The organism is Nocardia arseniciresistens, assembly GCF_046764875.1.
GTDB classification, from domain to species: domain Bacteria; phylum Actinomycetota; class Actinomycetes; order Mycobacteriales; family Mycobacteriaceae; genus Nocardia; species Nocardia arseniciresistens.
Genome location: NZ_JBKORD010000005.1, coordinates 230,687 through 343,921 on the forward strand (window position 1 = coordinate 230,687; position 113,235 = coordinate 343,921).

Here is a 113,235-nt window from a genome sequence, read left to right on the forward strand (position 1 = left end):
TGAATGGTGCATCGGGGTGGTTCCATTCCTGCGATGTCGGAACACGGTGGGTGACAACGAAAACCGGCAGGCCCGTCGGGTGAGCGCCGTTCCAGCCGTTGGCAATGTCGAACAGGCGCCGTCCCGCTATGAGTGCGCCCAAGTCGTCGACCGATCCTTGGACGTACTCGGCATCTTCCTCCGACTGGTGCCACGGAAGATCCACATTGGCAGACTCGGTAGCCACCGGCCCGGCGGTGTACCACTCGAACAGCTGGTCCACGCTGCCATCGGCGTCCTCGATGAACCCGTCCAGCGACATCGACATGTTCGAAACGACCTGTCCCATGATCTTCTCCTCAGTGGTGCGGCACCCCGATCAGGGCGCGTATGCCCTGTGGTCGGAGCCGCGGCGCAGCTCTCGACACATTCCACGGAGAGTGACCCAGATCACTCGATACTCAGCGCATCCGCCATGTAGCCGGAACCGGCATGACTGATCACCATCGGGTGAAGTCGGGCGGGGCCGGGCGTTCCGCAGACAGATCCGGACGTTCGCAACCAGCTCGCTCGTCCCGAACTATGGGGCAGCCGAACGCGCTCAATTCGGCTACCGTGCGCGCGTTCGCGAGATCAACTGCCGGCCAACGTTTGTCCCCGTTCGCACGCGCGGGTCGCGGCAGATCCGGACGCTCGCGGATCGCGCGCCCAGCGGCATTACCGGACGTCAGGCTGCCACTCTTCAGAAGACTTTTCGGCGTGTTGATCCAGATGTCAACTCCGGTTGAATCTTCAGGCAGGAGCGACACCAGAGCCCGACCGCCAGTAGGGAGCCATACCAGGTGGCCTTGTTGGTGCCAAAGTCGCCGATTTTGATCGCGGCGAGTTCTCGCTCCTCGGTACTTGTGCCGATGTTTTCCACCGTGGCCGGCCTGTGGAAGGACGACTGGCCGTGTGACGCCGCCCTGACCGCGATAGCGAGTCCACTCTCGGTGAGGGACGCTGTGATATCGATCGTCACAGACCGCTGTGAATTAGCGCTCGACGACATGGTGACCAGGAAGTACCGCCTCGACCAGATCAACGACGGCTACCGGACATGCTGGAGGGGCGCAATATTCGCGGGGTGATCCGCTATACGGATGCCGATCGCTGAGCACGACGAAGGTCTGCGTATCCGGCTGTTCGCCGCATCGAGTCACATCGTCGAATGCGCCGAATCCGCGCACCGACCAAGATCTACCACGGCCCTCGACCGAACCGGACAACATCTGGATAGGCCTTCTCGCGCATATAGCCGGTCAATACATCGATCGATGTCGGGGTGACGGCATCGATCACCGTTGCCCAGCTGCCGGTGACCTTGTCTACAGTGAAGGGGCCCGGCACCGGCCAAAATGAATAAACTTCCGGAGATCGATCGATATCCTTGCCGATGAAACGCCCCGTCGCCATCGCGACATGAGCGTCTTGGTTCCATAGCACCAGATCACCTCTCCGTGGCTGCGCTGAGCCGAGGTCCCCGGGGAAGTAGCGCTCCAACATGCCGTGCCGCCAGAGCAACTCGGGGAATCGCTCGAACCATTCCGGCAAAACCTGGTTGCCCGGCCCTCTTTCCGGTGTATAAAATTCATGGAGCCCGGAATGCGTGAATACACCCCTTTTGACTCCAGCATAAAGAATGATTTCCCAGCAATTCATACCGGTGCTCGGAGTCAGTGGCGGTAGCGGCCCCTCTTCCGGCGCACGCATCCAGTCTTCGAACTCTCGTTGTGTCTCACGGGGACCCATGTTCTTCCAGGTCAACTTAGCACCGGACAGCCGGATTCGTTCGAGCTCGTCAGCAACTTCCAATGGCGCTGAGCGGCTCACCGGCGCGCCGATCAGCGAGCGCGCCAAAGGTGAATCGACGTACGGCGGGTCCCCTTCGCCAGCCGCATAGAGCTGGCGCGCATTGCCTTCATCGGCCGATCGATACCCCGACGCTCGAAGTTCACGACTCACGTGCCTCAACGGCCGTTCGGCGATATGACCGGCACCCGTAATCGTGTCGGTCAACCTTGGGATCAGCTCAGAGATTATGTAGCGCTGCACCTTACACTTTCCGAGTCGCTACGGGCTGCGCGATTCGAGCCGAACTAGCTCGGGTCGCGGCATTACAGGATGTTGTGTTGGCCGCACACTGGACCAGGATGACGTCGTGCGGAGGACTCCGCCCCACCGGCGAGAATCGAATCCAGCCGATGGTCGGATGCTTCACCGGGCGGGTGCGGTACCCAAGTGCACCGCGCGACTCGACTCAGGCGCCTGTGATCTCGATGATGAAGATCGAGTTGCCGTCCGGATCGGTGAACGGTGCTTTCCGGCCTGCCGCGCCGTCCGGCCCGACGAGGATGAACGGTCCGGGATCGACACCGCGCGAAACGATTTCGGCTATGACGGCGTTCAGGTCGGACACGGCGATGTTCACCAGAGCCTGACCGGCGTGCTCGGGATCGACCACGATGTAGACGAAGGCGGTGTCGCTCAGCTGCCACATCGCCTCGACTCCCGGCGTCACCACGAAATCGGCCGCACGACCGAACAAGCGTGTGTACCAGCTGTCTGCCGCCGCGAAATCCGTCACGGCCAGGCCGAAGAACAAGGAGTTGATATCCATACCTCTGTGGACTACCTGAGATCGGCAAATTCATCGCTGACCTAAGGGCGAGGCCAGTTCGAGGGAGCCAGGTTCGTCGGTCTGGCTGATGTTGTGGAGAGGCAGTGTCATGAGGCGCGCTCATCGGCAGTTGCGTGCGTTCGCCGGCCGTTGATCTGCCCGGTTTGCAGCGATTCGCCCAGGGGGCAACCAGAGCAAATCGCTGGAGGGTGGGTGGATTTGGTGAGGAACGGCCGCGCGGCGCTGACCGTTTATGGTCGGGAAGTCAAGCTGTGCCGCTGCGGGACGGCAAGAACCGAGCTGCGCGCCGTGTGGCGCAATTGCCTTGCTCATGCCGATGGCGGAGGAGTAAGCCCCTCGGGCCAAGACGTCCAGCCGTCGTAGCCGATGCCGCGCACCTGAAGTCGGCGTAGCCGAGCTCAGCATCGGTCAGGTTCGCGTTCCCGAAATTCACGAACTCGAGCTTCGTGCCCAGGAAGTCCGCGCCGGAGACATCCGCACCGGCGCGCGAGCTGGTGCTACGACGGGCGAGTCGCAGCGAGCAGCGTGTGCACGGAGGAGACGGCGCTCGCGCCCTCGCCGACCGCGGACGCCACCCGTTTCATCGACCCGGCTCGCACGTCACCCACCGCGAAGATGTGCGGGTCGCTCGTTTGGAAGGGCAGCGCCTCGGAGTGACCGGGGCGGCGGGGAAGTCGAGCGTCGGTGAGGATGAATCCGGACTCGTCGCGAGAGAGATCGGTCAGCCACTCGGTGTCCGGTACCGCGCCGACGAGGCAGAAGACGATCCGGCTTTCCCGGGTCTGGACTGCGCCGTCGGCGCTTCGCACGACGACGCCTTCGAGGGAGTCCGCGCCGAGCAACTCGACGACTTCGGCTTGGACCCACACGCGGATCAGCTGGTGGGCTCTGATGCGCTGGGCGAGGTATCGGGACATTCTGGCTTCGAGACCGGAGGCCCGAACGATGAGGTCGACACGAGACCCTTTCGACGCCAGGAACAGGGCGGCTTGGCCCGCGGAGTTAGCGCCTCCCACAACCGTTACCGGCTGCGCGCGGCAGTCGCGGGCGTCGAGCTCGGTCGCGGAGTACCGGATCTGCGTACGTCGCTCGAAGTGATCGTGGCGAGGCACGCCGAGGCGGCGGTAGTGCGCCCCGGTCGCGACAATCGCGGCGCGTGCGCGCAGGGCGGTGCCGTCGCGGAGCGTCACCGTCGGCCCGGCGCCGTCGGGGGCGGACGTGCTGATCCCCACGACCTGGCACGGGGTGTAGAGCTGGGCTCCGAACTTCAGCGCCTGCAGGGCGGCGCTCTGCGCGAGATCGTCGCCGCTCACTCCTCCTGGAAAGCCGAGGTAGTTCTCGATCCTCGAGCTGGTCGCGGCTTGACCGCCGGCGCCGGTGGCGTCGAGCACCGCGGTGACCAGCCCTTCGGACGCCGCGTACACCGCTGCCGCGAGCCCGGCCGGGCCCGCGCCGATCACCACGAGGTCGACGTCGTGGTCGCCGGGGGAATAGGTGAGGCCCAGCGCGGCGGCGAGATCGTGTGGCGTGGCGCGCCTCAGCACGCAGTCGGAGACGACCGCGACGGGGAGGTCGGCGACGGTCAGGTCCCGCTCCGTCATGAGGGCCTGCCCGGCGATGGAGTCCGCATCCACCGTGGTGTGCGCGAGTTGCTGGCGGGCGGCGAAGGTTCTGAGGGCTCGGTGGTCGGCGCAGTCGGAGATTCCCACGATCTGCGCCACGCTGCTCACCAGTCCGAGAATTGCCTGGCGGCGCCGTCCGAACGCGCGGATCAGGATGTCGGCCACATCTGCCTGTTCGCTCAACGCCGCCCGGAAGCCGTGCGCATCGATGCGCACGACCGCGCCGAGCTCGCTCACTCGCAAGGTGAGGAAGACGCTCTGCCCGGTGAGCATGCCGAGTTCGCCGGTGAAGTCGCCCGCGCCCCTGGCGGAGATGACCCGTTCGGCATCGCTACCGGTGGCATCGCAGACCACCTCGATCGCGCCCGACTCTATGAGGAAGAGGTCGTAGCGATGGTCTCCACTGCGGGAGAGGATCTGCCCCGGTCGGACGTATTCGCGGACTCCGTAGGCAGCCAGGCGGCCGAACTGTTCGGGGGTCAAGCGGTCGTGCGCATCTCGATTCATGACCCGAAACTACGAGGGCGCTGTGCATGTCCTGTGCAGAGTTGGTGGATTCCGGTAACCGTGCCGGTTCACCCGTGCAGTTCGGTGCGGAGTCGCTCGGCGCGCTCGGCGAAGAGGTGTGCCTCCCGCTGCCGGGCCAGGGTGCAGGCGCGCTCGGCCTCCCGGATGGCGGCGCGATTATCGCCCTCGGCCTGGGCGAGTTCGGCGCGGACGAGAATGACGAGAGGCTCGGCGGATCGCTGCCCGTAGCGGTTGAGTGCGTCATCGGCGCGCTCGAGGGCGTCCGCGGCCGCCGACAGAGAGCCGGCAGCCAGGTGCATCTCGGCCAGCAGCGCGAGCCAGGTCGAGAGGCAGGTGCGCGCGGGGCTGCTGAGGTTGCTGCGGATGAGCTTGTCGGCCTCGTCGGCGGCGGCTGCCGGAGCGAGTCCGGTCAGTGCCTGCCCCCACCAGCGGGCCAGTCGCAGGTAGGTGCCGAGGGAGACGAACGAGAACCCGGGATCTACGGCTATTCCGCGGTCGGCCACCCGCAGAGCTCCGAGCGCATCACCCGCGACCGCGGCGGTTCTGGCCTCGAAGGAGGCGGCGACGGTGACCGCGTAGGGGTCGCGGCCGGCTGCTGTGGTGAGGGTGGCGAACAGGTCCTCGGCGCGTGACAGGTCGCCGTGGTAGCCGACGATCTCGGCGAACATGCCTGCGGCCATCAGCTGCACGCCGTCATGGACCGGGTCGTTCTCCAGCGGGTCGATCTGCGGCACCAGGGCGGTGCTGATGGCGTCGAGGCGGCGGAAGGATTCGCCGACCTCGCCGACGCACCAGCGATGGATGCCGGCGGCGGTCGTTCCGTAGGTGTGTACGACGGGATCGGTCGACTTCGAGGCTAGCCGGTCGAGCTGGTCGGCGAGCACGGTGCTCTGGTCGAGTTGGAGTCCTTGGCCGTGTGCGGTCCAGCGTGAGAACAGGAATCCAGTGGCTACGCGTTCGTCCCCGAGGCGCCGGGCCACCTGCTCGGCCCGCTCGAGCAGGCTGACGGAGGCGATGCCGTACATCGAGCGCATGCCCACGACGGCGATCAGCTGCGATAGCGCGGCGAGCTCCAGCTCGGGTAGCGACGACTTGCGCGCCAGCTCGACCGCCGACCCGAAGTGACGTTCGGCGGCCTGCAGCGACGTCTTGGCGGTAGCTCTGGAGCCCGCGCCGATCAGCGCCGAGACGGTGCGGCTGGGATCGGTGACCGGCCCCGCCGCCCACAGGTGGTGAGCCAGCCACTCGGGAGCGGACTCGTCGCTCAGCGCGCCTGCCTCGATCGCGTCGGCGATGCGTCCGTGGATTGCCGAGCCGCGCACCGGCGAGACGCCCTCCGAGACCGCTTGGCGAACCAGATCGTGGGTGTACCGGTAGCAGAAGGGGTCGCTGGCCGCCGGGCCGATCAGACCGAGATCGCGCACCGGCTCGAGGCGCTCGAGGCAGGTGCCGACGTCGAGGGACGCCGCCCGGGCGAGCAGCAGCAGTTCGACCGAGCGCCCGATCAGCGCCGCCACCTCGAGCAGGGCGATTGTGTCGCTGCCCAGGGCGGCCAGCCGATCGCGCACGACGTCGCGCACTGTGAGCGGAACACCGCTCAACGCGACCGCCTCGGTGGTGCCTACGCCCTGCGGCCCGAGCAGCCGCCCCAGTTCCTGCACGAAGAAGGGGTTGCCGGCGGTGCGTCGGTGGATCACCTCGATGACGTCCTCCGGGGGTGCAACTCCGGTCTCACTGCGCACGAGTTCGCCGACCTCCGCCGGACTGAGCGGGCCGACGAGCACGCGCCGGTGCCCGGAGGCTCGGCTCATCCTCGCCAGGGTGCGGGTCAGTTCGAGGGTGGGGGCCGCGCCTCGGTCTCGCATCGCGGCGATCACCGCCACACCGAGCGGCAGGCGGGCGAGGACGGAGTCGAGCAGTTGCAGCGAGCTGGCCTCCGCCCACTGGAGGTCGTCGAGGATGAGCACGACGGGCCGGTCGGCGGCGGCTTCGGCGATCACGTCGACCATCTGCTCGAGCAGGCGGAACCGGGCGTTCCCATCGAGATTCGTCGGCGTCTCGTCGCGATGGGCGCCCACGAAGTGACCGAGGTCGCCCGACAACCGGTGCTCGCTTCGGGATGCCGGCAGCGCGTCGAGCAAGCCTGTCGCCACTTCGACCCAGGGCCACATCGTCGGCGCGCCGTCTCCGTCGAGGCAATGGCCCCAGACGACCAGGGCGCCGCGGGACTCGGCATCCTGCGCCAGCGACTCCATCAGCCGGGTCTTGCCCACCCCGGGCTCGCCCTCGACCACCACGATCGCCCGCCCACCGAGCAGCGCGGGTTCTAGAGCGCGACCCAGTGCGGCCAGTTCCTCGAATCGGCCGACGAATCGGGTCCCAGGGCTCTTGATCGCCGTCGACGGGCTGTCGAGAGCGGCCGAGGAGACCGCGGGCGGCGTGCGCGCTGCATCCGGCTCGGCCGACGACTGGGTCAGTACGCCCTGGCGGGCCGTCCGCAGCGTCGCGCCAGGGTCGATGCCGAGCTCCTCGGCGAGTCGGCGGCGGATGGCGTCGAATACTTCGAGTGCTTCGGCCTGCCGGCCGACCCGGCCGAGGAGGGTGACCAGGCCGGCTTGTACCGGCTCGTGCAGGGGAGCCATCGCGGCCGCGCGCCGCAGCGCGGCGAGCGCGCGACCCGACTCACCGAGTGAGTCGGCGATCCCGGCCGCCTCGATGCAGGCCTGGAAGAACTCGTCGTTCAGAGCGGCGAAGATCGGTGTCGCGTCGGGGCTGTGCGTCCACCCGTCTCCGGCCGGGCCGCTCCACATGGCGACGGCGTCGAGGAGGTGGTCCAGTACCGCCGCAGCGTTTCCGATGGCGCGTTCCGATCGGGCGCGGGTGGTGAGTTGCCGGAATCGGGTGAGGTCGAGGATGTCTGGCCCGATCGTGCAGACGTAGCCGCTCGCCTGCTTGAGCAGGAACTTCCCGGGTTCGCGTGGAGGCAGCTCGGGTTGCAGGATGCGACGGATGGCGCCGATGTATTTGTGCAGCACGTTCAGTGCGCTCGCCGGCGCGTCCTCGCCCCAGATCAGGTCGATGAGCTCGTCGGCCCCGGTCGGGCGGCCCTCTCGAGCGAGTAGCAGGCCCAGAAGATAGGCCTGCTGACGAGGTCCCGCGCTCAGCTCGGTCTCGCCTTGCCACACCCGGAGGGGGCCGAGCACCTGAAGGCGCAGACTGCCGGTCGCCGTCTCGGGCTTTATGCCGCGTGCGCTCTCCGTGACGAGCTCGATGGTCATGTGCGACTCCCTGTATAGGCGGACCCATCGTCCTGCACCCGTGCGGGGTGAGCTCTGGCGTCAAGGTACACTCTAGAGTCTGGAGTGCCACTCCAGCCAGTAGAGATTTTCTCGGCCCGCTCATCCGACTCGGTGAGGGAAGACGACGATGCCTGAGCAGACCACGCAGAACCGGCGCGAGGAGTACGCGGAGATGACCCGCCGCGACGTCGTCGCCGGCGCCCGCAAACTGTTCGCCGAGCACGGCTACGAGCAGACCACGGTCGCCATGATCGCCCGTGCGGCGCGCGTCTCACCGGCCACCGTCTACGCGCAGTGCGGCGGCAAAGAGGGCCTGCTCGGCACCCTGATGGACATGTGGACCACGAGTCCGACGGTGGGCCGCATCATCGCCGATGCGGAGGAAGGGCGCACCGGTCGTGACAAACTGCGCATCCTCGCCGAGGGCTACGTCGCCCACGCGGCCGAGGCCGGGGACATCATGCGCATCATCGAACGGGCTGCGGCCAGCTCACCCTCGGCGCAGGAGTTCATGGAGATCGCGGACCGGAGACATCTCGAGGCCCTCGAGACCATCACGAAGGGCATCGCGGATATCGGCGAGCTCGCCGACGGGCTCTCCGTGCTCGACGCGGCGAGAATCATCTACTTCCACTTCCGCAACCCCCAGTTCGTACTCGCCTCCGAGACCTTCGGGTGGGGCATCGACCGGGCGCGGCAATGGCTTCTGGAGCGCGTCGAGTCCGCCATCCTCGAGCCCTGACGGCGCTCGTCAACTGATCGTCAACAACGCGTTCATACGCTCGTGACGAGTACGAGGCATCCGAGCAACCTGGGTTAGGGAAGCGCGCAGACATGGGCTCTGTCCACCACCGCTATGCCGACGTCGGCGGGCACCGAGTGTTCTACCGCGAGGCCGGTTCCCGTGACCGTCCGACGGTGGTGCTCCTGCACGGATTCCCGACCAGCTCGGCCATGTTCCGGGGTCTCATCCCGCTGCTCGCCGACCGGTGGCACGTGCTCGCGCCCGATCTGCTCGGATTCGGCCTCTCCGACGCGCCGCCGCCGGAGGAGTTCGCGTACTCCTTCGATTCGTTGACCGACGTCACCGCCGACCTCCTGGCCCAGCTCCGCGTCGACCGCTACGCCCTGTTCGTGCACGATTACGGAGCACCGATCGGCTGGCGCCTCGCGCTGCGAGCGCCGGATGCGGTGCGGGCGATTGTCAGCCAGAGCGGCAATGCCTACAACGAGGGCTTCCAGCCCGAGTTCTTCGTTCCGATCCGCGAGTACTGGCAGAACCCGGACTCCGACGCCGAAGCGGACGTGCGCGAAATGTTCGCCCTCGACCTCATTCGGTGGCTGTACGTGTCGGGCGCGCCCGACGAGACGCTCATCGATCCAGCGACCTGGACCCACGATCACGACCTGCTCGCCCGGCCGGGCAACGACCGGGTGCAACTCGCGCTCTTCAGCGACTACGCCACCAACCTGACGCTGTACCCGTCGGTGCAGCGCTACTTCCGGAGCAGTCAGGTGCCCCTGCTCGCGGTCTGGGGGCGCAACGACCCCGTTTTCGGGCCCGCGGGCGCGCTGGCCTTCGCCACGGATCTCCCCGGTGCCGAGGTGCATCTACTCGACGGCGGGCACTTCCTGCTCGAGACCGCACTGACCGACGTCGCAGCATTCGTGACGGGCTTCTTCGACAAGCACCTCTGAACCCGCCCTGGTGGGAGTGCACAGATCGGTCACTCACCGTCAACAGGCCCTGCCTAGCGTTTTGGGTATCAGCCATCGCATCCCGATGGACGAGTGTCGCCCGGCACATCCTCACCACCGCCCTGGCGGTTTCCCGAAAGAAGACCATCATGTCGAGCACCCCAACCGTCGTTCTCGTCCACGGCGCCTTCGCCGACGCCTCGAGCTACGCCCCCGTTGTCCGCCGGCTCCTCGATGCGGGCGTCACAGTCGTGGCGCCGCCGACGGGCAACCGCAGCCTCGCCTCCGACGCCGGCTACATCGCCTCCGTCGTGCGCCAGATCGATGGCCCGGTCCTGCTCGTCGGGCACTCCTACGGCGGAGCGGTCATCACCGTCGCCGGTAACGAACCCAACGTCGTCGGCCTGGTCTACCTGGCCGCGTATGTGCCCGCCGAAGGCGAGAGCCTGGGCGCGTTGCAGGACCGCTTCGCCCCGTCGCCCCTCGGCGAGGCCCTCGTCTACACCCTGTACCCGATCGAAGGATCGTCCGAGCCCGGCATCGACGTGTCGGTCGACATCACCCGGTTCCCGGCGATCTTCGCAGCAGGGGTCGACGCCGCCCTGACGACGGTCCTCGCCGTGTCGCAGCGGCCGCTTGCCGCGACCGCGTTCGGCGAGCCGGCGGCCGGCGCGCCCGCCTGGGCCGAGAAGCCGGCGTGGGGCATCGTCGCCTCCGCCGACCAGGCCATCAACCCCGACGTGCAGCGTTTCGGCTACGAGCGAGCCGGAGCATCCGTCGTCGAGCTCGACGCCTCCCACCTCGTCATGCACGCCCGCCCCGCCGAGGTCGTCGCCGTCATCCGCGACGCTCTCGCCGCCGTGACCGCCACGCAGAACGAGCCCGTCGACTCGTCGGCGAAGTAGCAGCTGCCGAAGATGAAGTGACAGTTCAGCTTTCGGGGTATCCCGAGAGCTGAACTGTCCCATGACAGAACGGAACGGCAATGACTCTGACCACCACAGAACTCCACGAGATCACCGCGGCAAACGCCGCAGGCAAAACTCCGGTCGTGTTCGTACATGGCCTCTGGCTCCTATCCAGCAGCTGGCGCGCCTGGCGTGACCTATTCGAGGAACAGGGCTACGCCACCCTGGCGCCCGGTTGGCCCGACGACCCGGACACGGTCGATCAAGCCAAGGCCGACCCCGACGCATTCGCGGGCAAGATGGTGCAACAGGTCACCGAGCACTACGCCGAGGCAATCGACGCCCTGGACCAGGCGCCGGTGGTGATCGGGCACAGTTTCGGCGGCCTCATCGCGCAGAAGCTCGCCGGCGAATCGAAGAACGCTGTGACCGTCGCCATCGCCCCCGCCCAGTTCAAGGGTGTCACCGCGCTCCCACCCGCGGCGCTCAAGGCGGCGGCCCCCGCCCTGCTCCGGTTCAATCACACCAGACACGGCGTGACGCTCACCTGGGAGCAGTTCGCATTCGGCTGGTCGAACGCGCTGAGTGAAGCGGAGGGCCGTGCGCTCTACGAGGAGTTCCATGTGCCCGCCTCGAGTGCGCCGATCTTCCAGGCGGCGACCGCCAATTTCAATCCGTTCGCGGAGACAAAGGTGGTCACCGACAATCACGACCGCGGACCGTTACTCCTGATCGCCGGCGCTGATGACAACACCGTGCCGCAGGCGGTGGTGGAGAACGAATACCGCATCCAACAGAAGAAGATTGCCGAGACCGAGCTGGCGATCATCCCGAACCGGGGGCACTCGCTCATCATCGACTCCGGCTGGCGGGAGGTCGCCGACACCGCTCTCACGTTCGTGCGCAAGCATGCGTCGTGACGTGAGCCGGGCCGGGGCTCGGGGGTTCCGCGACATGCATGGAACCCCCGAGCCCGCCTGGGAGGCGAAGCCGTGAGCCGCCGGTACGGCTCCATCGCCTTCACCGACGCGGTTTCGGCGGAACAAGAGATCTATGGAAGCGCGGATTTCTACGGGCGGGCGAAGGTGGATCTCGAAGATGCGGCGGCTGATTCTCTGGGTGACCAGGAGAAGCACTTTCTCGAGAGTCGCGATTCCTTCTATCTGGCGTCCGTCGGGGAAACGGGGTGGCCTTACGTTCAATTCCGCGGTGGACCCGCCGGCTTCGTCCGGGTCGAGGACGAGCACACGTTTGCCTGGGCGGACTATCGAGGCAACCTGCAACACATCACCACCGGCAACCTGCGTACCGATGACCGAATCGCCGTGATCGCGATGGACTACCCGCGACGTCGCCGGTTGAAGATCTTCGGAACCGCGCAGGTGATCCGTTCCACCGAGAACCCGGCGCTCGTCGAAAGTTTGGTGCATCCGGACGATGCCGGGGCTGTTGCCGAGCGGGCAATGGTCGTCACAGTGAAAGCGTTCGACTGGAACTGCCCCCAGCACATCACACCTCGATTCACCGCCGCGGAATTCGGAGACGCCACGGAGGCGCTGCGCTTCCGCGTTTCCATGCTGGAGCGAACGAACGCAGAACTCCGGGAACAGCTCTCGAACAGGTAGCTCGCGCCCACGCCGGCCACTTCCGACCGCGCGGGTCGCGGCACAGAAAGACGTTTAGTGCGTCGGTTTCCGGCATTCATCGCCTCGCGGACGCGGTCGTCGGCCAAGCGCACCCCCACAGTGCGGCCCTCGTAGAACTCATCGGCCAACACCAGGAGTTGTTCCCAGCGCTGCGCGGTGAACCCCTCTGGGCGGCATCGACGAACACTCGAGCCATCGGATCGTCATACAACCGATCCGGGCGTTCGGACTCCCGTGCCCGGATGACAGCAACTCCGATCGCGGTCACAGCGACCCCGTCGATCGGCACGTTCGGCGCGGAATCAGAGGGTCAGTCTTCAGGCGGAAGCGACACGAGCCGCAGAGTAACCGGATCCGCCACTGCCGCTACATAGTCGGCAGATCAGGCAACCAGAGAACGACGCGGTCGAACTCGTCGACAGTCAAGCCGCGAAAGTCCTCATCTTCGAACACCTCCGGTGCGAACGAGACGTCCCTGATCGCCGCATTCGCCGCCGCGCGCTGGTTGACCAGATTCGCCGCGATACTCTCTGTCGGTTCCGTCAGCTCGATCGCCAACGTTCCCGACACCCATTGAAGAATTCCAGTGACATCCGCAGACCGTGGCATCAAGCGCCGACATCGAGCGCCCGCCGACTGACCATCGGTCACGCGCAGGCATGTGCGCACGTTGGGTTGTCATGTGCCGGAGGCCATGTAGGCGGCAAGGATGTAGTTGGAGTGACGGTCGAGGTTGGTTCGAGCGCGGTCGTATCGCATCGTGGTGCGCGGGTCGGCGTGCCGAGCGGCGATCTGCACATCTCGCAGGTCGACCCCTGCGTCGAGCATGGTCGTGACGAAGGTGTGGCGCAGCATGTGCGGGTGCATGTGAGGAAGCCGGACAACCGACACCTTCGCTAGCGGGCGCAGGCGGCGGGTGGCGCAGTGGCGATCCATGCGCCGGCCGCGAGTGTTGAGCAGGATCGGGCCGAGGTCGCGGTCGGCGATCGCCCGGTCGATCCCGCGTCCGACCGCGGGCGGTAGCGGAATCAGCACGATCTTGGAGCCCTTGCCCACCACGCGCAGCACTCGGTGGCCGTGTTCTTCGCCGATGTCGGCGCTGTCGGTGTTGCAGGCTTCGAAGATCCGCAGCCCGAGCATGCCGAGCATCACCACCAACGCGAAGTCGAACGGATTGATGACGCTGGGCACGACCGAGACCCCGGCGCGTGCACGGATCCGCCACGCGGTTGTTTCCGGGTTTGGCACCGTCGTCGATCCGCCGGGCGACGGTGGCGGGTTTGGACACCGAAATCAGCGGCGATCTGGTCGATAGTGACCCCGGCGCTGAAGAAGGTGGCGGTCGCGGGAGAGGCGTCCGCGAGCGCGATGAATACGCCGGAAGTGGCGATACCGAGCGCGCCGACTGCCATCGTCGACCGCGGTCGAAATCCGCCCGGGTGTGTGCTGAGCCGTGAAACCGTTTGCTGCCTTGGGAGGCGGTCCATTGGGCGACGCTATCGTCGGTCGACGCGGGGAAGCATCCGATTTTCTCGGGGCTCGGAGGCATCGAATTCCAACGCGATCAGTACGAGAATCGAGGAGAGGCGATGTGTAGCACACCGATTGAGCCGCGGGCCCTGACAGAGCTCGAAACCGGCGTCGTGACCGAACTGCTGTCATCCGGCAAGGCTGGTGCAGGCGACTATCTGGCGCAGATTCCGTTTGCACAGGTCAACGCCACCTGGGGTGTCGGTTCGCCCAGCGTCGATGTGGTGGTGCCCCCTGGCGTGGAGACCGCATCCGGTTCGACGGACGGAATCTTCGCCAGCGCAGCGGTCACCGATCGCGACGGAGCATCGATCGGCGAGGTCATTCTGTGGGTCGAGCACGGCAGGCTCAGTGGAATCGAGTACGCCTGGTACACGGACGTGCGTCCACAGACGTTGCCTGAGCCTGCGCAGATCGAGGTCCTGTAGACAATCCACCGGTACCGAGTTCGTAAGCCGCTTCGGCCACCGATCGCCCCAGCGGCCGCCGAGCCTCAGTCGGCCGGTTGCCAAGCGCGGACGAGATCGAGCAGGCCGGGGAAGCGTGCGTCGAGGTCTTCGATGCGTACTCGGCTGCGCCGTTCCAGTCCGTACTGCTGCTGACGGGTCACCCCGGCTTCGCGCAGGGCCCGGAAGTGGTGTGTGAGTGTGGATTTCGGACGATCGATGCCGAACCAGCCGCAGGAGCGATCCGCATCGGGCGATTCGAGCAGCAGTTTGCGCACGATGTGTAGCCGCAGTGGGTCGCTGAGTACGCCGAGCACGGCTTCCAGGCGCAACTCGGCGCGGGCGGGCTCGGCGAGCGGCGTTGCGGTGGTGTCGGGTGCGTGGGTGGCCGATGGCATCGGGTCTCCTCGGTTCGTTGACGCCTTGTACGAGTTATATCGTACTAGCTGCTAAGTTCGACTACTGTCGCACCAGTACGAGAAAAGTCGAACTAGGAGAACCGTATGACGACAGTCGCAGCCCAGCCGCAAGGCGCGGCACTGAAAGGCCGGGCACCCAGCGCAATGATCTGGTCGGCGGCCTGGCCGGTGCTGGCAGTGTTCATCCTGTCGAACGCGCCGACCCCGCTCTACGTCGTCTGGCAGCGTTCGCTCGGCTTCTCCTCGGGCACCTTGACCGCGATCTTCGCTTGCTACATCGTCGGCCTGCTCGGTGCGCTGCTGGTGGCAGGCGTGGTGTCCGATCGCGTCGGCCGCAAGCCGGTGCTGCTGCCCGCGATCGCACTCGCGATGCTCGCGTGCCTGTTGTTCGCCACGGCGACTTCGGTATTCGTGCTCGCGCTCGCCCGGCTGCTCACCGGTATCGCGGTTGGCGCGACCGTTTCCGCGGGAATGGCCGCGGTCACCGATATCGGCGGGCCGGAGCGCAAACGTCTTGCCGCGCTGGCGGCGTCCTCGGCGATGGTCATGGGCGCCGGGTTCGGACCACTGCTGGCCGGGGTGCTTTCGGAGACCGTGCCGGGTCCGACGGTCACCATTTTCGTTGTCGAGATCGTGCTGCTGGCTTCGGCATTGGTGGTGGTCGCGCGCTTGCGACTGCCGAAGGGGGTGGGCGGGCGCGGGGCCTGGATCCGAATCCCGGCGGTGGCGCCGGGTGGACGGATGGCGGTGTTGTTCGGGATCGCTGTCTTCGCGCCCGGGATCACCGCGACGTCCTTCGTGTTGTCCCTCGGCCCTTCGCTGCTGTCGGATCTGCTCGGCGCTACCAACCGGGTCGTCGCGGGCGTGCTTGCCTTCGTAATGTTCCTCGGCGCGACCGGCATCCAATTCATGGTGCGGCGGCTATCGATTCGCACCATCATGATCGGCAGCGCCGTCGCGACGGCGACGAGCATGATCGCGCTCGCGGTATCGGTGTCCACCTCGTCCATCGTGCTGTTCGGCGCGGCCGCGGTGCTCGCGGGCCTCGGGCAGGGGATGGGGCAGTTCGCCGGACTGACGGCGATCAGCGCCGCCGTGCCCGCCGCGCGGCTGGCCGAGGCGAACGCCGCCCAGAACGTCGGCGGTTACGTGCCCGCGGCAGTGCTGCCGCTCGCGGCCGGGTTCCTCAGCGACGCAATCGGATTGACCAGCGCCGCCGCCTCCTTCGCGATCGTCGTGTTCACCGCAGCCGTCGCTGGCGGAATCCTCGTCGGCACCCGCGCCGCCGGGCGCAGATAGCGCCGTGCTGCCGGGTACGGCTGCATGGTGTGCCGCCGGGCGGGAAAGTGGTGTGCTGCTGGGCGGGAAGGTGGTGTGCTGCTGGGCGGGAAGGTGGTGTGCTGCTGGGCGGGAAGGTGGTGTGCTGCTGGGCGGGAAGGTGGTGTGCTGCTGGGCGGGAAGGTGGTGTGCTGCCGGGCGGGAACGGTGATGTGCTGCTGGGCATAGCTGGTGGCGTGCTTGCGGGCATAGCTGGCGGCGTGCCGCCGGATATAGATAGCGCCGTGGCATCATTCGAGCATGACGCGCGGATACGGACTGCTCGTGGTGTGTGGTGCGGTGCTGAGCGTGCTCGCGGCGACCAGCCTTGTCGCGCCGACGGTTTCGGCGGACCCGGAATGTCAGGTACGGGTCGCGGTGCGGCCGGTGACGCTGACCGTGGACGGCGAGGATGCGACCGGGCTGGTCTACGAGCCGTATCGGTGCGCGCCCGGCGATCTCGTGCCACGGGATCTTGTCACCGCCGTGCACGGGCACGACGGTTCGGCCGCCGACTACGCGGGCTATCTGACCTCGATCGCGCAGCGGACGGGGACGCCGATCGTGTCGATGGATCTGCGCAGCGCGACCAGCGAGTGGAAGACCGGCGAATGGAACCTGTGGGCAGGCTGGCGTGACATCGTTGCCGCCACCCAGTGGTACAAGAACGAGCACACCTCGATCGTCCGCACCGTGCTGTGGGGCTGGAGCCAGGGCGCCATCATGAGCGGCCTCGCGGTCGCGCACGGCCCTCGCGGGCTGTTCGACTACTGGGTCGACAACTATGGTCCCGCAGACGATTTCACGATGTGGCTGGCCTCCGCCGGTGTCGACCCGAAACTGCTGGCGCAGATCGAACACGACGCGGGCGGCTGCTCGCCGGCCACCTGCCCAGGGGCCTACCTCGAACGTTCGCCCGCACTGCTCGCGGGCCGGATGGACATCGAACGGGCATTCCTGGTGCACGGCACCTCCGACGATGTGGTGCCGTACGCGACCAGCGTGGAGATGCGGGCCGGTCTGCTCGCCGCGGGCAAGCCGACCTCGATGTACACCGTCGTCACCGGCCGTAACCTCAACGGAGCCGTGGTGCCCGGCGACCACAGTGTCGGCCCGGCGTTCTTCGAAGGCGGCTGCGTGGTCGAGCGTCTGCTCACCGGCACCGAGCCCGCCGACGGCCCGGACCGCGATTACCTCGTCGATGTCGCGCACGGCGTCGTGACCGCACCCGCCGCTCCGTCCAACGCGAAGTGCGCTGCCTGAATCATGTTGATGAAGGCCGACCCTGGCCTGGCCGACAGGATCTGTCCATGCGGCAACCGCGAAGGAACAGTTCACGCAGCCGCGTGGTTGCGTTGATCGAACGGACACGAGGAAGAGGTGTGATGAGCAAGCCCGACGATCCCGCCTACCACTGGAGCGGCGAAGAGCTGGACCTGGACGCCTATCTGACCAGAATCGGATTCGATGGTGACCGCAGCCCGACCCTGGCGACCTTGCGGGCACTGGTCTACGCGCACACCACGACGATCCCCTTCGAAAATCTGGAGATTATTCTCGGCCGTGGTATTCCGCTCGATCTGGAGTCCTTGCAGAACAAGATGATCCGGCAGCGCCGCGGCGGCTACTGCTATGAGAACGTCGGGCTGTTCGCGGCCGTGCTGGAGCGGCTCGGTTTCGGTGTCACCGGCATCAGCGGTCGCGTGACCATGGGGTCGGACGCCGGTCTTCGTCCCGCCACGCACGCGCTGCTGCGCGTGACGACCAGCGATGACGACCGGGTATGGCTCTGCGACGTCGGTTTCGGTCACGGTCCGCTGGAGCCCTATGAGCTTGCCGACGATCGCGGTGAGTTCGCCCTCGGCGATTGGCGATTTCGGCTGGAGCGCACCAGCGGCGAGTTGAACAGTGACCTGTGGGTGCTGCACCAATTCGGCCGCGACGGCTGGATCGATCGCTACACCTTCACGGTCAGTCCGCAGTACCGCATCGACTTCGCGGTGGGCAATCACTTCGTGTCGACCTCGCCGCGTTCGCCGTTCACCATGCGGCCGTTCGTGCAGCGATTCCTCCCGGATGCCCATCACGTACTGGACGGCACCATCTGGACCGTCGAGCGCCCGGACGGCTCGAGCGAAGTTCGCGAGCTGGTACCCGCCGAGCTGCCGAAGATCCTCTCGGACGTCTTCGACATCGATCTCACAGATGTCGACGCCGCGGCGCTGGCCAAGGCGCCCTGGATCAAGGACTGACCCGACGCCTACCGCGGATCGGCGGCACGCGGTTACCCCGCTGTGCCGCCATCGCCCGATACAGTCGGCTAGGTGCGCACCCACCGGAAGGTCCTCGTCCTGTTCGCCGCGCTCGCCTCGGCGCTGGCCGGTTGCAGCTCCGGCCCGAACCAGCCCGACACCGTCGCAGGACAATTCGCCGACGCGCTGAACCGCGACGACATCGCCGCCGCGGCGGCATTGACCGACGATCCGACCAGGGCGGCGGACTCGTTGAACGGGCTCTACGACGGCCTCGGCAAAGAAGTGACGTTCGAGGTCGGCTCGGCCGACAGGAACTCCTTCACCCTCGCGGCCACCTGGAACCTGGGACCCGACGGCAAGAACAAGTGGAGCTACACCACCACCGGCACCGCGAACGACACCGGCGACGGATGGAAGGTCAAGTGGGAACCCGCCGCCATCGCGCCCGGCCTCGACATCGGTCCACTGACCTACGATCCGGTCTATCCCAAGCCCGCGCGCATTCTCGACGCATCGGGCGGTGAACTGATGACCCAGCAGGTGGTGACGCTGGTGAACGTGAGCCAAGGCGCCGACACCGCCGCGGTCGCCGCGCTTATCGCTCCGCTCGCGCCGGGTCTCAGTGCGCAGTCGTTGGAGTCGGATCTGGCCGCCGCGCAAGGCAAGCCGATCACCGCGATCAGTCTGCGTGCCGCCGACATCGCACCGGTCCAGGCCGCGCTGGAGACGACCCGCGGAGTCACCCTCGCGCCGCAGACCCGGCTACTGGCCAACGACAAATCGCTCGCGTCTCCGACGCTGTCCGGCCTCGACGACCTCTGGCAGAAATCGACCGCCGCCGCGACAGGCTGGGCGGTGCGCGTCCCGATTCCGGACGGCACCAAACGCCTCGCCGGTCAGGACGCGCAGCCGACCCCCGACATCGCGACCACACTGAGCATCGACCTCCAGCACGCCGCCGAGGACGCGCTGACGCCGATCGCCGAGCCCGCCGCGATCGTCGCGCTGCAACCCTCCACCGGCAACGTGCTCGCGGTCGCCCAGAACGCCGCCGCCGACGCACAGGGCCCGATCGCGCTCACCGGTCTGTACCCGCCCGGCTCGACCTTCAAGACCGTCACGGTCTCCGCCGCGTTGCAAGAGGGTTCGGTCACTCCGGACACGGTGCTGCCGTGCCCGGGAGTCGCGAACATCGAGGGCCGCCGGATCCCCAACGACGACAACTTCGATCTCGGTCAGGTTCCCCTCCATACCGCCTTCGCCCGCTCGTGCAACACCACCATGGGCGGCTTAGCCGTGAAATTGCCTGCGGACGCACTGACGAATGCAGCAACACAGCTCGGCCTCGGTATCGACTACGTCACACCCGGTCTGACCACCGTCACCGGCAAGGTGCCGCCCGCGGCCACTCCCGCACAGCGGGTCGAATCGGGCATCGGTCAGGGCCAGGTGACGGCATCGCCGTTCGGGATGGCGCTGGTCGCCGCGTCGCTCGCGCGCGGTTCGGTGCCCGCGCCCGCGCTGGTGAAAGAGCAGCCGGGCGTCGCGGACAAAACCCCGGAGCCGTTGCCGCCGAACGTCGATGACCAGGTGAAATCCATGATGCGCGAGACCGTCACCGGAGGCACCGCGACCTCGCTGCGTGACATCCCCGGCCTGCTCGGCAAGACCGGCACCGCGGAGTACATCGACGATAAGCACGCACACGGCTGGTTCGTCGGGGTCGATGGGGATCTCGCGTTCGCGGTGTTCATCAGCGATGCGGGCAGCTCGGGACCGGCGGTGGAGGCTGCGGGACGTATGCTGCGGATGCAGCGATAGTCGTTGCGCCGGTATGGGCGGCGGATATGTCCCCGCTGGCGCGTGCCCCGGTTCGGGGGACCGCTACACTCGTCCCGATACGCGTGAGTGGTCAATACGCGGTATGTCACGATTTCGAGAAGGTTCGGAGTAGGCGTCATCGATACCGGTCAATTGATCGCGGAACACTACCGCCTGGTCGAGCGGATTGGTAGCGGCGGCACAGGTGTCGTCTGGCGTGCCATGGACGAACGGCTGCAGCGCTCGGTAGCGGTCAAACAGATCCTCATTCGGCCCAGCTTGCCTGCGGCGGATCGCGATGTCATGCGTCAGCGAGCCATCCGCGAGGCGCGCAATGCGGCTCGATTCCAGCACTCGAACGCCATTGTGGTGTTCGACATCACCGAACACGAGGGCGACCCGTGTCTGGTGATGGAGTACCTGAAGTCCCGCAGCCTGGCCGCGGTGATCTCCGCGCAGGGCATGCTTGCGCTGCCACAGGTCTCGCGGATGGGCGAGCAGGTCGCCTCGGCCCTGATCGCCGCACACCAGGCGGGCATCGTGCACCGTGACGTCAAGCCGGGCAATATCCTGCTCGACGACCACGGCACCGTGAAGATCACCGACTTCGGCATCTCGCGCGCGACCGGTGACGTCGCACTCACCGAGACCGGCCTGATCTGTGGCACGGCAGCCTATCTCGCGCCGGAATGCGCTCGTGGCGCCGATCCCACGCCCGCGTCGGACGTATTCTCTTTGGGCGCAACCCTTTTCCACGCACTGGAGGGCGAGCCGCCCTACGGCGCGAGCGCCAATCCGCTCGCGGTGCTGTACGCGGCCGCCAACGGTCAGGTGAGCGAGCCGCGGCATGCGGGCCCCGCCACCGATTTCCTGCTGCAACTGCTGAGTCCGGAACCCGAGGACCGGCCGACCATGCGTGCGGCGCACGACCATCTCGCCGCGCTCGCGGACTCCGGTTCCACGCCGGTGCCCGCCGGGTTCGTCCCCGCCAGTGAGGCTTTCGGCAGGCGCAGGGCCGGTGAGCCGGAATCGGCAACTCGCGCGCTGCGACCATCGGTGCACGCGTCGACGCAGTACGCGCCCACCGAACGGCAGTCACGTCCGGCGCCGCAGCCGCGAAACACCAGGCAGCCCAACACGGGAGCGCATCCGCGCACCGCGGCCCACCCCCGGACGGCGACGCATGCGCGTCCGGTGCAACAAAAGTCGGGCGGCAAGCGCAGGGCCGTGTTGATCGGCGCTTCGATTGGTGCGGTAATCGCCGTGGTCGCATTGCTGATCGGCGCACTGAACCAGGGCGGCGGCGCACCATCGGGGCAGGCGAGCCCGCCGTCGACGAGTACATCGTCGGGTGCCACGAGCTCCGCTGTCACCCCGGGCGCACCCGGCCAAACGGCCAATACCAGCACGGTCGATTGGGGATCCGCCGGACAGCTGGTGGTGGATTTCTACAACGACCCCACCGGTTCCTGGTCGATGCTCACGCCCGCGGCGCAGAAGGTATACGGCAGCGAGCAGGCCTTCAAGCAATACTGGAGCACCCGCACCATCGACTCTTTCAGCAATATCGACGCCTACAAGCGCGCCAACAACGCCGACGGGTCGGTCGACATGCGGATGGGTGACCTCACCGTCAACGGTCAGTCCAAGGCGTTGACCCTGCGGGTGGTCAGCACCAGTGGCGGCAAGCTGCTCATCGATAGCGACACCAAGGCTGCGGGCTGATCGGTCGCGGTTGCTCGCGAACCGCCGACGCTCACCGCAGCGGCGAACTCGCTGTGCTCTCCCGCCACGTCGCCAGCAACTGCAACGCGGTGGCGCTCGCCGAATCCGCTTCGGTGGTGTGCATGATCAACGCCTGGTCCGGGTCGTCGGGTAGTCGTAGCGTTTCGAAGCCGAGATCCAGCCTGCCGACCACCGGGTGCAAATACACATAGCGGCCGTGGGTTTTGTCCTTCAGTTCGTGCTTGTCCCAGTACTTGCGGAATTCCGCGTCGTCGCCGAGCTCGGCGAGCAGTGCGGTGATGGCTTCGTCGCCGGGGTTGCGTGCCGCGTCGAGGCGCAGGTAGGCGACGACGTCGGCGGCCTTCGCCGGCCAGTCCTCGTAGAGTTCGCGCATGCCTTCGTCGAGGAAGACCAGGCGGGCCAGGTTGCGTTCGCGGGGTGGTAGCGCGCCGAAGTCGGTGATGAGCGCCGCCGCGAGTGAATTCCATGCCAGTACGTTGGTACCGCGCCCGACCACATAGGCGGGTACATCGCACGCGGCGTCGAGCAGCCTGCGCAGACCAGGACGCACCTGCTGCTCGCCGTCCGGTTCTTCGCCCGACCACGGCCGAGCCAGCCGGTACAGGTGATCACGTTCCACCGGGTTCAGCCGCAGCGCCTGCGCGACCGCGTCCAGCACCGACTCCGAAAAGTGCAGCGTGCGGCCCTGCTCGAGGCGCACATAGTGATCGACGCTCACTCCCGCCACCATCGCGAGTTCCTCGCGGCGCAGGCCGGGCACTCGGCGGCGGCTGCCGTAGTCGGGCAGGCCGACCTCCTCGGGGCGCAGGCGCGCACGCCGGGAGCGGAGGAATTCGCCGAGTTCGGCACGTCGATCCAGACTCACGACACCAGTATTACCGCGCGGTTGTTCGCGAGGGTGGTCACGAGATGCCCAGGCACGCGCGGCGCTGTTTACGATCGTCGCGTTCGTCGACAGTTGTGGTCATCGCCGGAACGGTTCCGGCAAGGACTGGAGACACACACCGTGAACACCACTCGCCCCTTCGGCGATACGGGCATGAACCTCACCCCGCTCGGCTTCGGCACCTGGGTGATCGCGGGCTCCGGCTGGCAGTACTCATGGGGCGTCACCGACGACGCGGACTCGATCGCCGCTATCCGGCACGCGATCGGCGCGGGTCTCAACTGGATCGACACCGCACCCGCTTACGGTCTCGGCCACGCGGAGGAACTCGTCGGCCGCGCGCTCGCCGACCTCCCCGAGGCCGAACGGCCGTATCTGTTCACCAAGACCGGTCTGATCTGGTCGGAAGGCGACGATCGCAGCGGCCCGCCGCGCCGGATCATGCGGCCCGACACCGTGCGCCAGGAACTCGAGGGCTCGTTGCGTCGGCTGCGGGTCGATCACATCGACCTCTACCAGGTGCACTGGCCGGACACCGGCGCGGTGTTCGTCTACGGCGCGGAAGGCGAGGCGGCGGGCGAGGTGACACCGCTGGCGGAGTACTGGCAGGTGATGGCCGACCTGAAGAAGGAAGGCAAGGTCCGCGCGATCGGACTGTCCAACCACGATGCCGCGCAGCTGACGGTCGCCGAAAGCATCGCCCATGTCGATGCGATCCAGCCGCCGTTCTCGGCGATCAACCGCTCGTCGGCACCGGAAATAGCCTGGGCGAAGCAGCGCGGCACCGGGGTGATCGTGTACTCGCCGCTGCAATCGGGCCTGCTCACCGGCGCGTTCAGCGAGGAGCGTGCCCGCGATCTCGGCGTCGACGACTGGCGTTCGGCGCACCAGGACTTCACCACCGGCCTGGCCGCGAACCTCGCCCTTGTCGAGGCGCTGCGACCGATCGCGGCGCGGCACGGCGTCGGGGTGGCCGAGGTGGCGCTCGGCTGGGCCTGCGCGTGGCCGGGCGTGACGGGCGCGATCGTCGGCGCGCGCAACGTCGGGCAGATCGACGGCTGGATCGGCGCTCGCGGTCTGGAGCTGACGCCCGAGGACTTCAGCGAGATCGCCGCCGCGATAACCACTACCGGCGCCGGCGCCGGCCCCACACAGGCGTGACCCGCGACCTGCTCGACACTGAAAAGAGAATCCGATGAACCTGCACGTTGTCGCCGAATTCCGCTCCGCGACCGGACAAGAGGACCGTCTGCGCACCGCCCTCGAAGCAATGATCGAACCAACGCTGGCCGAACCGGGCTGCCTCGGCTACCAGCCCTACACCGACCCCAACGATGCCGCCCGCATGGTTCTCGTCGAGGAATGGACCAGCCAAGCGGCCCTCGACGAGCACTTCACCACTACCCACTTCTTCCATGTGCGTGATGTGCTCGCGGAAATCCTGGCGGAGCCGATGATCATCAAACGGCTCACCGCGGTGTGAGCGAACCGCAGCGGATAACCGGTGGCACTCGCCCGATAGGCTGGTACCCGTAGCGGGCCGGGCAATACCGACCGCTCGGTGTCCACGAACCAGTACAGACAGGACCGCAGACCCCATGACATCCCGCATCGAGCTCGCCCGCGTTGATCTGCGCGGTCGCACTCCCTCCGCTGCCGAGCTGCGCACCGCGCTGCCGCGTGGAGGGGTCGACGTCGATTCGGTACTGCATCAGGTGCGGCCGGTGGTCGAGGCGATCCGTGATCGTGGTGTCGAGGCCGCACAGGAATTCAGCGGGAAGTTCGACGGGGTGATTCCGGCGAGTATCCGGGTGCCCGCCGCCGAGCTCGATGCCGCGCTCGAAAACCTCGGCCCGGCCGTGCGGGCCGCGCTCGAGGTCGCTATCGAACGCACCCGCAAGGTGCACGCGGACCAGCGCCGCACCGACACCACCACCCAGGTGGTGCCGGGCGGCACGGTGACAGAGCGCTGGGTGCCCGTCGAGCGGGTCGGGCTCTATGTTCCTGGCGGCAATGCCGTCTACCCGTCGAGTGTCGTGATGAACGTCGTTCCCGCGCAGGCGGCCGGGGTGGAATCCCTGGTTGTCGCCTCGCCGCCGCAAGCACAGTTCGATGGACTTCCGCACCCGACGATCCTGGCGGCCGCCAAGCTGCTCGGTGTCGAGGAAGTGTGGGCGATCGGCGGCGCGCAGGCGGTGGCGCTGCTGTCCTACGGCGGCATCGATACCGACGGTGCCCAGCTGGAGCCGGTCGATCTGATCACCGGTCCCGGCAATATCTATGTCACCGCGGCCAAGCGGTTGTGCCGCGGCCTCGTCGGCATCGACGCCGAGGCGGGGCCGACCGAGATCGCGATCCTCGCCGACGCCACCGCCGATCCGGTGCACGTGGCCGCCGATCTGATCAGCCAGGCCGAACACGACGTGCTGGCGGCCAGTGTGCTCGTCACCGACAGCGCCGAGCTGGCCGATGCCGTCGATACCGCGCTCAGCGCGCAGATGACGGTGGTCAAGCACGCGGAACGCGTCGCGGAAGCGTTGCGTGGCAAGCAGTCCGGGACGGTGCTCGTCGACGATATCGAGCAGGGCCTGCGCGTGGTGAATGCCTATGCGGCCGAACACCTGGAGATCCAGACCATCGACGCGCCCGCCGTGGCGGCCCGAGTACGTAGTGCCGGAGCGATTTTCGTCGGCGCGTACGCACCGGTCAGTCTGGGCGACTACTGCGCGGGCTCCAACCACGTCCTGCCGACCGCCGGATGTGCCAGGCACTCTTCGGGTTTGAGCGTACAGACGTTCCTGCGCGGCATTCACGTCGTGGAATACACCGAGGCGGCGTTGAAGGACGTGGCCGGTCACGTGGTCGCGCTGGCCGATGCTGAGGATCTGCCCGCACACGGTCAGGCCGTGCAGGCACGATTCGAGGCGCTGTCATGACGCCGGAAATCACCGTGCCCGGTTCCAGGGTGAGCCTCGACGACCTGCCGTTGCGCGCCAACCTGCGCGGCAAGAAGCCTTACGGCGCACCGCAGTTGACGGTTCCTGTGCAGCTGAACACCAACGAGAACCCGCACCCGCCGAGCCGGGCACTCATCGACGACGTCGCCGAATCCATTCGCGCCGCCGCCGCCGATCTGCACCGCTACCCCGACCGGGACGTGGTGGCGCTGCGGTCGGATCTGGCCATGTACCTCAGCGGCCAGACCGGTGTCGCGGTGGACACCGCCAATGTGTGGGCGGCCAATGGTTCCAATGAGATCCTCCAGCAGTTGCTGCAAGCCTTCGGCGGACCAGGCCGCAGCGCACTGGGTTTCGTGCCGTCGTACTCGATGCACCCGATCATCTCCGAGGGCATCGACACCGAATGGGTCGAGGCCGAGCGCAACGCCGACTTCGCACTCGACATCGACCGCGCGCTGGCCGCCATCGCCGAACGCTCGCCCGACGTGGTGTTCGTGACGAGCCCGAACAACCCCACCGGCCACAGCATTCCGCGCGACGACCTGGCGCGGATTCTCGACGCCGCACCCGGCATCGTGGTGGTCGACGAGGCGTACGGCGAGTTCTCCTCCGAACCCAGCGCGATCGGGCTGATCGACCAGTACCCGACCAAGCTCGTGGTGACGAGGACGATGAGCAAAGCCTTCGCCTTCGCGGGCGGCAGGCTCGGTTACCTGGTCGCCGCGCCCGCGGTGATCGACGCGATGCTGCTGGTGCGATTGCCCTACCATCTGTCTGTGGTGACCCAGGCGGCCGCGCGCGCGGCACTGCGGCACGCCGAGGAAACCCTCGCCAGCGTCGCCGAGTTGGCCGCCCAGCGCGACCGCGTCGCGGCGGCATTGCGCGACATGGGTTTCGAGGTGATCCCCAGCACCGCCAACTTCCTGCTGTTCGGCCGGTTCACCGATGCGGCGAAGACCTGGCAGCGCTACCTGGATCAGGGCGTCCTGATCCGTGATGTGGGTATCCCCGGCTACCTGCGCACCACGATCGGCCTCGCCGCGGAGAACGACGAACTGCTTCGCGTCAGCGCCACCGTGGTCGGCACCGACCTCAGCCCACGATGAACAAGCCCACCGAGCCGAACCGCACGTTCGGCACCGACAAGGCGCCGAACTCGAGGTTCGGTCGCGCGAATGGACGTGAGTATGAGTAGGACAGCGCGGGTGGAGCGGGTCACCAAGGAGTCCAGCATCGTTGTCGAGCTGGATCTGGACGGCACCGGCAAGACCGAGATCTCCACCGGGGTCCCGTTCTACGACCACATGCTGACCGCGCTCGGCGCGCACGCCAGCTTCGACCTGACTGTGCGCGCCGAGGGCGACATCGAGATCGAGGCGCACCACACCGTCGAGGACACCGCGATCGTGTTCGGTCAGGCGCTCGGTAAAGCGCTGGGCGACAAGTCCGGTATCCGGCGCTTCGGTGACGCGTTCATCCCGATGGACGAGACGCTGGCGCACGCCGCCGTCGACGTGTCCGGACGGCCGTACTGCGTGCACACCGGTGAACCGGAACACCTGCTGCACGCGGTGATTCCCGGCTCGCCCGTGTCGAGTCGTGGTACCGCGGGCGCACCGTATTCCACCGTGCTGAACCGGCACGTCTTCGAGTCGATCGCCCTCAACGCCCGCATCGCGTTGCACGTGCGTGTGCTCTACGGTCGCGACCAGCACCACATCACCGAGGCCGAATTCAAGGCGGTGGCAAGGGCTTTGCGTGCCGCGGTCGAACTCGACCCGCGCGTGCACGGCGTGCCATCGACGAAGGGGACGCTGTGAGCAAGAGATCCCTCGTCCTGCTCGACTACGGCTCCGGCAACCTGCACTCCGCCGAGCGCGCCCTGGTGCGCGCGGGTGCGCAGGTCGAGGTCACCGCGGACCCGGAGGTCGCGTTGGCCGCCGACGGCCTCGTCGTCCCGGGCGTCGGCGCGTATGCCGCCTGCATGGCCGGGCTGCGAAAGGTGCGCGGCGAGCGCATTATCGGTCAGCGTCTCGCCGGTGGCCGCCCCGTGCTCGGCATCTGCGTCGGTATGCAGATCTTGTTCGAGCGCGGCGTCGAATTCGGTGTCGAAACCGAGGGCTGCGCGGAATGGCCCGGCGTCGTCGAACGGCTGTCCGCCCCCGTCCTACCGCACATGGGCTGGAACACCGTCTCCGCACCACGCGACAGCACCCTGTTCGCGGGCATGGGCGCCGACACCCGCTTCTACTTCGTGCACTCCTACGCCACCCAAACCTGGGACCTGCCACCGAGCGAACACTTCGCCGCACCCAAACTCACCTGGGCCGAACACGGAGTCCCGTTCCTGGCGGCCGTAGAAAACGGAGCACTCTCGGCAACACAGTTCCATCCGGAGAAGTCCGGAGACGCGGGCGCACAGCTGCTGCACAATTGGGTGAATTCACTGTAGAAAGGCCCGAAGATCCTGCTGTGCTATCGCGCGCGGGTGCTCGCCACGGTTCACTGAATTCCCAACGCTACGGGCGGATGCCGACAGACCAGATCGGCGTGGTCTCCACTCGCGACAGCCGCCAGCCCTCGCCGGTGCGGACCGCGTCGAAGCGGTAGACCTCGCCGAGGGTGTACTGCGGTTGCGGCGCGGTGTTCGGTTCCGTGGGTGCGGGGGCGAAGGTGGCGAGGAGGTTGGCTCGAACGTCTGCTGTATCCCCGTCCACCTGCACCATCACATTGCTGATGAAGTGCTGGATCCGCTTGTCGGCGGAGTGGTTTCGGCTGGCTTGCGCGATCAGTGCGTCTTGTCCTTCCGCCTTGCCTCCTGGGGTCTTCGCGGTTGCGTCGGCGGTGTAGATCGTGCGGAAGTCCTCGAAGCGGCCCTCGTCGAGGGCGCGACCGAGTTGGTCGACCAGTGCGGCGATCTGGTTGCGGTCCACCAGTTCTCGCAGCTGACGCTGCGCCGGGCTGTCCTCGGTGACGGCGGAGGTCGTCGCGCAGGCGGTGGCGAGCAGGGCGAGCGGCAGGGCTGCCACGGAGAGGGCGAGGCGGATTTTGTTCATCGGTCGAACCTTCCGATCAAACGTTGGTCGATCCAACGTTGGTAGCGCCAACGATAACAGATCGTGGGTGAGACCAACAAGTGTTGCTAGATTGGACTGATGGAAATCGCACATGTGGGTGCACCCGGCAGGCTGCGGGCGCTGCCGACCCGACTGGTCAACCAGGTGGCCATCGTGGCCGACCGGGCGGCCGAGCGAGCGCTGGAAAACACCGGGTCGCGCCGCCACCACTACGCTCTGCTCGTCGCGCTGCGCGAGTTCGGCCCGGCCAGCCAGGCCGAACTCGGCAGGCGCACCCGCATCGATCGCAGCGACATCGTCGCCACCCTCAATGACCTCGCCGACCGCGGATACGTCGAGCGCAGCTCCGACCCCACCGATCGCCGACGCAATATCGTCACCATCACCGAGGCAGGCACCCGCCACCTCGAGGAGCTGGATCATCGACTCGACGGCGCGCAGGACGAACTACTCGCGGCACTCACGACGACCGAGCGCACCGATCTTGTGCGGCTGCTGACCAAAATCCTCGACGATCACTCGCGCGGATGAGGTTGCCCGCACCGGCGGCAGATGCCGGGTGCCGACGCCGAGTGTCGGTGGGGCAGTTCGCCTATGCCCTTGCCGGGTCGCTTGCGAATCGAACCCGGTCGGCAGCCTCGAGTCCCGCTTCCCATCCCTCAGCACTGCGAATCGTGATGCCACGGCCCCGCACCGCGGGAAACAGCGTGTCGAAAGCCTCGTCCACCGTACGTTGATGGGACGCGAGCACCGGCAACAGCCTTGCGGCGTCAGCGGATTCGGCGATCGTGCTCTCGTTTGCCGCGACCAAGCGCTCTCCGATTCGGGTGGCGTAGGCGGTGAGGAAGGCCTTGCGGAACGCGCGCGACCGCGACTGATCACTGCGTGCGGTCTGGTTACCGGTGGCGATCATCGTCCTGGTGGCCTGGACGAGAAGCGATGTCGTCAACAGCTCCACGGCGTCCAGATCGCTGTCGTCGCCGACGACCGTCATGAATTCCCACGCCGCGACGAAGATCGCGCGGCAGCGGTTGGCTCGGGTGACCACCTCGACCAGCAGCGCCTTGGCCTCGACATACGGGGTGTCCAGCCAGATCCTGCGCGCGCCGGGCAGGTTGGGTGCGGAGGTATCGGTATCGACGAGCACGCGGTCGAGCGCGTGCTTGGTCATCAGCTCCTGGGCCTTGGCCGAGAGGGTTTCGGCCTCCTCGGGGAACGACGTCGACTCGGCCTTCGCCAGCAGGCCGCGAATGCGACCGAGCATCTTCTCGTCGACGCCGTGGTGTGCGGCGAGGTGTGCTCGCGCGGTGCCGGGCAGCGGCCGTATCAGTTCTAATTTCGGCAGCTGTACCAGCAGCGCGAGCGCCTCGATGACAGAGCTCAGCGCTTCGGCGTTGGTCAGAAGGCGTTCGTTCGCCCACTGGAGGAGATGCGGATCCGACCCCGACCACCAGGTGTCGGCCCCGAGCATTTCGATCTGCGCACGCCAGGTCTCATCGACCGACTCGGGTGTGAAGGGCTGGATATAGGCGGCCATCACATCAGTGAGATAGCCCACCGCGAACTCGTCGACGCGTCGCCGGGCGGCCTGATGAATATCCATCGGTAGCCATCCGTGCTGAAAGACCCGAGCAATGACCTGCTGACTCGCCAGCTGCGCCCCATGCGCCTGCTCATGTGGCAACGGACCGGAACCAGCGAGCTGTCCGAGGAAACGCCGCACGGCAGCAGAATTGCCCTGCGCCGACGCCACGGCCACCGTGATGATCGCGTCGGCGATCTGCGCTGGGTCCGATAGCGCCGCGGTGTCCAATGCCGGGTCATCAGCGCGCTCCGCCCGACCGGTTCGTCGTCGGCGATTCTGTTTGCCCACGATCGGGTTCCCTTCTCGACAGTCTCCGTGCCGTGCCCAGCCATATTGCACCACCTCCCACTGCGCGCCGCCGGTCCATCGGTGCGACCATCGGCCTGCGATGAACGGGACACCACCGACGGACTACTCGCGGTTTCCCACAGCGATGTCCCGTTCGCGCCGGCGCAGCGAGGCGGGTGGGGCGATGTGGCCTGCGGTAGGGGAAGACCGTTCGACTGGGTGAGTGTTGCCGCATATCCGCAGGCCGGAGGTGGGGTGCGCGGAGCGGGCTACTAAGCTGCTGGCGTGAGTCTTGTGCTGCTACCTGCTGTCGATGTCGCCAATGGTGAGGCCGTGCGCCTCGTGCAGGGGGAGGCGGGCAGCGAAACCAACTATGGCTCGCCTCGCGATGCGGCGCTGGCATGGCAGCAGGCCGGCGCGGAATGGGTGCATCTGGTCGATCTCGATGCGGCCTTCGGTCGCGGCTCCAACCGGGAACTCCTCGCCAAGGTCGTCGGCGAACTGGATGTGCAGGTGGAGCTATCCGGCGGCATCCGTGACGACGAATCGCTCGAGGCCGCGCTCGGCACCGGTTGCGCCCGAGTGAACCTCGGTACCGCTGCGCTGGAGGATCCACAGTGGTGCGCCCGCGCCCTCGCCAAGTACGGCGAGCGCATCGCCGTCGGCCTCGACGTGCGCATGATCGACGGTGAGCACCGGCTGCGCGGCCGTGGCTGGGTCAGCGACGGCGGCGATCTGTGGGAGGTTCTCGAGCGCCTCGAGCGCGACGGCTGCACCCGCTACGTGGTCACCGACGTGACCAAGGACGGCACTCTCACCGGCCCCAACCTCGACCTGCTTCGCGAAGTCTGCGCCGCCACCGACGCGCCGGTCATCGCCTCCGGCGGTGTGTCGGCCATCGAAGACCTGATCGCGATCGCCGAACTGGTACCAGAGGGTGTGGAGGGGTCGATCGTCGGCAAGGCGCTGTACGCGGGCCGCTTCACGCTGCCCGAGGCGCTGGCCGCGGTGCGCTGAGCCTGCGACAGATGGCTGCCACCCGCACGAACTCCGAACTGTCGTCCCTGCTGGCCCTCGCGACCGACATCCTCGATTCCGCCAGTGCGCGATTCGTCGAGGGTGTCGGCGCGCCGAGCGCGGTCACCAAGGGCCGCAACGACTTTGCCACCGAACTCGATCTGGAGCTGGAGCGCACCATTTCGGCGCAGCTCGAACAGCGGACCGGTATCGAGGTACACGGTGAGGAATTCGGTGGACCACAACTGACCTCGGGCACCGCCTGGGTGCTCGATCCGATCGACGGCACCTTCAATTATTCGGCGGGGCACCCGCTTTCGGGCATGCTGCTGGCGCTGGTGCACGATGGCGAGCCATTGCTCGGGCTGACCTGGCTGCCGGTGCTCGGGCAGCGGTATGCCGCGATATCCGGCGGCGCTGTGCTGCTCGACGGAAAACCGTTGCCGCCGTTGCCACAGGGCAAACTGGCCGAGGCGATGATCGGCTTCGGCGCGTTCAACGTGGACTCCAACGGGCGCATCCCGGGCCGCTTCCGCTTCGACCTGCTCGGCCCGCTGAGCAGGCTGTCCTCGCGGGTGCGTATGCACGGCTCCACCGGCATCGACCTGGCATTCACCGCCTCCGGAGTGCTCGGCGGCGCGATCGTGTTCGGACATCATCCTTGGGACAACGCCGCCGGCGTCGCGCTGGTGCGCGCCGCGGGCGGCGTGGTGACCGACCTCGCGGGCGAGCCGTGGACCATCACCTCGGGTTCGGTGCTCGCCGCCGCGCCCGGCGTGCACGAAGAACTCCTGGAATTGATCTGCACGGTCGCCGACGAAGCATGAGCCGCAGCAGCACAAGCAGTATCCGAAGAAGGGTGAGCCGATGACGTTGGCCGTACGCGTGATTCCGTGCCTCGACGTCGACGCGGGCCGGGTGGTCAAGGGCGTCAACTTCGAAAACCTGCGTGACGCGGGCGATCCGGTCGAACTGGCCGCCGCCTACGACCTGCAGGGCGCGGACGAGCTGACCTTCCTCGATGTCTCCGCGTCCACCGGCGACCGCGGCACCATGATCGATGTGGTGACCCGCACCGCCGAGCAGATCTTCATCCCGCTCACCGTCGGTGGCGGCGTGCGCACGGTCGAGGATGTCGACCGGCTGCTACGCGCGGGCGCGGACAAGGTGTCGGTCAATACCGCCGCCATCGCCAGGCCGGAGGTGCTGCGGGAGATGTCGCAGCGCTTCGGTTCCCAGTGCATCGTGCTGTCGGTGGATGCCCGCACCGTCCGACAGGGCCAGCCGGACACCCAGTCGGGCTGGGAGGTCACCACCCACGGCGGCAAGCGCGGTACCGGCATCGATGCCGTCGAATGGGCGGTGCGTGGCGCGGAACTCGGCGTCGGAGAGATCCTGCTCAACTCGATGGATGCCGACGGCACCAAGGCGGGCTTCGACCTACCGATGATCCGCGCGGTGCGGGCCGCGGTGACGGTGCCGGTGATCGCGAGCGGGGGAGCGGGTGCGGTCGAGCACTTCGCCCCCGCCGTGCAGGCCGGGGCCGATGCGGTGTTGGCCGCCAGTGTGTTTCACTTCGGCGACCTCAGCATTCCACAGGTCAAGCGGGCTATGCGGGCCGAGAACATCGTCGTCAGGTAGGTTTGCCGACCGGGCTCGCTGGGATGCCTTGGGCTAGGGTTGTGCTCGATTCGGTGTCCGCGATCGGAGGGACCACATGCTGGGTGAAGGTGAGGTATTCGCCGGTTACCGCATCGAACGTCTGCTCGGGCAAGGTGGTATGGGGTCGGTGTATCTGGCCGGGCATCCGCGGCTGCCTCGATCGATGGCCTTGAAGCTGCTCAACCCGGAGTTGTTCAGCGACGACGAGATCAAGACCAGGTTCGAACGCGAGGCGGATCTGGTCGCGCAGCTCGACCATCCGAACATCGTCGCCGTCTTCGATCGCGGTGTCGAAGACGAGCAGCTGTGGATTTCCATGCAATATGTCGACGGCATCGACGCCTCGACGATCGATCGGCGCAAGCTCCCGCCGACGCGGGCGGCTCAAATCATTGCCGAAACCGCGAAGGCATTGGATTTCGCGCACGGCAGCGGAGTCTTGCACCGTGACGTGAAGCCCGCCAACATCATGCTCGCCCGCGCGACCGCGGGCCAGGAGCGAGTGTTCCTCACCGACTTCGGCATCGCCCGCTTGCGCGACGACGCGGGCCATCTCACTCTGACCGGAACCTTCACCGCCACTTTGGCTTACGCCGCACCCGAACAGCTGACCGGCGCCGCGATGGATGGCCGCGTTGACCAATACGCGCTCGCCTGCACGCTGCATTGGCTACTGACCGGTGTCGCGCCCTTCGACGCGCCGAGTCCACCCGCGGTGATTCAGGGCCACCTGCAAGCGCCACCGCCCCGAGTCACCGCCCGCCGCCCTGACCTGCCAGCGGCTCTCGACGAGGTGCTCATTCGTGCCCTGAGCAAGCGGCCCGCCGACCGCTTCGGTTCCTGCACCGAGTTCGCCGAGGCAGTGCATCGCGCACTGCACATGTCGGCCCCACACGCGATGCCCGTGGCAAGCCCCGCCCGGCCGACATCCACCGCACCGCCGATGTCTGTACACCAAGCGGCACAGCCGGGGCCCTACTCGAGCTCCCCTTCGCACTCGAGTCCGCAGCCTTACCCGAGCCCGCAAGCCTCTCCGAGCGCGCATTCGAATCCGGTTGCGCAGCCTTACCCGAGTTCGCCGTCCTACCCGAGCGCGCACCAGAATCCGGTTGTGCAGCCCTACCCGAGCTCCCCGTCTTATCAGAGCCCGCAGCCTTACCCCAGCTCTGCATCTCACCCGAGTCCGCTGCCCTACCAGGGTTCGCAGCCCCACCTCGGATATCCCACTCCGACAAGCCAACCCGGCAGCTTCGCGCCGAACCCCCCGCCGTACGGCCACCGTCCTGCGTCCAACTCCAGCTCGACAAGCACGGTATTGGTCATCGGCGGCATTCTGGTACTGATACTCGTCATCATCGGTGTCGCGCTCCTGGTCTGAGACGCGCGTGACCCGTCCGACCGAATCGGCCGGAAGAGGATGCCGCCGCCCCGTGTATAACGGTGGCATGACTCTCGACCCAGCCATCGCCGCCCGGCTCAAGCGCAACGACGCGGGACTCGTGTCCGCCGTCGCGCAGGAGCGCGGCACCGGTGAGGTGCTGATGGTCGCCTGGATGGATGACGAAGCGCTGGCGCGGACGCTGGAAACCCGTAAGGCGACCTACTATTCGCGCTCGCGCCAGCAGTACTGGGTCAAGGGGGAGACCTCCGGCCACACCCAGTATGTGCACGAGGTACGTCTCGACTGCGACGGCGACAGCATACTTCTGGTCGTAGATCAGGAAGGCGCAGCTTGTCACACCGGCGCGCATACCTGCTTCGACGCGGATGTGCTGCTCGGCGCGGATAAATCCTGAGCGACCCTAGCCATCGTCGTGTTCCGGCACGGCAGGCGCACCCTCGCCGTGGCTCAACGCATCGGCGAGCTGGGTCGACAAAACCTCGCCGAGATCGGCCAGCTCCGCTGTCTGGTGCTGGTCGAGTCCGTCGAAGACCAAGTGGCGCACGGCATCCTGATAGCCGGGCGCTGCCTCTATCACCTTGGAATAGCCCGCATCGGTGAGCACGGCCTGCACGCCGCGTCGCCCGGTGGTCGCTGAGCGCTCGGCCCAGCCCATCCGTTCCATCTTCGACACGACATGCGACAGGCGTGATAGCGATGCATTTGCTTTGTGGGCTAGGTCACTCATCTGCAGGCGATGGCCCGGTTCTTCGGACAAAAGGGTGAGTACCCAGTATTCGAAGTGCGTGACCCCGGACTCGCGCTGCAGCTGAGTATCCAACGCGCCTGGCAGGCGGGTCATCAGCGCCACGATCGCACGCCAAGCTCGTTGTTCGACCGGATCGAGCCACTTCGTCACTGGTTGCCTTCTCTCGAGCCAAGTGACGTGTTTTTGTTAGTGAGGCTAGCGTTTTATTGAAAGTCATGTTCACCGTCACCCGCGACCACGAGTTTGCCACGACTTCGCTCGACCGTCATGGAGTTGCTGTGTGACGTGAGGTCACTCACATGCCGTCGTGGCGTCGCGGCGTGGTGTCCGTCGTCAATTTCGGTGCAGGGGGCGCACCCGGCTGTGGTGGCGGAGCCTGCGTCACCGGCTTTGCGGGATGCTTGCGCCGCCACCCGCGTCGGGTGACGATGAACACCGCGAGCAGGAAGACGATGAATGCGGCGATGGCGCCGACGAGCGTGGCGCCGCGAAAGGCGGGCGCGTCGACATCGAGAATTCGCTGCCCGGCGTGGGCGGCGCTGTTGTCGCCGAGCACGATGCTCAGCGTCATCAGATTCGGAATCGCGGCGAGCACCGCGAGCACACCCGCGGCGCCGGCGATCACCTTTCCGGCGCGGCGACGCCACACGAGCGCTGCCAGCATCAGCAGGAAAAGCGATATGGCAGTGAACAATCCGCCGTAGACAAGACCCCAGCCGATGCCTTTGCTGAAGCTGCCGCTCACCATGTCCGCCAGGCGCTGTGCCCACCACCGCGGGATGAACGCGGCAAGGATGAAATAGGCGACGACCAGCACCACGATGACCGCCAGGCCGCCGAGAATTCGCGTGCGCCACGTGGCCAGCGTGGATTTCTGCCCGTCCGACCGAACCTCGCTCGAAGTCATGAATTCAGCGTATGCCGGGGGATCGGCCGCAATGCGACCATCGCCTCGGCGTTTCCGAGACGGTCGTCTCGGAGGTCGGCGGTGCGCGGCCTACTGCACCTGGTCGCGCAGGAACTTCAGCGCCTCGTCGGCATGCGCATCGGCGCGCAGCTCGCCGGTGATGATTTTGCGGACGGTGCGGTCGGGATCGATGACGAAGGTGTGCCGCTTTACCGGTGAGAGCTTGGCGAGCAGGCCGCGCTTGACGCCGAACTGTGCGGCGACCACGCCGTCGACGTCCGAAAGCAGCGGATAGCCGAGATTTTGTTTGGTGGCGAAGCCGGCCTGAGTGTCGACGTCGTCGGCGCTGATGCCGACGGGCGAGGCGCCCGCGGCGGCGAAATCGGCGGCCAGATCGCGGAAGTGGCAGGCCTCGGCCGTACAGATCGGAGTGTTCGCGGCCGGGTAGAAGAACAGCACTACCGGACCGTCGGCGAGCAGCGCGTCGAGCGAACGGGGCGTTCCGGACTGATCTGAGAGCTCGAATTGCGGTGCGAGCTGGCCAATCTTCATATCGGGGACAGTACCGGGCGGTGCGGCGGTGTGGTGTGCCACGGTGCGTGCCCGACCCGATCCTGGTCTCCCAGTTCTTCTACCCTGTCGCCCACCGACGAGCCGGGGTTCGATTGTCGGATTCCGGCTCGCACTGGATCGACGGGGGAGAAGTCCGGGAAGACGCGGACGGTAGACCGGTCCCTATATGCCGATGAGCGCGGCGACTTCGGGGTTCCTGATCTCCATGACATCGAGAATGCCGTGCGCGCGCAGGAACGGCTCGAGTTCCTTGATGCGGTCGCTGTGTGTGGCGTACTCGTCCGGAAAGTGGTGCTTGTCCAGCGCTTCCAGTGCCTTCACGTAGGTGACGAAGGACGCTAGGGCGCTCAGCGGTGTGGAGCTCTGTGATCCGCCCAACGAGTTATGGCCGATCATCCGTGGGGATTGTCCAAGCATGCCTGACCCGGCAGCGTGCCGACCCTCCGGCACAACCGGGTGCGAGGGGTACATCAGTTGTCTCCTCTCGAAGTGGATACCGCGTGCGACGTGGAACGCAGCGAGTGTAATGACGCCCGCCATAACCCCTGGATCCACATCCGAACCGGACGGGTGGTTTACAGGCGCGCTCGGCCCGCGAAGGGTGGCTGCGCCGGTGTCGTAGCGGCCTGGGATGATGATGCAATGCCTGGCGCGTCGACTCCCACTACCACGACCCGCGAACAGTTCCACCAGCTGGCCGCGGAGCATCGAGTGGTTCCGGTGACCCGAAAAGTGCTGGCGGACTCCGAGACTCCACTGTCGGCCTATCGCAAGCTGGCAGGCGATCGGGCCGGTACCTTTCTGTTCGAATCCGCGGAGAACGGGCGCTCCTGGTCGCGCTGGTCGTTCATCGGCGCGGGCAGCCCCTCGGCGCTGACCGTTGTCGACGGCGCGGCCGCCTGGCTCGGCAATATCCCGGTCGACGCGCCGTCGGGCGGCGATCCGCTCGTCGCGCTGCACGAGACCTTGGAACTGCTGCAAACCGAACGGCTGCCCGGCCTGCCCCCGCTGACCGGCGGCATGGTCGGCTACCTCGGCTACGACGCGGTGCGCAGAATCGAACGACTGCCCACCCTCGCCCTCGACGACCTGGAACTGCCGGAGATGGTGCTGCTGCTGGCCACCGATCTCGCGGCGTTCGATCACCACGAGGGCGCGATCACCCTCATCGCCAACGCGGTCAACTGGAACGGCACCGCGGACCGGGTCGACGAGGCCTACGACGACGCCGTCGCGAGGCTGGACCGGATGACCAAAGCGCTCGCCGCGCCGTCGGAGTCCACCGTGTCGGTCTTCGACCGGCCCGAGCCGGATTATCGGCGTCGGCGCACCACCGAGCAGTTCGGCGCAGGGGTGCGCCGCCTCATCAAGGAGATCGAGGCAGGCGAGGCGTTTCAGGTTGTGCTGTCGCAGCGCTTCGAAATGGACTACGACGGCGCTCCGATCGACCTGTACCGCATGCTGCGCGCCTCGAACCCGAGTCCGTACATGTATCTGATGCACATTCCCGACGGCGAAGGCGGCACCGCGTTCTCCATCGTGGGCTCCAGCCCGGAATCCCTGGTGACCGTGAAAGACGGTGTGGCGACGACACATCCGATTGCGGGTACCCGGTGGCGCGGCGCCACCGAGGAGGACGATCTACTGCTGGAGAAGGGGCTGCTCGCCGATGAGAAGGAGAACGCCGAGCACCTCATGCTCGTCGATCTCGGTCGCAACGACCTCGGCCGGGTGTGCCAGCCCGGCACCGTTCGGGTCACCGAGTACCGGCACATCGAGCGCTACAGTCACGTAATGCACCTGGTTTCGACCGTGTCCGGAAGGCTCGCGCCGGGCAAGATCGCCCTGGACGCGGTGCGCGCCTGCTTCCCGGCGGGCACGCTCTCTGGTGCGCCGAAGGTGCGTGCGATGGAACTCATCGAAGAGCTGGAGCCCACCCGCCGCGGCGTGTACGGCGGCGTGGTCGGCTACCTGGATTTCGCGGGCGACGCGGATACCGCGATCGCCATCCGTACCGCGCTGCTCAAGAACGGCACCGCCTACGTCCAGGCGGGCGCGGGCGTTGTCGCGGATTCTGATCCGGATTACGAGGACGTCGAATCCAGGAACAAGGCGATGGCGGTACTCAAGGCGATCGCGGCCGCGAAGACAGTGCGGACATACGGCACCGAGCCCGGAAGCGAGAACGGCAGCGCGGGATGAGTGAAGTGGAACCGAACGCCGAGCAGCCCGCTGCCGAGGAGGTCGTGCTCGACTCGGCGGCTCCCCGGCGCAAGTACCCGATCGGCGCGATCGTGTTGCTGGCGATCGCGGCGGCCGCGCTCTGGGGTTCATCGCGGCTCACCTGGGTGACCGTGTCGTCCACGGACGGACTTACCGAGCCACGCACCGATCACCTCAACGGCGGTGTCTGGTTCGGTGCGCTGACCCCGTTGGCGCTGGTGCTGCTCGCCGCGATCGCGGCGGTGCTCGCCACCCGCGGCTGGCTGCGCCGGATGTTCGGGGTGCTGATCGGCCTTGTCGCCGCCGTGACGGCGGTGCCTGCGTTCGCCCTGCTGTCCAAGTCCGGCGCGACCGCGGCTCGCGCCGCCACCCTGGCCGAGCTTCCTGGTCGCGCGACCGTGACCGAAGTGGTCACGGCGCCATTTCCCGCTGTGCTCACGCTGGTGGGCGCGCTGGCGGCCTTTACGGCAGGGGTACTGCTCGCCAGGATGCCTCAGGAGGTCGCACAACTGTCCGGCAAATATGACAACCCGGTCTTCCGACGGGCCGCCGCCACCGACGAGGTGACTCAGCGCCGGACGGAAGATGCTGCTGCCGGTACGAATTCGGCCTCGGGGCAGCTTTCCGAGCGCGTGTTGTGGGACGCGCTGGACGCCGGAACCGACCCGACCGAGGAGGCCGGAGCGCTGAGCGATGATCAGGGCAAACATGTCGATTGAGGTGTCTGGGCAGGTCCCGACAAACCCCGGCGCGAGAGCGCAGCAAGCAGCCATTTATTCTTTGTCAGCATCGGTGAGACAACGCCTGGGGGGATTCTCAGGCAGCAAGTTGCGTCTCCCCAGAAAGGATTCGAGCCAGATGACGGTACTCGACTCGATTCTCGACGGGGTCCGCGCGGATGTCGCCGCTCGGGAAGCCCTCCTGGATTTTCAGGCAATCAAGGCAGCGGCGGCGGCGGCGACCTCGCCGCTCGACGCCCGCGCCGCACTCCTCGAGGACGGCATCGGCGTTATCGCCGAGGTCAAGCGGGCCAGCCCGTCCAAGGGGGAGCTCGCCGACATCCCGGACCCTGCCAACCTGGCCAAGTCCTACGAGGACGGCGGTGCGCGCATCATCAGCGTGCTGACCGAGCAGCGCCGTTTCCACGGTTCGCTCGACGACCTCGACGCGGTCCGCGCCACGGTGAGCATTCCGATTCTGCGCAAGGACTTCGTTGTCGGGCCGTACCAGATCCACGAGGCCCGCGCGCACGGCGCCGACGTCATTCTGCTGATCGTGGCGGCGCTGCCGCAGGATGTGCTTTCCTCGCTCATCGACCGCACCGAATCGCTCGGCATGACCGCGCTTGTCGAGGTGCACACCGAGGAAGAGGCCGACCGCGCACTCGAGGCCGGTGCTTCGGTGATCGGTGTCAACGCACGCAACCTCAAGACACTCGAGGTGGATCGGGACGTGTTCGCACGCATCGCGCCCGGTCTGCCCACCGAGGTCATCCGGATCGCGGAGTCCGGTATCCGCGGCACCGCCGACCTGCTGGCCTACGCCGGTGCCGGCGCGGACGCCGTGCTCGTCGGTGAGGGCCTGGTGACCAGTGGCGATCCTCGTGCCGCTGTTTCCGAACTGGTGACCGCGGGCACCCACCCATCCTGTCCGAAGCCTGCGCGACGGGGTCGGTGACCGTAGTGGCGGCATTACCGGAGGCCAGTGCGGGCGTCGCCCACAAAAGCACCCATGAGCCCGATCTCGGCGGCCACTTCGGCGTCTACGGCGGCAGGCATGTCCCCGAGGCGCTGATGGCGGTGATCGAGGAGGTCACCGCCGAGTACGAGAAGGGCAGGCTGGACCCCTCGTTCCTGGACGAGCTCGACCGGTTGCAGCGCGACTACACCGGCCGTCCTTCTCCGGTGTTCGAGTGCACCCGGCTCGCCGAGCACGCCGGCGGCGCCCGCATCCTGCTCAAGCGCGAGGACCTGAACCACACCGGCTCGCACAAGATCAACAACGTGCTCGGTCAGGCGCTGCTCGCCAAGCGCATGGGCAAGACCAGGGTCATCGCGGAGACCGGGGCAGGCCAGCACGGCGTCGCCACGGCCACCGCGTGCGCGCTGCTCGGCCTGGAATGCGTCATCTACATGGGCGCCGTCGACACCGCACGGCAGGCGCTGAACGTGGCCCGCATGCGGCTGCTCGGCTCCGAAGTGGTGTCGGTGCGCACCGGCTCGCAGACACTCAAGGACGCCATCAACGAGGCGCTACGCGACTGGGTCTCCAACGCGGACGACACCTACTACTGCTTCGGCACCGCGGCGGGCCCGCACCCCTTTCCGGTGATGGTGCGCGACTTCCAACGCGTCGTCGGCCTGGAGGCCCGCGCCCAGGTGCAGTCCTCGACGGGACGGCTGCCCGACGCGGTCGTCGCCTGCGTCGGCGGCGGCTCGAACGCGATCGGCATCTTCCACCCGTTCCTCGACGACGCGGGTGTTCGGCTTGTCGGCTTCGAGGCGGCCGGTGACGGCGTCGACACCGGAAGGCACGCGGCAACTTTCGCCGGCGGCACGCCGGGCGCCTTCCAAGGCGCCTACTCGTACCTGCTGCAGGACGAGGACGGCCAGACCATCGAATCGCACTCCATCTCGGCAGGTTTGGACTACCCGGGCGTCGGCCCGGAGCACGCCTACCTCAAGGACATCGGGCGCGCCGAGTACCGGCCGATCACCGACGTCGAGGCGATGGACGCGCTGCTGCTGCTCAGTCGCTGCGAGGGCATCATTCCGGCGATCGAGTCCGCGCACGCGGTGGCCGGTGCGCTGCACCTGGGCAAGGAACTGGGCAAGGGCGCGATCATCCTGGTGAATCTGTCCGGTCGTGGTGACAAGGACATGGACACCGCAGCGAAGTGGTTCGGGCTCTTCGACGAGGCTGACGCCGACAAGGAGACCGATAAATGAGTCAGCAGTCCCGCCTCGCCAACACCTTCGCCGCGTGCCGCGCCGAGAACCGTGCCGCGCTGGTCGGCTACCTGCCCGCGGGCTTTCCCGACTTGGCGGGCTCCATCGAGATCGTCCGCGCGATGGTCGAATCCGGTTGCGACATTGTCGAAGTCGGCGTCGCCTACTCCGATCCGGTGATGGACGGACCGACCATCCAGGCGGCAGCCGAGCAGGCGCTGCGCGGCGGCGTCCGGGTGCGCGACGTCTTCTCGGTGGTCGAGGCGATCACCACGGCAGGCGGTAAGGCCGTCGTGATGAGCTACTGGAACCCGGTGATGCAGTACGGCGTCGACAAGTTCGCGCGCGATCTGGCCGCGGCGGGCGGTACCGGCATCATCACCCCGAACCTGATCCCGGAGGAGGCCGACGACTGGTTCATCGCCTCGGCCGCACACGACCTGGATCGAATCTTCCTCGTCGCGCCGTCCTCCACCGAGGAGCGACTGGTGAAGACCCTGGAGGCCAGCCGAGGGTTCATCTACGCGGCATCGACCATGGGCGTCACCGGCGCACGCGACGCGGTGTCCTCCGCGGCGCCCGCACTGTGCGCCCGGATTCGCACCCACTCCGATATCCCGATCGGTGTCGGACTCGGCGTGCGTTCGGGCGCGCAGGCGGCCGAAATCGCTTCCTACGCAGACGGTGTCATCGTGGGCTCGGCGCTGGTTAGCGCCGCTGCCGAGGGACTTGCCGCGGTGCGCGCACTCACCGAGGAACTGGCCGAGGGCGTTCGGTCCGCCACCGTATCTTCGTAGCACCGCACTGAACCCCGTCGCAACGCTCCGCTACGGTTGGCCCCGTGACATTACGAGTCCTCGCGGACAGCGTCCTGAGCAATGGTGCCGTCACCGCTGATGTGCTGGCCTACATTCCCAGCCCCGCACAGGGTGTGTGGCAGATCGGGCCGTTCCCACTACGGGCGTACGCCCTGTGCATCATCCTCGGCATCGTCGTGGCCATCTGGTGGGGCGAGCGGCGCTGGCGCGAACGTGGCGGTCAGCCCGGCGCGATCCTGGACGTCGCGATGTTCGCGGTGCCCTTCGGCCTCGTCGGCGGCAGGCTCTACCACGTAGCCACCGACTGGCAGAAGTACTTCGGCGCCGACGGCCATCCGATCGACGCGCTGAAGATCTATCAGGGTGGCCTCGGCATCTGGGGTGCGGTGTTCCTCGGTGGTGTCGGTGCCTGGATCGGCTGCCGGGTGTACCGAATCCCGTTGCCGGCCTTGGGTGATGCGATCGCGCCTCCGATCCTGCTCGCGCAAGCGATCGGCCGCCTCGGCAACTACTTCAACCAGGAACTCTACGGGCGCGAGACCGACCTGCCGTGGGGTCTGGAGATCTATCTGCGCTTCGACGACGCCGGCAGGCTCGACCCGATGAACGGCGTCTCCACCGGCGTCGTCGACAAGGTCGTGCACCCCACGTTCCTCTACGAACTGCTGTGGAACCTGCTGATCGTGGTGCTACTCGTCCAAATCGACAAGCGCTATCGAATCGGTCATGGCAGGCTCTTCGCGGCTTATGTCGCGGGCTACTGTGTCGGCCGCTTCGTGGTTGAGCTGATGCGCGACGACGAGGCAACCAAGATCGCGGGCATCCGGATCAACTCGTTCACTTCGGCGCTGGTCTTCCTGGGTGCGGTCGCCTATTTCGTCTTCGCGACGAAGGGCCGCGAGACCGCGGAGCAATTGCAACCGAGCACCAAATCTCGTCCATGGCCCTGGCAGATCGCAGCCCTGCGTGCGGCAGCAGCCGAGCCGGCCGGCGCGGACACCGCGCACACAGCCTCGGACAGCGACGCTGCCCCGGACGGCGACACCGACGGAGCCGCAGGGGCGACCACGGCCGCCGACACGGAGAAGTCCGCCGGGCTGGACAAGGCCGCGGAGCTCGAGGAGCCTACCGAGGCGGAGGAGTCCGCCGATCCCGCGAAGACCAGCGACGCCGCGAAGTCCGTCGAGTCGGACGAACCCACCGCGCTGGATCAGTCCACCGACTCAGCGCAGCCCACAGGGTCGACGGCGGGCACTTCTCCCGAGAAAGCCTCCGCACCCAAGAAGAAGTAGCCCACAGTTCCGCGAGACAGGCAACGTCTGAGGCACCGCCCGCGATTAGTACGAGACGAGCGACATCGGTCGCTGGACTGCACAGCCAGGGCGACAAACGATGTCGATGCGGCAAGAATGTCTCGTGATCGTCGCGGTATCGCCCGCTCGGCAGATCGCAAGGCCGGGAGCCAGTACAGGGTGCCCGCCACGAATGAGGAGGACATTTAGTGACCGACCCTTACAACCCAGGACCGCAGTACGGCCCGCCCGGTACGGGGCCGGACCTGAACAAGTCGTCCGAGCCCGGCCAGCCGCAGTACCCGAGCCAGCCGCAGTACCCGAGCCAGCCGCAATTCCCGAGCCAGCCGCAGTACCCGAGCCAGCCGCAATTCCCGAGCCAGCCGCAGTACCCGCAGGCCGATCCTTACGCACAGCAGCAGTATGGCCAGCCCGCCGATCCGTACGCCCAGCAGCAGCCGGGCGGCTATGGGCAGCCGGGGGGTTTCCCACCCGCGCCGTACCAGCAGCCGCAGGGGTACAACCCGAACGATCCGGAGGCGCCCTACGGGCGTGACCCGTTCGGTGTGCCCTTGTCCGACAAGCAGAAGCTGATCGCGGGCCTGCTGCAGATCTTCCTCGGCTCGTTCGGTGTCGGCCGGTTCTACACCGGCTACACCGGCATCGCCATCGCGCAGATCGCGGTCACCTGGCTGACCTGTGGCATCGGCGCCATCTGGCCGCTGGTCGACGGCATCATGATGCTGGTCGGCAAGGTGCCCGACAGCGACGGCCGTCCACTGCGCGACTGAATTCGCTCGTTTTTTCATCGCATCAGGCCGCCGCACCTCATCGGTGCGGCGGCCTGATCTGTATTTCGGGTAGTAAAACCATACCGATCACCAAGATAGCGATACTGTTCCACGAAACGGTCCGCCCGTATCGTGGGCAGATCTGTGTTTCGTGTGTGGGTACCCCACGCACCTAAGAGAGGTATTTCGTGCGTCGCAAGTTGTTCGCCGCCGCCATGCTCGCCATCGTCACCGCCACTGCGCTTTCCGCGTGCGGCAGTGACGACCCGAACGTGATCAAGGTCGGCACCGAAGGTACCTACTCCCCGTTCAGTTACCAGGGCTCCGATGGCAAGCTCACCGGTTACGACATCGACGTGATCGAGGCCGTCGCCGAAAAGCTCGGCAAGAAGATCGAGTTCGTGCAGACCCCGTGGGACGCGATCTTCGCTGGTCTCGAGTCCAAGCGCTTCGATCTGATCGCCAACCAGGTGACGATCAACGACGAGCGCAAGGTCAAGTACGCGCTGTCGCAGCCCTACACCGTCTCCGAGGGTGTGATCGTCACGCGTACCGACAACAACGCCATCACCACGCTCGCCGATCTGAACGGCAAGACCTGCGCCGAGGCGGTCACCACCACCTGGGCCAAGGTCGCGACGGACGCGGGCGCGAAAGTCGAAGGCGTAGAAGGCTTCGTGCAGGCCATCCAGCTGCTGAAGAACGGGCGCGTCGACGCCGTTGTCAACGACACCCTCGCGGTCGCCGAGTACACCAAGAAGACCGGCGACACCAGCGTGAAGGTCTCCGGCAAGGTCGGCAAGAGCAGCCTGCAGGCCCTCGCCGCCCGTAAGGGCGACCCGCTGATCGATGACGCGAACAAGGCGCTCGATCAATTACGTGCCGAGGGCAAGCTTGCCCAGATCTCCGAGAAGTACTTCGGCACCGACGTCAGCAAGTAGCGGCTACCGCCATGGATGCCGCTACGCGGGAACTCATCTGGCACAACCTGTGGCCGATGTTGCAGGCCACGATCAGCAAAACCATTCCGTTGACGACCATCAGTTTCGTCATCGGGTTGGCTATCGCGCTGTTCGTGGCTCTGGCACGGATGTCGCCGTTGTGGCCGGTCCAGGCTGCGGCCCGGTTCTATATTTCGATCATTCGGGGTACACCGCTGCTGGTGCAGCTGTTCATCGTGTTCTACGCGCTGCCGCAGTTCGGAATCGTGCTCGACCCGTTTCCCGCGGCGGTGATCGCCTTCAGTCTCAATGTCGGCGGTTACGCGGCGGAGGTAGTGCGCGCGTCGATTCTCAGCGTCGCCGACGGACAATGGGAGGCCTCGCAGGCGCTGGGCCTGTCGTATCCGACGATGATGCGAATGATCATCCTGCCGCAGGCCTCTCGGATCGCGGTGCCGCCGTTGTCGAACACGTTGATTTCGTTGGTGAAGGACACCTCGCTCGCCTCGACCATTCTGGTGACCGAGTTGCTGCGGACCGCTCAGATCGCGGCCGCTCCGACCTTCGATTTCTTCGCGCTCTACGGCGTCGCGGCGATCTACTACTGGATCATCTGCCTGATCCTCGGTTTCGGGCAGACCCGGCTGGAAACGCGGCTGAGCCGTCACGTCGCGCGATGACCGCGCGTTCGTATGTTCCCCCAATGTTGTGTGCAAATTTTTCACCGAGGTTTCACCTAGGCCACGACAAGACCAGTACACCTGGCGGGACTAGGCTCTACCCGTGATGCGACGGACGAAGATTGTGTGCACCCTCGGCCCGGCCACTGCCACCGAGGAACGTATTCGAGAACTCGTCGAGAGCGGCATGGATGTGGCGCGGTTGAATTTCAGCCACGGCGAACACGCCGATCACGCCGAGAACTACAAGAAAGTGCGGGCCGCTTCCGACCACCTCGGTCGTGCGGTCGGCATTCTCGCTGATCTGCAGGGCCCGAAGATCCGGCTCGGCCGGTTCATCGAGGACCGCACGGTGTGGGCGACGGGTGAAGAGATCCGCATCACCGTCGACGACATCGTCGGCACCCACGACCGTGTTTCGACCACCTACAAGGAACTTGCCAATGACGCCAAACCGGGTGACCGGTTGCTCGTCGACGACGGCAAGCTCGGGCTGACTGTCACCGGCGTCGATGGCAACGACGTCATCTGCCGGGTGACCGAGGGCGGACCGGTCAGCAACAACAAGGGCGTTTCGCTGCCGGGCATGGACGTCTCCGTGCCCGCGCTGTCGGAAAAGGACATCGAGGATCTCGAGTTCGCACTGAAGCTCGGCGTGGATTTCATCGCGTTGTCGTTCGTGCGCTCGCCCTCGGACGTGGAGCTCGTGCACGACATCATGGACCGGGTCGGCCGCCGCGTGCCGGTGATCGGCAAGCTGGAGAAGCCGGAGGCCATCGACAACCTCGAGGCCATCGTGCTCGCCTTCGACGCGGTCATGGTCGCCCGCGGTGACCTCGGTGTCGAGTTGCCGCTCGAGCAGGTGCCGCTCGTGCAGAAGCGGGCCATCCAGATGGCGAGGGAGAACGCGAAACCTGTCATCGTCGCGACCCAGATGCTGGAGTCGATGATCGAGAACTCGCGCCCGACACGGGCCGAGGCCTCCGATGTGGCGAACGCGGTGCTCGACGGCGCCGACGCGGTGATGCTGTCGGGTGAGACCTCGGTCGGCGCCTACCCGATCGAGACGGTGCGCACCATGGCGCGCATCGTGCACGCGGTGGAGACCGAATCGACACGGGTGCCACCGCTGACCCACGTGCCGCGCACCAAGCGCGGTGTCATCTCCTACGCGGCCCGCGATATCGGCGAGCGGCTCAACGCCAAGGCGCTCGTCGCGTTCACCCAGTCCGGTGACACGGTGCGCCGTCTGGCCCGGCTGCATACCCCGCTGCCGCTGCTTGCGTTCACTCCGCTGCCGGAGGTGCGCAGCCAGCTGTCGATGACCTGGGGCACCGAGACCTTCATCGTGCCGATGGTCGACACCACCGACGCGATGATTCATCAGGTCGATGTAGCACTGCTGTCGATGGAGCGATATCAGAAAGGTGACCTGGTGGTAATCGTCGCGGGCTCCCCGCCCGGTACCGTCGGATCCACCAACCTGATTCACGTGCATCGCATCGGCGAGGAGGATCATTAGAGTGGGAGTTTCCCTAGGTGGTGCCGTCGGCGTCGGTTCGACGTCGGCGGAGGGGGCTGATCTGCGGGTGCTGCTCGAACTGCTGGATCTGGAGCAGGTCGACGAGGATGTCTTCGTCGGTCAGCATCCGGAGAAGGTGTGGAGCCGCACTTTCGGTGGGCAGCTCGTATCGCAGGCGATCATGGCGGCGGGCCGGACGGTCGGCGACCGTCCGGTGCACGCGGTGAACGCGCATTTCGTGCGCGGCGGCGATGTGAAGAAGCCGATCGAATACCGGGTCGACCGCCACCGCGACGGGCGCTCGTTCGCCAACCGCACGGTGACCGCGAGTCAGGACGGCCAGGAGCTGTTCGTCATGCTGGCCGCGTTCCAGGATTGGGGCAAGGGCCTCGAGCACTCCGCCACCCAGCCGGTCGTTCCCGATCCGGAGACGTTGCCGAGGGTGGAGGAGAGCTTCGAGGGCTTGGAAGACAAGCTCGAAATGTTCATCAAGGCCCCGCACCCCATCGATATGCGCTACACCAACGACCCGGCCTGGATCATGAAGGGCACCGGCGAGCGGCTCAATCACAACCGGGTATGGATGCGCACCGACGGCAGGTTGCCCGACGATCCATTGCTTCACGTTGCGACGCTTGGTTATTCGTCGGACACAACGGTGCTCGACTCGATCATCACCACGCACGGCCTTTCCTGGGGCCTTGACAGGATCATCGCGGCGACGGTCAACCATTCGATCTGGTTCCACCGCCCGTTCCGCTTCGACGAGTGGGCGCTGTACGCCACGGAATCCCCGGTCGCCGCCGGCTCCCGTGGCCTTGCGACGGGCAGGTTCTTTTCGCGGACCGGCGAATTGCTCGCCACCGTCGTACAGGAAGGCCTGATCCGCCACTTCCCGTCGCGCGCATGAGCTAGAGCGACTCGCGCTCGGTCTCGAAGTCGAAGCTCTCGCGGCGCTGTACCCGGATGGTACGCGGAATGGCGGGTTCGGTGCGGCCGCACGAGGTTTCCAGCATCAGCCTGCGCTCCAGGGCGGCCAGGCCCGGTGCTGTGAGATCTCGCGCGGCGCCGACCAGGCTCAGTGCGATCTCATAGGTGCGGCGCTCGCCCGGTTCCTGGCCGGGATGATCCAGGCGCCACTGGGTTTGGAGCATCATGTGATCCGGTGTGTCGGCGTCGACCGGCAGCGTGAAGCGCCACGCGAACACCTCACGTTCCTGAAGGTGGTCGTCCACTACGGCGCGCACCGTGTCGACGACGTGCTCGAGGGTTTCCGGTGTCACATAAACATGGAGCGAAACATCCGAAATGCGTTTCGGCATGCCTGATTCCTGTCGTGTGTCGAACCATCAACGGATGTTGTTCGCGGCGAGTTTAAACCCTCGGTACACACGATGGACACAGCCAGGGTCGAATTCACATCGACCCGTTGTCTCCGGCACCCCGGTGTCACGGGATCCGGTGCGCCGCCAGGAATGCCGCGAGCGGTGCGGGAGCTGCCCCGGGCGCGACCACAAGGCCGGGGCGCTGGTCCTCCTGGGGCTTGCTCTGCTCGTGCGGCGCCAGCGTGAGCAGCAGCGGCACCAGTGCCTCGGCGATCCGGTCGCCGACCTCGCAGAAGGCGGCCTCGGACAGGCCGATCGGGTCGGCGATGTTCTCGCGACCGACCAGTGAAAGATTGTGGCGGGCCCCGTGCAGATCGGCAATGCTGCGCGCACCGGTCACCTTGGCTATCCGGTGCGCCTCGAGCAGGGTGAAGGTGCGCGGTCCCGCACCGAAGCCGATCTGCGCGGCCTGATCGCGTAGCTGCTCGGTCATGGTGAGCACCAGATCGGCGCGGTCGATCATCTTGGGCTCGAGGCGGCGCGCGCGGAAGTCGCCGGGGTCGGCGCCGAGACCCGAAATGATTTGCGCCGCGAGCGGTTCCACGGGAAAGCCGACCAGCGCGCGTGTACCAGCGCTTTCCGCGGTGAGGCCCGCGAGGCGGTGTTCGGCAGCGAGGGCGCGGGTGAGCCGCTCGGCGATCACCGAACGGCAAACATTGCCGTTGCAAACGAACAGGACGTGCATGGGAATACGGTAAGACCGCAGGTAACGGTTCAGAAGCGGTGCAGCCCCGAATCACACCGCCCCGAGCATATATTCATCTGCGCGTTGCATGGCGTACACGAAGTACGCCCTCGTATTCGGCAGTTGCTCGAAAGGGCGTTGCCGACCCGTAGTCGGCCCGTCATCGAGTTCTGGGCGTACCCGTGTAGCTACCCGATGCGATGAATTCAATCATGATGTCGCCGACCGATATCGTCAGCTCTGGGAAGCCGAGGTCATGGTGGGCAGACGGGCGGCTGGGAAATCCTCAGTCGGATTCGGTTCCGTAGTAAGCGGATTCGCCGACCACCGGTTCCACTTTCGCGGGCTCGTCGTGTACGCGTCCTCGGGTCGAGAACATTCGCCCGCGCGATGCCACGACGGGCGCGAAGCGCGTGAGCCCATTCGAGGCATTCATATCGTCGTACATCGCGTCGATCCCGCCCCGCATGAAGTAGGCCTCGTGCCAGAACCCGGTGCCGCCCGAGTCACGCAGAAACTTCTGCCACCAATCGCGGTGTGGCGCCGACCGCGTCCACTGCTCCAGGCTGTCGAGGTCCCGCCAGTACTGCCGTGCCCCCCAGTGCGGCGGAAAAAGCGCCCAGATCACGTCCTCGTGCAGCAAAAGCCCATCGGGCTGATCCTTGTGCGACCGATAGAGCTTCGGCCCGAGCCCGAGCAGGCGCAGGATCCCGCGCGGCCGACGCACACGCATGCCCAGGTAGACGACTACCAAGTCCGGATACCCGGACAGATCGACTGTAGTTCTGTTCACCCGCATGCCGGGACCTCCGCAAAACCAGGTGGGTACTGCTCACCTTACGCGGAAACGCGCCATGAGCGGCTGATCGGTTCGACGACGAGCCGCGCCGTCCCACGGTGTGAGTTCGGAAGGGAAACGGCCCGTGCTCGCGATGAGCACAGGCCGCCTGCTTGTTTGGTGCCGATTGTGGGACTCGAACCCACACGTCCTTTCGGACAACGGTTTTTGAGACCGTCGCGTCTGCCAGTTCCGCCAAATCGGCGCACCGGTGGCAAAGCATAGCGGGTGGGTGGCGCGCAACGCCAATGGGTTCCCCTCTGCGGCGCGGTCGGGCGGTTTGCGCTGGGTATATGGGTTCCATGCCGAAGTGAAAGGTACTCTCTACATCACTCGACAGCGCAGCGGTGGCCGATGGGCCGGCACATGGGCCTCGGCCACCCTTCGGCGTGTCGGGACAGGCATCGGAACCAGAGGGGTCTACCTATGAGCAGTACAGCAGGGGGCGCCGGCACGAAGCGCGACGCCGGGGCGAAGCGAGTCGTCGTCGCGGAGGACGAGGCGCTTATCCGTATGGATCTGGTAGAGATGCTGACCGAAGAGGGCTACCTGGTTGTCGGTGAAGCGGGTGACGGCCAGCAGGCCGTCGATCTCGCTGTGGAGCATCGGCCGGATCTGGTCATCATGGATGTGAAGATGCCGCGCCGCGACGGTATCGACGCCGCCGCCGAGATTGCGTCGAAACGTGTTGCGCCGGTGGTGATTTTGACCGCATTCAGTCAGCGCGATCTGGTCGAGCGGGCACGTGACGCAGGCGCCATGGCGTACTTGGTAAAGCCGTTCACGAAATCCGATCTGGTGCCTGCCATCGAATTGGCGGCGAGTCGCTTCCATGAGATCACCGCGCTGGAGAACGAAGTCGCCAATCTTTCCGATCGGCTGGCGACGCGCAAGCTCGTCGAACGCGCCAAGGGTGTGCTCATGCAGACACAGGGACTGTCGGAGCCGCAGGCCTTCAAGTGGATTCAGCGAACCGCGATGGACCGCCGGACTACCATGAAAGCGGTAGCCGAGGTGGTGCTGGAGAACCTGGCCCCGAAGTGACCGTATGAGGTCCTTGGCCGGTCGCGGCCGGAAAATTTACTTCGTTGAAACACATTCGTGAAGAAGAATTCGAAACAATGTCGTTCGCATGACGCGAATGTGATGCGGATCTAACGTGGCGACGCTATGTTCTGACCGGGCCGACGTGGTTGGCCTCCTCGGATTGCCGGGGGAGCACAGAACGTATGAGGTGAGACGTGCTTAGTTCGATATGGCGCAGTCGTTCGACGCGAGGTGTATTGGTTGTCGGTGCCGCGGCAGCACTCGTGCTGACGGGGTGCAGCGACAAATCGACCAACGAAACGGGTTCGTCCGGCACGAACGGTGCAGGGAGCCTGTCCATCCAGCCGGTCGCGCAGGTGGACATCGACGGTAAGCAGGTCCCGACGACCGACCCGGCCAAGGCCGCCGACCCCGCGGGCGACGGTAAGGCAACCTGTCCGGCAGGCACGACGATCGCCTTCGCGGGCGCGCTGACCGGCCCGAACGCGGCTCTCGGCATCAATATCGTCGATGGCGTGAAGCTGGCGCTCGATCAGCACAACAAGGCGAACGCGGGCTGCAAGATCGAGCTCAAGCAGTTCGACACCGAGGGTGACCCGCAGAAGGCCACCCAGGTGATCCCGCAGATCGTCAACGACAAGTCGATCATCGGCCTGGTCGGTCCCGGTTTCTCCGGTGAGACCAAGGCGACGGGCAAGATACTCAGTGACGCGGGCCTGGTCTCGGTGACCTCCTCGGCCACTAATGCCACGCTGACCCAGAACGGCTGGAACACCTTCTTCCGCGGCCTGGCCAACGACGATGTTCAGGGCCCTTCGGTCGCCAAGTACCTGACCGGCACCGCGGGCTACAAGAAGGTCTGCGTCGTTCAGGACAACAGCGACTACGGCACCGGCCTGGCCAAGAGCATCACCGAGGGCCTCGGCGCCGCGGCCGATCCGAGCTGTGCGGCCAGCATCAAGACCGGTGACAAGGACTTCTCCGCCACCGTCACCAAGATCGCGGGCGCCAATGCGGACGCGATCTTCTACTCGGGCTACTACGCCGAGGGTGCCCCGTTGGCACAGCAGTTGAAGTCCGGCGGCGTCAAGGCGGTCTTCGTCGGCCCCGACGGTGTGAACGATCCGCAGTTCCTTTCGCAGGCGGGCAGCTCGGCCAAGGGCGCGACGCTGACCTGCCCGTGTGGTCCGGCTCCGGAAAAGTTCGCGAAGGATTACGAGGCACTCAACGGGCAGGCGGCCGGCGTCTACTCGGTCGAGGCCTACGACCTGGCCACGATCCTGACCAAGGGAATCGATACCGGCAAGGTGACTCGCCCCGATCTGCTCGAGTACGTGCGCTCCTATAATGGTGCCGGCCTGGCGCGCCAGTACAAGTGGAACCCGAACGGTGAACTGTCCAACGCACTGATCTGGATCTACACGGTCAAGTAACCCACGCAACGAAACGCGCAGCACGTATGGGGTTCGCGCGAATCCCCTACGTGCTGCTGTTTCGTGAGTGCGAATTTCGAATGAGGGCGAATTTCGAATGACTTCAACAGCATTGGCCGGCGCTGTACAACTAGCCGGCGGATCGATCGACTTCAACTACCAGGGAGTGATCGATGATTTCTGGCGACTGACCGTCGACGGATTGTCCTATGGTGCTATCTACGCACTCGTCGCCGTGGGCTACACCCTTGTCTACGGTGTTCTCCGGCTGATCAATTTCGCCCATTCCGAGATATTCATGCTCGGCCTGTTCGGCCAGTATGTCGGGCTTATGCTGCTCGGGTTTTCGCCGAGCGGTGATGTCTACTCCCAAGGCATCGTTCTCACCATCACCTATCTCGCGCTCGCGATGATCTTCGGCATGGCCGTATCCGGCGCCGCGGCAGTGGGATTGGAGCGGGTGGCCTATCGGCCGCTGCGCAAGCGCGGAGCCAAACCGCTGATCTTTCTGATCACCGCCATCGGCGCATCTTTCGTGATCCAGGAGATCATGCACTTCGTGGTGCCGAAGGTCTGGCCGAAACTGGGCGGCACCAACGCACAGAAGCCGATCATGCTGGTCGAGCCGACCAAACAGTTCAGCTTCGGCGGTGCCGATGTCACCAATGTGACCATCGTGATCATCGTCGCCGCGATCATCCTGGCCGTCGCCACCGAGGTGCTGATCAACAGGACCAAGTTCGGGCGTGGCATCAGGGCCGTGGCCCAGGACCCCGATACCGCGACCCTCATGGGTGTCTCGCGGGAGCGGATCATCATGCTGACCTTCCTCATCGGCGGCGTGCTCGCCGGTGCGGCCGCGCTGCTGTACGCACTGAAGATCCCGAACGGGATCATCTACTCGGGCGGTTTCATCCTCGGTATCAAGGCGTTCAGCGCCGCGGTGCTCGGCGGCATCGGTAATCTGCGCGGCGCGTTGCTCGGCGGGTTGCTGCTCGGGCTCGCGGAGAACTACGGGCAGATACTTTTCGGTACCGAATGGCGTGACGTAGTCGCGTTCGTTGTCCTGGTTCTGGTGCTCATGATTCGCCCGACCGGCATTCTCGGTGAGAGCCTCGGAAAGGCGCGCGCATGACCGACACGGTAAAGACTCCGCGTCCGCCGGAGCACGGCCAGGACGAGACGACCAAGCATGGCGTCGGAGACGCGCTGCGGGCCTGGTGGGCAGGGCTGTCCCGGCCTGCGCAGTGGGCGGTCGGTGTGCCGGCAATTATTCTGCTCGCGCTGCTGCCGCTGTATCCGCCGCCGTTCCTGGATACCCCCGGTACCAGCTTCGGTGGCGTGATGGCGCAGTTCGCGATGTACGCGCTGCTCGCCATCGGCCTGAATGTCGTTGTCGGACAGGCGGGTTTGCTCGATCTCGGCTACGTCGGCTTCTACGCCGTCGGCGCGTACACGGTCGGTCTGCTGACCAGCCCCAACAGTCCGTGGAACCAGACCGACGGTGGTTGGCTCAGTGAGGACTGGGCCTGGTTGGCCTGCCTGCCGCTCGCGGCGGCGGTCACCGCGATGTCCGGCCTGATTCTCGGTTCGCCGACACTGCGGTTGCGCGGTGACTACTTGGCGATCGTCACGCTCGGCTTCGGTGAGATCGTCCGGTTGCTCGCCGACAATCTCGGCGACCTGACCAACGGCAGCCTCGGCCTGTCCGGCATCGCCTACCCGCGCGTCGGTGAATCCGCGGAGCGCCCCAACGGTGTGTTCTCCGCGGGCAACGTCGGCGACTCCGAGGCCTCGAACATCTTCGCGAAGGCCAACTCCGGCATCTGGTGGTTCTGGGTCGGCATGGTGCTCGTCATCTTCGTGCTGCTGATCGTCGGAAATCTGGAGCGCAGCAGAGTCGGGCGGGCCTGGGTCGCGATCCGTGAGGACGAGGACGCCGCCGAGATCATGGGCGTGCCGACTTTCAAGTTCAAGCTGTGGGCGTTCATGATCGGCGCCGCGGTCGGCGGGTTGTCCGGTGCCCTGTACGCGGGCCAGGTGCAGTTCGTGAATCCCGCCGGGTTCAACATCATCAACTCGATGCTGTTCCTGTGCGCGGTCGTCATCGGTGGCCAGGGCAACAAGCTCGGCGTCATCGTCGGCGCGTTCATCATCGTGTACCTACCCAACCGGCTGCTTTCGGTGCAGTTGGTGGGTCAGACCGTCGTCGGCTATGTGCTGCTCGGCCTTGCTATCGCAGGCATCGTCGGGTTGGTGCTGGGGTGGAAGCGCTGGGCACATGATCTGGAGCGGCCTGCGCGCCTCGGCTATATCGGGGGCGCGATTGTCGTGGTGATCGGGATGTTGATCGTCCTCGGGAACGTGTTGAAATTCCATGAGCAGGGGGCGCAGTCGCTCGGCGACTTCAAGTACCTGTTCTTCGGCATCACGCTCATCGTGTTGATGATCTTCAAGCCGCAGGGGTTGTTCCCGGTGCGGCAGAAGTTGCTCGCCTACGGGCGGCAGGTATATCGAGCCGTGCGCAAACCGTTCGGCAACGAGGCGATCGGGGAACGGGCATGACCGGGCCTGGCGCGGGTGGCGCCCTATTCGACAATGAAGACATCGCGGCGGGCTATGTCGCCGAACCGGAAGCGGAGCCGAGTGCGGGCGTCGTCGATGTGACGGCGGTGCTGCCGGAACTCGCGGACGCCGACGCGGTCGCGGAGGTGGTCGCGGGCAGTCGCGAGATCGAGACGCCGGTGGGCGAAGCGCTGCTGCGCACCGACGGCCTGACGGTCAAGTTCGGCGGCCTTACCGCATTGGACCAGGTGAGCTTCGAGATTCGCCGCGGCGAGATCCTCGGGCTGATCGGACCCAACGGCGCGGGAAAGACCACCTGCTTCAACGCGATTACCGGTGTGTACCGGCCGTCGTCGGGCGTGGTCTATTTCGATGGCAAGCCGCTGACGAAGACCAAGCGCAATGCCATCACCCGGCTCGGGATCGCGCGTACCTTCCAGAACATTCGGCTCTTCGCCGAGATGACCGCGCTGGAGAACGTGGTGGTCGGCACCGACGCCAGGCACAAGACCTCGGTGCCAGGTGCCATCCTGCGCACGGCACGACATCGCCGTGAGGAACACGAGGCCATCGAACGCGGCATGGCACTGCTCGAATTCGTCGGTATCGCACCGCGGGCGGTGGAGAAGGCGCGCAATCTGTCCTACGGCGACCAGCGCAGGCTGGAGATCGCGCGTGCGCTGGCCACCGAGCCGAAGCTGCTCTGCCTCGACGAGCCCGCCGCCGGATTCAATCCCAGCGAGAAGTCCGCGCTGATGGATCTGATCCGCAAGATCCGCGACGACGGGTTCACCGTGCTGCTGATCGAGCACGACATGCGACTGGTGATGGGCGTCACCGACCGGATCGTGGTACTGGAATTCGGCCGCAAGATCGCCGACGGGATGCCCGCAGATATTCGCGAGAACCCGGATGTGATCAACGCCTATCTCGGTGTGCCCGACGACGGCACCGAATCAGCGGCAACAGCGGACACACACGGGACGGACGGGTAAGGACGGCGATGGCATCACGTAAGCAATCCGAGAGCCCGAATCCAGCAGAGGGCCCTCTGCTCGAAGTCACCGATATGGTTGTCAACTACGGCAGAATCCAGGCGCTGCACGGGATTTCGCTACAGGTGGCACACGGCGAACTGGTGACACTGCTCGGTGCGAACGGCGCGGGCAAGACCACAACCATGCGAGCCCTTTCCGGGCTGCTGCCGCTGACCCGTGGCCGTATCCTGTTCGAGGGGCGCGACATCACCCAAATGAAAGCGCACGAGCGGGTCATGCACGGGTTGATCCAGGCACCGGAAGGTCGCGGGGTTTTCCCCGGTATGACGGTGCAGGACAACCTCGACATGGGCTGCTACGCAAGGCCGTTCGAGCAGAAGTCGGAGTACGACAGCACCCTGGAATGGGTGTTCGGCATGTTCCCTCGGCTGGCCGAGCGGCGCAAGCAGGTCGGCGGCACGCTCTCCGGCGGCGAGCAGCAGATGCTGGCCATCGGTCGTGCGCTGATGGCGCGACCACGGCTGCTGCTGTTGGACGAACCGTCGATGGGGTTGGCGCCCATGATTATTCAGCAGATCTTCCGGATCATCTCGGAGATCAATCAGCAGGGCACCACGGTGCTGCTCGTCGAGCAGAACGCGCAGCAGGCGCTGGCTCGCAGCGATCGGGCGTACATCCTGGAGACCGGTGAGGTGACCAAATCCGGCTCCGGTCGCGACCTGCTCACCGATCCGGCGGTGAAGTCGGCCTATCTGGGCGTCGGGTAGGGAAGTCGTGCCCATCGGTGGCCGCCTCGGGCATGATGGCGGCCATGGATGGGCATGACGAGCTGACGGATCTGGCCGACCGATACTGGGACAGCGTGCTCGAGGCCGCGCCGAGCATGGCCACGCTGCTCGGCGATCATCGTTTCGACGACCGCGTCGAGGACCTCTCGCCCGAGGCGGAGCAACGGTTGCTCGCGACGTGGCGGGAGCTGCTCGCCGCGGTGGTCGCCATCGACCCCGACCGGTTGAGCCGGCAGGACAGGGTCACCAGGAGCCTGTTGCGCACCGAATTGGACTCGGCGGTAGACAATCTGGAGTGGCGGCCGCACGAGATGGCCTCCGATCAGATGGACGGCATCCACGCCGGGATGCTCGTGGTCGCGGCGCAGATCAACGCGCCGCGACCGGAGCAGGCCCTTGCCCTGGTGCGACGTTATCGACAGTTCGGAACCCTGCTCGACCAGGCGGTCGAACGGTTCAGGGCGGGCCTGGCCGCGGGGCGTTCGCCCGCGCGGGTCACTATCGAGCGGTCGCTGAACCAGCTCGACGGGTATCTCGCCTCCGACCTCGCGACCGATCCGTTCGCGACCTTCGCGGGCCCGCCCGATTGGGCAGGCGAAGCCGCGTGGCGCGCCGAGCTCGCCGAGGTGGTGCGCGAGGTGATTCGGCCTGCCTTCCAACGCTATCGGGGCGTCCTTGCCGAGGAACTCCTGCCGGTGGCCCGCCCCGAAGACAAGAGCGGGTTGTGCTGGCTCGGCGCGGACGGCGAGGACATCTACCGGCGTTTGCTCGCTCGCCACACCACGCTGCCCGACCTCGGCGCGGAGGAGATCCACGAACTCGGGCTGTCCGAATTGGTGCTGCTGCGTAGCGAATACGCCGAGGTCGGGACGCGGTTGTTCGGCACAGCGGACACCGAAGCGATCTTCGCCAGGCTGCGCGAGGATCCCGCGCTGCGTTATGGCGACGGCGCGGAGATCATGGCCGACGCGCAGCGGGCATTGGGTGCGGCGACGGCCGAGATGGGGAACTGGTTCGGGCGGCTGCCCGAGCAGTCGTGCGACATCGTGCCGGTTCCCGATTTCCTTGCCGCGGATTCACCCGCGGCGTACTACTTCCCACCCGCCGCGGACGGGTCCCGGCCGGGTACCTATTTCGTGAACCAGCACGAACCCGACGGCCGCAGCCGGTACGAGACGGCGGCGGTGGCCTATCACGAGGCCATTCCCGGCCATCACCTCCAGCTCACCATCGCCAATGAGCTCGATCAGCTACCGCGTTTCCAAAGGCAGTCCTTCGCCAACACCGCGTTCGTCGAGGGCTGGGCGCTCTACACCGAACGTCTCGCCGACGAAATGGGTTTGTACGCGGACGACGTGGATCGTCTCGGCATGCTGGCCGCCGATTCGTGGCGTTCGTGCCGCTTGGTCGTCGATACCGGTCTCCATGCCAAGGGGTGGAGCAGGCAGCAGGCCATCGACTTCATGGTGGCCAACGCGCCCGTCGGCCTCGCGGAGATCGAGGTCGAAATCGATCGCTACATCGCGATTCCCGGTCAGGCCGTCGCCTACAAGGTCGGCCAGCTCGAAATCCGCCGACAGCGGCGCGAGGCCACCGAGCGGCTCGGGGACGGCTTCGATATCAAGGTCTTCCACGATGTCGTGCTCGGTTCGGGCTCCGTGAGCCTGCCGGTGCTGCGGGAGCTGGTGGCTACACTCTGACCGTCCGCGAGGTGGTCTGTGCGCCCTACCCGAGTTGCGGGTGGGGGCGGGGTCGGGTTCGATGGATGTGTGATCGAACTGTGCAGGGGGGATCATGAAGGCTCAATTCAGTAGACGGCGCGATACCTCGGCGTTGTTCGCTGGTGTGCTCGTCGGTGCGCTGATGATCGCGGGCTGCGCCGCCGATGCGGGTGAGAAGCGATCGACGGCAACCATTTCCGCGGCGGCCATCGCGGTGGGCGCAGGTCCTTCCGGGCCGACGGCGGGTACGAAGGAACCGGCCGGTGACGCCGCGCCGCCCATCGCGGCGGCTCCACTGGCCGGGGTGCCGCAACTGACGGCGGCCCGTCCGGTCTTCGCGCTGATCGACCATCCGCTGTTCGCTCAGCACAGCGGTCTCGGCCGAGTTGACTGCAAACTTCCGCAGTGGCGCGACGATGCGGAAGCGGCGCGGGCCTTCTATCAGCGGGCCGTCGGCTGTCTCGACGACTCGTGGGGTTCCACGCTGCGCAGCGTCGGATTGCCGTTCCACTCACCACATGTGACCGCGCCCGCCAAGTCCGCCGCGGTCAGCGGACCCTGCGCCGAGGAACAGCTCGCCACCGGAAAAGCCTTCTACTGCGCGACGGACGAGACGATCATCATGCCGTTCGACGCGCTGCGGCCGTTGACCGCCGGTTCCCGGCGTGGGGCGCAGCTGGCGCTGCTGTCGTACGAATACGGCCACCACGTACAGGCTTTGATCGGGGTCATGCGGGCATACACCGATAAGCGCACTGCCGTCGGCTGGGATACCGCGTCGGGCCAGGAGCAGAGCAGGCGGATGGAGCTGCAGGCATCGTGCTTCTCCGGCATGTTCCTCGGCACCAACTACGGCCGCGGCGACCTCGATCAGCAGACCTGGAACGAGGCCGCGGACAGTAACAGCGACGCGGGCGACCGCCCCGGCGAGCAACCGCTCAACGGTAGCGATCAGAACGTACTCGGCTGGTTCACGTTGGGCTCGGAAAAGGGCGACACCTGGGAGTGCAATACCTGGTATGCCACGGTGACCAAGGTGGCATGAGTTTCGAGTTTCACTCGCCGTCGGCGGTATCGGCCACCGCCGCCATCACGGCCGCGGTGTCCAGGTAGAAGGGGCGGATCTCGCTGATCAGCCCGTCGCGGAAGGTAATCAGCTGCATCACCGAGGTGTTCAGCACGCGGCCGGTGGCGCGCGCCCGCAATTTGCCGACGTTGTAGATCACCACGGCATCGCCGTCCGCCACGAATCGCTGCTCGAGGAACTCCAGCGACAGCCAGGTTTCCTTCATCGCGTCCATGAACCGCCGGATGCCATCGGGACCGTGCCATTCGCCACCGTAGGGCAGGTTGGCCGCCTGATACATCACGACATCGGTGGCCAGGCAGGCCGCCATTTCGGCGAAGTCGCCGCCCGCGCTGACGTAGGCGGCTTCCGCCGCGAAGAACCGCTGCAGGGCGGACATTGTTGGGGTCACGGGAAAATAGTGGCCGGAACCCGCGGCTAGGTCCGGCGGAAATCGGACGGAACACTCGGTGGCCCGCGGCGCGTGGGAGCCGCGCTGTGAGATGTCGGTGGGCCTCCCTAGACTCATCACCGTGACCCCAGCGACCACTGATCAGCGACCGAGCTCCGTCTCTGCAGCCGACACCGATTCGGCCGGTCCGCAGCCGACTCTGCTGTTGCTGGATGGGCATTCGGTCGCCTATCGCGCCTTCTTCGCGCTGCCCGCGGAGAACTTCAAGACGGTCACCGGGCAGACCACGAACGCCGTGTACGGCTTCACCGCGATGCTCATCAATTTGCTGCGCGACGAGAAGCCGACACATATCGCCGCGGCGTTCGATGTATCACGCAAAACCTTCCGTACCGAGGCGTACCCGGAGTACAAGGCCAATCGAAGTGCCACCCCGGACGAGTTCCGCGGGCAGGTCGAGCTGACCAAGGACGTGCTCGGCGCGATGGGCATCCCGGTGATGGCGATCGACGGATTCGAGGCCGACGACCTGATCGCCACACTCACCACTCAGGCGGTCGCCGAGGGCTTCCGAGTGCTGATCGTCTCCGGTGACCGCGACGCGATCCAGCTGGTCAACGACAATGTCACAGTGCTCTACCCGCGGAAGGGTGTCTCCGATCTGACCAGGTTCACCCCCGACGAGGTGATGGCCAAATACCAGCTCACCCCCGCCCAGTACCCGGATTACGCGGCCCTGCGCGGCGACCCGAGCGACAACCTGCCCGGCATTCCCGGGGTGGGGGAGAAGACCGCGGCCAAGTGGATCCGCGAATACGGTGACCTGGCCACCCTCGTCGACAAGGTAGACGAGGTGAAGGGCAAGGTCGGCGACTCGCTGCGGGCCAACCTGAGCAGCGTGGTGCTCAACCGTCAGCTCACCGAGATGGTTCGCGATGTTCCGCTGCCCTACACCCCCGATCAGCTCGCTCAGCAGCCGTGGGATCGCAACAAGATCCACCAGCTGTTCGACGATCTGGAATTCCGGGTGCTGCGCGACCGGTTGTTCGAGACGTTGGCGCCGCCGGCGCCGGAGGCCGAGGCGGGCTTCGAGATCAGCGGCGGTGCCCTGGAAGTAGGAGCGGTCGCGGGCTGGCTCGTGGAACACGCGAAAGCCGGTGTTCGGCATGGTGTTTCAGTGGTCGGTCAGGGCACCCCGGGCGGCGGGGACGTGCGCGCTCTCGCGATCGCGGCGGGTGACGGCGAGAGCGGCTACATCGACGTCACCGTGCTGACCCCCGAGGATGACGCCGCGCTCGGTGCCTGGCTTGCCGACCCGGCCGTGCCGAAGGCGCTGCACGAGGCCAAGTCCGCGATGCACGCACTGCGCGGGCGCGGCTGGACACTCGCGGGCCTGACGAGCGACACCGCGCTCGCTGCCTACCTCGTGCGCCCCGGCCAGCGCAGTTTCAACCTCGACGACCTTTCACTGCGCTACCTGCGTCGCGAGTTGCGCGCCGAGACCGACGAGGCCCCACAGCTGTCACTGCTCGACGACGAGGACAGCGTCGACGCCGAGGTCGCGCAGACCGAAATGCTGCGTGCGCGGGCGGTTGCCGACCTCGCGGCGGCGCTCGACACCGAACTGCGGCAGATCGAATCCGTTCCGCTGCTGGAGGATATGGAGCTGCCGCTGCTCGGTGTCCTCGCCACTCTCGAGGACGCGGGCATCGCCGTCGATGTCGACCAGTTGGAGACTTTGCAGCGCCAATTCGCGGACAAGGTGAGCGAGGCGGCCAACGCGGCCTACGAGGTGATCGGCAAGCAGATCAACCTCGGCTCGCCGAAGCAACTGCAGGTGGTGCTGTTCGACGAGCTCGACATGCCGAAGACCAAGCGCACCAAGACCGGTTACACCACCGACGCCGACGCGCTGGAATCACTGTTCGAGAAGACCGAGCACCCGTTCCTGCAGCACCTGCTCGAGCACCGCGACGCCACCCGCCTCAAGGTCACCGTAGACGGCCTGCTCAAGTCCGTCGCCGACGACGGCCGCGTCCACACCACGTTCAACCAGACCATCGCCGCGACAGGCAGGCTCTCCTCCACCGAGCCGAACCTGCAGAACATCCCGATCCGCACCGACACCGGCCGCCAGATCCGCGACACCTTCGTCGTCGGCTCCGGCTACGCGGAGCTGATGACCGCGGACTACAGCCAGATCGAAATGCGCATCATGGCGCACCTTTCCGCCGACGAGGGCCTCATCGAAGCCTTCAATTCGGGTGAGGATCTGCACACCTTCGTCGCATCCAAGGCCTTCGACATCCCGATCTCGGAGGTGCATCCGGAGATGCGTCGCCGGATCAAGGCGATGTCCTACGGCCTCGCCTACGGCCTGAGCTCCTACGGCCTGTCCGCGCAGCTGAAGATCAGCACGCAGGAAGCCAAGGAGCAGATGGACGTCTACTTCGACCGCTTCGGTGGCATCCGCGACTATCTCCACGAGGTCGTCGAGCAGGCCCGCAAGGTCGGCTACACCCAGACCCTCTTCGGCCGCCGCCGCTACCTGCCCGACCTGGACTCCAGCAACCGTCAGCGCCGCGAGGCCGCCGAACGTATGGCGCTCAACGCCCCCATCCAGGGCACCGCCGCCGACATCATCAAGGTCGCGATGATCAACGTGAACAAGGCTGTCCAGGATGCGGGACTGCGATCGAGGATGCTGCTGCAGATTCACGATGAGCTGGTGTTCGAGGTTGCCGACGGCGAGCGGGAGACCCTGGAAGCGCTCGCGCGCGAACAGATGTCCTCGGCCATCTCGCTGTCGGTGCCGCTGGATGTCTCGGTCGGGACCGGCCGCAGCTGGGACGCCGCCGCACACTGATTCGCATCCCGGCGCTGGGCAGCGGAAATCATTGCGCTGCCCAGCGTTCAGCGTCCGTACGCGAGCAGCTCGTACTGCGCCGCAGCCATTTGAGAGAGATCCTGCGGCTGGCTCGCGCCGATATGCGCCACATAGCGGTCGAACGGGATATAGCACTGATAGTCGCTCGAGAGATCGTTGACGACCGGATCTTCCAGCTTCTTCAAGCATTTCGCGTCGGGCAGCCCCGGCGGCGGGTCGGTGATCGCGAAACTGTCCTTCCCTTGATCGACGAATGCCGCAATGAGCCGGACCGTGGCAGCGGCATCGGCGGTCCGGTAGATGGCCGAGTCGTCGAGGGCGTAGAGATCGACCTTCGCATCGGCGAAGATCCGGCTGGTGAGATCCGGCCGACTGTCCAGGTGCAACCCGGCGTGCGGAGTGTAGATGCCGGGTGCCCGAGCATGATCGGGCTTGCTCGGTAGCGTGCGGCCCAAGAGCCCGTCGACATCGACGGGGATGTCCGACAACTTGTCGCGGGCAGGCGGCCGGTAGTTCTGCAATAGCTGAAACTGTTCGTCGAGGAGCCGCTTGGTGAACTCGGCCAGTGGCGCGGGATCGGGCGGTGTGGCGATCGGGTTACTGATGAAGGTCTTGATCAGGTAGTCACCCTGTGCCAGCCAGGTATTGACCGAACCGTATTCGCTGACCTCGGCGCGAGCGTCCGGATAGCCCGGTATCGACACAGGTGCCTTGGCCGGATTCTTCTGGTGGTACGCGTCGGCCAGGAAAGCGAGCGCGCCGGACGCCTGCGCGGGATTCGAAAAACGTAGGATCGCCAGCTCGGCGTTCAGACCGAGCGAGAAGTCCTGCCTACGGCGAGCCCCGGTGCCGAACCCTGCGACAAGCCCTGGTACCGATTCGGTGAAATTCGCAGTGCCGAATCCGCCGCTCGGGGACGGTGGATGCTGCGGTGTGAATGTATCGCCCTTCGGAGCGTTGAAGACGAGACGATTATCGACATCCATCATCAGCGGAACGGATTCCGCGAGCGCTATGGCCTCTTGTACCGCGACTCTCTCGTCGGTGCGCTCGATGGTGCGTGGTGTGGTCGGATAATTGCCCGAGTCGAGCTTCTCGACGTCGACGGTGGCGTGCGGGGTATCGGAGCCACCGCATCCGGTAGTGGCGGCCAGCGCCACGGCAAACACCGCGCAGCCGAACGCGATAGTGCGAGAGATCATCTGCTGCTACCCACTCGCGGCCAGGATCGAATACTGGGCGGCGGCACGTTGATAGAAGCTCGGCTCGACACTCTCGCGAAGTACCGAGGTCGCGCTGACAATGGCCAGGTAGCGGCCGTAGACGAGGGCGCACAGGAAGGTGCCGTCACGAATCGGCTCTCTCTCGTCGAGCTTTATGCAGTGCGCGTCCGCGATCCCCGGCGGGCCCGCGATCTCCTCATCGTTCTTGCCGAGCTTCGCCAGCGCCGTCTGCAATCGAAAGGCGGACTCGAGATCTCTTGTCCGATAGACGATTCCGTCGTTCTGCGCAATCAAGTCGACACCGGCATCGGTAAACGCCTGCGTCGACACCGCCGCGTCGCGTTCGAAGTGCAGCTGACCGGCGGGGCTGTAGGTGCCGATCTCGGAATCGTGCTGCCAGATACCTGATGCGCCCTTCGTCGGTGGTAGCGCGACGCTCATGATCCGGTCGGGATCCGAAGGGAGATCGAGAATATCGTCGACCGGTGTCGGCATCAGGTTCCGGAGCTTCGCGAACTGTAGTCCCAGCATTTTCCGGAACTGTGCGGCAATCGCTTTCGGATCGGCCTGTGGTGCCGTGAACTGGCTCAGCACGACGTACGGTCCCTGCGAGGCGAACAGGCGTGCGCGTACATCGTCGGTCGAGGTGACCACCGCGTTCTCGACGCCCTCCAGCGCGATGCGGTGGCGGGGCTCGGCAGCGCGCTCGTCTTCGCCGACGAAGTCGGCGGTTGCCGTGCGCGCGGCCGCATCGCTCGGGAATCGCAGGATCGAGATCGTCATGAACTTCTTGCTGCGCAGGTTGTTATTGCTTCTGCTGGTCAGCGCCCCGCCGATCAGATAGTTGCGCTCGACGATCGGCTTGAAGGCATCCGGGAAAACGCCGGTGACGCTGTCGAAGCTCAATTGATCGATAATCCGTGTGTCGCCGAGATGGCTCATATCCGGATCGACGTCATAGGGCGAGACCAGGTATTCCATCATGCGCCTGGACTCGATGTGGAAAACATGTCTGCTGGTAGAAAACTTGGGCCGGTAGATCTTTGGCGTGGCCTGAAACGGTCCGGTGTTGAGGCCGGCCAGGTTCACAGGCGTCATACCCGGCATCGGCCGCCCGGAAATGGCGGAGCCACAAGCGCTTACGGCGGTCAGCGCCGCGGCCATCAGTAGCACGCACACAGTCCGCGCCGGAATCGAGATGCGCCGCACGAACCCCCCTCGTCTTCTGCCTCCGAACTCGCCGGAATCCTACGTCAGTCACCCACGGGATATCGGTGGGTGGATATGCGTCGGACGATCGCGCGCATAATCTCCGGCTCGCCGAGTTCCGGGTGCTCCGGCCTGCGCACTGTCACACATCCCGTGAGCTGCGGCGATAATACTCATGAGTAGACGCACCGAGTGCGTCGATAAGTTTGCGCTTGCCTCGATATGTCCCTATCGTGTACTGCGTGCCGAATCCCGCCGACCGCCACAGTGTCGCGCTGAATGTCGCAGACCGCGACAGCGCCGCACTAATTCCGCTTACCGCGATGGTGGCTGCCCGGCGACTTCTCCTCGTAGTAACCCGCCGTAGCGGGGTCTGATTCGGACCGGCCCCCTCGCTGCGGGCTGTTGATTGTTAGTGCTGGTCCCCTCTGCCGATTCTCTTCGGGAAGACCTGATTGCAATGACGATCCTTACTCTCGACATACGCACGTTGATCGCCGCCGCGCCCAATGGCCTACGGGCTGAATGCGCCGGCCTGACACCTGCGGAGTTCTACGACCGCTACTGCGAACACACCGGACCCATCCGGCTCAGCGACTGGTCGCTAGCCGGTAACGGGAGCTCGGAGTATGCCGCAACGCTGGAGTTCGCGGGCCATGTGCGAACGGTCGGCACCACCGGCAGCCCGGTGGCGGCGATGACCTCCGCGCTCTACGACGAGGGCTATACAGTCGAGATCCTGCGATTCCACCAGCGCCGCACCGAGGATGGCACCGCGACCTTCGTGCAGTGCGAAGTGAACGGCAGGCGCGGCTGGGGTGCTGCCCTCGCCGGCGATGGTGCCGAATCGACGGTCCGCGCGATGATCGCGGGCGTCAACCGAACGCTGTAGAGCCGGACCGCGACGCAGTACCGGCGGGAGCGAAGTCCCGAAACACAACGGACCGTTCACCTCCCGGAGGTGGTGAGCGGTCCGTGTCCGACAGGCCTCGTGTCCGAATTGCCTGACGCCTCCGCGTTCAGGGCTACGGTCATCGCGCAGCTGATCTCAGCGGTTGCCACTTACGGGGCAGTCTCCTCGGCCTGCTCGGCGAGCTGCTTGCGAACCTCGTCCATGTCGAGACCCTTCACCTGGGTCACGAGATCCTCGAGTGCGGCGGGCGGCAGCGCGCCGGGCTGCGCGAAGACCAGTACGCCCTCGCGAAACGCCATGATGGTCGGGATCGACCGGATGTTCGCCGCGGCGGCCAAGCCCTGCTCGGACTCGGTATCGACCTTGCCGTGCACGACGTCGGGGTGCTTGCCCGAGGAGGCCTCGAAGGTCGGCGCGAAGCTCTTGCACGGGCCGCACCACTCGGCCCAGAAGTCGACGAGTACCACGTCGCTTCCGGTGATTACCTCGTCGAAGTTCTGCTGGGTCAGCGTCTGGGTGGCCATGACGTCCTTTCGTGTCGTTTTATTGCCAGCTGTAACGCCCGGCGTTGTCTTTATCTTCCACGGGCCACCGGCCACGCACGCCGCTGGTCGCCGTCCCACCGCCGTATACCCACGACGGTTGCGCGGAAATCACGATCCCTTGCGACGGCGTGTACAGCCTCGCCGAGTTGCTGGTTGGGCACCCGTCGGGCCAGCGTGATGTGCGGAGTCCACTCGTCGGGACGCAGATTTGCCGGGACACCTGGGCATTGCGCCATCGTGGTGAAGATTCGCCGTTGGATGGCGAGCAACTGCTCGGACGCAACGACGGCCCTGACCAGGATCGGATGGCGCGCGCCGAACACGAGCAGGCCGCCGAGGCGTACCGGGAAGGGCTGGAAACTCTGCTGTTCGAGGACCCGCTCGATCCGCGGCCAGATCTGTCTCGCCACGGCGACGGTGATGTGCGGAACAGCGGTGTCGGCCGTCGTCGCGGCGAGGCTGGGAATGCCCGCGTCCGCGAGCAGTTGCCACTGCCGCCGGATCTCCGTATCGGCCGCGTCGTCCAACAGTAATTCGACCGACTGCACCATGGTCTCCAGAAAGTAGCGTGCCCGGCGTGTCCGTGGGGCGGTTCGGTCGCAGCGGACCCGCAGCGGGAGGATGACCAGGTGAACGATGCGACGCAACGCGACGGTTCGGCGATCCGCCTCGGCCTGATCGAAGGCGACGGAATCGGCTCCGAGGTCGTGCGGGCGACGCGGGCAGTGGTCGACGAGGCCATCGCCGCGGCGGATGTCGCTCCGGTGGAGTGGGTTCCGTTGCTCATGGGACACCGCGCGATCGAGGAATTCGGCGATCCGCTACCCGAGCAGACCATGACCGGGCTGGACGGGCTCGACGCGTGGATTCTCGGGCCCCACGACAATGCCTCCTATCCGGAGGCGCATCGTGGCGCGGTCGCGCCGGGTGGCGCCATTCGCAAGCGGTTCGGGCTGTATGCCAACATCCGGCCCGCGCGGGCATTCACCGGCGTGCGCGCGGCGGCGCCGTTCATCGATCTGGTGATCGTCCGGGAAAACAGCGAAGGCTTCTATGCCGACCGCAATATGTTCGCCGGGTCGGGTGAGTTCCGGCCGACACCCGACGTCGCGATGGCGGTCGGCGTTGTCACCCGCCGCGCCTGCGAGCTGATCGCACACGAGGCGTTCCGTTTGGCCGCGACGCGGCGCAAGCGGGTGACCGTCGTGCACAAGGCCAATGTGCTGCCGATGACAATGGGCCTGTTCCGTGATGTCTGCTACGAGGTCGCGCAGGCTTATCCGAGTGTCGAGGTGATCGACGAGCATGTCGACGCGACCGCGGCGCACCTGGTCCGCGCGCCTCGCGATTTCGATGTGCTGGTCACCGAGAACCTGTTCGGCGACATCCTCTCCGATCTGGCGGGGGAGCTGAGTGGATCGCTCGGCATGGCGGCGTCGCTGAACTGTTCGCAGTCGCGCGCGATGGCGCAGGCGGTGCACGGTGCCGCACCGGCGCTGGCGGGACACAATCGTGCGAATCCGGTGGCGCTGCAACTGTCGGCGGCTATGTTGTTGCACTGGCTGGGGACTCGCGATGACGATCGGGCTTTGCTCAGTGCGGGCGAGCGGATCGAACGTGCGGTCGCGGCGACCTTCGAGGCCGGTATCGCGACCGCTGACCTGGGCGGTCTCGCGTCGACGAGTGAATTCACCGAACAGGTCTGCGCTAGGGTCCACCGCCGGTAGCGATAACTCCCGCCGGATCGTGCCACCGAAACGCCGTCAGTAACGACTCGGCAAACTCACCCCGGTCGAGTTTGAAATACTCAACCAGACCGCACACTCCTGAACCCACTCGACCCACGAGTCGATCGAAAGTGGGGAGTCCCGTGGGTGCAGTGGCCAGGTGGCTGACGCTATGAGCGCCGCAGTTTTGCAGTATTTCGAGTCCGGCTCACCTGCTGATCCCGACACCACAGTCCAGCTCTACATCCAGCCGATCAACGCCGGTTACCGCGGCGTCCCGACGTCGCCGGAAGCTTCATCACCGCCGACCGCAGCGACAACATCGAAGAGATTGGGCAGCAATGATTCACTTGATCATGCGATCCGCGATCTGCATGATGGCGGGAACCGGCCTCTCGTTCGCGGGTGCTGCGGCGCCTGTCGCGGCGACCCCACGCAATGTAGTCGTGACCGGCGGCGAGATCTCCGGCTTCGCCGCCGACGGAATCACCAAATACCTGGGAATCCCCTTCGCCGCACCCACTGGCGGCGCAGCGAGATTCAGCTCACCACGGCCCGCGCCGCCGTGGCCAGGCATCCGGCAAGCCCACGGTCACGGTCCACAGTGTCCGCAGACCGGATTCCTGCCGGCCCCGCTATCGACAGGCCCCACCAGCGAGGACTGCCTGAGCATCGACCTATACGTGCCCGACGGCACCCGCGACAGAAACCTGCCGGTCATGGTGTTCTTCCACGGCGGCGGCTACACCGACGGCTCCAACAGCCAATACGACGCGCCCAGCCGGATGGTCGCCGAAGGCAACGTCATCGTGGCCATCCCCAACTACCGCCTCGGACCATTCGGATTCATGTCGCTACCAGAACTGGCCGCCGAGTCCGGCGGTGCCACCGGAACAGCCGGCATCCAGGATCAACAAGCGGCCTTGCGCTGGGTGCACGACAACGCCGACGCCTTCGGTGGCGATCCATCCAACGTCACGATCTTCGGTGAATCGGCCGGAGCTGGAAGCGTCTGCACACACTTCACCGCACCCGCCTCCGACGGCCTCTTCGGCAAGGTCATCATCGAAAGCGGATCCTGCGCAAAGTCACCCTTGGTGCCCAGCAACCGCAGCGACTCTTTCACGCGCTCGCAGCAATATGCCGAAAGCGTCGGATGCGGCGATCCCGCAACACAATTGGCATGCCTGCGTGCACTACCCGCTGCGCAGCTCCTGGAATCGCCGATCGCCCAATTCGACGAACTACCACCGACCTGGATACCCAGCATCGACGGCGTCGTCGTCACCCGAACGCTCGACACCGCACTCGCACGGGCAGCCGACCGAAGAATTCCCATCATCGTCGGAAACAACAGCAACGAAGGCGCACTGTTCGTCGCTGAATCTCTTGCCAACGGCCGCATCCCGGATGCCGCAAGCTTCGAGCACTATGTCCGCATATCATTCGGCGCCTTCGCCGACCGAGTACTCGCCGCATATCCACTAGACCGGTACTCGTCACCCGCGGCCGCCCAATCCGCAGTCATCACCGACGGCCTGTTCGCGTGCCCCGCACTGTTCGTCAGCCGCATCGCCCGCGACACCGGGCATGCGGTGTGGCAATACGAATTCGACGAAGCCGCATTCGGCGACGCCAACCCCCTGCTGCCCGGCGCCTTCCACGCCGGTGAACTGCCCTACCTGTTCACCAGTCTGATGAGCCTGCCGATCCCATGGACCGGGCCATCCGATGCCTTCGCCCGACAAATGCAGCGATGGTGGACCACCTTCGCCCATACCGGCAACCCGAACGGACCCGGCTCACCCCCATGGCCGGCCTGGCCCGAACCGGCCGGGCAAAGCTCCGACGGGCCGGTACTGACCATGCGGGCAACCGGCAGCGCTATGTCCTACGACTTCGACGCCGAGCACAACTGCGGATTCTGGGATGACTATGGGCCTGTTCCGTGATGTCTGCTACGAGGTCGCGCAGGCTTATCCGATGCGATGACGATCGGGCTTTGCTCAGCGCGGGCGAGCGGATCGAGCGCACGGTCGCGGCGACCTTCGAGGCCGGTATCGCGACCGCTGACCTGGGCGGTCTCGCGTCGACGAGTGAGTTCACCGAGCACGTTTGTGCTAGGGTCCACCGCCGGTGATCAGCGTGTTGCGCCCGGAGTGTTCGGTACAGATCGGATTAATCTTCCGTTACTGTCCAGCGCGAAGCGTCTCGGTCGCTTAGATTGCCAAACGGGTGGTGACACCCGGGTTTCTTGAATCCGAAATGTGGAGGGCTGCTGTGTCTGTTCGATCGGTTCTAGGCAGGCGTGCCTTGCAGGCGATGTGTGTCGTCACGGGCGGCGTGCTCGTACTATCCGGCTGTAGTAACTCCGAAGACGACGCGCCAGATGTCGCGAAGGTGGGTGGTGTCGACAAGGTCGACACGATCGCCGCGCAGCTCCCCGACAAGTTGAAGCAGTCCGACAAGCTCGTGGTCGGTGTGAACATTCCATATCAGCCCAACGAGTACAAAGACCCGAGCGGAAAGATCGTCGGCTTCGATGTCGACCTGATGGACGCCGTCGCCGCCACGCTCGGCCTGAAGGCCGACTATCTCGAGTCCTCCTTCGAGAAGATCATTCCTTTGATCCAGGCGGGCACCTACGACGTCGGAATGTCCTCGATCACCGACTCGAAGGAACGCGAGCAGAGCGTCGACTTCACCACCTACTTCAAGGCGGGCAGTCAGTGGGCCCAGCAGACCGGCAAGCCGGTCGACCCGGAGAACGCCTGCGGCAAGAAGGTCGCGGTCCAGGCCACCACGGTCCAGGACACCGATGAGATCCCGAAGCGCAGCGAGAAGTGCCTGGCCGAAGGTAAGCCCGCCATCGACAAGAAGTCGTTCGACGAGCAGAGCGCGGCCACAACGGCCCTGGTGCTCGGCCAGGTCGACGCCATGTCCGCGGACTCCCCGGTGACCGCCTACGGCATCAAGAAGAGCGACGGCAAGATCGAGGCCGCCGGTGCGGTGTTCGACTCCGCGCCCTACGGCTGGGCGATCCCGAAGGGGTCGGCACTCGGCAAGGCCCTGCAGGCCGCGGTGCAGCATTTGATCGACAACGGCAAGTACCTGGAGATCGCCAAGAATTGGGGCGTACAGGAAGGCGCGATCACCAAGTCGGTCATCAACGGCGCAGAGAGCTGATCGATGACCTCACAGGACACCCCGCCGACGCCGGACGATACCGAGCTCGGCGGGGCAGCCACTTCGTCCCAGCCGACGCCGATCAAGGCGGTGCCGCTGCGCCGCCCAGGTCGGTGGATCGCCGCGGCGATCATTCTGATTCTGGTTGGGCTGTTCATCTACGGCGCCAAGACCAACCCCGCTTACAAGTGGGATACCTATGGGAAGTACCTGTTCGACAGCCGGATCATCGCCGGCGCGGTGGTCACGCTGGAGCTGACCGTGCTCGCGATGGCGCTCGCGGTCTCGCTGGGCACGGTGCTCGCCGTGATGCGGCTTTCGCCCAACCCGGTGTTGCGGGCGGCGGCGTGGGTGTATCTCTGGATCTTCCGTGGCACACCGGTTTTCGTGCAGTTGGTGTTCTGGGGTCTGTTCCCTTCGTTGTACAAGCAGATCGTCCTCGGCGTCCCGTTCGGGCCGCAGTTGCTCCAGTTCGATGTGCAGGATCTGCAGGCGGCGTTCGTCTTCGCCGTGATCGGCCTCGGCCTCAACGAGGCCGCGTACATGGCCGAAATCGTCCGTGCCGGAATCAATTCCGTCGGCGAGGGGCAGCGCGAGGCGTCCACCGCGCTCGGCATGTCCTGGTCTCAGACCATGCGAAGGACGGTATTGCCGCAGTCGATGCGGGTGATCATCCCACCGACCGGTAACGAGCTGATCGGCATGCTCAAGACCACCTCGCTGGTCACCGCACTCCCGCTGAGTACCGATCTCTTCGGCAGGGCTCGTGATATCTACGGTGTGAACTTCCAGCCGATTCCGCTGCTATTGGTCACTGCCACTTGGTATCTCGCGATCACCAGCGTGCTGATGATCGGCCAGTTCTACCTGGAGCGCTACTACTCGCGTGGCGTCTCGCGGCAGTTGACCGGAAAGCAGTTGCAGCAGTTGGCCGATGCGCAACAGATTGTGAAGGCGAAATGACCGTCGACCTCGACAAGGATTCCGCCGACGAAAAGACAGACCGGCCGCAGATGATCGTCGCGGACCAGGTGTGCAAGAGCTTCGGCGCGCTGCAGGTGCTCAAGGGTATTTCGCTGGAGGTGGCGCGCGGCGAGGTGCTGTGTTTGATCGGCCCCTCGGGTTCGGGCAAGTCGACCTTCCTGCGCTGCATCAACCACCTCGAGCAGGTCAACGCGGGCAGGCTCTACGTGGACGGCGACCTCGTCGGCTACCGCGAAAAGGGCGACAAGCTCTATGAGCTGCATCCGCGCGACGCGGCCAAGCAGCGCCGCGATATCGGCATGGTGTTCCAGCATTTCAATCTTTTCCCACATCGGACCGCGCTGGAGAACATCATCGAGGCGCCGACCCAGGTGAAGAAGGTGCGCAAAGCCGACGCGGTGGCACGCGCGCACGAGCTGCTCGAACGAGTCGGTATGGGGGACAAGGCAAATGCCTACCCCGCACAGCTCTCGGGCGGCCAGCAGCAGCGCGTCGCGATCGCCAGGGCGCTGGCCATGGATCCGAAACTGATGTTGTTCGACGAGCCGACCTCGGCATTGGACCCGGAATTGGTGGGCGAGGTGCTCGGCGTCATGCGCGAGCTGGCGGCCTCGGGCATGACGATGGTGGTCGTCACGCACGAGATGGGTTTCGCCCGCGAGGTCGCTGATCAGTTGGTGTTCATGGATGCCGGGGTGGTTGTCGAAGCAGGCAGGCCGCGCGAAGTGCTGGCCAACCCGCGGGAGGAACGCACCAAGGCGTTCCTTTCGCGGTTGCTGTAGGGCTGGGGAACCGGGCGTCTCGCTACTGAGTCTTCGTGCGCGCCAGACTGATTCGGAGCTGGCCCAGCAGAACCTTGGCGGCGGGGCTGCCGGGCCGGTCTCGCCGCCACGTGAGTGCCAGCTTGCCGTGTAGCCGCGGCTCGGTGATCGGTAGCACCCGTACCCCGAAGGCCGCCGCTTCCTCGGCCGTCAGCGCGGGCACCACCGCGATTCCGAGGCCGCGGGAGGCCAGGCGTAGCAGCAGCGGCGGCGCGGCCGCTTCGAACGTTACATCCGGCTCGAATCCCGCTGCGGCGCAGGCACGGTCGAATACTCCGCGGATGCCGGTGCCGCGCGGCAGGCAGATCAGCGGGTGGTCGCGCAGGTCGCCGAGCGGGATCTCCGTTCGTTCCGGCGCGTCGAGGGCAGCGGCCGCGACGATCGAAGTATCGAGCACAACCTCGACACCCAGATCCGCGTCGAGGTCCGCTCCGGTCAATCCGACAAGGGCGATATCCAGCTCACCGTGTCGTACTGCGGCCAGCATTCGTTCGGAGGTGTCCTCGGTCAAGCTGATGCCGACCTGCGGATGATCGTCGTGGAAGTCGGCAAGCGCCGAGGAGATGTCGAATTCCTCGGCGGCCGTGCCGGAGATGGCACCGACCCGCACATGTCCGCGCAGCAGGCCGGTGAATTCGTCCACCGTCTGGGTGACCAGCTCGGTCGCGGCGAGTGCGGCCCTGGCATGCGACAGTACTGCCGCGCCCACCTCGGTCAGTGTCACCGACCGGCCGCTGCGGTCGAGCAGTTGCTGACCGAGTTCACGCTCGAGTTGGCGGATCTGCGCGCTGAGGCCGGGCTGCGCCAGGTGTAGCCGGGCCGCGGCGCGGGTGAAATTGGCTTCTTCCACGACGGTGACGAAGTAGCGCAGCTGCCGCAGTTCCATAACTGATGATTATAGGAGCCAGAAGAACTATCTGTTGTACTTATCATTCGGGTGCGAGCATTGTCGTAGTCATGGGAAACACCGCAGATCAGATCATCGACATCGATACCTTCACGGGCCCGGTCTTCCGCCAGGGCGATGCCGGATACGAGGAGGAGATCGCCGGTTTCCAGGCAGGCTATTCGCACCGCCCCGCGCTGGTCGTCGGTGCTGTGCACGCCGAGGATGTGCGCAGCGCGGTCGAATACGCGGCGCGACGTGGCCTTCCTGTGGCGGTACAAGCCACCGGTCACGGGCTGTCGGTCGCGGCCGACGGTGGCGTGCTGATCAGCACCGAGCGGATGACCGATATCCGGATCGACCCGGTGGCAGGCACCGCACGGGTCGCGGCGGGAGTGCGGGCGGGCGCGCTGGTCGAGGCGGCGGCACGGCACGGTCTCGCGCCGCTGAACGGCTCGTCGCCGTCGGTCGGTGTGGTCGGCTACAGCCTCGGCGGCGGACTCGGCCTGCTGGCAAGGGAATTCGGCTACGCGGCCGATCGTGTACTGGTCATCGAACTGGTCACCGCGGACGGACGGATGCGCACCCTTGTCCCCGGCGACGAACTGTTCGGCGCGGTACTCGGCAGCGGCGGCAACTTCGGTGTGGTGACGGCACTGGAAATGGAGCTGGTACCCGTGACCACCGTGTACGGCGGCCAACTGGTCTTCGATACCCCGTTGGTCGAGCGGGCCCTCGAGGCCTGGCGGCGGTGGACCGCAACGGTTCCCGAGCAACTCACCTCGACTGTCGCCATGCTGACCTTCCCGAACATCCCGCAGGTCCCCGAGCCGCTGCGCGGTCGCTACGTGGCGTCGTTCCGGATCGCCTACAACGGCTCCGCCGAGGAGGGCGAGAAACTGGTGGCCCCGTTGCGCGCGATCGGCGAACGCCTGAAGGACGACCTGCGAACCATGCCCTACACCGAATCACACACCATCCACAGCGACCCCGACCATCCACACGCCTACGCCGCCACCAACGCGTTACTCGGTGAACTGACCCCAGAAACTCTGAGTGCGCTACTCGCGGCGACCGGCCCTGGCGCACCGGTCCAGGCCGTCGTCGACATTCGCCACCTCGGCGGCGCGCTGCGCAGGCCGGGCCCCGCCGGGATCGCCGTCGACCACCGAGACGCAGGCTATATCGTCCGAGTGATCACCATGCCCGAACCCGACAGTGCCGCAACAGCTCCCGTGGAGCACGACGTGGTCCGCGCCGCGCTTGCCCCGTGGACCCTCGGCCACAATCTCAACTTCCTCTACGGTGCCGGAGCCTCCGCGACAGAGGGTCAAACCCGAACCGGCTACACCCCTGTCACCTACAACCGCCTGGCCACCCTCAAGGCAAAATACGACCCCCGCAACATGTTCCGCTTCAATCGCAACATCAGCCCGACCCCCTGACCGAGCGACCAGCGACGATCGCCGCAGGTCGCCGAGAGTTCGTATCGAAGGTAGAGCACGGCGCGATTCCTCTGCTAGCATCGTGATATCACTTTGATATTCGGAGGATAGTATGAAGTTTCGGGACGCGTTTCGCCTCAACGGCTTTCTGGTGCTGCTGGGTTGGCTGGTGCTCACGATCCTGTTCGGTGCCGGCGCCGTGCTCGGCTATGTGGTCGCGGGTAAGGGCGGCAATGTGCCCGCGCTGATCGGTGCGATCGTCGCGACGGTCATCGTGGTCGTGCTACTCCTGCTCGCGACGGGACTGACCGTGGTGAACCCCAACGAGGCGAAGGTGGTGCAGTTCTTCGGCCGCTACATCGGCTCGGTGAGCGAACCCGGGTTCTTCTCGGTGGTGCCGCTGACCGACCGCCGCAGTATTTCGTTGCGGGTGCGCAACTTCGAGACGCAGAAGCTGAAGGTCAATGACGCCGACGGCAATCCGGTCGAGATCGCCGCGGTCGTCGTCTATCGCGTGGTCGACAGCTTCAAGGCCGCCTTCGCCGTCGACGACTACGAGGAGTATGTGGAAACCCAGTCCGAGGCCGCTGTCCGGCACCTGGCGACCACACATCCCTATGACGCGCACGATGTCGATCGCACCAGCCTGCGTGACGGCGCCGAGGTAGCGGGGGAGTTGACCGTGGAGTTGCGGGAGCGCACCGAGTTGGCGGGCATCGAGGTGCTCGAGGCCAGGATCACCCATCTCGCTTACGCGCCGGAGATCGCTCAGGCCATGCTCGTTCGTCAGCAGGCCGCGCAGGTGGTTGCCGCTCGTACCCACATTGTCGAGGGCGCGGTCGGCATGGTCGGCCTCGCGTTGGAGAAGCTCGCCGAACAGGGCACGGTCGAACTCGATGAGGAGCGAAAAGCCACCATGGTGTCCAACCTGCTTGTCGTCCTCTGCGGGGACCGAGCCATTCAGCCCGTGGTCAATGCCGGATCCATCTACTCCTGAGCCGCGGCGATGGCTGAACGGAAGAAGCTTCTACTTCGCCTCGACCCGGCAGTGCATGACGCCATGGCCAAATGGGCGGCCGACGACCTGCGCAGCGTCAACGCGCAGATCGAATTCGCCCTGCGGCGGGCGTTGGAACAGGCTGGCCGAAAACCGAAGTGACTTCGGGCGAGAGCCCGGTCACATCTCATCAGGTCCCGTCACCCGAGATTCCGGCAAACGCTGGAACCCGTTGGTGGCGGGGCTTTTCGGGTGTGGTGCTGCCCATGCCGTCATGAGTGTTCAGGATGTACCGCGCCCGCGGCGAGCTCATCGAGGAGCTCGATGCTGTCGGTATACAACGCGTGCTGTGCCTCGAGGTTGTAGGACGCGGCCGAGGACGGTCGCTCGGTCCGTCCGACGAAGTAGCGGCCGGTCACTTCGGTCACCGCGGGGTCAGTGACCAGCCAGGCGAGATCGGCGCCCGATGTGCGGGGTGTGTGCACGCCGGGCAATGCGATCAATGCTCGTGCGGCCGTGCGCCAGAGCAGCTGCCCTACCTTTCCGGCATCCCTGGCAAGTCTGGTACCGGGCATGAGTCCTGGATCGAATGCGTTGACCGTGATCCCGCGCGGCTCGAGTCGCCTGGCCAGCTCATAGGCGGTCTGCACGTTGGTCAGCTTCGAGGTGCTGTACCGACGGCGGCCGTCACGCTGGTCGGATTCGGTCGCCGCCATGGGGTAGGCCAGCTCCCTTGTCGTTGCGCTGAGCGGGTCCGGCATTCCGGTGCGCTGGTCGGGATCGTGGGTGCCGGAGCTGACGAATACGATCCGCGCGGGCCCGGTCAGGTCGTCCGATAGCGCCCGGACCAGGGCGAGGTGCCCCAGGTGGTTGACCCCGAAGGTGGCTTCCACGCCGTCTTCGGTGTAGCTGCGCCGGGTGAACTGGAGTCCCGCATTGCAGACGAGTGCGCGCAGTGGTGGCAGGCCCTCGTGGCGCAACGCGGCCGCGAAATGTGCGACGGAGGCGAGCGATCCGAGGTCGAGGGCGGCAGCACGCGCGCCGATCGGGGCCGCGATCGCGCGCGCTCGGTCGGCGTCGCGGCCGGTGATGACGACCGTCCACCTCGGGTCCTCGGCCAGTGTCCTTGCGCATTCGTGGCCGAGTCCGCTGGTTCCTCCGGTGATCACGACAGTTCTGTCACTTGTTGTCATATGGCAGAGTCTGCCATGTGGCGGACTGTGTGACAATATGTGCATGTCGTTGCGGGACAGAAAGAAGGAAAGGACCAGGCGAGCGATCGCCGACGCCGCGCTGCGATTGTTCGTCGCGCGCGGGTTCGATGCCGTGACCGTCGCCGATATCGCCGCCGAGGCCGACGTCGGGACGCGCACCCTGCATCGCTACTACGCGAGCAAGGACGAGTTGCTCTTCGCCGAGGACGACGAACATCGCGAGGAAATTGCCGCCCTACTGGACGAACGCCCCGTCGGTGAGACCGCCGAGGTCACGCTGGCCGCGGTGATCGACCCGATGGTCGGACGATTCGCCGACCGCCTCGCCGACGCTCGCGCGCGGGACACGCTGATCGCGGCGAACGCGGCTTTGCAGGCCAGGGAACTCGCCAAGCGCGCCGCCATCGAAGAGCTCGTCGCCGAGCACCTCGCGCTCCGGATGGGTGTCGACGTCGGCGCGGACGTGCGCCCGCTGCTCATGGCCAAGGTCGGCATGTCCTGTTTCTTCGCGGGATACCAGATCTGGCTCAATTCCGGCGGCGACCTCGGCACGCACATCGCCGCGGCACGGGCCGCTCTTGCGGCGGAATTCGGCACGTCGCGGCAGGTCGCCGAAACCTCACGCTGAACTCCGATCGCGCAGCACGGCGCGAAATGCTGGGAATCTGCCGACAGACCAGGCATTATCAGGACGTTCGGTCAGAGATTCCAACGGCGGGAGTGATGATGCAGGGCACTGTCAAATGGTTCAATGCGGACAAAGGATTCGGCTTCATCGCTCCGGATGACGGAGGGCCGGACGTCTTCGTCCATTTCAGCGCGATCGCCGACACCGGCTTCCGCAGCCTGAACGACGAGCAGCGGGTCGAGTTCGACGTCACGCAGGGCCAGAAGGGCCCGCAGGCGGAAAACGTTCGGCCGATCTGACGTTCTTCGAAGCCTGTGCGTCGCCGGGTCGGTCTGTAATCTCCTACGGCGCACAGGTTTTCGGGTGTCGTCGGGGCCTGCTGTTCGATCAGGCCGTCGGCTTCCTGGTAATGAAAATGGCGGTGCCCGGGAACAGCTCGCCCCGCAGCGGGCTCCATTGGCCCCATTCGCGGTCGAGCCATTCCGGCCAGTCGGGTTCGATGATGTCTTCGAGGATCAGGCCCGCGGCGACGATCTCGCGGACCCGGTCGCCGATGGTGCGATGGTGTTCGACGTAAGTCGCCTCGCCGTTATCGTCGACCTCGACATAAGGGGTGCGATCGAAGTACGGGATCGCGGCCTGTAGACCGGCCTCGCCCGGATCGTCCTGGAAGATCCAGCGCATCGGGTGGTTCACCGAGAACACCCAGCCACCGCCGGGGCGCAACACGCGAGCGACCTCGCGCATCACCAGGGCCGAGTCGGCGACGAAGGGGATCGCGCCGAAGGCCGAGCAGGCCAGGTCGAAGGAGTCGTCGGCGAAGGGCAGCGACTCGGCGCCCGCCTGGACCAGCGGAACCTGGGGTCCGCCACGATCCATGGCGGCAAGGCCGCGCTCGAGCATGCCCATCGAAAGGTCTAGGCCGACCGGGAGTGCGCCCTGTCCGGCGAGCCAGCGTGAGCATGGCGCGGAACCGCAGCCGATCTCCAGAATCCGCTTACCCGCGACCTCGCCGAGGAAATGCATATCGCCCTCGTGCAGGCCCTCCGGACACCACACGAACTCACCGCCCGGGGAGTCGACGCCGAGGAAATCGGCGTGGGTCTCGTGATACTGGGTGGCGTCGGCGTCCCACCAGCGTCTGCTCGCCTGCTGGCTGGCTTCCGAGCCGATCCGGGTGCGCGTGGTCCCGGTCGTTCCGAGCAGGGTATTTGCTTGCGCATGGCGATCTTCGGACACGCGATCAGCGTAGTCCGGCGTGGCGTCGGGACCGGTTTGCCCGGCCGGACCAAGGTCGCGTACGCTGAACGCGCGAGTGCCGCTTGTACTGCCGTAACGATGCCCTCATAAGGGGCTGAAGTAACAGGTGAGGTAGCAGAGCACCCGCGCTGAGTTTCACAAGCTTTGCCGTGCGGTACGTTCATTACGTCCGTCAAGTCGCGTCATCGCGGTGAGTTCGCAGCGTACCGAAAGTTCCAATGTCCGCAACCGACCACAATCCGTCCGGAGCAAACCGACATATGCCCACCACCGTCACCTCGCCGCAGGTAGCCGTCAATGACATCGGCTCCGCCGAGGATTTCCTCGCCGCCATCGACGCCACGATCAAGTACTTCAACGACGGCGATATCGTCGAAGGAACCATCGTCAAGGTCGACCGCGACGAGGTCCTGCTCGACATCGGTTACAAGACCGAAGGCGTCATCCCTTCCCGCGAGCTCTCCATCAAGCACGATGTCGACCCGAATGAGGTCGTTTCCGTGGGTGATGAGGTCGAGGCCCTCGTTCTCACCAAGGAGGACAAGGAAGGCCGCCTGATCCTGTCGAAGAAGCGGGCTCAGTACGAGCGCGCTTGGGGCACCATCGAGGAGCTCAAGGAGAAGGACGAGGCCGTCAAGGGCACCGTCATCGAGGTCGTCAAGGGCGGCCTGATCCTCGACATCGGTCTCCGTGGCTTCCTGCCCGCCTCGCTCGTCGAGATGCGTCGCGTCCGCGACCTCCAGCCGTACGTCGGCAAGGAGATCGAGGCCAAGATCATCGAGCTCGACAAGAACCGCAACAACGTGGTTCTGTCGCGTCGCGCATGGCTCGAGCAGACCCAGTCCGAGGTCCGCAGCGAGTTCCTGCACCAGCTGCAGAAGGGCCAGGTCCGCAAGGGTGTGGTCTCCTCGATCGTCAACTTCGGTGCCTTCGTGGACCTGGGTGGCGTCGACGGCCTGGTGCACGTCTCCGAGCTGTCCTGGAAGCACATCGACCACCCGTCCGAGGTTGTCGAGGTCGGTACCGAGGTCACCGTCGAGGTTCTCGACGTCGATCTGGACCGCGAGCGGGTTTCGCTGTCGCTCAAGGCGACTCAGGAAGATCCGTGGCGTCAGTTCGCCAGGACCCACGCGATCGGACAGATCGTTCCGGGCAAGGTGACCAAGCTGGTTCCGTTCGGTGCGTTCGTGCGCGTCGAAGAGGGCATCGAGGGCCTGGTCCACATCTCCGAGCTGGCCGAGCGCCACGTGGAGGTCCCGGACCAGGTTGTCGCAGTCGGCGACGACGCGATGGTCAAGGTCATCGACATCGACCTGGAGCGTCGCCGGATCTCGCTGAGCCTCAAGCAGGCCAACGAGGATTACCACGCCGAATTCGACCCGTCGAAGTACGGCATGGCCGACAGCTACGACGATCAGGGCAACTACATCTTCCCCGAGGGCTTCGACTCCGAGACCAACGACTGGATCGAAGGTTTCGACAAGCAGCGCGAAGAGTGGGAAGGCCGTTACGCCGAGGCGGAGCGTCGCCACAAGATGCACACCGCTCAGATGGAGAAGATGGCGGCCGACGCCGCGGCCGAGGCCGCGAACGGTGGCGGCTCGTCGAACTACTCCTCCGAGAGTGGTGCGCAGGCTTCTGCTTCGACGTCCTCCTCCTCGTCCAGCTCGTCCGAGTCGGCCGGCGGATCGCTGGCCAGCGACGCGCAGCTGGCGGCTCTGCGGGAGAAGCTCTCCGGCAACGCCTGATTCGACTGGATATACGCACGAAGGCCTCGGTCCCTATCGGACCGGGGCCTTCGGGCTGTCATAGGGTCGGCCGCCCGTAGGTTGTGGTTCATCTCACCGTCTTTGCTAATGACAATCATTATCATTGTCTTTACGATGCTGAGATGACCTTGTCGCGTTCCGGGATATTCGCTGTCGCAACGGCATTCGCCGTCGGATTGACGGGATGCGCTGCGCCGGGCGGGACTTCGCAGAGTAAAGACCGGTTCGTGGTGATCGATACCGAGGAGCTGGGGAGCTTCAGTCCGCTGCTCGGGCACGGCAAGAACGGGGAGTCGAAGGTCTTCGAGGGCCTGTATCGGGTGCAGGAGGGGGTGGTCGATCGGATCCCGGACGCGATAGCGGTGCTGGCGGTCGGTGCGCCGCAGCCGGTGGATGGAGACCTGTCGCGATGGCGGGTTACTACCCGCGCCGGTGTCACGTTCTCCGACGGGAGCACGTTCGGGCCGGAAGATGTTGTGGCGACATATAATTCGCTGATCGACCCGGCCTATGCGTCGAGCATTGCCGCGGAGTACGACTTCCTGCGAAAGGTCGCGCCGACCGGGCCGGACACCGTCGAGTTCACCTTGAACGGGCCCTACGCAGACTTCGATCACCGGCTGTTCCTGGCGATCGCGCCCGCGGAGGCTTTCGCCACGGCTGGCCCCGCCGACAAATCGGAGTTGGATCGGCACCCCATCGGTACCGGGCCCTACGTCCTCACCGAGTCACGCCCCGATCAGGTCGTGCTCACCGCTCGCGACGATTACTGGGGTGACAAGCCACAGGTCAAGACCTTTGTCATTCGGCGAAGCGACGACGACAACGCGCGGATCACCCAGCTGCGCGATGGCGCCGACGGCACTGTGCTGCCGCCCGAACTGGCCGAAGCCGCGGCGCGGGATGGCTACCGGATCGTGTCGGCGGCCACCGACGACTGGCGCGGAATCACGCTGCCTACCGGCAATCCCGTCTCCGGCGACCCCGCCGTCCGCACGGCGTTGAACTATGCGGTGGATCGTGGCGCGATGGTCGAGCACATTCTCGGCGGTGCCGGTAGCGCGACGTCCACGCTGATCAGCACCCTTTACGGCGACGCATACGATCCGGCACAGGACTTCCGATTCGATCGAGCCGAGGCAGCGCGGGTACTCGACGCCGCGGGTTGGCGGGTCGGCGGCGACGGAATCCGAGAGCGTGACGGTCGACGTGCGGCGTTCGAGATCGCTTACTACCCAACGGAAGTGCTGCGGCGAGATCTGACTATGGCGGTGGTATCGGATGCGAAGAAGGTGGGCATCGAGATCACCCCGGTCACCGTCGACAAGAAGGCGATGACGCCGGAGTATCTGGCGAAGACCGCGTTCATGCTGGGTGGCGGCGGCCAGCCGTACACCGTCGACAGTCAGCTCTACACCAAGTTCCACTCCCGCTACGCGGCACCAGGTGTCGGATCCAAGTGGGATAACGCGTCGGATTATGTGAATCCGAAGGTCGACCAGATCCTCGACGCCGCACGGGTGGAAGCGAATCCGCAGCGCCGCAGCGAGCTGTACCGTCAGTTCCAGCTCGAATATCACCGTGATCCGGCGATGTTGGCGCTGGTGACCACGAATCATGTGTACGCGCTGCGCGATAGCGGCTGGCAGGTCCCGCCGACGGCGCTGGAACCGCATGCCCACGGTGTCTCGTGGGGGCCGTGGTACTCCCTGGCGCGGTGGACCCGCTGATGGCGGCCGCCAGAGTAGGGCGGATGATAGGCAGGCGGCTGGCCATGGCAGTGCCGCTGGTTGTCGTGGTCTCGCTGACGGTGTTCGCGCTCGCGGCGGCGAGCCCCTTCGACCCGCTCGACGCCTACCTCGGCGCGCATGGTGACGGATTCACCGAAGCCCAACGCGCGCAGCTGCGTTCGCAGCTCGGGCTCGACCGGCACTGGCTCGGTGTGTGGTGGTCGTGGTTCGGCGACCTGTGGCACGGCGAGCTCGGGGAATCCCGGACCTACCACCAACCGGTGGTCGAGGTACTGGCCGAGCGGCTGCCGTGGACGCTACTGCTCGGTCTGCTCGGCGCGGTGCTGGCGATCGTGTTCGCGTTCGCGCTCGGCGCGTGGGCCGGGTTGCGCCGCGGTCGCACTGCCGATCGAATTATCAGCGCGACCGCTGTTGTCCTGCAATCTATTCCGCCGTTCGCTCTTGCGCTGGGCGCGGTGGTGGTTTTCGCATCGACTCTGCGCTGGTTTCCGGCGTCGGGCCTCACCGACCCGGGTGCGGGTGTGGAGGTGGCGTCGACCATTCGTCATATCGCGCTTCCCGCAGTGCTCTTGGGTTCGACCCAGCTGCCGTGGCTGGTCCTCGGGTTGCGCGAGACCGTGGCGCGCGGCCTGGACGGTGACGCCGTCAAGGGCGCGCGAGCACGTGGACTACCGTCGCGGGTCATCGCTTTCCGGCATGTGCTTCCGGTGTCGATCGCGCCGTTCCTCACGCTGTGTGGTGCTCGGCTGCCTGAGCTCGTGGTGGGCGCCACCGTTATCGAAACCATCTTCAGCTGGCCAGGACTCGGGTCGGCGACCGTGGAAGCAGCACGCGCACTCGACTTTCCGCTACTCGCGATCCTCACGGTGCTGATCACCGCGGTGGTGTTGCTCGGCAATCTGGCGGCGGATGCGGCGGGCGTGCTCATTGATCCGAGGATCGACGCGGATGGATGAATCGGGATCGGGCGCTCGTGTCGTAGGCGCCGGTAGTGCCGTCGGTTCGGGGCGGCGACCGCGCGGCTTCCTCCGGCGGGTGAGCGGTCGCCTGCTTCGGCGAAAACCGGTGCTGGTACTCGCGGTTGGTGTGCTGGTCGTCGCGGTGCTCTACGCCGGGCTGGTTCCGCTGCTGATGCCGGTCGATGACGCGCTCGTCGACTTTTCGATCAGCCGTCGGCCGCCGGGCTTCGAGTTTGCGTTCGGTACCGACAATGCCGGGCGCGATGTGTTCGTTCGGGTGGCAGAGGGGATGCGGATCTCGCTGTTCATCGCGCTCGCGACGGCGCTCGGGTCGGCGCTGGTCGGCATGCTGGTCGGCATCACCGCCGGTGCGTTCGGGGGGTGGTGGGACCGGCTGAGTATGCGGGTGGTCGACGCGGTGAATTCGCTACCGAGCCTGCTGCTTTCGCTGCTGATCGTCGCGATGTACCGAGGGTCGGTGCTCGCGATCGTGCTGGCGCTGGTGCTCACTCATTGGACCTCGATCGCCAGGGTGGTGCGCAGCGAAGTGCTCGCGTTGCGGCATGCCGAATTCGTACAGGCTGCCCAGCTGCGTGGCTTGCCGCGATGGCAGATCGTGCGGTGGCACTTCGTCCCGGTTGCCACGGGGCAGGTGGTTATCGGGGTGGTGCTGCTCATTCCGCACGCCATCTGGCACGAATCGACGCTGTCGTTCCTCGGCGTCGGCTTGCCACCGCACCGCGCCTCGCTCGGCACGCTGCTATCGGACGCGCAGTCGTCGATCTTGCTGGGCGACTGGTGGCTGCTGGTGTTCCCGGCCGGGCTGCTCATCCTCGTCACACTCGCTGTTTCGGTCGTCGGCGGCCATTTGCAGCGGAAATCGCAAGTGCTTCAAGATATTTCGGAATGGCCGTAAACATTCGCATGTGCTGGTGCGTGGATGGCGCGCGTCGGTGTTCGGTCCGTGCCGCAGGAGAAAGTGCTGCGGTTGGTGTGGTGTGGGACTGCGAAAGGCGTCAGTGTTCCCGGAGGCTTCAGTATGAACGTTGAAAGTTGGGTGGGTGGTCGTCGCGGCGTTCGGTCCACGCCGCAGGAGCGGTCGCGGTCGTATGGGCAGGCGCTGCGGTTGGTCCGGCTTCGGCAACGGAAGGCGACAGCCCACCGTGAGGTGTCGTTATGACGTTGACGCTCGGACAGGTCACTGTCCGCATTCCGCTCGGGCCCGGGCGAGTGGTCCATGCGGTGACCGAGGCGGACCTTCTGGTGCGTCGCGGCACCGTGCACGGTGTGATCGGCGAATCGGGCTCGGGCAAGTCGATGCTGGCCTCGACGGTCACGGGATTGCTGCCGAAACACGCCACGATGACCGGTGCGGTCACCATGGAGGTGGACGGCCGGACGTTGGCGGCGAGGGATATGTGGGCCGCCCGCGGGCGAATTGTCGCGCTGGTTCCGCAGTCGGCGATGACCTACTTCACGCCGGTCCGCCGAATCGGATCACAGCTCGCCGAGACGATCAGGTATCTCGGCGCCGCAAACGATCCCGTCGAGCTGATCACCAGGGTGGGACTGGAAGCTTCAGTGCTGCGACAGTATCCGCACGAGCTGTCCGGCGGGATGGCGCAGCGGGCGGCCGTGGCCTTCGCGCTGGCGGGGGATCCTGCGTTGATCGTCGCCGACGAGCCCACCTCGTCGCTGGAGGCGCAACGGTCCTCGGCGATCCTCGACCTGCTGGGCGAGTTCACGGCACAGGGCGGCAGTGTACTGCTGGTCAGCCACGACCTCACGGCGCTGCGTGACTCCGGCATCTGTGCCGACGTCTCGGTCATGTACGCCTCCAGGGTCGTCGAGTCGGGCAGTGCCGCACAGGTACTCCTCGCCCCGACGGAGCGATACACCAAAGATCTGCTCGCTGCCCTGCCGGAGAACGGTCTGCATCCCCTTCCGTTCGCGACGCCGGAGCTGGTCGATCTGCCCGACGACTTTCGGTACGGTGTCCGATGAAAGGTAGATCGCTTGCCGCACAGAAGATTTCGGTCTCATTCGGCAAACATGAGGTGCTCGCCGATGTCTCGATCGAGATCGAGGCGGGCGAAGTGGTCGGTGTCACCGGTCCGTCCGGTACCGGCAAAACCACACTCGCGCAGGTGTTGTGCGGACTGCGTAGGCCCGATCGCGGTCATGTCATCTGCGACGGTGTGGATCTGTCCCGTCGTCGCCGCACCGGGCAGGTCGCGATGCTGTTCCAAGCACCGCGTCGCTCCTGCAATCCGCGCCGCACCCTGCGTGAAACCATCGCCGAGCTGGCCCGCGGGCCCGTCGAATGGGACACCGTGCTGAGCTCGGTCGGCATGACGCGCGACCTGCTGGACCGGTTTCCGTCGCAAGTGTCCGACGGGCAGCTGCAACGTGCCGCCGTAGCAAGGGTTCTCGCCTCGAAACCCGACTACCTGCTGTGCGACGAGATGACCTCGATGCTCGACCCCGCCACCACTGCCACCGTCGCCAGGACCGTCACCGGCCTGGCCGCGACCGGCGTCGGCGTGCTCTTCATCAGTCACGATGTCCCGCTGCTGACCGCATGCACCGATCGCCTCGTGCACTTGTCCGCAGCATCCAACAATCACATCGGAGCTCAATGACACTGCATATTCTGACCCGCACCGATCTGGCCGATATCGAGATCACCCCCGCCGAGGTCATCGACCTGGTGGAAGACGGTTATCTGGCGTTCGCGCGCGGTAGGTCACGCTGCCCGGTGAAGCTGATGATGCCGATCCCCAAAGCTGAACGCGACGCGGTCTCGTATTCGATGCTCGGCTACGACGGCTCGCTCGAACAGGTCGGTTTCAAGACCTCCTATCGGCAGGGCAGCGACAGCGCCGAAAAGTACTACACGACAATCAGTTTGTACGACGACACCACCGGATTGCCGTTCGCGTTGATGGATTGCCAGCGCATCGGTGCCTCACGTACCCCCGCGACGACGGCGATCACCGCGAAATATTGCGCCAGGGAAGGCGCGACGAGTGCGCTGATGATCGGCACCGGCATACAGGGGCGAAATACTTTGCCCTACTTGCTGACCGTATTGCCACAGCTCGAACAGTTGCGGTTGTTCGGAACCCATCCAGACGGGATCGCCGAGAGTATCGCCACCATGCGCCGCTACTTCCCGGACCGGGAGATCGAACTGGTCACCGATGTGCCGTCTGCGGTGGCCGAGTCCGATATCGTCGTCGTCGCTTCGGGCCGAGCCGCGCATCCCAAGGTCCGCACCGAGTGGTTGAAGCCGGGCGGGTTGCTGATTTCGGTGGCCAGCAAGGGCGTGGACGGTGGTGCGCTGGGCGACGCCGATTACGCAATCGCCACCAGCGCAGGACAATTGGGTGTCACCGGCTTGCGGCTGGCGGGACCGGACGGCGATGTCACCATCGATGCCGAACTGCCCGATATCGTCGCGGGGCGGGCGCTGGGTCGACGCGCCGACGCGGACCGGGTCTTCGCGTTTTCCAGCGGCATGATCATCACAGACATCCCGGTCGCGCACGCGTTGGCAACACGTGCGGTCGCGGCGGGACGTGGGCAGCGGGTGGAACTGTGGTCGTGAACGCGCTCGGCTCCGGAAATCCAACGTTGCTTCATTCGCCGGCGCAGCACGACGTTGCGCCGCATCCCGTGGCACAGCCCGATGCTCGAGCGCTGGTCGGCCTTCCGTCATTGCCCGCCTTGGAACAGCAGTGGCAGCGACGAGTCAGGTCCGATCCGCACCTGCTCTTCGACATCCACCACGCGGTCGGTGGTCCCTTCCATGTGGTGTACCCGCAGCAGTTCGCCGAGAACCTGCGCTCGTTCCAGAACGTGCTCGCCGCACACGAGGTCAGCGGTCAGATCTACTACGGCAAGAAGGCCAACAAGGCTGGCTGCTGGCTCAGGATGGTCGCCGACCTGAATGGTGCGGTCGACGTCGCGAGTGAGCCGGAGTTGGTGCATGCGCTCGCGCAGGGCGTCCGCGGCCGCGATATCGGTGTGACCGGCGCGGCGAAAAGCACCGCGCTGCTGCGGCTGGCCGCACGGCATGACTGCGTTGTCGCGATCGACGCGCTCGACGAACTCGAGCGACTCGCGAGCATTGTCCCGTTCGCCGGTCGCGTACGAATCCTGTTGCGCTGTTTGCCACCGAACGCCCCGAACAGCCGATTCGGCTTGACGGAGACCGATCTGATGCGCGCCGTCGCCCGATGCGGGCAGCTGAGCTCGGCAGTCGAGTTGATCGGTTTCTCTTTCCACCTGGACGGTTACGCGGTAGCGCCGCGCGCCGAACTCGCCTACGAACTGATTCGGCTCTGCGCCGAGACGAAGGCGAAAGGGCTCCCGGCCACTACGATCTCGATCGGCGGCGGGTTTGCCTGCAACTACCTCACCGAGCAGGACTGGGCGCACTTCACCGAACAGCGCAGTGCCGACTGGTTTCACGCGGGAAAGCAGTTCGAGAAGTTCTACCCCTATGCGCAGAACCCCGTCGGCGCGGCAATGCTCGACGCCATTCTTGCCACGAGGTTCGACGGCGCGGCACTGGCTGAGCATTTGCGCGACAACGATATCGAGCTGGTGCTTGAACCCGGACGCGCACTGCTCATCGACGCGGGTTTCACGATATTTCCGGTGCTCGGATACAAACAGAACGCCGACTACGGCATCACCACGGTGCACGGCCTCAGCATGAGTGTGTCCGAACAGTGGAAGGGCAGCGAGTTTCTGCCCGATCCGATCCTGTTGTCGCGCAGCCCGAATCCTGATGCCGAGCCGATCGCGTCATGCGTCGGCGGTGCGAGCTGCATGGAGTACGACGTGCTCACCTGGCGTAAGGTCCCGCTGCCGCAACGACCGGAATTCGGCGATCTGCTGCTGTATCCCAATACCGCCGGCTATCAGATGGACAAGAACGAGAGCGAGTTTCATCAGCTGCCATTGCCGCCGAAGGTCGTCGTGACCGACGAGGCGGGCCGACTGCGCTGGCGGTTGGACCGGTGACGGTGCAAGCGCCCGTGGCCGAGCCGCGCTATCGGCTCCGGGAGAATGTCGTCCGCTACGCCTCCGATCTCATCGGCGCCACGCCGCTACTCGAACTCACCCGCACCGGGACGGGCACCCGGCTGCTGTTGAAGCTAGAGCAGTTCAACCCCACCGGCTCCGCCAAGGTACGGATGGCAAGGGAGATGGTGCTGCAGGCCGAACGCAGCGGTGAACTGCGCCCCGGCGGCCACATCGTCGAGCCGACCTCGGGAAATACCGGCACCGGTCTGGCGCTGATGGCGCTCGAACGCGGGTACACATTTACCGCGGTCGTCGACGGGCACGCCGCACGGGACAAGTTGCGTGCCATGAAAGCGCTCGGTGCCCAACTGATCGCCGTCGACAGCGGCAACAGTGACGAGCCGAGCTCGGTGGAACGCGGGCGCGTCGCCGACGAGATCGCGACGCGCACCGGTGCGTATCGGCCGGACCAGCACAACAATCCGCACAACGGCGCGGGCTACCGTGATCTCGCGGGCGAACTGCTTTCCGACCTCCATACCGATGTCGACTACTTGATCGGCGCCGTCGGCACCGGCGGATCATTGTGCGGCACAGTCGAAGAGCTGCGCAGGCTCGGTTCCGCGGTGTACGCGATCGGCGTCGAACCCGTCGGCTCCATCATTTTCGGCGGCAAGGGCGGGCGGTACTGGCAGAGCGGCGCGGGCAGCCCCACCGGATTCCCGATCGGCGGGAATGTGAATTACGACGTCATCGACGAGGACTGCCAGGTCGGCGACGTCGACGCCTTCGCGACCGCGCGGGTGGTGGCAAGGCGCACCGGCGTTCTGGTCGGCGGAACCGCCGGCGGCGCGATACATGTGGCATTGCGCAGGCTGGTGCATCTGCCTGCGGGTAGCACGGTCGTGGTGCTGGTCTGCGACGCGGGGGAGAAGTATCTCGACACCGTCTATGACGAGGACTGGTTGCTGGCGCGCGGCCTGTTCGACGAGGCAGCGCAGCAGCGTATTACGCGGCTGTTCGGCGCCTATGAGGAATCCATGCGGCTGGCCGCAGGCGACATCGCGAGAACGGGGACCTGATGCTGATCGGACATCGCCGCCTGTTCGAAGGGTCCCTTGGCCGGTGGACCGACTATCGGGCGATCATCGCGCTTGCCGCGCCGATTACGGGTATCCAGCTCGCCCAGGTCGCGCTGACCACCGTCGATCTGGCGATGATGGGGCTGCTCGGCATCGCCGCGCTCGCGGCGGGTGGCCTCGCGCTGCTGTTGTACAACCAGCTGCGCACGATGTGCGTGGGGATGGTCACCGGTGTCGGAAATATGGTGGCCGCCGCGGCGGGCCGAGGCGAAAAGCGCACGGGTACAGGTGAGATCGACCAAGAAGCACGGGGCGAGATCCGCGGGTATGTGCGGGCGGCGGGTGCGGTCGCGACGGTAACTGCCGTCGCGGGAGCGGCGATGCTGATCGGCCTCGGCTACGCGCTGTCCTGGCTCGGGCAAGACCCCGCGGTGCTGGAACCGGCCCGTACGATCATCTGGACGCTCGCGCCGGGACTGATCCCGATGCTGTGGCTGAATGTGCTGCGACAGTTCGCCGTCGGCATGCGCCGCGCGGGTTCACTGCTGCGTGTGACACTGCTGTCGATCGGTGTGAATGCGTTACTCGACGCGGTGTTCATCTTCGGCTGGCTGGGTGTCCCGAAATTGGGCCTTGCCGGTATCGGGTTGGCCACCACCCTCGTTCAGGTCTGGACCTTCGGAACCTATTTGCGCATGGTTCGACGTGACGCGGTACTCGGCGAGCTGCTTTCGGTTCGGGTGTGGCGGGCCGACCACTCGACGGTCATCCAGATCGTCCGGATGGGCACCCCGATATCGCTGACCTACGGTGCCGAGGCGGCGATCACCTCGATCGCGACCCTGATGATGGGCGGCTTCGGTCCGGTCGCACTCGCCGCGAGCAATATCGTGAACCAGCTCGCGTACATCGTCTACCAGGTCAATATCGGACTGTCGCAAGGTAGTTCGATCCTCGTGAGTCGCACGGTCGGGCAGGGGGAGTGGCGGAAGGTCCGCGCCATCGCGCGGCGCACGTTCACCATCGCAGTGGCGTTCATGACCGTCATCGGTGCGCTGTACCTGCTGTTCCCGCAGACGGTGCTGGCCCCCTTCCTCGGCGAGAATCGCGACGATGTCACCGTTGTCGCCGCGTCCTCGACCCTGCTGTGGTTCGCGATCATCCAGCAGTACTGCAAGGGTTCGCAGAACCTCTGTATCGGAATGCTGCGCGGCATCGGCAACACCAAGGCGGGCATGCAGAGCACGCTGATCGGCTACTTCGCCGTCGGTGTACCGGCCATGGCTCTGTTCGGCTACGGGCTCGACTGGCGCGGTCCTGGCGTCTGGCTGGGTCTGTGCCTCGGGTTCGGTGCCACCGCGGCTTTGGTATGGCGGCGATTCTCGAGGCAGTCGGCGGCGCTGAAGGACCGTGATCGGGAGACGCTGCTGGCCACGGCTTGACTCGAGGCATTCGCGCCGAAGCCGTGATCGAGGCCGGGCCCAGGTATTCTCGGACTGATGTCCGAGTCCGCCGTGGAATTTTCCTCGAGCCTGTGGGAACGCAGGAAGATCGAGGCGATGAGCCGAATCCAGCAGGTCGCGCTGGATCTGTTCGACGAGCACGGCTACCGCAATGTGACGGTCGACCGGGTCGCGACCGCGGCGGGTGTGTCACCCAGTTCGATCTACCGGTACTTCGGCACCAAGGAGATGCTCGTTCTCTACGACGAGGCGGATCCACGTATTCTCGAGGTGATCAGAACCGCGGGCGGTGCCGAAACCATCGCGCCCGCCGACTTGATCGCCGTCACCAGGCTGCTGGTTCCGGTGCTGATCGAGTCGCTGCTCACCGAGGAGTCCGAGCGCCGGATCCGCAGGCGGCTGCAGTATGTGGTGACGATTCCGGAGATCAGGGACGGTCAGACCCGGCAGATGCGGGAGCTGGCCGACCAATTCCGGAAGCTGTTCGCCGAACGGTCTGGCCGCGACCCAGAGGACCTGACGGTGGGGATGGCCGCCGCTACCGGTGTCTGGGGGTGCGTCGCGGCCCTGGATCATTGGGCCGCAACCGGTTTCGCGCGCAGACTCGAGGATATCTACACCGAGGCGGTCGGTTCGATCGTCGACGCGATCGAGGTCATGTTCCGGTAGCCGGGAGATCTGACGGTGCGTCATCACGATTCGCCCGCCGATTCCAGCCGCGCGGCAGCCACCAGTTCCACCGACCGAACAACTGCATGAACGCGGGCACCAGCACCAGCCGCACCACGAGGGCGTCGATGGTGATGGCCACCGCCAAAGCGAACCCGATCTGCTTCAGCTCCAGCACATCCGCTGTTACGAAGCTCGCGAACACCGCGACCATGATGGCGGCCGCCGCAGTGATCGGCCGCGCGGTGCGCCGCAAGCCCTCCGCGACCGCCGCCGCGTTGTCCTGATGGCGATCCCAGGCTTCCTTCATGCGCCGGATCAGGAACACTTCGTAGTCCATCGACAGGCCGAACAGCACCGCGAACACCAGCATCGGCAGATAGACCTGTAGGAATCCGGTGCTGCGGAACCCGAGCGCCGACTCGCCGATACCGTGCTGGAAGACGGCGACGGTGATGCCGAGTGCGGCACCGGTGGCCAGCAGGTTGAGCAGGATCGCCTTGACGGCGAGCACGATACTGCGGAAGGTGACGACGAGAAACGCCAGCGAAACGGTCAGCACCAAGAAAATCACCCACGGAAAGCGGGCGGTAATTCGTTCCGACACATCGGCGAACGATGCCGAGGTGCCGCCGACCCGAAACTCGGTGCCTTCGAGTGTCGTAGCGCGAGAACGGATATCGGAGACCAGCTCGCCCGCCTCGGTGGAGTCGAAGGAAACCTTCGGCACCACCGCGACGAGCAGCCTGCCCTCTGCCCGCTGTGGAAGCACCGTCGCGACCCGTGGGTCGCGTGCCAGCTCGGTGACGAATTCGTCTACCTCCGTGTGTGATTCGCGGTTCAGTGGTGCGCCGCCCGGTCCGGTGGCGACCACCTCGATCGGCGCGAGCAGTCCGGGCCCGAAGTTCTGCTGGACCAGCGAGGTGGCCTGTCCGGTCGGGCGGTCGGCCAGCGAACCGAGTCCCATATCCACCCCGTACCTGATGCCGGCAGCCGGTGCCGCCGCGATGGTGAGTACCGCGACGCCGACGGCGCCGAACAGCACCGGTCGCGCCATCACCAGATGCGCCAACCGCGCCCAACCGGTCGAGGCCGTCTCGGACCCGGCCTCCGCGGGTCGCAGTCGGGCGGGGATCGCACCGCGGTCGACGGCGGGCCCCGATACCGCCAGCAGTGCGGGCAGCAGGGTAAATGCCGCGGTGAGCGTAGCGATGACCGCCGTAACCACCCCGATCGCAACGCCATTGAGCATGGGCAGCCCGACAACAGCAAGCGAGCACAGCGAGATCAACACGATCAACCCGGAGGCCAGGATGGTCCGTCCGGTGGTGTCCATGGCCGCGCCGACCGCTTGCGCGATGGCGTCGGTCGCGCGGCGATCGCGGATACCGCGCCTGGTGAGCTCCTCGTTGAAACGGCTCACGATGAACATCGCGTAGTCGATCGCGGTTCCGGTGGCGATCATTGTCGCCACCGAGAGCACCAGTGAGTCGAAGGTCGAGAAGGTGCTCAGCCCGGCAAGCACGCCGATGGCCACCCCGATGCCCGCCGCGGTCATCACGATGGGCAGCATCGCGGCCGCCAGCGCGCCGAGGGCGAGCACCAACACCACGGTGGCCACCGGCAGGCCGATGGCTTCCGCGCGTTGCAGATCGGCGGTCTCGATGTCGGTCAGATCCGCCTGTGCCGGTGCGAATCCGGTAACCATCACCTCGACACCCGCATCGGATCGCTGCGCGAGCGTCGACTGTAGTTTTTTGGCGATCTTGACCCGCTCCGTCATACCGCCGTCGACGCCGACCAGTCCGAACGCGGTGTGCCGGTCCGTCGAGATCTGCGCCGCCGCATTGCCTTCGAACGGGCCGATCGCACCCGCGACGCCGTCGGTGGCCCGCGCCGCGGCAATCGCGCTATCGATCACCGCGCGGTATTCCGACGTGTCTGCGGTGCGTCGCGTCGAATGGAAGACGATCAGGTCCTGTTCGGTGCCGAATTGTGCGAAGTGTTGTGCGACAAGTCGATCGACGCTCACCGAGTCGGATCCGGGAACCGAGTAGTCGGGCGAGCCGAGGCTCGCGTGTAAAGCCGGGTAGGCCGACGCACAGGCGATCACCAGCAGCAGCCACGTCGTGAGCACGATTCGGCGGTGCCGCGCCATCGCGACTCCCCAGCGTCCGACGACACCGAGCCGAGGCATCGGGTCCGGTGGATCCTGCCGTTCGATCACATCTTGCTGTGTCATCGCCCCTCCGCACCCATTACCTGAGAGTGACTCTCAGATATTTGCCGCCAGCCTACGAACCGGCCCGGCAAGAAAGCAAGTGACTGTCAGAAAATAGGCCCGCGCAACGGCGCGCCGACCGGGTGCGATGGGCTGATTCGACGAGGGGTTCTCCGATAGGCTGCGGCCACTCGCGTGCCGTTACGCACAGTCGAACCGGTGTCCAACTTCGGGGCCGCGTCGGCGCGGACACTCAGCACCCTGCTCGATCGAGCTCGGCAGAAAGGCCGTACCCAATCATGTGTGCAGCGGGCCCGTTCAGTGGCCTCAACCGCAGGCAGTTCCTGGCGAAGGCCGCGGCGGCGGGTGCTGTCGGCGCACTGGCCTCGTGGGCGAACCCGGTCATCGAGCGTGCCTATGCCGCCGATCCCGCCGGGATGGGCGGCCTCGGTGATATCGAGCATTTCGTGCTGCTCATGCAGGAAAACCGTTCATTCGACCACTATTTCGGCACGCTGTCGGGCGCGCGCGGATTCGATGAGGCGTCACCGGTTTGGCAACAGTACGGCTGGACTCCCGGCGCGGGCCCGACTCCCGACGGTTTCGTCAACCCGTTCCGGCTCGATACCACCAGCGGCGCGACGCTCGACGGTGAATGCATCAACGACCCGGACCACACCTGGGGCGGCATGCACCGAGCGTGGAACGGCGGCAGCAACGACCAGTGGATGCCCATGTCGGTCGCCAGTGTCGGTCCGGCCAACGCGCCCGCGGCGATGGGTTACTACCGGCGCGAAGACATTCCGATCCACCACGAGCTCGCCGACGCGTTCACCGTCTGCGACAACTACCACTGCTCGGTGCTCGGCCCGACGGATCCGAACCGGCTGTACTGGATCAGCGCGACCATCGACCCTGACGGCCGCGCGGGTGGCCCCTTGGTCGAGACCCCCACTGTGATTCCGCAGCACGTGTACAGCTGGCGGACCTACCCGGAGAACCTCTCCGACGCCGGTGTCAGCTGGAAGATCTACAACAACCGCGATGTCGGCCCGCTGGCCTCGGTGCTCCTCGACGGCATGCTGCGCTGCTTCACCCAGTCCGCCGACCCGAACTCCGAGCTGGCCCGGCGTGGCCTTGCACCGATGTACCCCAACGACTTCCAGGCCGATGTCGCCAATGACACGCTGCCCGCGGTCTCGTGGGTCATCCCGTCGCTGATCAACTGCGAACATCCCGCGCTGCCCGCGGCATTCGGCGCGTTCGGCATTGTGCAGTTGCTCGATATCCTCACCTCCAACCCCAAGGTGTGGGAGAAGACCGCGCTGATCATCAGCTATGACGAGAACGGCGGATTCTTCGATCACGTCACGCCGCCGACGCCACCGCAGGGCACGCCCGGGGAGTTCCTGACTGTGCCGCTGGATCGGGTGAGCTCCTCCAGCGGTATCAGCGGCCCGATCGGGCTCGGCTATCGCGTTCCCGGGCTGGTGATTTCGCCCTACAGCCGCGGCGGGCTCGTCGCCTCGGAGACCTTCGACCACACCTCGCAATTGCGACTGCTGGAAACCAGATTCGGGGTGGAGGTGCCGAATCTGACGCCGTGGCGGCGCGATGTCACCGGTGATATGACATCGACGTTCGATTTCGGATCGATACCGAATGCGGCGAAACCGATCTTGACCGATCCGAAACCGAAAGTTGATGCCGCGCTCGCGCAATGCGGGCCGAATATCGCCTTGGGTACGGCGACCGCGGGCATTCCCTATCCGGTGCCGCCCAATGAAATGCCGCGGCAGCAGCCGGGGAGCCGTCGGCAGCCGAGCGGCATGGTCTGAGCACGCCGAAAGTGGCCCAGTCCGGTTCGGGCTGGGCCACTTCGGAAGTCCGGGGTCAGCTGGCGGTCGCAGGTGCCCAGTATGTTGCGGCAGCGGCAGAGCGTTTTCGCATGGCGGCGAAGCTGTGCCGAGCAGGGTTGGTCAACGCGGTGAACCATGAGCGGCGGTGCTCGGTGAGCGCGGCCGCGACGGCGGGGATCTGGATGCAGTGCATACCACCCGCCATGCCCAGGCGGTGGCGACCCGTCTGGTTGTTTCTGGTGCCCAATGGTGTTCCTTTGCTTGCTGGTACTGGCCTGGATCGCCACGGCGAAGATTAGCCGAACAAAAGGGTGAGTCAGAGTATTTTGCGCGAGTAATTGCGTCGGCGTGTCGGAAAGTTATCGTCCGCGAACGGCGATCGGCCGGAAATGTTGCGAGATGGTCTCGACGGAGTCACGGATCGGGCAATTAGCGGCGCGGGTAGTGGAATGGACGGTCCGAGTGGGTATTCCGCCCTCTTGGGCGCCGGGGGTGGGTGGCGAGCCTCGGGTGCGAGACCGGCGGGCTCGGCGCGGATGCGAGACTGGTCGAATGTTGCGGATCGGCCTCACCGGAGGCATGGGAGCGGGCAAGTCGACGGTGGCGCGGATACTCGCCGACCGTGGTGCGGTGGTCATCGATTCCGACGTGCTCGCGCGGGAGGTGGTCGCGCCGGGCACCGAGGGGCTCGCGGCACTTGTCGAGGCGTTCGGCGCCGACATCCTCGCCTCGGACGGCAGCCTCGACCGGCCCGCGCTCGCGGCAAAGGCATTCGGGAGCGACGAAGCGCGCGCGACATTGAATTCGATTACACATCCGCTTGTCGGAAAAAGAACCGCTGAATTGATTGCAGCCGCGCCGCCGGATGCGATTCTCGTGCAAGATATTCCACTATTGGTGGAAAATGGTCTTGCGCCGCTGATGAATCTTGTTCTTATCGTGGATGTTCCAGAGGAAACTCGAATACGGCGTCTCGAGGAATTCCGGGGTGTTTCCGAAGCCGATGCACGGGCACGTATCGCGGCACAGGCCACCGACGAGCAGCGCCGTACGGTGGCCGATGTACTGCTCGACAACAGCGGTGCGCCCGACGATATCGTCCCGGTGGTGCACCGGCTGTGGGATGAGCGCCTGGTGCCCTTCGAACGCAACCTGCGCACCGGCACGCCCGCGCGGCTACCGGATGTGCGCATCGTCGCGCCGGACCCGCAGTGGCCGGTCCAGGCGCAGCGGCTCATCGCCAGGCTCTGGGTGGCGTGCGGGCCCGCGGCGTCGCGGATCGATCACATCGGCTCGACCGCCGTGCCCGGCCTGCCCGCGAAGGACGTGATCGACCTCCAGATCAGCGTCGCCGATCGGGCCGTGGCCGAAGGGTTGGCTGCTGCGCTCGGTGCGGCAGGGTTCCCGGTCAACGCCCATGTCACCGATGACAGCCCCGAACCGACGAGTACGGATCCGGACGGGACGAACATCGACCTGTGGGTCGAGCAGCTGCACTCCAGTGCTGACCCCGGCCGAATCGCCAATGTCCATGTCCGCGTGACGGGTTCACCGGGGGAGCAGTTCGCGTTGGCCTTCCGTGATTGGCTGCGTGCCGATGCCGCGGCGCGCGTCGAGTACCTCGAGGTGAAACGGGAGGGCGAGGCCAAGGCGGCGGGGCTCACCGGCGCGGCGGCGACGCTCGCTTACCTGGACGTCAAGGAGCCGTGGTTCGACGCGGCGTACGAGCGCGTTCGCGCTTGGCGCGACAGCGGCGAGTAGTCACTGCCAGGTGAGGGTGATGCCGAGGGTGGCGAGCCAGAGTTCGAGGGAACGGCCGTTGGCGGCGATGCCGTCGATTGTCGTCGCCGCGTATTCGATCGCGGCCCGCGTTTCGTCGAAGCCGATCAGTCCCGCGGTATGTGCGGCGATCAGCTCGTCCACGTCGAGCAGTTCGGTATCTCGTCCGGTGCGCACCACGATGTCGAGATAGTGGTCCACCGATTTCCAGGTGCTCGGCCCGATCTCGGTGAACTCACCGAGATCGACGTAGTAGTCCTGATCGCGCTTGTGCTCGGGGTGGTAGTGGAAAACCGTGACGCGGATGGAGAGCTCGGGCAGTAGCCAGGATTCGATGTAGTGGAACTGCGGATGATCGGAAACGCGTGCCATGTACAGGCCCCATGGTTCCGCGCGGAACTGCTCGACCGGCCGGACGAAGCCCTTCGGGTCCGTGTTGGTCTGTGCGGCGAGGTCGAAGTACTCCACCTTCGGGCGATGCACGTCCACTGATGGTGCCTGTGTCATGTACAAAGAATCTACCGCCGTTCGGCGTGCGGCGAGCACCACGGCGTTAGCGCCCGCTACATCCAGCTGAGAATGATGCCGTGCGAGCCGAGCCAGCGTGCGACATCGTGGTCGTGCGCGGCAAGGCCGTCCATCGCGGCGGCAGCCCTGTCGAAGGCGCGGTGTGCTTGCGCTGTGTCGACCAATCCGGCCGCGTGGGCGGCCAACAGGTCCTCGACGCCGCGCAGCTCGGACTTGCGCCCGCCCTGGACCATGATGTCGAGATAGTGGTCGATCGCTTTCCAGCGCTTGGGTTCGACCTTTGCGAATTCGCCGATGTCGAGGCAGAAATCCTGCTCCCGATGATGCGAGGCGTTGCGGTGGGTGATCGTCGCGCGGATGCACAGCTCCGGCAGCAGCCACGATTCGACGTAGTGGAACTGCGGGCCGCCCACCGTCCGCGCCATATACAGACCCCACGGTTCGACGTGGAAGCGCTCCACCGATCGGACGAAGCCTCTGGCGTCGGTATTGGTCAGTTCGGCGAGGTTGAAGTACTCGACTTTCGGTCTGGCGGGCGTGATAACCGCGGGTAGCGGCCCGGGTGATGTGGTCGCGAGCTTCGTGGCCAGCTGACCTGGTGTGGCCCCGCGCATGTCCCTGGCGACGTATCCGGCTATCCCGGTCATTGCAGGTACTGCGACGAGTAATGGAATCAAAGCGCTCATGGCGTATTCCTTCACCCTGTGCCGAATTCAACTAAATCAGGCTACACCCGCGACGGGCCGCGCGCCTTCCCTGGAGATATGACGAATCTCGTTGCGGCAACGGACATTTCGGGCGCGTAACAAGTTGCGCAGCTATGCTTACCGGTGGCGGTGAGGGGGAACTCCGAATAGCGCGGCACTGGTGGGTCGGTCGATGGCTCGCGCCGCGGTGACCGCCATCGCGGTGTAGTGCATCGTGAAGCCGCCTCCCGCGGTGTCGACGGCAGCACCGATGCCGCTCAGTAACTCTTCGAGCTTGCCCGGCGGAAACTGGCTGTGGCCGCCGAATGTCGGCACCTGGTCGAGCCATTCGTCGCGGGTGTAACTGCGGTCCCAGTCGAATCGCCACTGCTCCGGGTCACCGAAGGCGCCCGCCTGTCGTATCCCGTTGGCGGCGTTGGTGAAAAACGCCGCGTACCCGTCGAGGCCGGGCATCGTCGCGCGGTCGAACGGCGAGTTCGGCAGCACTCGGCGATAGACCTCGGAGAAGGCCGCACTCATCTCAACTGGTGGCTGGAACACATACCAGAACACGGCAAGCCGCCCGCCCGGCCGCAGTACCCGCGCCGCCTTGACCGCGCCCGCGACGGGGTCGACCCAATGCCAGGCCTGTCCGGCGACGACCGCGTCGAATTCTCGGCCCGCGGTGTCCCAGGCCTCGAACGTCGCCACCTCGACCTCGATGCCGGTGCGCCGTGCGAACTCGGCCATCCGTGGGTCGGGCTCGACCCCGAGTATCCGGCAGTCGACGGCCTGGAACTGTCGGGCCGCTATGCCGGTGCCGCAGCCGACGTCCAGTACATCGGGGCCGGGGCTCGCGGCGGCGATTTGTTGTATCAGGGCATCCGGGTAGTGCGGCCGAGTCCGGTCATAGCGCTCGGCGTCCGAGCCGAAGGACTCGGCGATCTGTCGCTCTCGGTGGGTTTCGCGCTGCTCGGAGCCAGGAAGGGCGCTGTGTTGCGGCGGTATAGTGGGCACATGCCCACTATAGTGGGCACATGCCCACTCGTAAACCGAGAAGGGTTGAGCGAGGGAAGGATACGAGGTATGCCGACGGGAGTTGCCATGCGCGACGTGCGCGAGCAGCTGTTCGACGCCGCCGAGCGCGTCCTGCTGAGTGCCGGGCCGAACGCACTGACCAGCCGGGCGGTCACTACCGAGGCAGGCTGCGCCAAGGGGGTCCTGCACAGGCATTTCGCCGACTTCGACGCCTTCCTGACCGAGCTCGTGCTCGATCGGATCGGCAAGATCGACGAGCAGGGCGCCGCCCTGCGCAGGTCCGCGGGGACAGGCGCGGTCGCCGACAACCTCACCGGCGCGCTGACGGAGCTGTTCGAGTCGGTCGCGGTAGCCATTGTCAGCCTCGTCACCTTCCGCGACGAGCTGCGCGTCCGCCTGCGTCGGGTACGGCCGCCCGGCGTTCCGCTATTGACGGAGGCCGCGGCCATGATCGCCGCCTACCTCACCGCGGAGCGTGACCTCGGCCGGCTCGTCGCGGCTACCGAAGTGGACACACTCGCGCTCACGCTCATCGGGACCGGGCACCTGCTGTTCGCAGGTCGGGAAGGTGTGCCGTTGGAACCCGAGGCCGTCCGCAAGGTCGTGACCACGGTCATCGACGGGGCGTTGGTGCGGTAGGTCGACCGGTTCGGTGGCGCCGGCGAGAATCACCGCGCCGAGAATGTGTCGGTGGGTGGGCTTAGGCTGGTGAGCATGGCATTCGCAACCGAAATCCCAACGGAAGGCTTCGAGGACAGGGCCGGTGGGACGCCGCTCGCGCATTCCGAGCATCGACCGGTCGGTGAGATCGAGCGGGCCGACGGCCGGTTCGAGGTCGTCAGCGATCACAAGCCCGCCGGTGATCAGCCCGCTGCCATCGCGGAGTTGGAGCGCAGGATCAACGCGGGGGAGCGTGACGTGGTGCTGCTCGGTGCCACTGGCACCGGCAAGTCGGCGACCACCGCATGGCTGATCGAGAAGCTGCAGCGCCCGACACTGGTGATGGCGCCGAACAAGACTCTCGCCGCGCAGCTGGCCAATGAGCTGCGAGAGATGTTGCCCAACAACGCCGTCGAGTACTTCGTCTCCTACTACGACTACTACCAGCCCGAGGCGTACATCGCGCAGACCGATACCTATATCGAGAAGGACAGCTCGATCAACGACGATGTCGAGCGGCTGCGCCACTCGGCGACCTCCAGCCTGCTCTCGCGCCGCGACGTGGTGGTGGTCGCGTCGGTGTCGTGCATCTACGGTCTCGGTACCCCACAGTCGTACCTGGATCGGTCGGTGCAGTTGGAGGTCGGCACCGAGCTCGACCGCGACGCGTTCCTGCGGCTTCTCGTCGATGTCCAGTACACGCGCAACGACATGTCGTTCACCCGCGGTTCGTTCCGCGTGCGCGGCGACACCGTCGAGATCATCCCCTCCTACGAGGAACTCGCGGTGCGCATCGAGTTCTTCGGCGACGAGATCGAGGCGCTGTACTACCTGCACCCGCTGACCGGGGATGTGGTCCGTCAGGTCGATTCGGTGCGCATTTTCCCGGCCACCCACTATGTGGCGGGTCCGGAGCGGATGGAGCGCGCGGTCGGCGACATCGAGCAAGAACTCGAACAGCGCCTCGCCGAGCTCGAACGGCAGGGCAAGCTGCTCGAGGCGCAGCGGCTGCGCATGCGCACCCAGTACGACCTGGAAATGATCCGGCAGGTCGGCTTCTGCTCCGGCATCGAGAATTACTCGCGTCACATCGATGGCCGTGCTGCGGGCACCGCGCCCGCCACGTTGATCGACTACTTCCCAGACGACTTCCTGCTCGTCATCGACGAGTCGCACAACACGGTGCCGCAGATCGGCGGCATGTACGAAGGCGACATGTCGCGAAAGCGCAACCTGGTCGAATACGGCTTCCGGCTGCCGTCCGCGGTCGATAACAGACCGCTCACCTGGGAGGAATTCGCCGATCGGATCGGGCAGACGGTGTACCTGTCGGCCACGCCGGGCCCCTACGAGTTGGGGCAGGCCGGCGGCGAGGTCGTCGAGCAGGTGATCCGGCCGACCGGACTCGTCGATCCGAAGGTCGTTGTCAAGCCGACCAAGGGCCAGATCGACGACCTGATCCACGAGATCCGCCAGCGCGCCGAGCGCGATGAACGCGTCCTGGTCACCACCCTCACCAAAAAGATGTCCGAGGACCTGACCGACTACCTGCTCGGTCTCGGCATCCGAGTGCGCTACCTGCATTCCGAGATCGACACGCTGCGCCGAGTGGAACTGCTGCGGCAGCTGCGCCTTGGCGAGTACGACGTGCTCGTCGGCATCAACCTGTTGCGTGAGGGCCTCGACCTACCGGAGGTTTCGCTGGTCGCGATCCTCGACGCGGACAAGGAAGGGTTCCTGCGCAGCACGACGGCGCTGATCCAGACCATCGGCCGCGCGGCGCGCAATGTGTCCGGCGAGGTGCACATGTACGCCGACAAGATCACCGCCTCGATGCAGTTCGCCATCGGCGAGACCGATCGTCGCAGGGCGAAGCAGGTTGCCTACAACGAGGAAATGGGGATCGACCCGCAGCCGTTGCGCAAGAAGATCGCCGACATCCTGGATCAGGTGTATCAGGAGGCCGACGACAGCGAGGTCGCTGTCGGCGGCTCCGGCCGCAACTCGAGCCGCGGTCGCAGGGCCCAGGGTGAACCGGGCCGTGCGGTGAGCGCCGGAGTCTACGAGGGCCGCGACATCAAGTCGATGCCGCGCGCCGAACTCGCGGATCTGGTGAAGGAACTGACCGCGCAGATGATGAGTGCGGCAAGGGATCTCCAGTTCGAGCTTGCGGGCCGCCTGCGAGACGAAATCTCCGACCTCAAGAAGGAACTGCGTGGTATGGATGCCGCCGGGTTGAGTTGAGGCACAGCCATGCGTGTCAGCTGTGCCGTGAACTCAGGACTGAGTTGCCATCCACTCGTTGACGCGACGGTCGGCTTCCTCGCGGGAGACATTTTCGACCTTGGTCAGCACCGCCCAGCGGTGACCGAACGGATCGATCACGACACCGAACCGGTCGCCGGTGACGAAGGTCTGTGGTTGTTCGGCACTGCGGGCGCCGTTTTCGACCGCGCGCTCGATGACCGCGTCGACGTCGGGGCAGTAGTGCACGATCGAGGTGTGCACCCATTCACCGTTGGGCGCGAGCACATTGTTGTCGGGGATGGGCATGCCGAGTTGCAGGGTCGAGTCACCGATCTTCAGTTCCGCGTGCGCGGGCTGGCCGTCGGGCATGTCGTTGCGACTGATCACTTCCGCACCGAAGACCGTGCTGTAGAAGTCGATTGCTTTATTGCCGTCGGGCACCGCGAGAAAGCAGGTGATCGAGTGGTATCCGTCGGCGATGGGGTTCACTGTTTCGTTCATGCCGACAACTCTTGTCGATCCCGTGACCAGGGTCTTGGAAGAAAGCGACATCGTGCGAGGGAGTGCTGATCGGGTGTCCGCCGGACCGGAACCGGCCGCTGTCCCCGCGCTCGACAACGTGAAGGGGATTCTGCACCCGGACGAGCAGGCCAGGCATAGGTCGCTGGCCAGGCTGTCCGCCGGGCCCGAAATCGGCCGGTTCGTCGAGTGGTACTGGTCGGTGCGCTGGGACCTGCGCGGTCGGCCGCCGTACCACGCCGAAGTGCTGTCGTATCCGTGTGTGAATGTCACCTTCGAGCGGACCGCGACCCGCACCGGCGGTTTCGTCAACGGCGTGTCCACCACGAAATACATCCGCGAACTCAGCGAGGTGGGAGAGACCTTCGGCGTTCGCTTCCGTGCGGGCGGCTTCGGCGCTTTCACCGGGCTGGATGTCGGCTCGTTCCGGGACGCGGCGGTCCCGTTGACGGAGGTGCTCCCCGCAGCCGAGGGTTTGACCGAGCGAGTGCTCGCCGCGTCGTCGGATCAGCAGCGCCGCACTATCGTCGAGGATTTCTTCGCTGGCCGCCAGTTCGCCGAGGACCCCAACTATCGACTCGTGCTGCGCATCGTCGAGGCGATGGAGCGCGACCACGAATTGACCAGAGTCGATCAGGTCACCGAACGGTTCGACGTGCCGATCCGCACATTGCAGCGGATGTTCCGCAGATACGTCGGTGCCGGACCGAAATGGGTGCTGCGCCGCTACCGGCTACAGGACGGTGCCGATCTGCTCGCACGCGGGCACGTCGACGATCTCGCCGCGCTCGCGGCGAAGCTCGGTTACTTCGATCAGGCGCATTTCTCTCGAGAGTTCGCCGCTGAGGTCGGAATGGCTCCGCTGGAATATGCGAAGAATTCGCTACGCTCGCGCAACGAGGTCACTTCGAAAGTTCTTCCTTCCGGAAAATAGTCGCATGGCCGACAACTCGAATAAGGGAGCGGGACATGGACGTCGTAGTTTTGATCGGGCGGGTGCTTTTCGTGGTGTTGTTCCTGAGCTCGGCACTCGGGCATTTCACGCAGACCGACGCGATGGCGGGATACGCGCAGAGTCGCGGTGTGCCGAACCCGAGGGCGGGCGTGCTCGCCTCGGGTTCGTTGATGGCACTGGGCGCGTTGAGCGTGCTGCTCGGTGTGTGGGCCGATCTCGGCGCGCTGCTGCTGGTGATCGTGCTGCTGCCCACCACATTCCTGATGCATCGGTTCTGGTCCGAGACCGATCCGCAGGCCAAGCAGGGCGAGATGATCCACTTCAATAAAGATCTCGCGCTCGCCGGAGCTTCGCTGATGTTGTTCGCCTTCTTCGCGCATGTCGACGAACTCGGATTGACCATCACCGGGCCGCTTTTTCATCTGAGATGAGTGAATGTGATGAATCTCCCAGGCGCACAAGAACGTTCACGGGGGTTGTGAAGGATCACAGATCTCGGGCCGAGAAATTGAATCCGCCCTGGTCGGTAAGGCCATCGGGCATTCGCCGAGTGACCTGTGTTCCGAATGGGCGAACACCCCGAGTGTGATGTGTTGCGATTTCTGATATTTCCGGCGGTTTTGCCGCTAGGGTCGACCCCAGTCGCCGCGCCGGTGCACCGACTCATGGTGGCACCGGACGTCGGCACCTGACCACCGCATAGTTGGAGGAGAGATGACCGCCTACCGGACCATTGTCGTCGGTACCGATGGCTCGGACTCGTCGTATGTCGCCGTCGAGAAGGCCGCCGCACTGGCGGGTGCCGCGGAAGCGACGCTCGTCGTGGCCTGCGCGTACTACCCGACCGACGATCGCGATGTCGCGGCCGCGGCCGATGTGCTCAAGGATGAGGCCTACCAGGTCCGAGGCTCCGCGCCGACGAACGAGATCCTGCGCATCGCCAGGGACAAGGCAACGGCCGTCGGCGCGAAGGACATTGTCGAGCGTTCCATCGTCGGCGAGCCCGTCGATTCGCTGCTCGCCCTCGTCAAAGAGGTCGAGGCCGACCTGCTCGTCGTCGGCAACCGGGGCCTGAATACCCTGGCAGGCCGCCTGCTCGGCTCGGTGCCCTCCGATGTCGCCCGCAAGTCGCGCTGTGACGTGCTGATCGTGCACACGGTGCGCTGAGAGTAGTTTCATACCGGCGCTGACGCTCGAGTCCGCGCCGAGAAGTCGACCCCGTCGTTCCAGCTCTTTCCGGAACGACGGGGTTCTTTCGTATCCGGTTACGCCAGTGCGTGCAACACCGGCGGAAGATCCTCGGTGTGGATGACACCGAGGCGCTGGGTCGCGCGGGTGAGCGCGACGTAGAGATCGTTGAGCCCCCGTGGTGACTCCCGGAGAATCTGCGTGGGCTCGACCAGATACACCGCGTCGAACTCCAGGCCCTTGACGTCGTGCACGGTCAGTACCCGCACCGATTCACCTGCCAGCTCGGCGAACTCCGGGACCAGTTCGTGCGGCGCGATCACCGCGGTGGTGCCCGGGCCGGTCTCGGTGGCCACCAATCGTGCCACCTCGCTACGCAATTGGCTCGTGCTGACCGCGTAGGCCCGCGGCGGCTGCCCGGAATCTCGCACCGATCGCGGTGCCGCGGCGGTCGGGTCGATCACGGTCAGCACGTCGGCGGCGATGTCCATGATCTCCGCGGGGGTCCGGTAGTTCACCGTGAGCTCGGTGAGCTTCCAGCGTTTGGCCACATAGGGTTCCAGCATCGTCTGCCACGACGAAGCGCCTGCCGGGTCTCCGGTCTGCGCCACGTCGCCGACCACGGTGATCCAGCGATTCGGGATGCGGCGCATCACCATTCGCCAGGCCATCTCCGAAAGCTCCTGCGCCTCGTCCACGATCACGTGGCCGTAGGTCCAGGTGCGATCGCCCGCGGCGCGTTCGGCGGTGGTCTGACTGGCGCGCACGTTCTGGCGTTCGGCAAGCTGGCTCGCATCGATCAGGTCGTAGGCCATCAGGATCTCGGGATCGAGGTCATCCTCCAAATCCTGTGGCGCCGAACCGGTCAGGATGTCCAACGCGTCCTGCGCCTCGGCCAGCTGGGTCCGCCAGCGTCGCCGCGCGCGTTCGCGTTCCTCGGCATCGTCGACGCCGAGCAGCTCGGCGAGCTCGTCGAGCAGCGGTGCGTCGGCCGCGCTGTATTCGCCGTTGTCCGGCCGCACCAGTTCGTCTCGGTCGGCCGGGGTGAGGCCGCTCGCCGCACGGTCGAGCCGCTTCGGGTCGGCGAGCAGGTCTGCGAGGACGTCCTGCGGTGACAGGATCGGCCACAGGGCGCCGATGGCCGCCGCGATCGCGGCATCGGCGCGCATCTCGTCGCGGATTTCCGCGAGATCGGTTCGGCTGAGCAGGCTTTGGCCGCCGGAAAGGTCGGCGCCCATGGTCTGGGCCAGCTGCTCGGTCAGCGCGTCCAGGACCGAGCTCACGAAGATCGGCCGCGCCAGGTTGTGCGGGCGGCGCGAGGAACGGGCGCGGCCGCGGGCGCGGGTGGTGATCTTGCGATCCAGGGTGACCGGGTAACCGTCGAAGGTCAGCCGAATCGGCTCGGAGGGGATTTCCTGCCGGTCACGCACCGCCTGCTTGAGTACGTCGAGGATATCGAGCGAGCCCTTGATCTCGCCGCCCCGCAGCGAGTCCTCACGGGTGGCTTTCACCCCGGGATACAGATCGCCGATGGTGGACAGCAGCACGCCGGTCTCGCCGAGCGAGGGCAGCACCTGGCCGATGTAGTCCAGGAAGGTGGCGTTCGGGCCGATGATCAGCACACCGGCCTTGGCCAGTTGCTGGCGGTAGGTGTAGAGCAAGAAGGCGGCGCGGTGCAGCGCGACGGCGGTCTTGCCGGTGCCGGGACCGCCCTGCACCACGAGCACGCTCTTGTGCTCGGAGCGAATGATCGCATCCTGTTCGTGCTGGATGGTCTCCACGATGTCGTTCATGTGGCCGGTGCGCGCCGCGTTGAGCGCCGCGAGCAGCGCGCTCTCGCTGCCGACGCCGCCGTCCGCGCCGGTGACACCGGCTCGGTGTGCTGCTTCGAGATCGAGGTATTCGTCGTTGATCGCGGTGACTGTGCGATTGCGCGAGCGGATGTGGCGGCGGCGGGTCACGCCGTCGGGCGTCGCGGTGGTCGACAGATAGAACGGCCGCGCCATCGGCGCACGCCAGTCGAGCAGCAGCGTCTCGTAGTCGTCCTTCTCGTCGAGGATTCCGAGCCTGCCGATGTAGCGGTACTCGGTGGGTTGAGCACCGCTTGGGACTGCTTGCAGGTCGCTCGAAACGGCATCGCTTGCGACTGCTTGCAGGTCGCTCGAAATGGCACCGTCATTGAGATCTATCCGGCCGAAACACAGCCCGTGTTCGGCGGCGTCGTACTTGGCGAGGTCCTCGGTGTAGAGCGCGTTGAACGATTCCCGTTCGCTGCGCGCCTGTGGAGTACCGCCGGTTTCCAGAAGGACAGTGCGCAGCCGGTTGTTGGCGTAGTCGCGCATATCGTCGAGTCGCTGGTAGAGCACGGACAGGTATTCCTGCTCCTGCTCGATTTCGCGGTGCCGCTCGGGTGCGCCGTCCGGTGCGGCACGATGCTGACCGCTTGTGGGTGCTTGCTGGTCGCGCGGAACGGCACCGCTTGTGGGTGCTTGCTGGTCGCGCGGAACGGCACCGCTTGTGGGTGCTTGCTGGTCGCGCGGAACGGCACCGCTTGTGGGTGCTTGCTGGTCGCGCGGAACGGCACCGCTTGCGGGTGCTTGCTGGTCGCTCGAAACGGCACCGCTTGCGACTGCTTGCAGGTCGCTCGAAACGGCCTGTAGACGGTCGGACAAACTGGACTCCTTGTCACCGCGCTGAGCCTGTGCATTCGCAGAGGGCGAGTGCACGCGAAACGCTGTAGAAAACAGAGTTGTCGAGTCTACTGCCGGTTCGGTGTGCTCGCCGCAACCGCAGGTGGGCTACCGGGTGTCGGGTCGTCGACTACCGCGACGAAATGCCGCACGATCGGGAATGGGTCGTAGAAGTGGTGCAACAGCTGCTTCCAGCGCTGATACCCCTCGGAGCCGCGAAATCCTTCGACGTGGTCTGCCAGCCGCTCCCATGCCACCAGCAGTAGATACGTGTCGGGTGTCTCGATGCAGCGCGACAGCGACAGCGATCGAAACCCGGGCATCGTCGCAATGATCGGCCTCGCCTCGGCGAAGGCGGCCTCGAATTCCTCGGCCTGTTCGGGGCGGACGGGAAGTAGCGCGTGTTCGAGAATCATCGATGACCTTCAGGAGGCATGGGTGTTGTTCGGCCTGCGACCGAGAGCGCCGCTTTCCCGGTGACCGGCGGGCTTGGCGCGGTACATCGCCAGGTCCGCGTCGTGCAGGACCACCTCCGGTGTCCGGTGGTCGCCGGGTGTGAGTTCGGTGGCGCCGATCGAGGCGTTCACCTCGATGCGGTGCCCGCGCGCGATGATCGGTTCGGACATCGACGAGCGCAGCCGAGCGACCAGGGTGTCGAGGTCGACCCGCCGGGCCGGGCCCGACAGCAGCACGAGGAACTCGTCGCCGCCGAGTCTGCCGACCAGGTCGTCGCCGCGCAGCGCGCGTTGCAGTCGCTGCGCGACGATCTGCAACACGGTGTCGCCGATGGCGTGGCCGAGGGTGTCGTTGATCGCCTTGAATCCGTCCAGGTCGATGAACAGCACGGTCGCCACCGGCAGCGTCTCGCTGGTGGCGAGCGCGCCGGCGAGCTGGGAGAGGATCAGTGAGCGGTTGGCCAGCCCGGTCAGCGAGTCGTGGGTGGCCTGGTATTCCAATTGCCTTCGGCTGGCACGGAATTCGGTGATATCGGCAAAGGAGGACACGGCGGGGGAGTCCGGGTCGCCCGGGTTGAGTAGGCGGCTGCTTCCGGATAACCAGCGGCGCTGGCCGTCGGGTCGGTCGACGCCGAAGATATAGCCGGTGATGGTCTCGCCGGTGGCGAGGGTCCGCGCGATCGGATGCCGGGTCGAGGGCAGCGGCTGTGCGTTGGCGTCGAGCAGCACCATCGGCAGTTCCTCGATCGTCGCGCCGAGGAGATCGGCGGAGCGTTCGTCGGTGCCGAAGATGCGTCTCGCGGCGGGGTTGGCCGATTCGACGCGGCCGTTTCGGTCGATGACGACCACACCCTCCTCCAGTTGGGAGACGACGGTGGTGAAGTACTGTTCCGCGCGCCGCTGTGCGTCCTCGGCGGCCCGCTGTGCGGTCAGATCGTGCACAACGACCTGATAGGCGAGATGGTCTTGCCAGGCGGTGAGCACGGACACCGTCTCGACGGGGACGGTGCCGCCGTCCAGACGCACCAGGGTCATTTCGGCGCGGCCGGAGGCGTCACCGGAGTAGGTGAGTGTGCTGATGCGCTCGATCATGCCGAGCACCGAATGCGGATGAACGAATTGGGTGAGTGGCTGCCCGATCACTTGGTCGGCGCCCTCGGCCGCGAGCATTCGCACCATGGCCGAGTTGACGTAGACGATGGTTCCGCGTGCGTGCACGCAGATGCCGTCCGGGGTGTGTTCGACCAGGGACTGGTAGCGCTGCGCCAATTGCTCGGCGTCTGCCGCGCCGTCTACTCGGTCCTCGCCCAACTCGAACCCCCGATCGTCGACCCGTGCATGGTCATTGGAGCATGGGATTATTCTGGTCTCGAGGTGTACAAGATCACACCGTCGACGCTATTGCTTCGATCACAGTTCGGGCACTTCTTCGAGTCTTATCTGGCGATCATTACAAGCCTGGTTCCCGCGAACTTCTCGAGCCGACATGCTGGTCGCCATGCAGGACCGGCGAAGGAGCGAAGCTATGCCTGGCTCACCTGTGAGGACCGAAGAGCTATATCAAGATCATATGACGATCGCCGGCATCGGAGCGGTCACCGGGTATGGCTGGGGCCGCGAGACGCTGTGGCGGGGGCTGCTCAGCGGCAAGTCGGCGGCGAGCCTACAGCCCGGTTACGGAGTCAACCGTGATGAGTACGCGTGGGTGTCGCTGATTCCGGACGGCGGCGACCCCGCGGTGAGCGATAGTCGCTTCGGGCGGGCGATGCACGAGTCGGCGCGCGAGGCGATCGCCGACGCGACCGCGCGCGGCTGGCGGCAGGGACGGACCGTCGGCGTGCTGCACGCGATCGTGCTCGGCGACGTCGCCAATTGGCGTGACTTCTACCTCGTCGATCACGGCCACCGCCGCTCCCGGGATTACATGCGACTACTTCCCTCGACCCCGATCTCGGTATTGCAGCAGGAATTCGGTTTCCACGGTCCCGCGATGAATATCTCCGCCGCGTGCAGTTCAGCGAATGTCGCGCTGATCACCGCGAAGCTCTGGCTGGATGCGGGCGTCGCCGACGACGTGATCTGCGTCACCACCGATATGTCCGCGACGCCGGACATGCTCGAGCACTTCGTCCGCCTCGGCGCGGCGGTCGGCGATACCGAACCGATGGAGGCTTGCAGGCCCTTCCAGACAGGCAGCCGTGGCTTCGGCATGGGGGAGGCATCGGTGGCGTTCGTACTGAGCCGTTCGGTGCGTGAGCCGTACGTCGCGGTGCTGGGTGGCGGCATCACCAACGACGCGTACCACGTGGTTTCGGTCGATCCGAGCCACGATCAGATCTTCGACTGCGCGCGCAAGGCAATGACCGCCGCAGATGTCGCCCCGGAGGACGTCCGCTACTTCAACGCGCACGGCACGGGCACCAAACAGTGCGACGTGGCCGAACGGGACCTGCTCGGCCAGATGTTCGACGACCGCCCACAGGTCTACACGGTGAAGCCGCTCGCAGCCCATTGCCAGGGCGCCGCGGCCGGGGTCGAGGTCGCCGCGGCGGCGCTGGGGTACGAGCGGGGCATCGTGCCCGCCGCACCGATCGTCGCGCCTG

Annotated in this window: 111 protein-coding genes, 1 tRNA gene and 2 pseudogenes (2 of these 114 only partly in view); 75 read left to right on the forward strand and 39 right to left on the reverse strand. The window is 66.0% G+C overall.

The window, feature by feature from the left end:
* Both ACLMAJ_RS10995 and ACLMAJ_RS11000 read right to left on the reverse strand, forming a co-directional pair.
* A protein-coding gene (locus ACLMAJ_RS10995) for a dihydrofolate reductase family protein (RefSeq protein ID WP_412013481.1) crosses the window boundary here: on the reverse strand, positions 1–328 show its 5' portion. The gene continues 269 nt to the left of window position 1, outside the view; 328 of the gene's 597 nt are visible here — the first part of the coding sequence; its start codon is at positions 326–328; the stop codon falls past the left edge of the window.
* Between the two features lie 393 nt (positions 329–721).
* Positions 722–1,000 carry a hypothetical protein gene (locus ACLMAJ_RS11000; RefSeq protein ID WP_412013688.1) on the reverse strand — a complete coding sequence of 93 codons (279 nt, stop codon included), beginning with the start codon at positions 998–1,000 and terminating at the stop codon, positions 722–724.
* A gap of 10 nt (positions 1,001–1,010) precedes the next feature.
* On the opposite strand from ACLMAJ_RS11000, the pseudogene ACLMAJ_RS11005 reads away from it, so the two are divergent.
* Positions 1,011–1,135, forward strand: a pseudogene (locus tag ACLMAJ_RS11005) (alcohol dehydrogenase); the annotation flags it as partial.
* Between the two features lie 83 nt (positions 1,136–1,218).
* Here the strand turns inward: ACLMAJ_RS11005 and ACLMAJ_RS11010 are convergent.
* The 5 genes from ACLMAJ_RS11010 to ACLMAJ_RS11030 all read right to left on the reverse strand — a co-directional run bounded on the left by ACLMAJ_RS11010 (position 1,219) and on the right by ACLMAJ_RS11030 (position 8,087).
* On the reverse strand, positions 1,219–2,037 hold the full coding sequence (locus tag ACLMAJ_RS11010; protein WP_412013482.1) for a hypothetical protein: 819 nt from the start codon (positions 2,035–2,037) through the stop codon (positions 1,219–1,221).
* Between the two features lie 241 nt (positions 2,038–2,278).
* A complete protein-coding gene (locus ACLMAJ_RS11015) occupies positions 2,279–2,638 on the reverse strand; it encodes a VOC family protein (RefSeq protein WP_412013483.1) in 360 nt (119 codons plus the stop codon).
* Positions 2,639–2,903: 265 nt separating this feature from the next.
* Entirely contained in the window at positions 2,904–3,176 is a 273-nt protein-coding gene (locus tag ACLMAJ_RS11020) for a pentapeptide repeat-containing protein (protein WP_412013678.1), read from the reverse strand.
* Positions 3,157–4,788 carry an FAD-dependent oxidoreductase gene (locus ACLMAJ_RS11025; RefSeq protein WP_412013484.1) on the reverse strand — a complete coding sequence of 544 codons (1,632 nt, stop codon included), beginning with the start codon at positions 4,786–4,788 and terminating at the stop codon, positions 3,157–3,159. The genes ACLMAJ_RS11020 and ACLMAJ_RS11025 overlap by 20 nt, the downstream gene beginning before the upstream one ends.
* Before the next feature lie 68 nt (positions 4,789–4,856).
* A complete protein-coding gene (locus tag ACLMAJ_RS11030) occupies positions 4,857–8,087 on the reverse strand; it encodes an ATP-binding protein (protein WP_412013485.1) in 3,231 nt (1,076 codons plus the stop codon).
* A 148-nt stretch (positions 8,088–8,235) separates the two neighbouring features.
* On the opposite strand from ACLMAJ_RS11030, the gene ACLMAJ_RS11035 reads away from it, so the two are divergent.
* From ACLMAJ_RS11035 to ACLMAJ_RS11055, 5 genes are all read left to right on the forward strand, one after another.
* Positions 8,236–8,850, forward strand: coding sequence for a TetR/AcrR family transcriptional regulator (locus ACLMAJ_RS11035; RefSeq protein ID WP_412013486.1), 615 nt, complete (start codon positions 8,236–8,238; stop codon positions 8,848–8,850).
* 92 nt (positions 8,851–8,942) lie between these two features.
* Positions 8,943–9,806 (forward strand): alpha/beta fold hydrolase, encoded by an 864-nt coding sequence (locus ACLMAJ_RS11040; protein WP_412013487.1) that lies wholly within the window; start codon positions 8,943–8,945, stop codon positions 9,804–9,806.
* Positions 9,807–9,955: 149 nt separating this feature from the next.
* On the forward strand, positions 9,956–10,711 hold the full coding sequence (locus tag ACLMAJ_RS11045; RefSeq protein WP_412013488.1) for an alpha/beta fold hydrolase: 756 nt from the start codon (positions 9,956–9,958) through the stop codon (positions 10,709–10,711).
* Positions 10,712–10,791: 80 nt separating this feature from the next.
* A complete protein-coding gene (locus tag ACLMAJ_RS11050) occupies positions 10,792–11,634 on the forward strand; it encodes an alpha/beta hydrolase (protein ID WP_412013489.1) in 843 nt (280 codons plus the stop codon).
* Positions 11,635–11,706: 72 nt separating this feature from the next.
* Complete coding sequence (locus ACLMAJ_RS11055) at positions 11,707–12,339, forward strand: pyridoxamine 5'-phosphate oxidase family protein (protein ID WP_412013490.1); 633 nt, start codon at positions 11,707–11,709, stop codon at positions 12,337–12,339.
* Positions 12,340–12,415: 76 nt separating this feature from the next.
* Here ACLMAJ_RS11055 and ACLMAJ_RS11060 read toward each other — a convergent pair whose 3' ends face one another.
* From ACLMAJ_RS11060 to ACLMAJ_RS11070, 3 genes are all read right to left on the reverse strand, one after another.
* On the reverse strand, positions 12,416–12,649 hold the full coding sequence (locus ACLMAJ_RS11060; RefSeq protein ID WP_412013491.1) for a class I SAM-dependent methyltransferase: 234 nt from the start codon (positions 12,647–12,649) through the stop codon (positions 12,416–12,418).
* Positions 12,650–12,726: 77 nt separating this feature from the next.
* Entirely contained in the window at positions 12,727–12,930 is a 204-nt protein-coding gene (locus tag ACLMAJ_RS11065; protein ID WP_412013492.1) for a hypothetical protein, read from the reverse strand.
* A gap of 108 nt (positions 12,931–13,038) precedes the next feature.
* Entirely contained in the window at positions 13,039–13,608 is a 570-nt protein-coding gene (locus tag ACLMAJ_RS11070; RefSeq protein ID WP_412013493.1) for a tyrosine-type recombinase/integrase, read from the reverse strand.
* 341 nt (positions 13,609–13,949) lie between these two features.
* Here ACLMAJ_RS11070 and ACLMAJ_RS11075 point away from each other — a divergent pair, with 341 nt between their 5' ends.
* Entirely contained in the window at positions 13,950–14,318 is a 369-nt protein-coding gene (locus tag ACLMAJ_RS11075; RefSeq protein ID WP_412013494.1) for a hypothetical protein, read from the forward strand.
* Positions 14,319–14,383: 65 nt separating this feature from the next.
* Here ACLMAJ_RS11075 and ACLMAJ_RS11080 read toward each other — a convergent pair whose 3' ends face one another.
* Positions 14,384–14,734, reverse strand: a complete 351-nt coding sequence (locus ACLMAJ_RS11080) for an ArsR/SmtB family transcription factor (RefSeq protein ID WP_412013495.1) — start codon at positions 14,732–14,734, stop codon at positions 14,384–14,386.
* 105 nt (positions 14,735–14,839) lie between these two features.
* Here ACLMAJ_RS11080 and ACLMAJ_RS11085 point away from each other — a divergent pair, with 105 nt between their 5' ends.
* The 5 genes from ACLMAJ_RS11085 to ACLMAJ_RS11105 all read left to right on the forward strand — a co-directional run bounded on the left by ACLMAJ_RS11085 (position 14,840) and on the right by ACLMAJ_RS11105 (position 21,873).
* The gene (locus ACLMAJ_RS11085) at positions 14,840–16,054 is read left to right on the forward strand and encodes an MFS transporter (RefSeq protein WP_412013496.1); all 1,215 of its coding nucleotides are present in this window, start codon (positions 14,840–14,842) and stop codon (positions 16,052–16,054) included.
* Positions 16,055–16,333: 279 nt separating this feature from the next.
* Positions 16,334–17,335, forward strand: coding sequence for an alpha/beta hydrolase family protein (locus tag ACLMAJ_RS11090; RefSeq protein WP_412013497.1), 1,002 nt, complete (start codon positions 16,334–16,336; stop codon positions 17,333–17,335).
* A 122-nt stretch (positions 17,336–17,457) separates the two neighbouring features.
* The gene (locus tag ACLMAJ_RS11095; RefSeq protein ID WP_412013498.1) at positions 17,458–18,324 is read left to right on the forward strand and encodes an arylamine N-acetyltransferase family protein; all 867 of its coding nucleotides are present in this window, start codon (positions 17,458–17,460) and stop codon (positions 18,322–18,324) included.
* Positions 18,325–18,396: 72 nt separating this feature from the next.
* Positions 18,397–20,148: a penicillin-binding transpeptidase domain-containing protein gene (locus tag ACLMAJ_RS11100; protein WP_412013499.1), complete on the forward strand. Its 1,752-nt coding sequence runs from the start codon at positions 18,397–18,399 to the stop codon at positions 20,146–20,148.
* A gap of 87 nt (positions 20,149–20,235) precedes the next feature.
* Positions 20,236–21,873, forward strand: a complete 1,638-nt coding sequence (locus ACLMAJ_RS11105; protein WP_412013500.1) for a serine/threonine-protein kinase — start codon at positions 20,236–20,238, stop codon at positions 21,871–21,873.
* Between the two features lie 31 nt (positions 21,874–21,904).
* On the opposite strand, the gene ACLMAJ_RS11110 is transcribed toward ACLMAJ_RS11105, so the two are convergent.
* Positions 21,905–22,759: a helix-turn-helix transcriptional regulator gene (locus ACLMAJ_RS11110; protein WP_412013501.1), complete on the reverse strand. Its 855-nt coding sequence runs from the start codon at positions 22,757–22,759 to the stop codon at positions 21,905–21,907.
* Positions 22,760–22,900: 141 nt separating this feature from the next.
* Here ACLMAJ_RS11110 and ACLMAJ_RS11115 point away from each other — a divergent pair, with 141 nt between their 5' ends.
* From ACLMAJ_RS11115 to hisH, 6 genes are all read left to right on the forward strand, one after another.
* Positions 22,901–23,941, forward strand: coding sequence for an aldo/keto reductase (locus ACLMAJ_RS11115; protein WP_412013502.1), 1,041 nt, complete (start codon positions 22,901–22,903; stop codon positions 23,939–23,941).
* A 34-nt stretch (positions 23,942–23,975) separates the two neighbouring features.
* Positions 23,976–24,263: a putative quinol monooxygenase gene (locus tag ACLMAJ_RS11120; protein ID WP_412013503.1), complete on the forward strand. Its 288-nt coding sequence runs from the start codon at positions 23,976–23,978 to the stop codon at positions 24,261–24,263.
* Positions 24,264–24,378: 115 nt separating this feature from the next.
* Positions 24,379–25,716 carry a histidinol dehydrogenase gene (gene hisD / locus ACLMAJ_RS11125; protein WP_412013504.1) on the forward strand — a complete coding sequence of 446 codons (1,338 nt, stop codon included), beginning with the start codon at positions 24,379–24,381 and terminating at the stop codon, positions 25,714–25,716.
* On the forward strand, positions 25,713–26,846 hold the full coding sequence (locus ACLMAJ_RS11130; protein ID WP_412013505.1) for a histidinol-phosphate transaminase: 1,134 nt from the start codon (positions 25,713–25,715) through the stop codon (positions 26,844–26,846). Before hisD ends, ACLMAJ_RS11130 begins: the two co-directional genes overlap by 4 nt.
* A gap of 81 nt (positions 26,847–26,927) precedes the next feature.
* Entirely contained in the window at positions 26,928–27,560 is a 633-nt protein-coding gene (gene hisB / locus ACLMAJ_RS11135; protein WP_412013506.1) for an imidazoleglycerol-phosphate dehydratase HisB, read from the forward strand.
* The gene (gene hisH / locus ACLMAJ_RS11140) at positions 27,557–28,192 is read left to right on the forward strand and encodes an imidazole glycerol phosphate synthase subunit HisH (protein WP_412013507.1); all 636 of its coding nucleotides are present in this window, start codon (positions 27,557–27,559) and stop codon (positions 28,190–28,192) included. The genes hisB and hisH overlap by 4 nt, the downstream gene beginning before the upstream one ends.
* Positions 28,193–28,259: 67 nt before the next feature.
* Here hisH and ACLMAJ_RS11145 read toward each other — a convergent pair whose 3' ends face one another.
* A complete protein-coding gene (locus ACLMAJ_RS11145) occupies positions 28,260–28,796 on the reverse strand; it encodes a nuclear transport factor 2 family protein (RefSeq protein WP_412013508.1) in 537 nt (178 codons plus the stop codon).
* A gap of 99 nt (positions 28,797–28,895) precedes the next feature.
* Between ACLMAJ_RS11145 and ACLMAJ_RS11150 the strand changes: the two genes are divergently transcribed.
* A complete protein-coding gene (locus tag ACLMAJ_RS11150; protein ID WP_412013509.1) occupies positions 28,896–29,348 on the forward strand; it encodes a MarR family winged helix-turn-helix transcriptional regulator in 453 nt (150 codons plus the stop codon).
* Positions 29,349–29,409: 61 nt separating this feature from the next.
* Here ACLMAJ_RS11150 and ACLMAJ_RS11155 read toward each other — a convergent pair whose 3' ends face one another.
* A complete protein-coding gene (locus ACLMAJ_RS11155) occupies positions 29,410–30,690 on the reverse strand; it encodes a DUF2786 domain-containing protein (protein WP_412013510.1) in 1,281 nt (426 codons plus the stop codon).
* 285 nt (positions 30,691–30,975) lie between these two features.
* Between ACLMAJ_RS11155 and priA the strand changes: the two genes are divergently transcribed.
* The 5 genes from priA to hisI all read left to right on the forward strand — a co-directional run bounded on the left by priA (position 30,976) and on the right by hisI (position 35,165).
* Positions 30,976–31,707 (forward strand): bifunctional 1-(5-phosphoribosyl)-5-((5-phosphoribosylamino)methylideneamino)imidazole-4-carboxamide isomerase/phosphoribosylanthranilate isomerase PriA, encoded by a 732-nt coding sequence (priA, locus tag ACLMAJ_RS11160; RefSeq protein WP_412013511.1) that lies wholly within the window; start codon positions 30,976–30,978, stop codon positions 31,705–31,707.
* A gap of 11 nt (positions 31,708–31,718) precedes the next feature.
* Positions 31,719–32,534, forward strand: a complete 816-nt coding sequence (locus ACLMAJ_RS11165; RefSeq protein ID WP_412013512.1) for an inositol monophosphatase family protein — start codon at positions 31,719–31,721, stop codon at positions 32,532–32,534.
* 40 nt (positions 32,535–32,574) lie between these two features.
* Positions 32,575–33,348: an imidazole glycerol phosphate synthase subunit HisF gene (gene hisF / locus ACLMAJ_RS11170; RefSeq protein WP_412013513.1), complete on the forward strand. Its 774-nt coding sequence runs from the start codon at positions 32,575–32,577 to the stop codon at positions 33,346–33,348.
* 76 nt (positions 33,349–33,424) lie between these two features.
* Positions 33,425–34,747, forward strand: a complete 1,323-nt coding sequence (locus tag ACLMAJ_RS11175; protein ID WP_412013514.1) for a serine/threonine-protein kinase — start codon at positions 33,425–33,427, stop codon at positions 34,745–34,747.
* A 67-nt stretch (positions 34,748–34,814) separates the two neighbouring features.
* Positions 34,815–35,165, forward strand: a complete 351-nt coding sequence (gene hisI, locus ACLMAJ_RS11180) for a phosphoribosyl-AMP cyclohydrolase (protein WP_412013515.1) — start codon at positions 34,815–34,817, stop codon at positions 35,163–35,165.
* Between the two features lie 6 nt (positions 35,166–35,171).
* Here the strand turns inward: hisI and ACLMAJ_RS11185 are convergent, their stop codons facing one another.
* The 4 genes from ACLMAJ_RS11185 to ACLMAJ_RS11200 all read right to left on the reverse strand — a co-directional run bounded on the left by ACLMAJ_RS11185 (position 35,172) and on the right by ACLMAJ_RS11200 (position 37,395).
* A complete protein-coding gene (locus ACLMAJ_RS11185; protein ID WP_412013679.1) occupies positions 35,172–35,612 on the reverse strand; it encodes a MarR family winged helix-turn-helix transcriptional regulator in 441 nt (146 codons plus the stop codon).
* Between the two features lie 202 nt (positions 35,613–35,814).
* Positions 35,815–36,426, reverse strand: coding sequence for a permease (locus ACLMAJ_RS11190; protein ID WP_412013516.1), 612 nt, complete (start codon positions 36,424–36,426; stop codon positions 35,815–35,817).
* Positions 36,427–36,516: 90 nt separating this feature from the next.
* Positions 36,517–36,978: a peroxiredoxin gene (locus tag ACLMAJ_RS11195; RefSeq protein ID WP_412013517.1), complete on the reverse strand. Its 462-nt coding sequence runs from the start codon at positions 36,976–36,978 to the stop codon at positions 36,517–36,519.
* 183 nt (positions 36,979–37,161) lie between these two features.
* Positions 37,162–37,395, reverse strand: a complete 234-nt coding sequence (locus tag ACLMAJ_RS11200) for a hypothetical protein (RefSeq protein WP_412013518.1) — start codon at positions 37,393–37,395, stop codon at positions 37,162–37,164.
* A gap of 246 nt (positions 37,396–37,641) precedes the next feature.
* Here ACLMAJ_RS11200 and ACLMAJ_RS11205 point away from each other — a divergent pair, with 246 nt between their 5' ends.
* The 11 genes from ACLMAJ_RS11205 (at position 37,642) to ACLMAJ_RS11255 (ending at position 49,124) form a co-directional block, all read left to right on the forward strand.
* Positions 37,642–39,201, forward strand: coding sequence for an anthranilate synthase component I (locus ACLMAJ_RS11205; protein ID WP_412013519.1), 1,560 nt, complete (start codon positions 37,642–37,644; stop codon positions 39,199–39,201).
* Positions 39,198–39,941 (forward strand): TIGR02234 family membrane protein, encoded by a 744-nt coding sequence (locus ACLMAJ_RS11210; RefSeq protein WP_412013520.1) that lies wholly within the window; start codon positions 39,198–39,200, stop codon positions 39,939–39,941. The genes ACLMAJ_RS11205 and ACLMAJ_RS11210 overlap by 4 nt, the downstream gene beginning before the upstream one ends.
* Positions 39,942–40,080: 139 nt before the next feature.
* On the forward strand, positions 40,081–40,899 hold the full coding sequence (gene trpC / locus ACLMAJ_RS11215) for an indole-3-glycerol phosphate synthase TrpC (protein ID WP_412013521.1): 819 nt from the start codon (positions 40,081–40,083) through the stop codon (positions 40,897–40,899).
* Positions 40,896–42,170 (forward strand): tryptophan synthase subunit beta, encoded by a 1,275-nt coding sequence (trpB, locus tag ACLMAJ_RS11220; RefSeq protein WP_412013522.1) that lies wholly within the window; start codon positions 40,896–40,898, stop codon positions 42,168–42,170. Before trpC ends, trpB begins: the two co-directional genes overlap by 4 nt.
* Entirely contained in the window at positions 42,167–42,967 is an 801-nt protein-coding gene (gene trpA / locus ACLMAJ_RS11225; protein ID WP_412013523.1) for a tryptophan synthase subunit alpha, read from the forward strand. Before trpB ends, trpA begins: the two co-directional genes overlap by 4 nt.
* 101 nt (positions 42,968–43,068) lie before the next feature.
* Positions 43,069–44,280 (forward strand): prolipoprotein diacylglyceryl transferase, encoded by a 1,212-nt coding sequence (gene lgt, locus ACLMAJ_RS11230; protein ID WP_412013680.1) that lies wholly within the window; start codon positions 43,069–43,071, stop codon positions 44,278–44,280.
* 209 nt (positions 44,281–44,489) lie between these two features.
* Positions 44,490–45,071: a TM2 domain-containing protein gene (locus ACLMAJ_RS11235; RefSeq protein WP_412013524.1), complete on the forward strand. Its 582-nt coding sequence runs from the start codon at positions 44,490–44,492 to the stop codon at positions 45,069–45,071.
* A gap of 188 nt (positions 45,072–45,259) precedes the next feature.
* Positions 45,260–46,012: a transporter substrate-binding domain-containing protein gene (locus ACLMAJ_RS11240; RefSeq protein WP_412013525.1), complete on the forward strand. Its 753-nt coding sequence runs from the start codon at positions 45,260–45,262 to the stop codon at positions 46,010–46,012.
* Positions 46,013–46,023: 11 nt separating this feature from the next.
* Complete coding sequence (locus ACLMAJ_RS11245) at positions 46,024–46,692, forward strand: amino acid ABC transporter permease (protein WP_412013526.1); 669 nt, start codon at positions 46,024–46,026, stop codon at positions 46,690–46,692.
* Positions 46,693–46,795: 103 nt separating this feature from the next.
* Positions 46,796–48,214, forward strand: a complete 1,419-nt coding sequence (gene pyk / locus ACLMAJ_RS11250) for a pyruvate kinase (RefSeq protein ID WP_412013527.1) — start codon at positions 46,796–46,798, stop codon at positions 48,212–48,214.
* Between the two features lies 1 nt (position 48,215).
* A complete protein-coding gene (locus ACLMAJ_RS11255; protein WP_412013528.1) occupies positions 48,216–49,124 on the forward strand; it encodes an acyl-CoA thioesterase in 909 nt (302 codons plus the stop codon).
* A 1-nt stretch (position 49,125) separates the two neighbouring features.
* Here the strand turns inward: ACLMAJ_RS11255 and ACLMAJ_RS11260 are convergent, their stop codons facing one another.
* The 4 genes from ACLMAJ_RS11260 to ACLMAJ_RS11275 all read right to left on the reverse strand — a co-directional run bounded on the left by ACLMAJ_RS11260 (position 49,126) and on the right by ACLMAJ_RS11275 (position 51,327).
* Complete coding sequence (locus ACLMAJ_RS11260) at positions 49,126–49,536, reverse strand: hypothetical protein (protein WP_412013529.1); 411 nt, start codon at positions 49,534–49,536, stop codon at positions 49,126–49,128.
* A gap of 127 nt (positions 49,537–49,663) precedes the next feature.
* Positions 49,664–50,284, reverse strand: coding sequence for an arsenate reductase/protein-tyrosine-phosphatase family protein (locus tag ACLMAJ_RS11265; protein ID WP_412013530.1), 621 nt, complete (start codon positions 50,282–50,284; stop codon positions 49,664–49,666).
* Positions 50,285–50,570: 286 nt separating this feature from the next.
* Entirely contained in the window at positions 50,571–51,083 is a 513-nt protein-coding gene (locus ACLMAJ_RS11270) for a monooxygenase family protein (protein WP_412013531.1), read from the reverse strand.
* A gap of 157 nt (positions 51,084–51,240) precedes the next feature.
* Positions 51,241–51,327 (reverse strand) — tRNA-Leu (locus ACLMAJ_RS11275).
* A gap of 221 nt (positions 51,328–51,548) precedes the next feature.
* Here ACLMAJ_RS11275 and ACLMAJ_RS11280 point away from each other — a divergent pair.
* From ACLMAJ_RS11280 to ACLMAJ_RS11315, 8 genes are all read left to right on the forward strand, one after another.
* Positions 51,549–52,166 (forward strand): ANTAR domain-containing response regulator, encoded by a 618-nt coding sequence (locus ACLMAJ_RS11280; RefSeq protein ID WP_412013532.1) that lies wholly within the window; start codon positions 51,549–51,551, stop codon positions 52,164–52,166.
* A gap of 239 nt (positions 52,167–52,405) precedes the next feature.
* Complete coding sequence (locus ACLMAJ_RS11285) at positions 52,406–53,602, forward strand: branched-chain amino acid ABC transporter substrate-binding protein (RefSeq protein ID WP_412013533.1); 1,197 nt, start codon at positions 52,406–52,408, stop codon at positions 53,600–53,602.
* 97 nt (positions 53,603–53,699) lie between these two features.
* A complete protein-coding gene (locus ACLMAJ_RS11290) occupies positions 53,700–54,737 on the forward strand; it encodes a branched-chain amino acid ABC transporter permease (RefSeq protein WP_412013534.1) in 1,038 nt (345 codons plus the stop codon).
* Positions 54,734–56,167 (forward strand): branched-chain amino acid ABC transporter permease, encoded by a 1,434-nt coding sequence (locus ACLMAJ_RS11295; protein WP_412013535.1) that lies wholly within the window; start codon positions 54,734–54,736, stop codon positions 56,165–56,167. The genes ACLMAJ_RS11290 and ACLMAJ_RS11295 overlap by 4 nt, the downstream gene beginning before the upstream one ends.
* Positions 56,164–57,162, forward strand: a complete 999-nt coding sequence (locus tag ACLMAJ_RS11300; protein ID WP_412013536.1) for an ABC transporter ATP-binding protein — start codon at positions 56,164–56,166, stop codon at positions 57,160–57,162. The genes ACLMAJ_RS11295 and ACLMAJ_RS11300 overlap by 4 nt, the downstream gene beginning before the upstream one ends.
* Positions 57,163–57,170: 8 nt before the next feature.
* Complete coding sequence (locus tag ACLMAJ_RS11305) at positions 57,171–57,932, forward strand: ABC transporter ATP-binding protein (protein ID WP_412013537.1); 762 nt, start codon at positions 57,171–57,173, stop codon at positions 57,930–57,932.
* A 44-nt stretch (positions 57,933–57,976) separates the two neighbouring features.
* Positions 57,977–59,653, forward strand: a complete 1,677-nt coding sequence (locus ACLMAJ_RS11310; RefSeq protein WP_412013538.1) for a DUF885 domain-containing protein — start codon at positions 57,977–57,979, stop codon at positions 59,651–59,653.
* 94 nt (positions 59,654–59,747) lie between these two features.
* Positions 59,748–60,719 carry a neutral zinc metallopeptidase gene (locus ACLMAJ_RS11315; RefSeq protein WP_412013539.1) on the forward strand — a complete coding sequence of 324 codons (972 nt, stop codon included), beginning with the start codon at positions 59,748–59,750 and terminating at the stop codon, positions 60,717–60,719.
* A 10-nt stretch (positions 60,720–60,729) separates the two neighbouring features.
* On the opposite strand, the gene ACLMAJ_RS11320 is transcribed toward ACLMAJ_RS11315, so the two are convergent.
* Positions 60,730–61,152: a nuclear transport factor 2 family protein gene (locus tag ACLMAJ_RS11320; RefSeq protein WP_412013540.1), complete on the reverse strand. Its 423-nt coding sequence runs from the start codon at positions 61,150–61,152 to the stop codon at positions 60,730–60,732.
* A 121-nt stretch (positions 61,153–61,273) separates the two neighbouring features.
* Here ACLMAJ_RS11320 and polA point away from each other — a divergent pair, with 121 nt between their 5' ends.
* The gene (gene polA, locus ACLMAJ_RS11325; RefSeq protein WP_412013541.1) at positions 61,274–64,018 is read left to right on the forward strand and encodes a DNA polymerase I; all 2,745 of its coding nucleotides are present in this window, start codon (positions 61,274–61,276) and stop codon (positions 64,016–64,018) included.
* A gap of 47 nt (positions 64,019–64,065) precedes the next feature.
* On the opposite strand, the gene ACLMAJ_RS11330 is transcribed toward polA, so the two are convergent.
* On the reverse strand, positions 64,066–65,241 hold the full coding sequence (locus ACLMAJ_RS11330) for a DUF7373 family lipoprotein (RefSeq protein WP_412013542.1): 1,176 nt from the start codon (positions 65,239–65,241) through the stop codon (positions 64,066–64,068).
* 6 nt (positions 65,242–65,247) lie between these two features.
* The gene (locus ACLMAJ_RS11335) at positions 65,248–66,360 is read right to left on the reverse strand and encodes a DUF7373 family lipoprotein (RefSeq protein ID WP_412013543.1); all 1,113 of its coding nucleotides are present in this window, start codon (positions 66,358–66,360) and stop codon (positions 65,248–65,250) included.
* A gap of 571 nt (positions 66,361–66,931) precedes the next feature.
* Between ACLMAJ_RS11335 and ACLMAJ_RS11340 the strand changes: the two genes are divergently transcribed.
* Positions 66,932–67,363 carry a 2-isopropylmalate synthase gene (locus ACLMAJ_RS11340; RefSeq protein WP_412013544.1) on the forward strand — a complete coding sequence of 144 codons (432 nt, stop codon included), beginning with the start codon at positions 66,932–66,934 and terminating at the stop codon, positions 67,361–67,363.
* Between the two features lie 170 nt (positions 67,364–67,533).
* Here the strand turns inward: ACLMAJ_RS11340 and trxA are convergent, their stop codons facing one another.
* Positions 67,534–67,908 carry a thioredoxin gene (gene trxA / locus ACLMAJ_RS11345; protein WP_412013545.1) on the reverse strand — a complete coding sequence of 125 codons (375 nt, stop codon included), beginning with the start codon at positions 67,906–67,908 and terminating at the stop codon, positions 67,534–67,536.
* Between the two features lie 50 nt (positions 67,909–67,958).
* Positions 67,959–68,480: a 2'-5' RNA ligase family protein gene (locus ACLMAJ_RS11350; protein WP_412013546.1), complete on the reverse strand. Its 522-nt coding sequence runs from the start codon at positions 68,478–68,480 to the stop codon at positions 67,959–67,961.
* 78 nt (positions 68,481–68,558) lie between these two features.
* On the opposite strand from ACLMAJ_RS11350, the gene ACLMAJ_RS11355 reads away from it, so the two are divergent.
* The 6 genes and pseudogenes from ACLMAJ_RS11355 (at position 68,559) to ACLMAJ_RS11380 (ending at position 74,608) form a co-directional block, all read left to right on the forward strand.
* The gene (locus ACLMAJ_RS11355; RefSeq protein WP_412013547.1) at positions 68,559–69,656 is read left to right on the forward strand and encodes an isocitrate/isopropylmalate dehydrogenase family protein; all 1,098 of its coding nucleotides are present in this window, start codon (positions 68,559–68,561) and stop codon (positions 69,654–69,656) included.
* 356 nt (positions 69,657–70,012) lie between these two features.
* Positions 70,013–71,608 (forward strand): carboxylesterase/lipase family protein, encoded by a 1,596-nt coding sequence (locus ACLMAJ_RS11360; protein WP_412013548.1) that lies wholly within the window; start codon positions 70,013–70,015, stop codon positions 71,606–71,608.
* A gap of 56 nt (positions 71,609–71,664) precedes the next feature.
* Positions 71,665–71,796 (forward strand): annotated as a pseudogene (locus ACLMAJ_RS11365) (isocitrate/isopropylmalate dehydrogenase family protein); the annotation flags it as partial.
* Positions 71,797–71,978: 182 nt separating this feature from the next.
* Positions 71,979–72,842: an ABC transporter substrate-binding protein gene (locus ACLMAJ_RS11370; protein ID WP_412013682.1), complete on the forward strand. Its 864-nt coding sequence runs from the start codon at positions 71,979–71,981 to the stop codon at positions 72,840–72,842.
* Positions 72,843–72,845: 3 nt separating this feature from the next.
* Entirely contained in the window at positions 72,846–73,805 is a 960-nt protein-coding gene (locus ACLMAJ_RS11375) for an amino acid ABC transporter permease (protein ID WP_412013549.1), read from the forward strand.
* A gap of 50 nt (positions 73,806–73,855) precedes the next feature.
* A complete protein-coding gene (locus ACLMAJ_RS11380) occupies positions 73,856–74,608 on the forward strand; it encodes an amino acid ABC transporter ATP-binding protein (protein ID WP_412013683.1) in 753 nt (250 codons plus the stop codon).
* 22 nt (positions 74,609–74,630) lie between these two features.
* Here the strand turns inward: ACLMAJ_RS11380 and ACLMAJ_RS11385 are convergent, their stop codons facing one another.
* Positions 74,631–75,533, reverse strand: coding sequence for a LysR family transcriptional regulator (locus tag ACLMAJ_RS11385; protein ID WP_412013550.1), 903 nt, complete (start codon positions 75,531–75,533; stop codon positions 74,631–74,633).
* Between the two features lie 71 nt (positions 75,534–75,604).
* On the opposite strand from ACLMAJ_RS11385, the gene ACLMAJ_RS11390 reads away from it, so the two are divergent.
* From ACLMAJ_RS11390 to ACLMAJ_RS11400, 3 genes are all read left to right on the forward strand, one after another.
* The gene (locus tag ACLMAJ_RS11390; RefSeq protein ID WP_412013551.1) at positions 75,605–76,978 is read left to right on the forward strand and encodes an FAD-binding oxidoreductase; all 1,374 of its coding nucleotides are present in this window, start codon (positions 75,605–75,607) and stop codon (positions 76,976–76,978) included.
* Positions 76,979–77,090: 112 nt separating this feature from the next.
* The gene (locus ACLMAJ_RS11395) at positions 77,091–77,975 is read left to right on the forward strand and encodes an SPFH domain-containing protein (RefSeq protein WP_412013552.1); all 885 of its coding nucleotides are present in this window, start codon (positions 77,091–77,093) and stop codon (positions 77,973–77,975) included.
* Between the two features lie 9 nt (positions 77,976–77,984).
* Positions 77,985–78,137: a type II toxin-antitoxin system antitoxin gene (locus tag ACLMAJ_RS11400; RefSeq protein WP_412013553.1), complete on the forward strand. Its 153-nt coding sequence runs from the start codon at positions 77,985–77,987 to the stop codon at positions 78,135–78,137.
* Between the two features lie 110 nt (positions 78,138–78,247).
* Here ACLMAJ_RS11400 and ACLMAJ_RS11405 read toward each other — a convergent pair whose 3' ends face one another.
* Positions 78,248–79,168, reverse strand: a complete 921-nt coding sequence (locus ACLMAJ_RS11405; RefSeq protein ID WP_412013554.1) for an SDR family NAD(P)-dependent oxidoreductase — start codon at positions 79,166–79,168, stop codon at positions 78,248–78,250.
* Positions 79,169–79,211: 43 nt separating this feature from the next.
* Between ACLMAJ_RS11405 and ACLMAJ_RS11410 the strand changes: the two genes are divergently transcribed.
* Both ACLMAJ_RS11410 and ACLMAJ_RS11415 read left to right on the forward strand, forming a co-directional pair.
* Positions 79,212–79,817 carry a TetR family transcriptional regulator gene (locus ACLMAJ_RS11410; RefSeq protein ID WP_412013555.1) on the forward strand — a complete coding sequence of 202 codons (606 nt, stop codon included), beginning with the start codon at positions 79,212–79,214 and terminating at the stop codon, positions 79,815–79,817.
* A gap of 95 nt (positions 79,818–79,912) precedes the next feature.
* Positions 79,913–80,116 carry a cold-shock protein gene (locus ACLMAJ_RS11415; protein WP_412013556.1) on the forward strand — a complete coding sequence of 68 codons (204 nt, stop codon included), beginning with the start codon at positions 79,913–79,915 and terminating at the stop codon, positions 80,114–80,116.
* Positions 80,117–80,204: 88 nt separating this feature from the next.
* On the opposite strand, the gene ACLMAJ_RS11420 is transcribed toward ACLMAJ_RS11415, so the two are convergent.
* Positions 80,205–81,056 carry a methyltransferase domain-containing protein gene (locus ACLMAJ_RS11420; RefSeq protein WP_412013557.1) on the reverse strand — a complete coding sequence of 284 codons (852 nt, stop codon included), beginning with the start codon at positions 81,054–81,056 and terminating at the stop codon, positions 80,205–80,207.
* A gap of 281 nt (positions 81,057–81,337) precedes the next feature.
* Here ACLMAJ_RS11420 and rpsA point away from each other — a divergent pair, with 281 nt between their 5' ends.
* The 11 genes from rpsA (at position 81,338) to ACLMAJ_RS11475 (ending at position 93,807) form a co-directional block, all read left to right on the forward strand.
* On the forward strand, positions 81,338–82,825 hold the full coding sequence (gene rpsA / locus ACLMAJ_RS11425; protein WP_412013558.1) for a 30S ribosomal protein S1: 1,488 nt from the start codon (positions 81,338–81,340) through the stop codon (positions 82,823–82,825).
* Between the two features lie 143 nt (positions 82,826–82,968).
* Positions 82,969–84,576, forward strand: coding sequence for an ABC transporter substrate-binding protein (locus ACLMAJ_RS11430; RefSeq protein WP_412013559.1), 1,608 nt, complete (start codon positions 82,969–82,971; stop codon positions 84,574–84,576).
* Between the two features lie 23 nt (positions 84,577–84,599).
* Positions 84,600–85,553, forward strand: a complete 954-nt coding sequence (locus ACLMAJ_RS11435) for an ABC transporter permease (RefSeq protein WP_412013560.1) — start codon at positions 84,600–84,602, stop codon at positions 85,551–85,553.
* Complete coding sequence (locus ACLMAJ_RS11440; protein WP_412013561.1) at positions 85,546–86,472, forward strand: ABC transporter permease; 927 nt, start codon at positions 85,546–85,548, stop codon at positions 86,470–86,472. Before ACLMAJ_RS11435 ends, ACLMAJ_RS11440 begins: the two co-directional genes overlap by 8 nt.
* A gap of 260 nt (positions 86,473–86,732) precedes the next feature.
* Positions 86,733–87,560: an ATP-binding cassette domain-containing protein gene (locus ACLMAJ_RS11445; RefSeq protein ID WP_412013562.1), complete on the forward strand. Its 828-nt coding sequence runs from the start codon at positions 86,733–86,735 to the stop codon at positions 87,558–87,560.
* Entirely contained in the window at positions 87,557–88,198 is a 642-nt protein-coding gene (locus tag ACLMAJ_RS11450) for an ABC transporter ATP-binding protein (RefSeq protein WP_412013563.1), read from the forward strand. Before ACLMAJ_RS11445 ends, ACLMAJ_RS11450 begins: the two co-directional genes overlap by 4 nt.
* Positions 88,195–89,166 carry an ornithine cyclodeaminase gene (locus ACLMAJ_RS11455; protein ID WP_412013564.1) on the forward strand — a complete coding sequence of 324 codons (972 nt, stop codon included), beginning with the start codon at positions 88,195–88,197 and terminating at the stop codon, positions 89,164–89,166. The genes ACLMAJ_RS11450 and ACLMAJ_RS11455 overlap by 4 nt, the downstream gene beginning before the upstream one ends.
* Positions 89,167–89,234: 68 nt before the next feature.
* The gene (locus ACLMAJ_RS11460) at positions 89,235–90,590 is read left to right on the forward strand and encodes an alanine racemase (protein ID WP_412013565.1); all 1,356 of its coding nucleotides are present in this window, start codon (positions 89,235–89,237) and stop codon (positions 90,588–90,590) included.
* Entirely contained in the window at positions 90,587–91,675 is a 1,089-nt protein-coding gene (locus tag ACLMAJ_RS11465; RefSeq protein WP_412013566.1) for a PLP-dependent cysteine synthase family protein, read from the forward strand. Before ACLMAJ_RS11460 ends, ACLMAJ_RS11465 begins: the two co-directional genes overlap by 4 nt.
* Positions 91,675–93,117: an MATE family efflux transporter gene (locus tag ACLMAJ_RS11470; protein ID WP_412013567.1), complete on the forward strand. Its 1,443-nt coding sequence runs from the start codon at positions 91,675–91,677 to the stop codon at positions 93,115–93,117. Before ACLMAJ_RS11465 ends, ACLMAJ_RS11470 begins: the two co-directional genes overlap by 1 nt.
* A gap of 57 nt (positions 93,118–93,174) precedes the next feature.
* A complete protein-coding gene (locus ACLMAJ_RS11475) occupies positions 93,175–93,807 on the forward strand; it encodes a TetR/AcrR family transcriptional regulator (protein ID WP_412013568.1) in 633 nt (210 codons plus the stop codon).
* Here ACLMAJ_RS11475 and ACLMAJ_RS11480 read toward each other — a convergent pair.
* On the reverse strand, positions 93,794–96,049 hold the full coding sequence (locus ACLMAJ_RS11480) for an MMPL family transporter (RefSeq protein ID WP_412013569.1): 2,256 nt from the start codon (positions 96,047–96,049) through the stop codon (positions 93,794–93,796). The genes ACLMAJ_RS11475 and ACLMAJ_RS11480 overlap by 14 nt on opposite strands.
* Positions 96,050–96,327: 278 nt before the next feature.
* Between ACLMAJ_RS11480 and ACLMAJ_RS11485 the strand changes: the two genes are divergently transcribed.
* Positions 96,328–97,866 (forward strand): phospholipase C, encoded by a 1,539-nt coding sequence (locus ACLMAJ_RS11485; protein ID WP_412013570.1) that lies wholly within the window; start codon positions 96,328–96,330, stop codon positions 97,864–97,866.
* Between the two features lie 55 nt (positions 97,867–97,921).
* Here the strand turns inward: ACLMAJ_RS11485 and ACLMAJ_RS11490 are convergent, their stop codons facing one another.
* Positions 97,922–98,134, reverse strand: a complete 213-nt coding sequence (locus tag ACLMAJ_RS11490) for a hypothetical protein (RefSeq protein WP_412013571.1) — start codon at positions 98,132–98,134, stop codon at positions 97,922–97,924.
* A 305-nt stretch (positions 98,135–98,439) separates the two neighbouring features.
* Between ACLMAJ_RS11490 and coaE the strand changes: the two genes are divergently transcribed.
* A complete protein-coding gene (coaE, locus tag ACLMAJ_RS11495) occupies positions 98,440–99,648 on the forward strand; it encodes a dephospho-CoA kinase (RefSeq protein WP_412013572.1) in 1,209 nt (402 codons plus the stop codon).
* On the opposite strand, the gene ACLMAJ_RS11500 is transcribed toward coaE, so the two are convergent.
* From ACLMAJ_RS11500 to ACLMAJ_RS11510, 3 genes are all read right to left on the reverse strand, one after another.
* On the reverse strand, positions 99,649–100,173 hold the full coding sequence (locus ACLMAJ_RS11500; protein ID WP_412013573.1) for a ribonuclease FAU-1 family protein: 525 nt from the start codon (positions 100,171–100,173) through the stop codon (positions 99,649–99,651).
* Between the two features lie 56 nt (positions 100,174–100,229).
* Positions 100,230–100,880, reverse strand: a complete 651-nt coding sequence (locus ACLMAJ_RS11505) for a ribonuclease FAU-1 family protein (RefSeq protein ID WP_412013574.1) — start codon at positions 100,878–100,880, stop codon at positions 100,230–100,232.
* Positions 100,881–101,018: 138 nt separating this feature from the next.
* Positions 101,019–101,897 (reverse strand): class I SAM-dependent methyltransferase, encoded by an 879-nt coding sequence (locus ACLMAJ_RS11510; protein ID WP_412013575.1) that lies wholly within the window; start codon positions 101,895–101,897, stop codon positions 101,019–101,021.
* Between the two features lie 69 nt (positions 101,898–101,966).
* Between ACLMAJ_RS11510 and ACLMAJ_RS11515 the strand changes: the two genes are divergently transcribed.
* Positions 101,967–102,557 carry a TetR/AcrR family transcriptional regulator gene (locus ACLMAJ_RS11515; protein WP_412013576.1) on the forward strand — a complete coding sequence of 197 codons (591 nt, stop codon included), beginning with the start codon at positions 101,967–101,969 and terminating at the stop codon, positions 102,555–102,557.
* Positions 102,558–102,632: 75 nt separating this feature from the next.
* Positions 102,633–104,822 (forward strand): excinuclease ABC subunit UvrB, encoded by a 2,190-nt coding sequence (gene uvrB / locus ACLMAJ_RS11520; protein ID WP_412013577.1) that lies wholly within the window; start codon positions 102,633–102,635, stop codon positions 104,820–104,822.
* Positions 104,823–104,855: 33 nt separating this feature from the next.
* On the opposite strand, the gene ACLMAJ_RS11525 is transcribed toward uvrB, so the two are convergent.
* On the reverse strand, positions 104,856–105,326 hold the full coding sequence (locus ACLMAJ_RS11525; protein ID WP_412013578.1) for a VOC family protein: 471 nt from the start codon (positions 105,324–105,326) through the stop codon (positions 104,856–104,858).
* On the opposite strand from ACLMAJ_RS11525, the gene ACLMAJ_RS11530 reads away from it, so the two are divergent.
* From ACLMAJ_RS11530 to ACLMAJ_RS11540, 3 genes are all read left to right on the forward strand, one after another.
* Complete coding sequence (locus ACLMAJ_RS11530) at positions 105,325–106,278, forward strand: AraC family transcriptional regulator (protein WP_412013579.1); 954 nt, start codon at positions 105,325–105,327, stop codon at positions 106,276–106,278. The genes ACLMAJ_RS11525 and ACLMAJ_RS11530 overlap by 2 nt on opposite strands.
* Before the next feature lie 35 nt (positions 106,279–106,313).
* Positions 106,314–106,730: a DoxX family protein gene (locus ACLMAJ_RS11535; RefSeq protein ID WP_412013580.1), complete on the forward strand. Its 417-nt coding sequence runs from the start codon at positions 106,314–106,316 to the stop codon at positions 106,728–106,730.
* A gap of 283 nt (positions 106,731–107,013) precedes the next feature.
* Positions 107,014–107,466 carry a universal stress protein gene (locus ACLMAJ_RS11540; RefSeq protein ID WP_412013581.1) on the forward strand — a complete coding sequence of 151 codons (453 nt, stop codon included), beginning with the start codon at positions 107,014–107,016 and terminating at the stop codon, positions 107,464–107,466.
* A gap of 98 nt (positions 107,467–107,564) precedes the next feature.
* Here the strand turns inward: ACLMAJ_RS11540 and ACLMAJ_RS11545 are convergent, their stop codons facing one another.
* From ACLMAJ_RS11545 to ACLMAJ_RS11555, 3 genes are all read right to left on the reverse strand, one after another.
* Positions 107,565–109,880, reverse strand: coding sequence for a HelD family protein (locus ACLMAJ_RS11545; RefSeq protein ID WP_412013684.1), 2,316 nt, complete (start codon positions 109,878–109,880; stop codon positions 107,565–107,567).
* Positions 109,881–110,245: 365 nt separating this feature from the next.
* Complete coding sequence (locus ACLMAJ_RS11550) at positions 110,246–110,593, reverse strand: antibiotic biosynthesis monooxygenase family protein (protein WP_412013582.1); 348 nt, start codon at positions 110,591–110,593, stop codon at positions 110,246–110,248.
* A 9-nt stretch (positions 110,594–110,602) separates the two neighbouring features.
* Positions 110,603–111,943 carry a diguanylate cyclase domain-containing protein gene (locus ACLMAJ_RS11555; protein WP_412013584.1) on the reverse strand — a complete coding sequence of 447 codons (1,341 nt, stop codon included), beginning with the start codon at positions 111,941–111,943 and terminating at the stop codon, positions 110,603–110,605.
* Positions 111,944–112,202: 259 nt separating this feature from the next.
* Between ACLMAJ_RS11555 and ACLMAJ_RS11560 the strand changes: the two genes are divergently transcribed.
* Positions 112,203–113,235, forward strand: the 5' portion of a protein-coding gene (locus ACLMAJ_RS11560; protein WP_412013586.1) for a beta-ketoacyl synthase N-terminal-like domain-containing protein. It continues 110 nt past the right edge of the window; the window shows 1,033 of its 1,143 coding nt (coding positions 1–1,033); the start codon lies at positions 112,203–112,205; the stop codon falls past the right edge of the window.

Coding starts and splice junctions, on each gene's coding strand:
- ACLMAJ_RS11335 (WP_412013543.1), bottom strand. CDS start 66,360: ATGACGCCTGTGAACCTGGCCGGCCTCAACACCGGACCGTTTCAGGCC.
- ACLMAJ_RS11185 (WP_412013679.1), bottom strand. CDS start 35,612: ATGACCCGCCTGCCAGGCGCGTTGGATACTCAGCTGCAGCGCGAGTCC.
- ACLMAJ_RS11380 (WP_412013683.1), top strand. CDS start 73,856: ATGATCGTCGCGGACCAGGTGTGCAAGAGCTTCGGCGCGCTGCAGGTG.
- ACLMAJ_RS11050 (WP_412013489.1), top strand. CDS start 10,792: ATGACTCTGACCACCACAGAACTCCACGAGATCACCGCGGCAAACGCC.
- ACLMAJ_RS11210 (WP_412013520.1), top strand. CDS start 39,198: ATGAGTGAAGTGGAACCGAACGCCGAGCAGCCCGCTGCCGAGGAGGTC.
- trpA (WP_412013523.1), top strand. CDS start 42,167: ATGAGTCAGCAGTCCCGCCTCGCCAACACCTTCGCCGCGTGCCGCGCC.
- ACLMAJ_RS11360 (WP_412013548.1), top strand. CDS start 70,013: ATGCGATCCGCGATCTGCATGATGGCGGGAACCGGCCTCTCGTTCGCG.
- trpC (WP_412013521.1), top strand. CDS start 40,081: ATGACGGTACTCGACTCGATTCTCGACGGGGTCCGCGCGGATGTCGCC.
- trxA (WP_412013545.1), bottom strand. CDS start 67,908: ATGGCCACCCAGACGCTGACCCAGCAGAACTTCGACGAGGTAATCACC.
- ACLMAJ_RS11165 (WP_412013512.1), top strand. CDS start 31,719: ATGGCTGCCACCCGCACGAACTCCGAACTGTCGTCCCTGCTGGCCCTC.
- ACLMAJ_RS11340 (WP_412013544.1), top strand. CDS start 66,932: ATGACGATCCTTACTCTCGACATACGCACGTTGATCGCCGCCGCGCCC.
- ACLMAJ_RS11505 (WP_412013574.1), bottom strand. CDS start 100,880: ATGAGCGCTTTGATTCCATTACTCGTCGCAGTACCTGCAATGACCGGG.
- ACLMAJ_RS11435 (WP_412013560.1), top strand. CDS start 84,600: ATGATAGGCAGGCGGCTGGCCATGGCAGTGCCGCTGGTTGTCGTGGTC.
- ACLMAJ_RS11315 (WP_412013539.1), top strand. CDS start 59,748: ATGAAGGCTCAATTCAGTAGACGGCGCGATACCTCGGCGTTGTTCGCT.
- ACLMAJ_RS11550 (WP_412013582.1), bottom strand. CDS start 110,593: ATGATTCTCGAACACGCGCTACTTCCCGTCCGCCCCGAACAGGCCGAG.
- ACLMAJ_RS11145 (WP_412013508.1), bottom strand. CDS start 28,796: ATGAACAAAATCCGCCTCGCCCTCTCCGTGGCAGCCCTGCCGCTCGCC.
- ACLMAJ_RS11445 (WP_412013562.1), top strand. CDS start 86,733: ATGACGTTGACGCTCGGACAGGTCACTGTCCGCATTCCGCTCGGGCCC.
- hisB (WP_412013506.1), top strand. CDS start 26,928: ATGAGTAGGACAGCGCGGGTGGAGCGGGTCACCAAGGAGTCCAGCATC.
- ACLMAJ_RS11455 (WP_412013564.1), top strand. CDS start 88,195: ATGACACTGCATATTCTGACCCGCACCGATCTGGCCGATATCGAGATC.
- ACLMAJ_RS11260 (WP_412013529.1), bottom strand. CDS start 49,536: ATGCCGAAACGCATTTCGGATGTTTCGCTCCATGTTTATGTGACACCG.
- ACLMAJ_RS11205 (WP_412013519.1), top strand. CDS start 37,642: ATGCCTGGCGCGTCGACTCCCACTACCACGACCCGCGAACAGTTCCAC.
- ACLMAJ_RS11540 (WP_412013581.1), top strand. CDS start 107,014: ATGACCGCCTACCGGACCATTGTCGTCGGTACCGATGGCTCGGACTCG.
- ACLMAJ_RS11190 (WP_412013516.1), bottom strand. CDS start 36,426: ATGACTTCGAGCGAGGTTCGGTCGGACGGGCAGAAATCCACGCTGGCC.
- ACLMAJ_RS11290 (WP_412013534.1), top strand. CDS start 53,700: ATGACTTCAACAGCATTGGCCGGCGCTGTACAACTAGCCGGCGGATCG.
- ACLMAJ_RS11265 (WP_412013530.1), bottom strand. CDS start 50,284: ATGCACGTCCTGTTCGTTTGCAACGGCAATGTTTGCCGTTCGGTGATC.
- ACLMAJ_RS11195 (WP_412013517.1), bottom strand. CDS start 36,978: ATGAAGATTGGCCAGCTCGCACCGCAATTCGAGCTCTCAGATCAGTCC.
- ACLMAJ_RS11175 (WP_412013514.1), top strand. CDS start 33,425: ATGCTGGGTGAAGGTGAGGTATTCGCCGGTTACCGCATCGAACGTCTG.
- ACLMAJ_RS11375 (WP_412013549.1), top strand. CDS start 72,846: ATGACCTCACAGGACACCCCGCCGACGCCGGACGATACCGAGCTCGGC.
- ACLMAJ_RS11400 (WP_412013553.1), top strand. CDS start 77,985: ATGGCTGAACGGAAGAAGCTTCTACTTCGCCTCGACCCGGCAGTGCAT.
- ACLMAJ_RS11300 (WP_412013536.1), top strand. CDS start 56,164: ATGACCGGGCCTGGCGCGGGTGGCGCCCTATTCGACAATGAAGACATC.
- ACLMAJ_RS11015 (WP_412013483.1), bottom strand. CDS start 2,638: ATGGATATCAACTCCTTGTTCTTCGGCCTGGCCGTGACGGATTTCGCG.
- ACLMAJ_RS11130 (WP_412013505.1), top strand. CDS start 25,713: ATGACGCCGGAAATCACCGTGCCCGGTTCCAGGGTGAGCCTCGACGAC.
- ACLMAJ_RS11450 (WP_412013563.1), top strand. CDS start 87,557: ATGAAAGGTAGATCGCTTGCCGCACAGAAGATTTCGGTCTCATTCGGC.
- coaE (WP_412013572.1), top strand. CDS start 98,440: ATGTTGCGGATCGGCCTCACCGGAGGCATGGGAGCGGGCAAGTCGACG.
- ACLMAJ_RS11280 (WP_412013532.1), top strand. CDS start 51,549: ATGAGCAGTACAGCAGGGGGCGCCGGCACGAAGCGCGACGCCGGGGCG.
- ACLMAJ_RS11245 (WP_412013526.1), top strand. CDS start 46,024: ATGGATGCCGCTACGCGGGAACTCATCTGGCACAACCTGTGGCCGATG.
- ACLMAJ_RS11390 (WP_412013551.1), top strand. CDS start 75,605: ATGGGAAACACCGCAGATCAGATCATCGACATCGATACCTTCACGGGC.
- ACLMAJ_RS11305 (WP_412013537.1), top strand. CDS start 57,171: ATGGCATCACGTAAGCAATCCGAGAGCCCGAATCCAGCAGAGGGCCCT.
- ACLMAJ_RS11025 (WP_412013484.1), bottom strand. CDS start 4,788: ATGAATCGAGATGCGCACGACCGCTTGACCCCCGAACAGTTCGGCCGC.
- ACLMAJ_RS11530 (WP_412013579.1), top strand. CDS start 105,325: ATGCCGACAACTCTTGTCGATCCCGTGACCAGGGTCTTGGAAGAAAGC.
- ACLMAJ_RS11395 (WP_412013552.1), top strand. CDS start 77,091: ATGAAGTTTCGGGACGCGTTTCGCCTCAACGGCTTTCTGGTGCTGCTG.
- ACLMAJ_RS11150 (WP_412013509.1), top strand. CDS start 28,896: ATGGAAATCGCACATGTGGGTGCACCCGGCAGGCTGCGGGCGCTGCCG.
- ACLMAJ_RS11410 (WP_412013555.1), top strand. CDS start 79,212: ATGTCGTTGCGGGACAGAAAGAAGGAAAGGACCAGGCGAGCGATCGCC.
- ACLMAJ_RS11330 (WP_412013542.1), bottom strand. CDS start 65,241: ATGATCTCTCGCACTATCGCGTTCGGCTGCGCGGTGTTTGCCGTGGCG.
- ACLMAJ_RS11270 (WP_412013531.1), bottom strand. CDS start 51,083: ATGCGGGTGAACAGAACTACAGTCGATCTGTCCGGGTATCCGGACTTG.
- hisD (WP_412013504.1), top strand. CDS start 24,379: ATGACATCCCGCATCGAGCTCGCCCGCGTTGATCTGCGCGGTCGCACT.
- ACLMAJ_RS11535 (WP_412013580.1), top strand. CDS start 106,314: ATGGACGTCGTAGTTTTGATCGGGCGGGTGCTTTTCGTGGTGTTGTTC.
- ACLMAJ_RS11475 (WP_412013568.1), top strand. CDS start 93,175: ATGTCCGAGTCCGCCGTGGAATTTTCCTCGAGCCTGTGGGAACGCAGG.
- ACLMAJ_RS11515 (WP_412013576.1), top strand. CDS start 101,967: ATGCCGACGGGAGTTGCCATGCGCGACGTGCGCGAGCAGCTGTTCGAC.
- ACLMAJ_RS11430 (WP_412013559.1), top strand. CDS start 82,969: ATGACCTTGTCGCGTTCCGGGATATTCGCTGTCGCAACGGCATTCGCC.
- ACLMAJ_RS11440 (WP_412013561.1), top strand. CDS start 85,546: ATGGATGAATCGGGATCGGGCGCTCGTGTCGTAGGCGCCGGTAGTGCC.
- ACLMAJ_RS11040 (WP_412013487.1), top strand. CDS start 8,943: ATGGGCTCTGTCCACCACCGCTATGCCGACGTCGGCGGGCACCGAGTG.
- ACLMAJ_RS11075 (WP_412013494.1), top strand. CDS start 13,950: ATGTGTAGCACACCGATTGAGCCGCGGGCCCTGACAGAGCTCGAAACC.
- rpsA (WP_412013558.1), top strand. CDS start 81,338: ATGCCCACCACCGTCACCTCGCCGCAGGTAGCCGTCAATGACATCGGC.
- ACLMAJ_RS11310 (WP_412013538.1), top strand. CDS start 57,977: ATGGATGGGCATGACGAGCTGACGGATCTGGCCGACCGATACTGGGAC.
- ACLMAJ_RS11470 (WP_412013567.1), top strand. CDS start 91,675: ATGCTGATCGGACATCGCCGCCTGTTCGAAGGGTCCCTTGGCCGGTGG.
- ACLMAJ_RS11295 (WP_412013535.1), top strand. CDS start 54,734: ATGACCGACACGGTAAAGACTCCGCGTCCGCCGGAGCACGGCCAGGAC.
- ACLMAJ_RS11200 (WP_412013518.1), bottom strand. CDS start 37,395: ATGATCGGCCATAACTCGTTGGGCGGATCACAGAGCTCCACACCGCTG.
- hisF (WP_412013513.1), top strand. CDS start 32,575: ATGACGTTGGCCGTACGCGTGATTCCGTGCCTCGACGTCGACGCGGGC.
- ACLMAJ_RS11500 (WP_412013573.1), bottom strand. CDS start 100,173: ATGACACAGGCACCATCAGTGGACGTGCATCGCCCGAAGGTGGAGTAC.
- ACLMAJ_RS11350 (WP_412013546.1), bottom strand. CDS start 68,480: ATGGTGCAGTCGGTCGAATTACTGTTGGACGACGCGGCCGATACGGAG.
- ACLMAJ_RS11120 (WP_412013503.1), top strand. CDS start 23,976: ATGAACCTGCACGTTGTCGCCGAATTCCGCTCCGCGACCGGACAAGAG.
- ACLMAJ_RS11415 (WP_412013556.1), top strand. CDS start 79,913: ATGATGCAGGGCACTGTCAAATGGTTCAATGCGGACAAAGGATTCGGC.
- ACLMAJ_RS11095 (WP_412013498.1), top strand. CDS start 17,458: ATGAGCAAGCCCGACGATCCCGCCTACCACTGGAGCGGCGAAGAGCTG.
- uvrB (WP_412013577.1), top strand. CDS start 102,633: ATGGCATTCGCAACCGAAATCCCAACGGAAGGCTTCGAGGACAGGGCC.
- ACLMAJ_RS11485 (WP_412013570.1), top strand. CDS start 96,328: ATGTGTGCAGCGGGCCCGTTCAGTGGCCTCAACCGCAGGCAGTTCCTG.
- ACLMAJ_RS11405 (WP_412013554.1), bottom strand. CDS start 79,168: ATGACAACAAGTGACAGAACTGTCGTGATCACCGGAGGAACCAGCGGA.
- ACLMAJ_RS11525 (WP_412013578.1), bottom strand. CDS start 105,326: ATGAACGAAACAGTGAACCCCATCGCCGACGGATACCACTCGATCACC.
- hisI (WP_412013515.1), top strand. CDS start 34,815: ATGACTCTCGACCCAGCCATCGCCGCCCGGCTCAAGCGCAACGACGCG.
- ACLMAJ_RS11085 (WP_412013496.1), top strand. CDS start 14,840: ATGACGACAGTCGCAGCCCAGCCGCAAGGCGCGGCACTGAAAGGCCGG.
- ACLMAJ_RS11030 (WP_412013485.1), bottom strand. CDS start 8,087: ATGACCATCGAGCTCGTCACGGAGAGCGCACGCGGCATAAAGCCCGAG.
- ACLMAJ_RS11480 (WP_412013569.1), bottom strand. CDS start 96,049: ATGACACAGCAAGATGTGATCGAACGGCAGGATCCACCGGACCCGATG.
- ACLMAJ_RS11080 (WP_412013495.1), bottom strand. CDS start 14,734: ATGCCATCGGCCACCCACGCACCCGACACCACCGCAACGCCGCTCGCC.
- ACLMAJ_RS11035 (WP_412013486.1), top strand. CDS start 8,236: ATGCCTGAGCAGACCACGCAGAACCGGCGCGAGGAGTACGCGGAGATG.
- ACLMAJ_RS11090 (WP_412013497.1), top strand. CDS start 16,334: ATGACGCGCGGATACGGACTGCTCGTGGTGTGTGGTGCGGTGCTGAGC.
- ACLMAJ_RS11370 (WP_412013682.1), top strand. CDS start 71,979: ATGTGTGTCGTCACGGGCGGCGTGCTCGTACTATCCGGCTGTAGTAAC.
- ACLMAJ_RS11385 (WP_412013550.1), bottom strand. CDS start 75,533: ATGGAACTGCGGCAGCTGCGCTACTTCGTCACCGTCGTGGAAGAAGCC.
- ACLMAJ_RS11045 (WP_412013488.1), top strand. CDS start 9,956: ATGTCGAGCACCCCAACCGTCGTTCTCGTCCACGGCGCCTTCGCCGAC.